Source organism: Paractinoplanes abujensis, from assembly GCF_014204895.1.
Lineage (GTDB): Bacteria > Actinomycetota > Actinomycetes > Mycobacteriales > Micromonosporaceae > Actinoplanes > Actinoplanes abujensis.
In genome coordinates this window covers 6818093-6933435 of sequence record NZ_JACHMF010000001.1, presented here as the reverse complement: position 1 = coordinate 6933435, position 115343 = coordinate 6818093, and the positions used below count along the sequence as shown (strand labels likewise).

General features: G+C 70.2%; 107 protein-coding genes (1 of these 107 cut by a window edge). 69 read left to right on the top strand and 38 right to left on the bottom strand.

Going from position 1 to position 115343, the window contains the following annotated elements; translation table 11 throughout:
- The 3 genes from BKA14_RS31740 to BKA14_RS31730 form a co-directional block, all read left to right on the top strand.
- Positions 1-624, top strand: partial view of a VOC family protein gene (locus tag BKA14_RS31740; RefSeq protein WP_184954440.1) — the 3' portion only. The gene continues 114 nt to the left of window position 1, outside the view; 624 of the gene's 738 nt are visible here — the last part of the coding sequence; its start codon lies off the left edge, out of view; it ends in the stop codon at positions 622-624.
- 84 nt (positions 625-708) lie between these two features.
- A complete protein-coding gene (locus BKA14_RS31735; protein ID WP_184954439.1) occupies positions 709-942 on the top strand; it encodes a hypothetical protein in 234 nt (77 codons plus the stop codon).
- Positions 939-1241: a hypothetical protein gene (locus BKA14_RS31730; protein WP_184954438.1), complete on the top strand. Its 303-nt coding sequence runs from the start codon at positions 939-941 to the stop codon at positions 1239-1241. The genes BKA14_RS31735 and BKA14_RS31730 overlap by 4 nt, the downstream gene beginning before the upstream one ends.
- On the opposite strand, the gene BKA14_RS45255 is transcribed toward BKA14_RS31730, so the two are convergent.
- Genes BKA14_RS45255 through BKA14_RS31710 form a run of 4 tightly spaced genes read right to left on the bottom strand, consistent with a single transcriptional unit; the run spans position 1226 to position 5418 of the window.
- A complete protein-coding gene (locus tag BKA14_RS45255; protein WP_184954437.1) occupies positions 1226-1816 on the bottom strand; it encodes a TetR/AcrR family transcriptional regulator in 591 nt (196 codons plus the stop codon). The two genes, BKA14_RS31730 and BKA14_RS45255, sit on opposite strands and share 16 nt — an antisense overlap.
- Positions 1809-2642 carry an alpha/beta fold hydrolase gene (locus tag BKA14_RS31720; RefSeq protein ID WP_184954436.1) on the bottom strand — a complete coding sequence of 278 codons (834 nt, stop codon included), beginning with the start codon at positions 2640-2642 and terminating at the stop codon, positions 1809-1811. The genes BKA14_RS45255 and BKA14_RS31720 overlap by 8 nt, the downstream gene beginning before the upstream one ends.
- Positions 2643-2702: 60 nt before the next feature.
- Positions 2703-4211 carry an arylsulfotransferase family protein gene (locus BKA14_RS31715; RefSeq protein ID WP_239093167.1) on the bottom strand — a complete coding sequence of 503 codons (1509 nt, stop codon included), beginning with the start codon at positions 4209-4211 and terminating at the stop codon, positions 2703-2705.
- 31 nt (positions 4212-4242) lie between these two features.
- The gene (locus BKA14_RS31710) at positions 4243-5418 is read right to left on the bottom strand and encodes a glycosyltransferase family 4 protein (RefSeq protein ID WP_184954435.1); all 1176 of its coding nucleotides are present in this window, start codon (positions 5416-5418) and stop codon (positions 4243-4245) included.
- A 25-nt stretch (positions 5419-5443) separates the two neighbouring features.
- Between BKA14_RS31710 and BKA14_RS31705 the strand changes: the two genes are divergently transcribed.
- Together BKA14_RS31705 and BKA14_RS31700 are read left to right on the top strand one after the other, a co-directional pair.
- Positions 5444-6304, top strand: coding sequence for an Fpg/Nei family DNA glycosylase (locus tag BKA14_RS31705; protein WP_184954434.1), 861 nt, complete (start codon positions 5444-5446; stop codon positions 6302-6304).
- Positions 6305-6453: 149 nt separating this feature from the next.
- Positions 6454-8043, top strand: coding sequence for a sugar transferase (locus BKA14_RS31700; protein WP_184954433.1), 1590 nt, complete (start codon positions 6454-6456; stop codon positions 8041-8043).
- Here the strand turns inward: BKA14_RS31700 and BKA14_RS31695 are convergent.
- Positions 8040-8894, bottom strand: coding sequence for a poly(ethylene terephthalate) hydrolase family protein (locus BKA14_RS31695; protein WP_184954432.1), 855 nt, complete (start codon positions 8892-8894; stop codon positions 8040-8042). The genes BKA14_RS31700 and BKA14_RS31695 overlap by 4 nt on opposite strands.
- A 126-nt stretch (positions 8895-9020) precedes the next feature.
- On the opposite strand from BKA14_RS31695, the gene BKA14_RS31690 reads away from it, so the two are divergent.
- From BKA14_RS31690 to BKA14_RS31650, 9 genes are all read left to right on the top strand, one after another.
- Positions 9021-10217, top strand: a complete 1197-nt coding sequence (locus tag BKA14_RS31690) for a sensor histidine kinase (protein WP_184954431.1) — start codon at positions 9021-9023, stop codon at positions 10215-10217.
- Positions 10214-10957, top strand: a complete 744-nt coding sequence (locus BKA14_RS31685) for a LytR/AlgR family response regulator transcription factor (protein ID WP_184954430.1) — start codon at positions 10214-10216, stop codon at positions 10955-10957. Before BKA14_RS31690 ends, BKA14_RS31685 begins: the two co-directional genes overlap by 4 nt.
- Positions 10958-11270: 313 nt before the next feature.
- Positions 11271-11957: a response regulator transcription factor gene (locus BKA14_RS31680; RefSeq protein ID WP_184954429.1), complete on the top strand. Its 687-nt coding sequence runs from the start codon at positions 11271-11273 to the stop codon at positions 11955-11957.
- A complete protein-coding gene (locus BKA14_RS31675; protein WP_438861919.1) occupies positions 11954-13030 on the top strand; it encodes a HAMP domain-containing sensor histidine kinase in 1077 nt (358 codons plus the stop codon). Before BKA14_RS31680 ends, BKA14_RS31675 begins: the two co-directional genes overlap by 4 nt.
- A 145-nt stretch (positions 13031-13175) precedes the next feature.
- Positions 13176-14591, top strand: a complete 1416-nt coding sequence (locus BKA14_RS31670; RefSeq protein ID WP_239093165.1) for a DUF4153 domain-containing protein — start codon at positions 13176-13178, stop codon at positions 14589-14591.
- Between the two features lie 30 nt (positions 14592-14621).
- Positions 14622-15020, top strand: a complete 399-nt coding sequence (locus BKA14_RS31665; protein WP_184954427.1) for a DUF485 domain-containing protein — start codon at positions 14622-14624, stop codon at positions 15018-15020.
- The gene (locus BKA14_RS31660) at positions 15020-16642 is read left to right on the top strand and encodes a sodium/solute symporter (RefSeq protein ID WP_221477364.1); all 1623 of its coding nucleotides are present in this window, start codon (positions 15020-15022) and stop codon (positions 16640-16642) included. Before BKA14_RS31665 ends, BKA14_RS31660 begins: the two co-directional genes overlap by 1 nt.
- Before the next feature lie 42 nt (positions 16643-16684).
- Positions 16685-17464, top strand: a complete 780-nt coding sequence (locus tag BKA14_RS31655) for an ABC transporter ATP-binding protein (protein WP_184954425.1) — start codon at positions 16685-16687, stop codon at positions 17462-17464.
- A gap of 35 nt (positions 17465-17499) precedes the next feature.
- On the top strand, positions 17500-19038 hold the full coding sequence (locus tag BKA14_RS31650) for an ABC transporter permease (RefSeq protein WP_221478286.1): 1539 nt from the start codon (positions 17500-17502) through the stop codon (positions 19036-19038).
- Here the strand turns inward: BKA14_RS31650 and BKA14_RS31645 are convergent.
- Positions 19025-19255: a hypothetical protein gene (locus tag BKA14_RS31645; RefSeq protein WP_239093162.1), complete on the bottom strand. Its 231-nt coding sequence runs from the start codon at positions 19253-19255 to the stop codon at positions 19025-19027. The two genes, BKA14_RS31650 and BKA14_RS31645, sit on opposite strands and share 14 nt — an antisense overlap.
- Positions 19256-19345: 90 nt before the next feature.
- Between BKA14_RS31645 and BKA14_RS31640 the strand changes: the two genes are divergently transcribed.
- From BKA14_RS31640 to BKA14_RS31600, 9 genes are all read left to right on the top strand, one after another.
- Positions 19346-19852: a flavin reductase family protein gene (locus BKA14_RS31640; RefSeq protein ID WP_239093159.1), complete on the top strand. Its 507-nt coding sequence runs from the start codon at positions 19346-19348 to the stop codon at positions 19850-19852.
- Positions 19853-19980: 128 nt separating this feature from the next.
- Complete coding sequence (locus BKA14_RS31635) at positions 19981-20358, top strand: DUF485 domain-containing protein (RefSeq protein WP_184954424.1); 378 nt, start codon at positions 19981-19983, stop codon at positions 20356-20358.
- Positions 20358-22031, top strand: coding sequence for a monocarboxylic acid transporter (locus tag BKA14_RS31630; RefSeq protein ID WP_184954423.1), 1674 nt, complete (start codon positions 20358-20360; stop codon positions 22029-22031). The genes BKA14_RS31635 and BKA14_RS31630 overlap by 1 nt, the downstream gene beginning before the upstream one ends.
- 131 nt (positions 22032-22162) lie before the next feature.
- Positions 22163-23386, top strand: coding sequence for an LCP family protein (locus BKA14_RS31625; RefSeq protein ID WP_184954422.1), 1224 nt, complete (start codon positions 22163-22165; stop codon positions 23384-23386).
- A 19-nt stretch (positions 23387-23405) separates the two neighbouring features.
- Positions 23406-23741 carry a rhodanese-like domain-containing protein gene (locus tag BKA14_RS31620; protein WP_184954421.1) on the top strand — a complete coding sequence of 112 codons (336 nt, stop codon included), beginning with the start codon at positions 23406-23408 and terminating at the stop codon, positions 23739-23741.
- Positions 23738-24529, top strand: coding sequence for a glycerophosphodiester phosphodiesterase (locus BKA14_RS31615; RefSeq protein ID WP_184954420.1), 792 nt, complete (start codon positions 23738-23740; stop codon positions 24527-24529). The genes BKA14_RS31620 and BKA14_RS31615 overlap by 4 nt, the downstream gene beginning before the upstream one ends.
- Before the next feature lie 46 nt (positions 24530-24575).
- Positions 24576-25769, top strand: a complete 1194-nt coding sequence (locus tag BKA14_RS31610) for a sensor histidine kinase (RefSeq protein WP_184954419.1) — start codon at positions 24576-24578, stop codon at positions 25767-25769.
- A 61-nt stretch (positions 25770-25830) separates the two neighbouring features.
- The gene (locus BKA14_RS31605; RefSeq protein ID WP_184954418.1) at positions 25831-26709 is read left to right on the top strand and encodes a DUF5926 family protein; all 879 of its coding nucleotides are present in this window, start codon (positions 25831-25833) and stop codon (positions 26707-26709) included.
- An 11-nt stretch (positions 26710-26720) separates the two neighbouring features.
- Positions 26721-27455 (top strand): glycoside hydrolase family 16 protein, encoded by a 735-nt coding sequence (locus BKA14_RS31600; protein ID WP_184954417.1) that lies wholly within the window; start codon positions 26721-26723, stop codon positions 27453-27455.
- Here the strand turns inward: BKA14_RS31600 and BKA14_RS31595 are convergent.
- Positions 27435-28643, bottom strand: coding sequence for an arginine deiminase (locus tag BKA14_RS31595; protein WP_184954416.1), 1209 nt, complete (start codon positions 28641-28643; stop codon positions 27435-27437). The genes BKA14_RS31600 and BKA14_RS31595 overlap by 21 nt on opposite strands.
- A 311-nt stretch (positions 28644-28954) precedes the next feature.
- Between BKA14_RS31595 and BKA14_RS31590 the strand changes: the two genes are divergently transcribed.
- The 5 genes from BKA14_RS31590 to pheA all read left to right on the top strand — a co-directional run bounded on the left by BKA14_RS31590 (position 28955) and on the right by pheA (position 32387).
- On the top strand, positions 28955-29692 hold the full coding sequence (locus BKA14_RS31590; protein ID WP_184954415.1) for a hypothetical protein: 738 nt from the start codon (positions 28955-28957) through the stop codon (positions 29690-29692).
- A 106-nt stretch (positions 29693-29798) separates the two neighbouring features.
- On the top strand, positions 29799-30260 hold the full coding sequence (locus tag BKA14_RS31585) for a PAS domain-containing protein (RefSeq protein WP_184954414.1): 462 nt from the start codon (positions 29799-29801) through the stop codon (positions 30258-30260).
- Between the two features lie 87 nt (positions 30261-30347).
- Positions 30348-30737 carry an ACT domain-containing protein gene (locus BKA14_RS31580; protein ID WP_184954413.1) on the top strand — a complete coding sequence of 130 codons (390 nt, stop codon included), beginning with the start codon at positions 30348-30350 and terminating at the stop codon, positions 30735-30737.
- Positions 30738-30777: 40 nt separating this feature from the next.
- Entirely contained in the window at positions 30778-31419 is a 642-nt protein-coding gene (locus BKA14_RS31575; RefSeq protein ID WP_184954412.1) for a hypothetical protein, read from the top strand.
- Between the two features lie 20 nt (positions 31420-31439).
- A complete protein-coding gene (gene pheA / locus BKA14_RS31570) occupies positions 31440-32387 on the top strand; it encodes a prephenate dehydratase (protein WP_184954411.1) in 948 nt (315 codons plus the stop codon).
- 311 nt (positions 32388-32698) lie between these two features.
- Here the strand turns inward: pheA and BKA14_RS31565 are convergent, their stop codons facing one another.
- From BKA14_RS31565 to BKA14_RS31555, 3 genes are all read right to left on the bottom strand, one after another.
- The gene (locus tag BKA14_RS31565) at positions 32699-33436 is read right to left on the bottom strand and encodes an AIM24 family protein (RefSeq protein ID WP_184954410.1); all 738 of its coding nucleotides are present in this window, start codon (positions 33434-33436) and stop codon (positions 32699-32701) included.
- Positions 33437-33489: 53 nt separating this feature from the next.
- A complete protein-coding gene (locus BKA14_RS31560; protein ID WP_184957077.1) occupies positions 33490-33828 on the bottom strand; it encodes a metallopeptidase family protein in 339 nt (112 codons plus the stop codon).
- A 70-nt stretch (positions 33829-33898) separates the two neighbouring features.
- Positions 33899-34327: an OsmC family protein gene (locus BKA14_RS31555; RefSeq protein WP_184954409.1), complete on the bottom strand. Its 429-nt coding sequence runs from the start codon at positions 34325-34327 to the stop codon at positions 33899-33901.
- Between the two features lie 65 nt (positions 34328-34392).
- On the opposite strand from BKA14_RS31555, the gene BKA14_RS31550 reads away from it, so the two are divergent.
- The 4 genes from BKA14_RS31550 to BKA14_RS31535 all read left to right on the top strand — a co-directional run bounded on the left by BKA14_RS31550 (position 34393) and on the right by BKA14_RS31535 (position 38245).
- Positions 34393-35196, top strand: a complete 804-nt coding sequence (locus BKA14_RS31550) for a hypothetical protein (protein WP_184954408.1) — start codon at positions 34393-34395, stop codon at positions 35194-35196.
- Between the two features lie 65 nt (positions 35197-35261).
- On the top strand, positions 35262-36524 hold the full coding sequence (gene serS, locus BKA14_RS31545) for a serine--tRNA ligase (RefSeq protein WP_184954407.1): 1263 nt from the start codon (positions 35262-35264) through the stop codon (positions 36522-36524).
- A 108-nt stretch (positions 36525-36632) separates the two neighbouring features.
- Entirely contained in the window at positions 36633-37445 is an 813-nt protein-coding gene (locus BKA14_RS31540) for an HAD family hydrolase (RefSeq protein WP_184954406.1), read from the top strand.
- Positions 37445-38245: an HAD family hydrolase gene (locus tag BKA14_RS31535; RefSeq protein ID WP_184954405.1), complete on the top strand. Its 801-nt coding sequence runs from the start codon at positions 37445-37447 to the stop codon at positions 38243-38245. The genes BKA14_RS31540 and BKA14_RS31535 overlap by 1 nt, the downstream gene beginning before the upstream one ends.
- Here the strand turns inward: BKA14_RS31535 and BKA14_RS31530 are convergent, their stop codons facing one another.
- Together BKA14_RS31530 and ddaH are read right to left on the bottom strand one after the other, a co-directional pair.
- Positions 38246-38812, bottom strand: coding sequence for a bacterial proteasome activator family protein (locus BKA14_RS31530; protein WP_184954404.1), 567 nt, complete (start codon positions 38810-38812; stop codon positions 38246-38248).
- 110 nt (positions 38813-38922) lie between these two features.
- Positions 38923-39750: a dimethylargininase gene (gene ddaH / locus BKA14_RS31525; protein WP_369076722.1), complete on the bottom strand. Its 828-nt coding sequence runs from the start codon at positions 39748-39750 to the stop codon at positions 38923-38925.
- Positions 39751-39817: 67 nt separating this feature from the next.
- Here ddaH and BKA14_RS31520 point away from each other — a divergent pair, with 67 nt between their 5' ends.
- Both BKA14_RS31520 and BKA14_RS31515 read left to right on the top strand, forming a co-directional pair.
- Positions 39818-40276: an Lrp/AsnC family transcriptional regulator gene (locus tag BKA14_RS31520; RefSeq protein ID WP_184954403.1), complete on the top strand. Its 459-nt coding sequence runs from the start codon at positions 39818-39820 to the stop codon at positions 40274-40276.
- Between the two features lie 40 nt (positions 40277-40316).
- Positions 40317-42116, top strand: coding sequence for a beta-propeller domain-containing protein (locus BKA14_RS31515; protein WP_184954402.1), 1800 nt, complete (start codon positions 40317-40319; stop codon positions 42114-42116).
- A gap of 120 nt (positions 42117-42236) precedes the next feature.
- Here BKA14_RS31515 and BKA14_RS31510 read toward each other — a convergent pair whose 3' ends face one another.
- From BKA14_RS31510 to mobA, 3 genes are all read right to left on the bottom strand, one after another.
- Complete coding sequence (locus BKA14_RS31510; RefSeq protein WP_184954401.1) at positions 42237-43325, bottom strand: T3SS (YopN, CesT) and YbjN peptide-binding chaperone 1; 1089 nt, start codon at positions 43323-43325, stop codon at positions 42237-42239.
- Between the two features lie 190 nt (positions 43326-43515).
- On the bottom strand, positions 43516-43803 hold the full coding sequence (locus BKA14_RS31505; RefSeq protein WP_438861918.1) for a DUF6457 domain-containing protein: 288 nt from the start codon (positions 43801-43803) through the stop codon (positions 43516-43518).
- Positions 43804-43872: 69 nt separating this feature from the next.
- Positions 43873-44472 (bottom strand): molybdenum cofactor guanylyltransferase, encoded by a 600-nt coding sequence (gene mobA, locus BKA14_RS31500; protein WP_275412392.1) that lies wholly within the window; start codon positions 44470-44472, stop codon positions 43873-43875.
- Positions 44473-44574: 102 nt separating this feature from the next.
- Between mobA and fdhD the strand changes: the two genes are divergently transcribed.
- On the top strand, positions 44575-45402 hold the full coding sequence (gene fdhD / locus BKA14_RS31495; RefSeq protein WP_184954400.1) for a formate dehydrogenase accessory sulfurtransferase FdhD: 828 nt from the start codon (positions 44575-44577) through the stop codon (positions 45400-45402).
- A gap of 5 nt (positions 45403-45407) precedes the next feature.
- Here the strand turns inward: fdhD and BKA14_RS31490 are convergent, their stop codons facing one another.
- Both BKA14_RS31490 and BKA14_RS31485 read right to left on the bottom strand, forming a co-directional pair.
- Entirely contained in the window at positions 45408-46382 is a 975-nt protein-coding gene (locus BKA14_RS31490; protein WP_184954399.1) for a DUF4192 domain-containing protein, read from the bottom strand.
- Positions 46383-46484: 102 nt separating this feature from the next.
- Positions 46485-46988, bottom strand: coding sequence for a GNAT family N-acetyltransferase (locus BKA14_RS31485; protein ID WP_184954398.1), 504 nt, complete (start codon positions 46986-46988; stop codon positions 46485-46487).
- A gap of 56 nt (positions 46989-47044) precedes the next feature.
- On the opposite strand from BKA14_RS31485, the gene BKA14_RS31480 reads away from it, so the two are divergent.
- The 6 genes from BKA14_RS31480 (at position 47045) to BKA14_RS31455 (ending at position 55533) form a co-directional block, all read left to right on the top strand.
- Entirely contained in the window at positions 47045-47935 is an 891-nt protein-coding gene (locus BKA14_RS31480) for a fructosamine kinase family protein (protein WP_184954397.1), read from the top strand.
- Positions 47936-48003: 68 nt separating this feature from the next.
- A complete protein-coding gene (gene moaA, locus BKA14_RS31475; RefSeq protein ID WP_184954396.1) occupies positions 48004-49032 on the top strand; it encodes a GTP 3',8-cyclase MoaA in 1029 nt (342 codons plus the stop codon).
- 39 nt (positions 49033-49071) lie between these two features.
- On the top strand, positions 49072-49320 hold the full coding sequence (locus tag BKA14_RS31470) for a MoaD/ThiS family protein (RefSeq protein WP_184954395.1): 249 nt from the start codon (positions 49072-49074) through the stop codon (positions 49318-49320).
- Between the two features lie 706 nt (positions 49321-50026).
- On the top strand, positions 50027-51007 hold the full coding sequence (locus BKA14_RS31465; protein ID WP_184954394.1) for an aminoglycoside phosphotransferase family protein: 981 nt from the start codon (positions 50027-50029) through the stop codon (positions 51005-51007).
- A gap of 111 nt (positions 51008-51118) precedes the next feature.
- Entirely contained in the window at positions 51119-52330 is a 1212-nt protein-coding gene (locus BKA14_RS31460) for a metallophosphoesterase (protein ID WP_184957073.1), read from the top strand.
- Between the two features lie 74 nt (positions 52331-52404).
- A complete protein-coding gene (locus BKA14_RS31455; protein WP_438861917.1) occupies positions 52405-55533 on the top strand; it encodes a UvrD-helicase domain-containing protein in 3129 nt (1042 codons plus the stop codon).
- On the opposite strand, the gene BKA14_RS31450 is transcribed toward BKA14_RS31455, so the two are convergent.
- Positions 55520-56125: a prepilin peptidase gene (locus tag BKA14_RS31450; RefSeq protein WP_239093157.1), complete on the bottom strand. Its 606-nt coding sequence runs from the start codon at positions 56123-56125 to the stop codon at positions 55520-55522. The genes BKA14_RS31455 and BKA14_RS31450 overlap by 14 nt on opposite strands.
- A gap of 133 nt (positions 56126-56258) precedes the next feature.
- On the opposite strand from BKA14_RS31450, the gene BKA14_RS31445 reads away from it, so the two are divergent.
- The 4 genes from BKA14_RS31445 (at position 56259) to BKA14_RS31430 (ending at position 60269) form a co-directional block, all read left to right on the top strand.
- On the top strand, positions 56259-56930 hold the full coding sequence (locus tag BKA14_RS31445; RefSeq protein WP_184954392.1) for an LppU/SCO3897 family protein: 672 nt from the start codon (positions 56259-56261) through the stop codon (positions 56928-56930).
- 120 nt (positions 56931-57050) lie between these two features.
- Positions 57051-58256 carry an ATP-binding protein gene (locus BKA14_RS31440; protein ID WP_184954391.1) on the top strand — a complete coding sequence of 402 codons (1206 nt, stop codon included), beginning with the start codon at positions 57051-57053 and terminating at the stop codon, positions 58254-58256.
- A gap of 28 nt (positions 58257-58284) precedes the next feature.
- Positions 58285-58827: a DoxX family membrane protein gene (locus tag BKA14_RS31435; protein WP_184954390.1), complete on the top strand. Its 543-nt coding sequence runs from the start codon at positions 58285-58287 to the stop codon at positions 58825-58827.
- A 152-nt stretch (positions 58828-58979) separates the two neighbouring features.
- On the top strand, positions 58980-60269 hold the full coding sequence (locus BKA14_RS31430) for a glycosyltransferase 87 family protein (RefSeq protein ID WP_239093156.1): 1290 nt from the start codon (positions 58980-58982) through the stop codon (positions 60267-60269).
- Here BKA14_RS31430 and BKA14_RS31425 read toward each other — a convergent pair.
- Genes BKA14_RS31425 through moaC form a run of 4 tightly spaced genes read right to left on the bottom strand, consistent with a single transcriptional unit; the run spans position 60256 to position 62875 of the window.
- Positions 60256-60672 (bottom strand): molybdenum cofactor biosynthesis protein MoaE, encoded by a 417-nt coding sequence (locus BKA14_RS31425; RefSeq protein WP_184954388.1) that lies wholly within the window; start codon positions 60670-60672, stop codon positions 60256-60258. The two genes, BKA14_RS31430 and BKA14_RS31425, sit on opposite strands and share 14 nt — an antisense overlap.
- Entirely contained in the window at positions 60669-61886 is a 1218-nt protein-coding gene (locus BKA14_RS31420) for a molybdopterin molybdotransferase MoeA (protein WP_184954387.1), read from the bottom strand. The genes BKA14_RS31425 and BKA14_RS31420 overlap by 4 nt, the downstream gene beginning before the upstream one ends.
- A gap of 9 nt (positions 61887-61895) precedes the next feature.
- Entirely contained in the window at positions 61896-62414 is a 519-nt protein-coding gene (locus BKA14_RS31415) for a MogA/MoaB family molybdenum cofactor biosynthesis protein (protein ID WP_184954386.1), read from the bottom strand.
- Positions 62387-62875, bottom strand: coding sequence for a cyclic pyranopterin monophosphate synthase MoaC (gene moaC, locus BKA14_RS31410; RefSeq protein WP_184954385.1), 489 nt, complete (start codon positions 62873-62875; stop codon positions 62387-62389). Before moaC ends, BKA14_RS31415 begins: the two co-directional genes overlap by 28 nt.
- Before the next feature lie 597 nt (positions 62876-63472).
- On the opposite strand from moaC, the gene BKA14_RS31405 reads away from it, so the two are divergent.
- The 3 genes from BKA14_RS31405 to BKA14_RS31395 all read left to right on the top strand — a co-directional run bounded on the left by BKA14_RS31405 (position 63473) and on the right by BKA14_RS31395 (position 68977).
- Positions 63473-65911 carry a putative bifunctional diguanylate cyclase/phosphodiesterase gene (locus BKA14_RS31405; protein ID WP_438861951.1) on the top strand — a complete coding sequence of 813 codons (2439 nt, stop codon included), beginning with the start codon at positions 63473-63475 and terminating at the stop codon, positions 65909-65911.
- Between the two features lie 1292 nt (positions 65912-67203).
- Positions 67204-68565 carry a glycosyltransferase 87 family protein gene (locus BKA14_RS31400; RefSeq protein ID WP_184957071.1) on the top strand — a complete coding sequence of 454 codons (1362 nt, stop codon included), beginning with the start codon at positions 67204-67206 and terminating at the stop codon, positions 68563-68565.
- Between the two features lies 1 nt (position 68566).
- On the top strand, positions 68567-68977 hold the full coding sequence (locus BKA14_RS31395; RefSeq protein WP_438861916.1) for a TFIIB-type zinc ribbon-containing protein: 411 nt from the start codon (positions 68567-68569) through the stop codon (positions 68975-68977).
- 70 nt (positions 68978-69047) lie between these two features.
- On the opposite strand, the gene BKA14_RS31390 is transcribed toward BKA14_RS31395, so the two are convergent.
- Positions 69048-70244 (bottom strand): SUKH-3 domain-containing protein, encoded by a 1197-nt coding sequence (locus tag BKA14_RS31390; protein ID WP_184954383.1) that lies wholly within the window; start codon positions 70242-70244, stop codon positions 69048-69050.
- A 106-nt stretch (positions 70245-70350) separates the two neighbouring features.
- Here BKA14_RS31390 and BKA14_RS31385 point away from each other — a divergent pair, with 106 nt between their 5' ends.
- The 4 genes from BKA14_RS31385 to BKA14_RS31370 are packed head-to-tail and all read left to right on the top strand — an operon-like array spanning position 70351 to position 75067.
- Positions 70351-70779, top strand: a complete 429-nt coding sequence (locus BKA14_RS31385; RefSeq protein ID WP_239093149.1) for a YbaB/EbfC family nucleoid-associated protein — start codon at positions 70351-70353, stop codon at positions 70777-70779.
- On the top strand, positions 70769-71086 hold the full coding sequence (locus tag BKA14_RS31380; RefSeq protein ID WP_184954382.1) for a hypothetical protein: 318 nt from the start codon (positions 70769-70771) through the stop codon (positions 71084-71086). The genes BKA14_RS31385 and BKA14_RS31380 overlap by 11 nt, the downstream gene beginning before the upstream one ends.
- Positions 71083-74745, top strand: a complete 3663-nt coding sequence (locus tag BKA14_RS31375) for a toxin glutamine deamidase domain-containing protein (protein WP_184954381.1) — start codon at positions 71083-71085, stop codon at positions 74743-74745. Before BKA14_RS31380 ends, BKA14_RS31375 begins: the two co-directional genes overlap by 4 nt.
- Positions 74738-75067 (top strand): hypothetical protein, encoded by a 330-nt coding sequence (locus BKA14_RS31370; protein ID WP_184954380.1) that lies wholly within the window; start codon positions 74738-74740, stop codon positions 75065-75067. The genes BKA14_RS31375 and BKA14_RS31370 overlap by 8 nt, the downstream gene beginning before the upstream one ends.
- Before the next feature lie 4 nt (positions 75068-75071).
- On the opposite strand, the gene dnaB is transcribed toward BKA14_RS31370, so the two are convergent.
- A complete protein-coding gene (gene dnaB, locus BKA14_RS31365) occupies positions 75072-76505 on the bottom strand; it encodes a replicative DNA helicase (protein WP_184954379.1) in 1434 nt (477 codons plus the stop codon).
- A gap of 399 nt (positions 76506-76904) precedes the next feature.
- Between dnaB and BKA14_RS31360 the strand changes: the two genes are divergently transcribed.
- The gene (locus BKA14_RS31360; protein WP_184954378.1) at positions 76905-80360 is read left to right on the top strand and encodes a hypothetical protein; all 3456 of its coding nucleotides are present in this window, start codon (positions 76905-76907) and stop codon (positions 80358-80360) included.
- A gap of 172 nt (positions 80361-80532) precedes the next feature.
- Here the strand turns inward: BKA14_RS31360 and rplI are convergent, their stop codons facing one another.
- The 5 genes from rplI to BKA14_RS31335 all read right to left on the bottom strand — a co-directional run bounded on the left by rplI (position 80533) and on the right by BKA14_RS31335 (position 83498).
- The gene (gene rplI, locus BKA14_RS31355) at positions 80533-80982 is read right to left on the bottom strand and encodes a 50S ribosomal protein L9 (RefSeq protein WP_184954377.1); all 450 of its coding nucleotides are present in this window, start codon (positions 80980-80982) and stop codon (positions 80533-80535) included.
- A gap of 14 nt (positions 80983-80996) precedes the next feature.
- Positions 80997-81236 (bottom strand): 30S ribosomal protein S18, encoded by a 240-nt coding sequence (gene rpsR / locus BKA14_RS31350; RefSeq protein ID WP_007073789.1) that lies wholly within the window; start codon positions 81234-81236, stop codon positions 80997-80999.
- Positions 81237-81285: 49 nt separating this feature from the next.
- Positions 81286-81849, bottom strand: a complete 564-nt coding sequence (locus tag BKA14_RS31345; RefSeq protein WP_184954376.1) for a single-stranded DNA-binding protein — start codon at positions 81847-81849, stop codon at positions 81286-81288.
- Between the two features lie 65 nt (positions 81850-81914).
- Positions 81915-82205: a 30S ribosomal protein S6 gene (gene rpsF / locus BKA14_RS31340; protein ID WP_133873827.1), complete on the bottom strand. Its 291-nt coding sequence runs from the start codon at positions 82203-82205 to the stop codon at positions 81915-81917.
- A gap of 294 nt (positions 82206-82499) precedes the next feature.
- On the bottom strand, positions 82500-83498 hold the full coding sequence (locus tag BKA14_RS31335) for a chromosomal replication initiator protein DnaA (protein ID WP_184954375.1): 999 nt from the start codon (positions 83496-83498) through the stop codon (positions 82500-82502).
- A gap of 130 nt (positions 83499-83628) precedes the next feature.
- Between BKA14_RS31335 and BKA14_RS31330 the strand changes: the two genes are divergently transcribed.
- Both BKA14_RS31330 and BKA14_RS31325 read left to right on the top strand, forming a co-directional pair.
- Positions 83629-84405 carry a deoxyribonuclease IV gene (locus BKA14_RS31330; RefSeq protein ID WP_184954374.1) on the top strand — a complete coding sequence of 259 codons (777 nt, stop codon included), beginning with the start codon at positions 83629-83631 and terminating at the stop codon, positions 84403-84405.
- A gap of 22 nt (positions 84406-84427) precedes the next feature.
- Entirely contained in the window at positions 84428-86377 is a 1950-nt protein-coding gene (locus BKA14_RS31325) for a hypothetical protein (protein WP_239093147.1), read from the top strand.
- A gap of 112 nt (positions 86378-86489) precedes the next feature.
- Here BKA14_RS31325 and BKA14_RS31320 read toward each other — a convergent pair whose 3' ends face one another.
- The 3 genes from BKA14_RS31320 to BKA14_RS31310 form a co-directional block, all read right to left on the bottom strand.
- Positions 86490-88013, bottom strand: coding sequence for a glycosyltransferase family 87 protein (locus BKA14_RS31320; protein WP_184954373.1), 1524 nt, complete (start codon positions 88011-88013; stop codon positions 86490-86492).
- Positions 88014-88095: 82 nt separating this feature from the next.
- Positions 88096-90549: a transglycosylase domain-containing protein gene (locus BKA14_RS31315; RefSeq protein ID WP_239093145.1), complete on the bottom strand. Its 2454-nt coding sequence runs from the start codon at positions 90547-90549 to the stop codon at positions 88096-88098.
- 472 nt (positions 90550-91021) lie between these two features.
- Positions 91022-91492 (bottom strand): DUF5318 domain-containing protein, encoded by a 471-nt coding sequence (locus tag BKA14_RS31310; protein ID WP_184954371.1) that lies wholly within the window; start codon positions 91490-91492, stop codon positions 91022-91024.
- Positions 91493-91653: 161 nt separating this feature from the next.
- Here BKA14_RS31310 and BKA14_RS31305 point away from each other — a divergent pair, with 161 nt between their 5' ends.
- Together BKA14_RS31305 and BKA14_RS31300 are read left to right on the top strand one after the other, a co-directional pair.
- Positions 91654-92304 carry a PadR family transcriptional regulator gene (locus tag BKA14_RS31305; RefSeq protein WP_184954370.1) on the top strand — a complete coding sequence of 217 codons (651 nt, stop codon included), beginning with the start codon at positions 91654-91656 and terminating at the stop codon, positions 92302-92304.
- Positions 92305-92324: 20 nt separating this feature from the next.
- Entirely contained in the window at positions 92325-93404 is a 1080-nt protein-coding gene (locus tag BKA14_RS31300; RefSeq protein ID WP_184957067.1) for an inositol-3-phosphate synthase, read from the top strand.
- A 75-nt stretch (positions 93405-93479) separates the two neighbouring features.
- On the opposite strand, the gene BKA14_RS31295 is transcribed toward BKA14_RS31300, so the two are convergent.
- Positions 93480-93935, bottom strand: coding sequence for a methylated-DNA--[protein]-cysteine S-methyltransferase (locus tag BKA14_RS31295; protein WP_184954369.1), 456 nt, complete (start codon positions 93933-93935; stop codon positions 93480-93482).
- A gap of 90 nt (positions 93936-94025) precedes the next feature.
- Here BKA14_RS31295 and BKA14_RS44445 point away from each other — a divergent pair, with 90 nt between their 5' ends.
- Positions 94026-94295 carry a sigma factor gene (locus BKA14_RS44445; protein WP_239093143.1) on the top strand — a complete coding sequence of 90 codons (270 nt, stop codon included), beginning with the start codon at positions 94026-94028 and terminating at the stop codon, positions 94293-94295.
- Here BKA14_RS44445 and BKA14_RS31285 read toward each other — a convergent pair.
- The gene (locus BKA14_RS31285; protein ID WP_184954368.1) at positions 94292-95725 is read right to left on the bottom strand and encodes a CCA tRNA nucleotidyltransferase; all 1434 of its coding nucleotides are present in this window, start codon (positions 95723-95725) and stop codon (positions 94292-94294) included. The genes BKA14_RS44445 and BKA14_RS31285 overlap by 4 nt on opposite strands.
- Before the next feature lie 100 nt (positions 95726-95825).
- Here BKA14_RS31285 and BKA14_RS31280 point away from each other — a divergent pair, with 100 nt between their 5' ends.
- The 8 genes from BKA14_RS31280 (at position 95826) to BKA14_RS31245 (ending at position 104533) form a co-directional block, all read left to right on the top strand.
- A complete protein-coding gene (locus BKA14_RS31280) occupies positions 95826-96707 on the top strand; it encodes a hypothetical protein (RefSeq protein ID WP_184954367.1) in 882 nt (293 codons plus the stop codon).
- 48 nt (positions 96708-96755) lie between these two features.
- On the top strand, positions 96756-98534 hold the full coding sequence (murJ, locus tag BKA14_RS31275) for a murein biosynthesis integral membrane protein MurJ (RefSeq protein ID WP_184954366.1): 1779 nt from the start codon (positions 96756-96758) through the stop codon (positions 98532-98534).
- Between the two features lie 191 nt (positions 98535-98725).
- The gene (locus BKA14_RS31270; RefSeq protein ID WP_239093140.1) at positions 98726-100252 is read left to right on the top strand and encodes a protein kinase family protein; all 1527 of its coding nucleotides are present in this window, start codon (positions 98726-98728) and stop codon (positions 100250-100252) included.
- Positions 100253-100297: 45 nt separating this feature from the next.
- A complete protein-coding gene (gene sigM / locus BKA14_RS31265; RefSeq protein ID WP_438861915.1) occupies positions 100298-100987 on the top strand; it encodes an RNA polymerase sigma factor SigM in 690 nt (229 codons plus the stop codon).
- Complete coding sequence (locus tag BKA14_RS31260) at positions 100984-101838, top strand: RsmA family anti-sigma factor (protein WP_184954365.1); 855 nt, start codon at positions 100984-100986, stop codon at positions 101836-101838. The genes sigM and BKA14_RS31260 overlap by 4 nt, the downstream gene beginning before the upstream one ends.
- A 135-nt stretch (positions 101839-101973) precedes the next feature.
- The gene (trxB, locus tag BKA14_RS31255) at positions 101974-102933 is read left to right on the top strand and encodes a thioredoxin-disulfide reductase (RefSeq protein ID WP_184954364.1); all 960 of its coding nucleotides are present in this window, start codon (positions 101974-101976) and stop codon (positions 102931-102933) included.
- Positions 102934-102957: 24 nt separating this feature from the next.
- Positions 102958-103284 carry a thioredoxin gene (gene trxA / locus BKA14_RS31250; RefSeq protein ID WP_184954363.1) on the top strand — a complete coding sequence of 109 codons (327 nt, stop codon included), beginning with the start codon at positions 102958-102960 and terminating at the stop codon, positions 103282-103284.
- A 100-nt stretch (positions 103285-103384) separates the two neighbouring features.
- Complete coding sequence (locus BKA14_RS31245; protein ID WP_184954362.1) at positions 103385-104533, top strand: N-acetylmuramoyl-L-alanine amidase; 1149 nt, start codon at positions 103385-103387, stop codon at positions 104531-104533.
- On the opposite strand, the gene BKA14_RS31240 is transcribed toward BKA14_RS31245, so the two are convergent.
- Positions 104530-105198, bottom strand: a complete 669-nt coding sequence (locus BKA14_RS31240; RefSeq protein WP_184954361.1) for a GNAT family N-acetyltransferase — start codon at positions 105196-105198, stop codon at positions 104530-104532. The two genes, BKA14_RS31245 and BKA14_RS31240, sit on opposite strands and share 4 nt — an antisense overlap.
- Before the next feature lie 183 nt (positions 105199-105381).
- Here BKA14_RS31240 and BKA14_RS31235 point away from each other — a divergent pair, with 183 nt between their 5' ends.
- Together BKA14_RS31235 and BKA14_RS31230 are read left to right on the top strand one after the other, a co-directional pair.
- On the top strand, positions 105382-106686 hold the full coding sequence (locus tag BKA14_RS31235) for an aminotransferase-like domain-containing protein (protein WP_184954360.1): 1305 nt from the start codon (positions 105382-105384) through the stop codon (positions 106684-106686).
- A gap of 8 nt (positions 106687-106694) precedes the next feature.
- On the top strand, positions 106695-107654 hold the full coding sequence (locus BKA14_RS31230) for a D-alanine--D-alanine ligase family protein (protein ID WP_239093137.1): 960 nt from the start codon (positions 106695-106697) through the stop codon (positions 107652-107654).
- Here BKA14_RS31230 and BKA14_RS31225 read toward each other — a convergent pair.
- Positions 107614-108654, bottom strand: a complete 1041-nt coding sequence (locus tag BKA14_RS31225; RefSeq protein ID WP_184954358.1) for a phosphotransferase — start codon at positions 108652-108654, stop codon at positions 107614-107616. The genes BKA14_RS31230 and BKA14_RS31225 overlap by 41 nt on opposite strands.
- A 131-nt stretch (positions 108655-108785) precedes the next feature.
- Here BKA14_RS31225 and BKA14_RS31220 point away from each other — a divergent pair, with 131 nt between their 5' ends.
- The gene (locus BKA14_RS31220) at positions 108786-109361 is read left to right on the top strand and encodes a HEAT repeat domain-containing protein (RefSeq protein WP_184954357.1); all 576 of its coding nucleotides are present in this window, start codon (positions 108786-108788) and stop codon (positions 109359-109361) included.
- A gap of 917 nt (positions 109362-110278) precedes the next feature.
- Here BKA14_RS31220 and BKA14_RS31215 read toward each other — a convergent pair.
- Positions 110279-111088 (bottom strand): hypothetical protein, encoded by an 810-nt coding sequence (locus BKA14_RS31215; RefSeq protein ID WP_184954356.1) that lies wholly within the window; start codon positions 111086-111088, stop codon positions 110279-110281.
- 2018 nt (positions 111089-113106) lie between these two features.
- Positions 113107-113586, bottom strand: coding sequence for a hypothetical protein (locus tag BKA14_RS31210; protein ID WP_184954355.1), 480 nt, complete (start codon positions 113584-113586; stop codon positions 113107-113109).
- Between the last annotated feature and the right edge of the window lie 1757 nt (positions 113587-115343).

Here is a 115343-nt window from a genome sequence, read left to right as displayed (position 1 = left end):
AACCTCGAACCGCCGGGCCTGCCCTACCCCGACCCGCACGCCCTGTTCATCGACATCGTCACCGCGCCGGAACCCAAGACGGTCAAGAACCGCGTGCACATCGACCTGGCCACGACCTCGCTCGAACACCAGGCCGCACTGGTTGCACGCCTGCAGGAACTAGGCGCGAAGCCGGCCGACGTGGGCCAGAAGAACGTGCCCTGGGTCGTCCTGGCCGACCCCGACGGCAACGAGTTCTGCGTGCTGGAGCCGCGGACCGTCTACCAGGACACCGGTCCGATCGCCGCGATCGTCGTCGACTGCGCCGACCCGCGGGCCATGGCCGGCTGGTGGGCCCAGGCCATCGACTGGCAAGTGCACACAGTGACCGACGAGGGGGCCTCCATGCGCTCGTCCCAGGGGGTCGGGCCTTACCTCGAGTTCGTCCGCACGCCGACGCCGAAGACCGTGTGGAACCGCGTGCACCTGGACCTGCGCCCGTACCAGGACGACAACTTCGAAGCCGAAATCTCCCGCCTGCAATCCCTCGGCGCGACCCCGATCGACCTGGGCGATCCCGAGATCCCGTGGCGCGTGCTGGCCGACCCTGAGGGCAACGAGTTCTGCCTGCTGACACCCCGCTGACGGTCGGATCGTTCGCACCTCGAGACGCGCTGAAGGGCTACTCACCTATATCGCGGCGGCATGTTGAGCGGTATGGTCGGCGGTATGCGAACGAAGACGTCGCTCACGCTCGACGAGGACAGTATCCCCTTGGCTCGTTCCCGCGCCGAGGCCGAGGGGCTCGACGTCGGCCGATGGCTGGATCGGGCAATTCGTCATGAGGCGGCACGCGGAGACGTCGATGTCATCGCCGAATGGCAGGCGTCGCTGCCGTCGGAGGATCAGGCAGTGCTAGCCGCGCTTGATGCCATTGACCTCCACGGCGTCGATGCCGAGTGATTCGTGGAGACGTCTACGAGTACACGATCGGCAACGCACGCGCCCGAATCGCGATTGTGTCCTCAGCGCCTTACAACCCACGCCGCGCCACATTCGTAGTTGTGTTGGGTGCCGACACGCCAACGCCGCCGTCGCCTTCCCTCGTCGCCATGGCACCGGCCGATCCTGTTCGCGGCACCATCGATGCCACCAGGCTTCGCCCGGTCGTTCCCGGTAATGTCGGCGCGCGTGTGGGTCGACTGTCCCGCACCACGCTGTCGCGCCTTGACGACGCGTTGCGCAACTACCTGGGGCTTTGAGGGGCTTCGTCGGCTTTGAGCGTCAGGCCCCGGTCGATGAAATCGATCAGCCAGTCGAAGCTTTCGTCGACGTCGGTGTCCATCTCGAAGCCGCCCTGGGCTTCGATCGTGGCGAAGCCGTGGAAGAGGCTGCGCAGCAACCGCAAAGCGTGCACCGTGTCGGCCGGGTTGATATTGTAGCCGGACAAGACCGCCGCGAGGGATTCGAGGACCCGGGCGCCGGCCACGGCGAGCGGGTCGTCCGGCCCGGTGGCCCCCAGTCGCACTGTCGCCGCGTAGCGGCCGGGGTGCTTGATGATGTAGTCGCGCATCGTGCGGGCCGCCGCGGCCAACGCGTCCCGTCCGGCTTTGCCCTGCAGGGCCGTCCGTAGGGCGTCGCCCAGTTCGTCGGTGACCAGCAGGGCGATCCGCCGGTTGAGGTCGGCCTGCGAGTCGATGTGTTTGTAGAGCGACGGCGCCCGCACTCCCAGGCGCGAGGCCAGCTCTCCCATGGTCACGTTGTGCAGACCCACCTCGTCGGCCAGGGCGGCGGCGGCCCGGGTCACCGCCGCGGGGTCGAGGCCGGCCCTAGGCACGGGCGTACGCCTTGAGGAAGGGCAGCAGCACCGCGACGGTCTCGTCCGGGTACTGCGTGTGCGGGTAGTGCCCGGCCCCTTCGATCACCTCGAGTTCGCCCAGCCCGGCCGGCAGCTCGGCCACGATCGCCTCGCCTTCGGCGCGGGGGGAGGCCCAGTCGGGGTCGAGCGAGCCTTCGACGACCAGCACGGGGCAGCGGACGTTGCCGAGCTGCGCACCGGCGTCGGTGGCCGGCGTCTGGCCCATCTTCTGCAGCGCCTTCATCCGGCCCGGCTCGGCCAGCATGGCCGCGTTGCGTTGCAGCTGGGCGGACCAGTCGGCCGGCTTGCGGTTGGGGAAGGCCATGTCGAGGTATTTGTGCCACCACTTCACGCTGCCCAGCATGGCCATCAGCAGCAGCCGCGTCATGCCGGTGCGGTACGACTTCACCCGCAGGTCGCCCAGTTTGATGGCTTGTTTGCGGGTGAACGGGGCGATCTGCACGATCCCTTCGACCAGGTCGGGGGCCTGGGCGGCGGCGACCGTGACGGCGCCGCCCGAGATGGACTGGCCGACCAGCACGGCCGGGCCGCCGAGGTGGCGCACCACCGCGAGGAGGTCGCCGGCGATGTCCGTACGGCTGTAGGAAGGCCAGACGGCGCTGGACTCGCCGGCGCCCCGCAGGTCGACGTTGGCGACTCGGTAGCCCGCGGCGACCAGCTGCGGCACGACGAACCGGTAGGACTCGCGGCTGTCGCCCATGCCGTGGGCCAGGACGACCAGGGGACCCGCGCCGGTCACTTCGTACGCGATGGTGCCGCCGTCGACGGCCAGGAACTCGGTCATGACAACTCCTTGGCTTGGCTAATTCCGTTAGCTAAAAGCTAATGTCGTTAGCCAGGGTTGTCAAACCCGCACCGGGATCGCCGATGAGACGCCCAGCACTTTCCCGTCGGCGTCCAGCGCCTCGGCCACCACGTATTCCGGCGTTCCCGGCACCGTCAGGGTCGTCTCGAAACCGGTCCGGGCCTGCTCGACCTCGCCTCCGGACAGGGCGCCGGGCTGCGTGCCCCACCGCGCCCGCCAGCGCGACACCCTGGTGGCGCCGTTCCAGCTGGCCGAGACGATCACGTTGCCGCCGTCGACGTGCAGCCCCAGGGCGGGCTGGTCGGGTGGCGTGCCGGTCCACTCGGCCTTGTACGCGCGATAGGACTGGTTGTCGAGCGGCAGGTGCCCGGCCAGCCGCACGGTCCCGTCCGCGTTGTGCTCGGTGAAGTGCGGCATCTGGCCCCAGCCGACGAACGAGCCGCCGTCGGCCAGCTCGCGGAAGCTGCCCTGCGTGGGCGCGGACAACCGGTCGGGGTGCAGGAACTCGGCCACGAACGTGGTCTTTCGCGAGGCTTCGTCCACCTTGAACACGACGCCGCGGGAGTACTCCTTCTCCTTGGTCACCCCGGCGCCGTTGTCGAAGAGCCCGTACGACCCGTCGCGGCGCTGCCGGAAGTCGTGCTGCCAGGAGAATTTCGTCCGCTCGTCGACCTCGAAGTCCGACTTCTTGCCGCCCAGCCGCCACACCACCTTGCCGCTGCGGCGATCGATCTTGTAGACGGTCCACGTGTGCCGGGCCGAGATGATGATGGCGCCGTCCGCGGCCAGGCCGACCGAGTTCGCGTGGAAGTAGTCGTACGGGAGATGCTCCGACTCCCCGACCGGGCGCGGAGCGTACGACTCGTCGAGCCCCACATGGTCGCTCGCCCGCCACTCGAAGATCTTCTTGCCGGTCGCGATGTCGATCTCCTGGATCACACCGTCGTGCAACACGCCGTCAGCGGGACCGCCGAGCGCGCTGAGGTCGTACGGGATGGGGTCGTAGACCCAGAAGAGCGCGGTGTTCTGCGGCGTGATCACCATGTCGTGCTGGTCGGCCTGTTCGGTGCCGGCCGCGCGAACCCGGGTGATCTCGCGGTAGGACCGGTCGGCGAGGACGAACTCCCCCTGGCCCACACCCTGCCCGCCGGTGCCCCCGATGGTGCCTTCCCACCAGGTCAGCACCGGTTGGTTGCGGTACCGCTGGACCTTGAGGTCGATCGCGACCGTGGCCGGGTCGGGCACCTTCTTGAACCAGACCGGCGAGCCCTTCTCGTCGACGACGAGCGGCCCCCACAGGCCCGTGCCCGAGGCGGGGGTCAGGAAGATCGAGCCCGCGACCGTGCCGTTGGCCGCCGTCGTGATCGTGACGTCGGGCAGGGTCCGCAGGTCGGGCCGGGAACGGTATTTCGGGTCGGCGGCGGGAGCGGCGACCGGCTCGTCCCGAGCGGTGTCGCGATCCGGTAAGCGTCCGAGCGCATAACCGCCGACACCGGCGACCGCCGCGCCACCCACGCCGAGCAGGACATTTCTCCGGGAGATGCTCACGTTGGCGAGCGTTCCCGGATGAACGCAAGATCTACCCGCGCAAGTGATCAGAGTTTGCTGTGAGACCGGTGTAGATGTCGATCAACCGGCCGGTCAGCACGTCCGGATGGAAGTCGCGCAAGTAGCGGGCCCGAGCCGCCGGTGCCACCGCCCGCGCCTGATCGCGGGCGATCGGAAGGGCGGCCGCCAGCGCATCGGCCCGTGGCGGCACCACCCACCCGGCCTCGTCTCCCACCAGGTACGGAATGCCCCCCACATCGGTGCCGAGCACCGGCCGGCCCGCCGCCAGCGCCTCCAGGATCACCGTGGGCAGGGTGTCGTTCCAGGTCGGGGTGGCCACTACGACGGCCGCCTGGTCGCGCGCCGCGCGGATGCCGTCACGGTCGAGCAGGCCCAGGTAGACCACGTCCGTGCGCTCGGCGGCGGCCTGCTCGGCCAGGGGGCGCAACTCGCCGTCACCGGCGATCCGCAGCGTGCCCAGCGAGCCGTCCGGGTGCTGCCGCCAGGCCTCCAGCAGCACACCCAGGCCCTTCTCGGGGGACAGCCGGGCCCCGTAGAGGAAGCCCTCGCCGAGCACCGTGGGCTCGCCCGGGTCGGGCAACGCGTTCGGCTTGACCACGATGTGCTCGTCCGGGATGCCGTAGTCGCGCAGGTGGGCGGCGATCCGGTCGGTCAGCGCGATGAACCGGTCGACCGAGCGCCAGGTCGGGCGGTGCACGGCCAGCGTGGTGGCCATCAGCGCGCTCTGCGCCGCCGAGCCGCGGTAACAGCGGTGCTTGACCGCGGGCCAGCCGACGAGTTTGCCCCGGCAGTCCTGACAGTTGTGCCCGTCGCGGAAGTAGAGGCCGGACGAGCAGACCTGGCGGTAGTTGTGCACCGTCTGGATCACCGGCACGCCCCGCGCGTGGGCCGTTCGCACGACCCAGGGCGAGAGCAGCGGGTACGGGTTGTGCAGGTGCAGCACGTCCGGGCGCTCGGCTTCGAGCAGCGCAGCCAGGTCGCGCTGGGCGGCCCGGCCGTAGATCGGGGACAGCGGCAGCAGCGCCTTCTCGGCCAGGGGCAGCTCGCCGATCGAGTCGGAGCTGCGCTGGAACGGCAGCACCTCGACGCCGGCCGCGCGGAGCTGGGCGATCTCGGTGTCGACGATGACGTTCTCGCCGGACGGCATCGCTTCCCGATACCGGTTGTGCGCAACGACGACCTTCACGCCCAGAGACGCTACCGTTGAGGTCGTGCCCGAACTTCCTGAGGTCGAGGCGCTCGCGGCCTACTTGCGCGAGCGCGCGGTCGGCCACACCGTGGAGCGCTTCGAGGTGTCCTCGTTCAGCGCGCTGAAGACGTACGACCCGCCGGCCAGTGCGATCGCCGGCCTGCCGATCACCGCGGCCGGTCGCCACGGCAAATTCCTCGACGTGGGCCTGGGTGACGAATTCCACCTGGTCGTCCATCTGGCCCGGGCCGGCTGGCTGCACTACCGCGACGCGTTCAAGTCACCCGCCCCGCTCAAGCCGGGCAGCGGCCCGATCGCGATCCGGGTGCGGCTCGACGACGGCTCCGGGTTCGACCTGACCGAGGCCGGCACGCAGAAGTCGCTGGCCGCCTATCTCGTACGGGATCCGGCCGAGGTGCCGGGCGTGTCCCGGCTCGGCCCGGACGCGCTGGCCGTCAGCCGCGACGAGTTCGCCGAGCGCCTCCAGGGCCGCAACGGGCAGGTCAAGGGCGTGCTGGTCGATCAGGAGGTGCTGGCCGGCATCGGCAATGCCTACTCCGACGAAATCCTGCATGTGGCCAAGCTGTCACCGTTCGCGCTCACCGGGAAACTGACCGACGAGCAGATCGACACCCTGTTCGCGGCCATGCGCGAGGTCGAGACCGACGCCGTGGCCCGCTCGGTGGGCATGAAGGCGGCCGAGCTCAAGGGCGAGAAGCGGGCCGGCCTGCGCGTCCACGCCCGTACGGGTCTGCCGTGCCCGGTCTGTGGGGACACCGTGCGGGAGGTCTCGTTCGCCGACAAAAGCCTGCAGTACTGCGCGACGTGTCAGACCGGTGGCAAGCCGCTGGCCGATCGACGCCTGTCCAAGTTGATCCGATAGCGGCGTATCGGTCACGCTACGTACACGGTTGATAAACCGGGCACAACGCCAGCTTCTTTCCGCCCGTTCCATCGGTATAGTGGCCCGGTCCCACGTTTCCGCGGCGCGGTTGTGCGTGCAAACTCGTCGCGGTGCGTAATCTTTTCCGGATGCGGGAGGACGTAGGCGAGGTGACCGCTAGCCTGCATCGCCCGGTTACCGACAGCAGCCGGAGCAAACCCGTGTCGTACGACAGCTTCGAGTGGCAGCAGCAGCCGCCACCGAGCAACGGCGTACCCCGCTCCGCGTGGAACCGGCAGCACAAGCGCCTCTCGCGCTGGCACCGGCCCTACACCTTGGTGCTGCTCTTCCTCGACCTCGTCGCAGTGGTCCTGGCCAGTCATCTGGCCGCGACCTACATCGAGAAGTCGCGCTCGGGTTTCTCCGGCAAGAGCCTGTTCTTCCTGCACAACGAACAGCTGTTCATCTTCTTCGCGTACGTGGTGCTGCCGCTGGGCTGGATGATCCTGCTCTGGGCCAACGGCACGTACGACCGGCGCTACCTGGGCCTGGGCAGCGAAGAGTTCAAGCGGATCGTGCGCACCTCGGTCACCATCGTGGCCTGCGTGTCGCTGCTCGCGTTCGCCACCAAGGCCCCGCTCTCGCGCGGCACGGTCGCCGCGGTCTCCCTGATGGCAGTGGCGTTCCTGCTCGTCGGCCGGGTCGCCGCCCGTCAGGTGCTGCACTTCGCGCGCCGCAAGACCGGCCACGGCGCCCACCGCATGATCCTGGTGGGCACGTTGCCCGAGGCTCTCGAGGTCTACACCGCGGTCACCCGCAGCCCCGCCGCGGGTCTGATCCCGGTGGCCATTCACATCACCGACGGCTACGCGGCCGCGCGGGGCATAGAGACCCCCGTCCCCGTGTACGCCGCGCGGGACGTGCTCTCGCTGGTGCGGGAGGTCGGCGCGGACACGATCGCGGTCTGCGGTTCGGCCAGCGCCGAGCCCGGTGAGCTGCGCCGGCTGGCCTGGCAGCTCGAGGGCACCGGCGTCGACCTGGTGGTCGCGCCGCAGCTGACCGACATCGCGGGCCCCCGGGTGCACATCCGCCCGATCGAGGGCCTGCCGCTGCTGCACGTCGAGGAGCCGACCCTGTCGGGCCCCGGCTGGCTGGTGAAAAACCTGCTCGACCGGGTCGCCGCGGGTCTCGGCCTGCTGGTGATCAGCCCGATCCTGGTCGCCATCGCGATCGGCATCAAGCTTTCCGACCCCGGCCCGGTCTTCTTCCGCCAGCCCCGCGTCGGCCACGAGGGCCGCACGTTCCGGGTGTGGAAGTTCCGGACGATGTATGTCGACGCCGAGGAACGCAAGCGCACGCTGGAGGAGCTCAACGAGTCCGACGGCATGCTCTTCAAGATGAAGAACGACCCGCGGATCTTCGCGTTCGGAGCGAAGCTGCGGGCCACCTCGCTCGACGAGCTGCCCCAGCTGATCAACGTGCTGAAGGGCGAGATGTCGCTGGTCGGCCCGCGCCCGCTGCCGGCCGACGACGGTGACTACCTGGGCGATGTGCGGCGGCGGTTGCTGGTGCGCCCCGGCATCACCGGCCTGTGGCAGGTGTCGGGCCGTTCCGACCTGTCGTGGGACGAGGCCGTACGCCTGGACCTGTATTACGTCGACAACTGGTCCCTGACGTACGACCTCGGCATCCTCTGGCGCACGATCTTCGTGGTGCTCAAGCGCAAGGGCGCCTACTAGCTATACGGGCACGTGCTGCGCCACTCCTGGATCGTCGAGCCGGACGGGTTGGGGCACAGGAACTGGTCGTAGCGGGTGTCGTCGTCGATGAAGCGCTTGAGCCACGAGATGCTGTACTTCGCGACCGTCACGTTCGTCGAGGTGGGCGCCGAGTGCGAGGCGTTGTTGAGTTCCAAGTACGCCTTGTCCGCCGCGGCCGGCAGGCTGGTGTAGAACGGCTCGGAGTGCGAGCTGACCGGGGCCACGGTGTCGTTCTCGGCCCCGATGATCAGGGTCGGCACCCGGTCGCTGGTCCAGCTCTTGGTGCCGTGCCACGGGGTGAGCGGGATGGCCGCCTGCAGCGAGGGGCGGCTGACCGAGGCCGAGAGGCTGCCCCCGCCACCCATCGAGTGCCCCATCACGCCGAGCCGCGTGGCGTCGATCCGGGTACGGACACTGCTCGTACGGGTCAGGTAGTCGAGCGCGGCCAGCAGCTGGGTGCCGCGGCTGGCGGGCTGGTCGAGCGTGCTGAGCGTGTCGATGGTGATCACGACGAAGCCCTGCGACGCGAGCCGCGGGCCGAGCCACGACACGCTGGACTGTGAGGCGGTGAAGCCGGGCGAGATGGCCACGGCTCCGAACGTGCCCGAAGCGGTACTGGTCGGGTAGTAGATCGTGCCGCCGCCGAAGCCGCTGACCGCGGACCGGGCGACGGTGGTCTGGGCGATCGCGAAGGAGCCCCGGGACGCCTCGATGCTGCTGGTGGTGGGGGCGGGACCACGCTCGTACGGGTTGGCCGCGAGCGCTGGCGTGGCCGGTGAGACCGCGACCAGAACGGCTGCGAGGGCGGCCGCGAAACGGGCTTTGACCATGGAACTCTCCCTGGGTGTGGGTAGAGCTGGGGATCGATGTACGTCACAGTGTTGATCGCTCTGTTACCGGCCGGTAATCCCAATTGACACCCTGCCAATACGATATGACCGCCTACTATCTGCTGCGTGGCCGGACAAGTGGGCAGTGTGCTGGCGGTAGTGGCCGTTCTGGCCGCGCTCGCCGCCGCGGTGGTGGCCGTCGTACGGCTGCGCGCCCGGCGCGGCATCGCCACCGCCATGCAGCGGGCCACCTACGACGTGCTGCACACGGCCGCACTCGCTGCCGACCCGCTGCGCGCCGGGCTCAGCCCCGGCACCGCCGCCAAGGCCGCCCGCCCGCTGCGCACCCTGGTCGGCGCGACCGGGCTGACGATCACCGACGGGCAGACCTGCCTCGCGTTCGACGGCCGCGGCAGCCACCACAGCGACCAGTTCACCGCGGCCGCCGTACGGGCCCTGGACTCGCAACGCTCGATCGTGCTGGCCGCCTCCGACCTGCCCTGCGACCGGGTCGACTGCGTCGTGCGCGGCGCCGTGGTGGCCCCGCTGGCCAGCCGCCCCGACGGCCGGGCGGCGGCCGCGCTGGTGGCCGTGGCCGACGACCACCCCGCACCCGGGCTCGTGCAGGCCACCCTGGAAGCCGCCCGCTGGGCCGGCTCCCAGCTCGCGCTGGCCGAACTCGACTCGTCACGCGAACGCCTGGCCAAAGCCGAGGTGCGGGCGCTGCGGGCCCAGATCAGCCCGCACTTCATCTACAACGCGCTCACCGCGATCGGCTCCTTCGTCCGTACGGACCCCGAGCGCGCCCGCGAACTGATCCTCGAATTCGCCGAGTTCACGCGCTACTCGTTCCGGGCCCACGGTGACTTCACGACGCTGGCCGAGGAGCTGCGCTCGATCGACCGCTACCTCACGATCGAGCGCGCCCGGTTCGGCGACCGGCTGCAGGTCCGGCTGCAGATCGCCCCCGAGGTGCTGCCGGTCGGCCTGCCCTTCCTCTGCCTGCAGCCGCTGGTCGAAAACGCCGTACGGCACGGCCTGTCCCGAAAACCGGGCGTCGGTATGGTGAGCATCGAAGCCCAGGATGCCGGCGCCGAATGCCACATCACGGTGGAGGACGACGGAGTCGGCATGGACCCGGCGGTGTTCGCCGCGGGCATGCCCGAGACTGACGACGGGCAGCACGTGGGCCTGGCAAATGTGGACGAACGACTGAGGTCGGTCTTCGGCGATCATTTCGGCCTGGTGGTCGAGACCGCGCTCGGAGCCGGTACGAAGGTGAGCATGCGAGTGCCGAAGTTCCATCCCGGGGTCCGCGCATGAGCCTTGTCGTGCTCGCCGTGGACGACGAGCCGCCCGCCCTCGACGAGCTGGCCTACCTGCTCAACGCCGACGGCCGGGTCGGCCACGTGCACCGCGCCGGCGACGCCACCGAAGCCCTGCGCGTGCTGCGCGACACCGAGGTCGACGCGGTTTTCCTCGACATCCGCATGCCCGGCCTGGACGGCATGGAGCTGGCCCGCATCCTGCGCCGTTTCGCCCGGCCCCCGGCCATCGTGTTCGTCACCGCGTACGACGACGGCGCCGTGGACGCCTTCGACCTGGGCGTCACCGACTACGTCCGCAAACCCGTACGAGCCGAACGCCTGGGCGAATCCCTGCGCCGGGTCGCCGGTGCGCGCCCCGTCCCCGCGCCGGCCCCGGCCCCGCCGGTCGACGAGCCCACGATCCCCGTCGAGCTGGCCGGCACGACCCGCATGCTGCCCCGCTCGTCGGTCCGCTGGGTCGAGGCCCAGGGCGACTACGCCCGCCTGCACACGTCGGACGCGTCCCACCTGGTCCGGGTCTCCCTGGCCACCCTGGCCGAACGTTGGGCCGACGCCGGTTTCGTGCGTATCCACCGGTCATACCTGGTGCAGATCCGCCTGATCGCCGAACTACGCCTGACCGGCTCCGGCTACGTGGTCTCCGTGGACGGCATCGAACTCCCGGTCAGCCGCCGTCACACCCGCGAGCTCAAAGACCGCCTGATCAGAGCGGCCAAACACGACTGGACGCGCTAATCCACACAGTTGTCCACAGCCCCACCGCCTTTTCCACAGACTTATCCACAGGCCCGCGCCGCGGAGAAGAGGTTATGCACAGTCGTCACGCGGCCCGGCCGACCCGAAACCGTGGTCCTATGGCGAGGCGTGTGGAGCTTCTGTGGTCCGGTGAAGGCGAGGATGACGTCCCGCGAGGCTGAACCGGTGATCTCCACAGGTTGTTCACAAAGTCAGCGCCCGGTCTGCACGGGCGATCAATAGGCTCAGCGCCGTACGGTCGGTGGGTCACGGGGGCCCACCGGCCACCTGACCTGGTCGAAGGGGTGCGGGCGTGGAGACGGAGCGGCGCGTTCTGGTCGTCGAGGACGAGCGGACCATCGCGGAGGCGGTTGCGGCGCGGCTGCGGGCCGAGGGCTTCGTGGTGGAGGTGGCCGGGGACGGGCCGAGCGCGGTCGACGCGGCCCGGCGGACGCCGCCCGACGTGGTGGTTCTCGACGTCATGCTGCCCGGTTTCGACGGGCTCGAAGTGTGCCGGCGGCTGCAGGCCGAGCGGCCGGTTCCGATCCTCATGCTGACCGCCCGCGACGACGAGACCGACCTGCTGGTGGGTCTGGCAGTGGGCGCCGACGACTACATGGTCAAGCCGTTCTCGATGCGGGAGCTGGCGGCCCGGGTGCACGCGCTGCTGCGGCGGGCCCAGAAAACCACCGCGGAGCCCAAGGGCCCGCCCACACTGCGGTTCGGCGACCTGGAGATCAACCAGTCCGAGCGGCGGGTGCTGCGTTCCGGGGTGGAGGCTCATCTGACCCCGACCGAGTTCGACCTGCTGGTGCATCTGGCCGCCCACCCCCGTACGGTGCTGCCGCGGGAACGCCTGCTGGCCGACGTGTGGGGCTGGGCCGACGCGTCCGGCACCCGTACGGTCGACAGCCACATCAAGGGGCTGCGCCGCAAGCTCGGGTCGGACCTGATCCGTACGGTGCACGGGGTCGGTTACGCCCTCGAGGTCGAGCGGTGAGTGACGACGGCGCCGTCCGGTACGCCCCGGCCGCGAGCCTGGTGTGGCGCAACCGGGTGACCCGGGCGCTCAGCTGGTTGCCGCGCCCGCTCGACCCGGTCCGGTCGATCAAGATGAAGATCATCATGGTGCTGCTGGCGGGCGGTCTCAGCGGTCTCATCTGGTTCTACCTGTGGCTGGGCTGGTTCCCGATCTGGACGGGTGTCACCGCCACCATCATCGGCGTGACGATCGTGCAGTTCCTGGCCCGCGGCATGACCTCGCCGCTGCGCGAGATGACGGCCGCGGCCCGGGCGATGGCGCAGGGTGACTACGACCGCCGGGTGCGCGCCACCGCGGCCGACGAGGTCGGTGAGCTGGCCGCCGCGTTCAATCACATGGCGGCCGACCTGGCCGCGGCCGACCGGCAGCGGCGCGAGCTGATCGCGAACGTCTCGCACGAGTTGCGTACGCCCATCACCGCTCTGCAGGGTCTGCTCGAGAACATCGTCGACGGGGTGGCCCGGGCCGAGCCCGAGATGATGCAGACCGCGCTGGCTCAGACCGAGCGGCTGGGCCGGTTGGTCACCGAGCTGCTCGACCTGTCCCGCATCGACGCGGGGGTGGCCCCGCTCAAACGGCACCCGATCGACGTGCCGTCCTTCCTGGACGGTGTGGTGCGCGAGGCCGAGGTCAACGCGGCCGGCTCGGGGCGGGACGTCCGTTTCGAGGTGGCCGCGGCCGAGATCGTCGTCACGGGCGACCGGGAGCGGCTGCATCAGGTGTTCGCCAATCTGCTCGACAACGCGGCCCGGCACAGCCCGCCCGGCGGCACCGTGCAGGTGCGGGCCGAACGCCACGACGAGCACGTGCTGATCGCGGTGACCGACGAGGGTGAGGGCATCCCGCCCGAGGAGCGCGACCGGGTGTTCGAGCGGTTCACCCGCGGCGAGCGGCCGGGCGGCGGCGGCACGGGGCTGGGGCTGGCGATCGCCCGCTGGGTGGTGCAGCTGCATCACGGCACGATCGCCGCGGTCGACCCCGAACGCCGGGGCTGCCAGATCAATGTGGAACTCCCACTTATCCGGAAATAACCCAGAACCGGAATCGAGGAATGTCATGACGATGCCCCCTGCCCAAAAAACGGCGACTCCGGTCCAGCCGGTTTCTCTTCACGGCCCGTGGCCGTCAAGCGCGCCCTGGGGCCGACATTGGTCCGGCCCCGGCCGCCCGGCCTCGATGCTCACCGTCGCGGCGGTCGCGGGGGCCGCCGCGGTGGCCGCGCTGAGCCTGCCGCTCGACAGCGCCGGCATCGGCTGGTTGATCACCGCGATCGCCGCGGTGGTGGCCGTGTCCCTGGCCGGCCCGGCGAAGGTCGTCGCAGGCCCGAAGCCGCTCGTCGACCGCCCGCTCCCCCGGTTCCGGGCCGAGCAGGCCGGGTGGGCCGCGGCCACTGTCGCTCTGCTCGCCGTGGGCACTTTCCGCTCCGCGGGCTGGCTGTTCGCGCTGTGCGTGGTCGTCGCTACCCTCACCACCGCGCTCACGCTGGTGGCGGGCCGCTCGATGCGCAGCATCTTCGTGGCGTACCTGCTTCCGTTCCTCGCCGCCTTCCGCGCGATGCCGTGGCTCGCCCATGGTCTGTCCCGCCCCAACCGAAGCGGTCGCATCGTCGCCACCGCCGCGGTCTCGGTGGTCCTGCTCCTCGCGTTCGGCGGGCTGCTGGCCTCGGCCGACAGCACGTTCGCGACCGCACTGGAACGGCTCGTCCCCGACCTGGGCGTAGACACGATCTTCCGGTGGATCTTCCTCGGCGGGTTCGCGGCGATGGGCGTGGGCGGCGCCGCGTTCCTGCGGGTCGCCCCGCCCGACGTGTCGCGGCTCGACCGCACCGAGGGCCGCAAGGTGCACCGCTGGGAGTGGGCCGTCCCGCTCGGCCTGCTGACCGTCCTCTTCGGGTTGTTCGTCGCGGTCCAGGCGGTCACGTTGTTCCGGGGCGACTTCGGCGTGCAGGAGTACGCCGATGAGGCGCGCAGCGGTTTCTGGCAGCTCAGCTGGGTGGTCGGCCTGACCCTGCTCGTCCTGGCCGGGGCGGCCCGCTGGGCGCCGCGGGCCGAACCGGCGGACCGGCTGCTGATCCGGGTCATCCTCGGCGCGCTGACCGCTCTCACGCTGGTGATCGCCGCGACCGCGATCCACCGGATCGTGCTCTACACCGCCGAGTACGGCCTGACCCGACTGCGCCTGCTGGTCTTCTGCTGCGAGCTGTGGTTCGTGTTCGTGCTGCTCCTGGTGCTGATCGCGGGCCGCCGGATCCGGGCCCCGTGGCTGCCCCGGTTGGCCGTGGCGGCCGGTGTGGCCGCCCTGATCGGGCTGGCCGTGGCGAACCCGGACGGCATGATCGCCGAGCGCAACCTGCGGCCGTCCGGCGACCGCCCGATCGATCTGAGCTACCTGGGCGACCTTTCCCCCGACGCCGTGCCCGCGCTGACCGGCAGCGACCGGCTGACCAACACGCAGCTCATCTGCGTGCTCGGGCGGATGAACACCGGCACCATGACCATGTCGGACGACTGGCGCAGCTGGAACGTCGGCCTGGCCCGCGCGCGCGTCCTGATCTCCACTCACGGCAACCCCACGTACGACTGCACCCCTTGACATCCTGCCCTCGGCGGCCAGACTCCCGGCATGGCCACCGACGACTCCAACGGACCGGAGAGACCCGTCCGTACGCGTGTGGTGCTCGGCGAGGCGGCGGCCCGCAGACGCCCCGCCGACCGGGCCGGCACCGACCTGGCGGAGCAGACCCCGATCGGTGAGGCCCTGGTCAAAGGGCTGATGCGGGCCCAGCTGGCGCTCGCGCTGCGGCTCGCGCTGGTGGTGGTGACCGGCCTGGGCGCCCTGCCGCTGCTGTTCGCGGTGGCCCCGGGCGTGGGCGGGGTCAAGGTCTTCGGCGTCTATCTGCCCTGGCTGCTGCTCGGCCTGTTGTCGTTCCCGTTCCTGATCGGCGTGGGCTGGGCCTATGTGCGCTGGGCGGAACGCAACGAGCAGGACTTCGTCGCGCTCATCCGCAGGCCCGAGCAGTGATGAACCCGTACCTGGTCCCGGGTCTGATCGTCGTGGTGCTGGTGACGGTCGGCATCGGCGTTTACGGCCTGCGCTTCGCCCGCACCACGTCGGATTTCCTGGTCGCGTCGCGGTCGGTGAGCCCGGCCTGGAACGCCGCGGCGATCAGCGGCGAATATCTCTCGGCGGCCTCGTTCCTGGGGGTGGCCGGGCTGATCCTGCGCTACGGCGTCGATGTGCTCTGGTATCCGGTGGGCTTCGCCGCCGGCTATCTGGCCCTCTTGCTGTTCGTGGCCGCGCCGCTGCGCCGGTCGGGCGCCTTCACGCTGCCCGATTTCTGCGAGGTGCGCCTCGGTTCGCCCCTGCTGCGCCGTCTGGCCAGCGTGTTCGTGGTGTTCATCGGTTGTCTCTACCTCGTGCCGCAGCTGCAGGGGGCGGGGCTCACCTTCACCACGGTCACCGGCGGCTCGTACGCCTGGGGCGCGCTGCTCGTCGGGGTCGTGGTGACCGCGAACGTGGCGCTCGGCGGCATGCGCGCGATCACCTTCGTCCAGGCCTTCCAGTACTGGCTCAAGCTGACCGCCCTGGCCGTCCCGGTGATCTTCTTGGCGCTGCAGTGGCAGTCCGACGGGCGCCCGGCGGTCACCCCCGGGCCCGGCGCGACCTTCCCCGTGGCCACCACCGTCGTGCTCGAGCAGGACGCGCTGGTCGACGGCGTCGCTCTGGAGAAGGGTCAGCAGCTCAGCTATGACGCCGGCGCCCCGGTGCCCGAGGTGAGCAGTGTGGACGCCAACTTCGGCCCGGACTGGCTGCGCCCCGGCGGCGACGCCAGCCTGTTCGCCACGTATTCGCTCATCCTGGCCACTTTCCTGGGCACCATGGGGTTACCGCACGTGCTCGTCCGGTTCTACACCAATCCCGACGGCGCCTCGGCCCGGCGCACGACCCTGGTGGTGCTCGGCCTGGTCGGCACCTTCTATCTCCTTCCCACCCTGTACGGGGTTCTGGGGCGCATCTATACCCCGCAGCTGCTGATGACCGGGCGCACCGACGCCGTGGTGCTGCTGCTGCCGGAGGCCGCGCTGGGCGGCGGTCATCTCGGCCAGCTGCTCGGCGCCCTGGTCACCGCGGGCGCCCTGGCCGCCTTCCTGTCCACCTCGTCGGGTCTGCTGACCAGCGTGGCCGGGGTGGTCTTCACCGACGTGCTGCGGGCCGGGCGGGGCGGTTCGATCCGTGACTTCCGGCTGGCCACGGTGCTCGCCGCCGCGGTGCCGGTGCTGCTCTCGCTGTACGTCTCCAACATGGACGTCTCGCGCGTGGTCGGCCTCGCGTTCGCGGTCGCCGCCTCCAGCTTCTGCCCGCTGCTGGTGCTCGGCATCTGGTGGCGGCGGCTGACCGACGTCGGCGCGGTGGCCGGGGTGCTGGCGGGCGGGGGCGCGTCGATGGCGGCCGTCCTGATCACCGTGCTGGGCCCGCCGCTGGACGGCTGGCCGGCCGACGCCGTGGGTCAGCCCGCCGCGTGGACCGTCCCGCTCGCGTTCGTCGTCATGATCGGCGGGTCGTTGCTGACCAGCCGCCGGGTTCCCCGCGACGTCGGCGCGACCATGCTGCGGCTGCATGCGCCGGAGTCGCTGCGGGTTTGATTGCGCTGGTCAAGGGCCGCGCGCAGCCGATAGGTTGCACCCATGACGGTGCCGGTTCCACGTACGGGGGATCAGCCCGCGGCGATGTCGCTCCGCGGGCTGGTCAAGCGGTTCGACACCAAGCTGGCGGTCTCCGACGTCACTCTCGAGGTGCCCGCGGGTTCCTTCTACGGGTTGCTCGGGCCCAACGGCGCGGGCAAGACCACCACGCTGTCGATGGCCGTGGGCCTGCTGCGGCCCGATGCCGGTCAGGCCGTGCTGCTCGGATCGGACGTGTGGGCCGACCCGGCCGCGGCCAAGGCCCGCCTCGGGGTGCTTCCCGACGGCCTGCGCCTTTTCGACCGGCTCACCGGCCCGGAGCTGCTGGCCTATCACGGCCTGCTGCGCGGCATGGACGCCGCGACCGTCGACCAGCGGGCCCGTGAGCTGCTCGACGTGCTCGAGCTCGGCACCGGCAACCGCACCCTGGTCGTCGACTACTCGGCCGGCATGCGCAAAAAGATCGGGTTGGCCTGCGCGCTGCTGCACGCGCCACGCCTGCTCGTGCTGGACGAGCCGTTCGAGGCCGTCGATCCGGTTTCGGCCGCCCGCATCCGCGAGATCCTCCAGCGGTACGTGGCCGGGGGCGGCACGGTGATCTTCTCCAGTCACGTGATGGAGGTCGTCGAGCGGCTCTGCTCGCACGTGGCGATCCTCTCCGACGGCGTGCTGCGCCTGCACGGCACGCTCGGCGCGGTCCGGGGCGACCGGTCGTTGGAGGAGGTCTTCGTGCAGGTCGTCGGGGGCCGGGTCAGCACCGGCTCGGAGCTCGCGTGGCTGTGAGCACCGGCACGTTCGTCCGGCTCAAGCTGCGGCTCATGCTCAACGGCATGCGCGGACGCCCGGCCCGGATCGCGCTGTTCGTCCTCGGTGTCGTCATGTCCGGATTCTTCGCGATCGCGGGTTATGCGATCTTCGCGATTCCCGGGGTGGCGGGTGACGAGCGCGCCGCCGGTCTGCTGCTCCAGCTGGGCGGCGCGGCCCTGGTCGTGGGCTGGCTGTTGCTCCCGCTCATCTTCTTCGGCGTCGACGAGTCGCTCGACCCGGCCCGGTTCGCGCTGTTCCCGCTGCGCCGCCGCACCCTGATCACGGGCCTGTTCGCGGCCGCGCTGACCGGCCTGCCCGCGCTGTCCACACTGGCCGCCACGGCCGGCATGGTGAACACCGCGGCCGGCCTGGGCGGGGCCGGGGCGGCGATCGTCCAGCTGGTCGGCATCCTCGGCGGCCTGGCCCTGTGCGTCGCCGTGAGCCGCGCAGTGACCAGCGCGTTCGCCACCGCCCTGCGCTCGCGCCGGTCGCGTGACCTGGCCGTGGTGCTGTTCGCCGTGCTGGCCGCGCTGCTCGGGCCGCTGCAGCTCGCGCTCCTGGCCGGGGCCGAACGGGCCGACTGGAACGCGTTCGCCGTGCTCGCCGACGTGCTGGGCTGGACCCCGCTGGGCGCACCGTACGCGGTGGGGATGGACGTGGTGGAGGGCCGCCTGTGGGCCGTGCCGCTGCGGTTCCTGATCATCGCCGCCACGATCGCCGGGCTGCTGCGGTGGTGGAGCATGACGCTGGAGAACGCGATGCTCGGCACCGAGAGCCGGGGCCGCGCCGGTCGCGACGAGGACATCGCCTCACCGACCGGGTTGCTGCTCGGCCGGCGCCTGCCGCGCACCCGCTTCGGTGCGCTGGTGGCCCGCGAGACCCGCTACTGGTGGCGCGAGACCCGGCGCCGGGCCGCGCTGATCACGTTCTGTGTGGCCGGGCTGTTCCTGCCGCTCTCGCTCTCGCTGAGCGGCGGGTCCGTCGGGCCGGTGTCGGCCTTCGTGGGGGCGATCGCGGCGATCGCGCTGGCCAACCAGTTCGGGTACGAGGGCAGCGCGTACGCGGCCAACATCACCGCGGGAGTGCCGGGGCGGGTCGAGATCCACTCCCGGGCGACGGCCCACGCCCTCTTCGTGCTGCCCCTGTTGCTGCTGGTCGCCCTGGTCGTGGGCGTGGTGTCGGGACGGCCGGAGCGGATCGCGGGCGACCTCGGGCTGCTGATCGCCACGTACGGCACCGGTCTCGGCCTGGTGCTGCCGATGTCGGTGCGAGCCGCCTACGCGCTGCCCGAGTCGACCAGCCCGTTCGCCGTCTCGTCGGGGGGCGGGATGGCCAAGGGCCTGCTCACGTTCGGCGTCATGATCGGCACGCTGGTCGTGACCGTGCCGCTGCAGATCCTGTCCTACGTCCTGGGCGACGTGTGGTTGTGGATCGGCCTGCCGGCGGGCGCGGCGTTCGGCGCCGCGGCGTACCTCATCGGGTCCGGAGTGGCCGGCGAGTGGCTCGACCGGCGGTCACCCGAGGTGCTGGCCGCCGTCATCTCTTCTTGACCAGGCCGTCCTTCTTGACGAAGATGCGACGTCGTTGCAGCGCGACGCCCGTCGGACCGAGCACGTAGCCCTCGAGCCACAACCACCCGTCGTACGTGCTGCGCTGGTCGACGCGGATCAGCCGGAAGGTCAGCGCACGCTCGCCGTCGAACTGCACGCTGGCCTCGCCGCCGATGTGCAGCACCACGCCGGGGTCCAGCTGCACTTGCTGATGCACGGGCGACCTCCTTCGCACAGAAGATAATTGTTGATCAATCAAGAGGGATAGCTATGTGCACCTTCTGTAACCAAAGTGAGAATGGTGCCCGTGACGATTCATTCCACCGATCCCTTCGCCACTCCCGACGAGGAGAAATCCGCGGTGCGGCGGTTGCGCGGGCGGCTGGCCGCCCCCGTCACCCTCTGGACCGCCGCCGGGCCGGCCGGGCTGACCGTGTCGTCGACGCTGGTCGCCGATGGTGACCCGGGCCGGGTGCTGGGCCTGATCGACGACGAGAGCGATTTCTGGGACGCGGCCGAGCAGAGCCGCCGGTTCGCCGTGGTCGCGCTGACCCCGGCCGACCGGCAGCTGGCCGACCGGTTCGCCGGGCTGATGCCCGCGCCGGGTGGCCTGTTCGCCGGGGCCGATTGGATCGACACCGACTTCGGTCCGGTGCCCGCGGGCACGCGGACCTGGGCGGGCTGCCGGCTCGAGTCCTCGCGGGCCGTGGGCTGGGCGTTGCTCGTGGAGGCGGTGATCGAGACGGTCGAGGCCGGGCCGTCGCCCGAGCCGCTGATCCACTATCGCGGTCGATATCGCACGCTGGGCGGTTGACCGCCGCCCCGCTCACCGCAGTCAGACCGCCACTCGGCGCAAGGGCCGACCGGTCGCTCTCGGGCGGCCGGAGTTCTTCATAGGTTGCCGGAAAGTTCCGCCCTCACCTTCGAAGGTGGTGAACCCCGGTGACTACCGAAGTGCCCTCGTCCTCCACCGAGAGGTACCGGGCCGTCCAAGATTCCGAGGAATTCGGCCGGCTGCGCAAGGCCGTGCGCAGCTTCGTCTTCCCGATGACGGTCGCGTTCTTCCTCTGGTACGCCCTCTATGTCCTGCTCTCCGCGTACGCGCGCGGTTTCATGGGCGCCAAGATCGTCGGCAACATCAACGTCGCGCTGATCTTCGGCCTGCTCCAGTTCGTGACGACGTTCCTGATCGCCTGGCACTACTCGCGCTACGCGGCCCGCAAGATCGACCCGCTGGCCGACAAGATCCACGCCGAGCTCACTACGGGCGACGGCACCGCGGCGCCCGCCGCTCCCGCTGACCAGAAGAGCGAGGACTGATGGAGCCTCATTTCCTGGCCGCCGAGGTCTCCACCTCCACCTCCCGCGGTCTCACCATCACGCTGTTCCTGGTCTTCGTGGCCATCACGCTGGCCATCACGATCTGGGCCAGCCGCCAGACCAAGACGGCCACCGACTTCTACGCCGGCGGCCGCCAGTTCTCCGGTTTCCAGAACGGCATGGCCATCGGCGGCGACTACATGTCGGCGGCATCCTTCCTCGGCATCGCCGGCCTGATCGCGCTGTACGGCTACGACGGCTTCCTCTACTCCATCGGGTTCCTCGTCGCCTGGCTCGTCGCGCTGCTGCTGGTCGCCGAATACCTGCGCAACTCGGGCCGCTACACGATGGCCGACGTGCTCGCCTTCCGGATGCGGCAACGCCCGGTCCGTACGGCGGCCAGCGCGTCCACCATCGTCGTGTCGATCTTCTACCTGATCGCGCAGATGGTCGGCGCGGGCGCCCTGGTGTCGCTGCTGCTGGGCATCAAGGCCGACACCACCTTCCTGGGCATGGACGCGGGCACGGCCAAGGTCGCCACGATCATCCTGGTCGGGGCCCTGATGATCGTCTACGTGATCGTGGGCGGCATGAAGGGCACCACGTACGTCCAGATCGTCAAGGCGTTCATGCTGATGACCGGCGCCCTGGTGATGACGCTGCTGGTGCTCGCGCACTACAAGTTCAACCTGTCGCAGCTGCTCGGTGACGCCGCCGCGCAGTCGGGCAAGGGGGACGCCTTCCTCGAGCCGGGTCTGCGCTACGGCGTGGAGTCGGCCAGCGCGTCGGCCACCTTCTACAGCAAGATGGACCTGCTCTCGCTGGGCATCGCGCTGGTGCTGGGCACGGCCGGTCTGCCGCACATCCTGACCCGGTTCTACACGGTGCCGACCAGCAAGATCGCCCGTAAGAGCGTGCTCTGGGCAATCGGCATCATCGGCACGTTCTACCTGTTCACCCTGGCCCTCGGCTTCGGCGCGGCGGCCCTGGTGGGCGGCGCGAACATCACCGCGCAGGACAAGGCGGGCAACACGGCCGCCCCGCAGCTGGCCCAGGTGCTGGGCGTCGACTACCTCGGCGGCGAGACGGGCGGCGCGGTGCTGCTGGCGATCATCGCGGCGGTCGCGTTCGCCACGATCCTCGCCGTGGTGGCCGGTCTGACCCTGGCCTCCTCGTCGAGCGTGGCGCACGACTTCTACGCCAACGTCATGCGTCGTGGTCAGGCGTCGGAGCGCGACGAGGTGCGGGTCGCCCGCATCTCGGCCCTGGTCATCGGCGCGGTCGCGATCGCGCTGTCGATCTTCGCGCAGAGCCTGAACGTGGCCTTCCTGGTCGCGCTCGCGTTCGCGGTGGCCGCCTCGGCCAACCTGCCGGCGATCCTCTACAGCCTGTTCTGGAAGCGGTTCAACACCTCGGGCGCGCTGTGGTCGATCTACGGCGGTCTGATCGCGGCCGTGGTCCTGGTGTTCTTCTCGCCTGTCGTGTCCGGCTCGGCGACCGCCATGTTCCCGGACAGCGACTGGCACTTCTTCCCGCTCTCCAACCCGGGCATCATCTCGATCCCGATCGGCTTCCTGTGCGGCTGGATCGGCACGGTGATCTCGAAGGAGGACGACAGCGCGAAGTACGCCGAGCTCGAGGTCCGGTCGCTGACCGGCCACGGCGCACACTAAGTCTGGATTAATTCGGTATGCGGGGCCGGCGACAGCCGGCCCCGCATTTCTGCTGCTGGGCCTTCTCCCGACTTCGTGCCGTGTCGGTTCGATGGCAGGGCGTTCGGGCACGGGGTACGTAATCTGGTTTCATGTCAGCGCCTACGTCCCCTTACGGGAGTTCCGGTTCCGGTCGAGCCTCTGTCCCGTCGTCGGGCCGGGCCTCCGCCCGCCCTGCGGGTGCATACCGTGGCAACGCGTCGCCGCAGCGCGACAACTGGCCGCCCCGTGGCGCTGGCGGCGGAGGCGGCACCCCTCCTCCGAGTGACCCCGGTCGTGGCACCTCGTACCGGGGCCGCCGGCCCAAGCCCAAGTGGGGGCGGATCGCCCTGTTGGCCGGCCTGGTCGTCCTGATCATCGCCGTCATCGCGGGCATCTCGCTCTACGGGTACGCCTCGGGCCTCGACAAGGACCTCAAGCGCACTGACGCCTTCACCGGCCTCACCACCGACCGCCCGGCCAAGGCCATCGAGGGCGCACAGAACATGCTGCTCGTGGGCAGCGACTCCCGCGACCCCGACTCGAAGGACGACGGCGCCGGCAAGTGGCGCGCGGACACGCTGATCCTCATGCACATCCCCGAGGACCACAAATCCGCGCAGCTCATCTCGATCCCGCGCGACCTGTGGGTGGTCATCCCCAAGAGCAACGACGCCGAGTGCGGCGACGGCAGCCGGGCCAAGATCAATGCGGCCTTCGCCTTCGGTGGCCTGCCCCGCGCCGTGCACACGGTCGAGTGCCTGACCGACGTGAAGATCGACCACGTCATGGCGATCGACTTCGGCGGCTTCAAGGAGGTCACCGACGCGCTGGGCGGGGTCGACCTCAAGGTCGAGCAGACCGTCACCTCGATCCACAAGCCGTACCGGGTGTTCAAGAAGGGCACCATGCACATGAACGGCGAGCAGGCCCTCGACTGGGTGCGTCAGCGCAAGCAGTTCGCCCGCGGCGACTTCGCCCGCATGCAGCACCAGCAGGACTTCCTCAAGGCGGTCATGGACAAGGCGGCGAGCAGCGGCACGATCAGCAACCCGGCCAAGCTCAACTCCTTCCTCAAGGCGGTCACCGCGGCGGTCACGGTCGACAACGACTTCTCGCTGACCGACATGGCGACCGAGATGCGCAGCATCCGCGGCAACAATTTGACGTTCATCACCAGCCCCAACAAGGGCAGCGACACGATCGACGGCCAGTCCGTGGTGGTCTCCGACAAGGAGAAGGCGCTGGCCCTCTTCAAGGCGGTCGCGGCCGACGAGATGGACACGTGGATGGCGGCCAACCTCAAGAAGGGGTCAGGCGCCGCGGGGAGCAACTGACCCCCGTACGCTTGGGGTCGTGTTCGGACCACAAGTACCAAGCGTGACCCCCGCCGAGGTCGGCGACGACGCCTACCTGCTCGACGTGCGAGAGCCCGACGAGTGGACGGCGGGGCACGCCCCCGGCGCCCACCACCTGCCGATGATGGAGATCCCGGCCCGCATGGCCGAGGTCCCGACCGATCGGGAGGTGGTGGTCGTCTGTCGTTCCGGCGGCCGCTCCGGCCAGGTCGTCTCCTATCTGATGGGCAACGGCTGGGACAACGTGCGCAACCTGGACGGCGGCATGCAGTCCTGGGCGTTCGCCGGCCGCGAGGTCGTCAGCGAGAACGGGCAGCAAGCACAAGTTCTGTGAGCGACTACCGCCCGCTCGTCTTCGCGCACCGCGGAGGCGCCGACGCCCTGCCGGAGCACACGCTCGCGGCCTACATGCGCGCCCTCGACGAGGGCGTGGACGGGCTGGAGTGCGACGTCCGGCTCACCCGCGACGGCCACCTCGTCTGCGTACACGACGGCCGGCTCGGCCGCACCAGCAACGGCCGGGGCCGGGTGAGTGCCAAGACGCTGGCCGAGCTCGACTCGCTGGACTTCGGCTCCTGGCATCCGGGCTATCCGGTCGACGAGGAGCCGCTGCCCGAGTTCTCCCGCCTGCTGACACTGGACCGGCTGCTGGCCGCGGTGCGTGACAGCGGCCGGCCGGTGCGGTTGCTCATCGAGACCAAACATCCGTCACGGTACGGAGCCGAGGTCGAACGCCGGCTGGTCAAGCTCCTGCGCCGCTACGGCCTGGACGAGCCGAAACCGGACGATCCCGTGCAGGTGACCGTGATGTCGTTCGCCGCCCTGGCCCTGCGGCGGGTGCGGGCCCAGGCGCCGGGTCTGCCGACGGTCTATCTGCTGGAGATCCTGCCGCCCGGGATCGGCCGGGGCCGCCTGCCCTTCGGCGCGCGGATCGCGGGGCCGGGGGCGGCGCTGGTCAGGTCCCGTCCGGGGCTGATCCCGGCCATCCGGGCCGCGGGGCACCAGACGTACGTCTGGACCGTCAACGATCAGGCCGATCTCGACATGGTGCTGGAGCACCGGGTGGACGGGGTCATCACCGATCGTCCCAAGTTCGTGCTCGACAGCCTCGCCACCTTGTGATGTGGGTCACTATCCCCGACGAGGGAAGCGAGGCAGACTCGCAGTCATGCCGGAGCGTCCCGACTACCTCGCGCTGACCCGCGGGCAGATCGCGGTCCTCGACCGGATCAACGCCGGTGAGACGGGCCTCCCCGTGCTGCAGCAGATCGTCCGGCTGGCCCAGGAGACGCTGGGCGGGCGCGGCGCCGGCTTCGCCGAGTACGCGTCCGACCACGGCCGCATCGTCGCCGCCACCGGCGCCTGCACGCCCGCGATCGGGCGCCGGGTCGACCGCGCCGACACCCGCCTCAGCGGCGGCCGCACGCTGCTCATCCCGCTCGACTCGCTCAACGACGAGTTCGCCAAGCAGGTCGAGGGCGGCGACGTGCAGCGCATGCTCGGCGCGCGCTGCGAGGTCGGCGACACCATCGTGGGCTCGCTGCACGTCTACTTCGGCGAGGGCGACGACGAACCCGGCCCCGAGCACCACGCCGTCCTAGAGCTGCTCGCGGGTTACGTCGGCCGCCTCTACGCGGCCCGCGACGGCCTGCCCGTGCACAGCGGCGACCAGGCCCGCCGGCAGGAGAATCGCGATCTGTGGGTGGCGGTCACCAGCCACGAGCTGCGCACCCCGGTCACGGTGATCAAGGGGTACGCCGACACGCTGTCGAACCACTGGGACACGCTCGGCGACGTCGGCCGGCACGAGGCGGTGCGGATCATCAACACCCGCGCCGGCGAGCTGGCCCGGCTGGTCGATCGGCTGCTCTCGGCAGCCAGCGCGGACGGTGACGTCGGTGCCGCCCCGGCCGGCCCGTTCGACCTGGCCGAGGCGCTGCGCACCGCGGTCGAGGAACTGCCGGCCGACCTGCGCCGCCGGATCGTGCTCGACAACCTGCCCGGCGAGCTGCCCAAGGCGTACGGGGAGAGGGATTCGATCGCGACGATCCTGACCGAGCTGGCCACCAACGCCGACAAGCACTCGCCGGCGGGGTCGATCGTCGAGCTGTGCGCGGGGGCCGACGCCGAGACGCTGCGGTTCCGCCTCTCCGACCGGGGCGCGGGCATCCGCCCCGAACACGTCGAGCGGGCCTTCGAGCGCTACTGGCAGGCCGAGGGCGGCGACCGGCGGCACAACCCCGGGGCCGGGCTGGGGCTTTACCTCGTACGGCGGCTGGTCGAACGGCAGCACGGCTGGGTGTCGCTGCGCCCCCGCGAGGGCGGCGGCACCACGGCCGAGGTTCGGCTTCCTCGAGCCTGAAGCGCGCTTGGTGCGGGGCGGTGTGTCCTTTTCGGGTGCACCTCGCCTAGGCTGTCTCGCCGTGAGCAAGCGTCGCAACCAACGCCAATCCGCACCCAAGCGCGAAAAGGTGCGGGACATCTTCGTGGCCCGGCCGTTCGAGGGCCTGGCCGACGAACCGGAGTGGATCGCGCTGCGCGAGCTGGTGCCCGCCGCCTCGGCGCCGCTCACCCTCCGGCCCGAGATCATCGAGGAGTACGGGGACCGCTCGGTCACCCTCTCCACGGTGCTGCCCATGGCCTGGCCCGCGATGACGCGGCAGGACGGCCGGGTCTTCATCGGCCTGCAGCGGCACGTGCAGTCCGGTGACGTCTCACGCGACCTCGCGGTGGCCGTGCTGAGCGCGCTGCAGACCAAGCCGGGCGACACCGTCTCCGTGCCGGCCCTGCCCGGCCAGGGTCCCCGCCTGCAGGACATCCTGGTCGACGGCCCGCTCGAGATCACCATGCACGACAGCTTCGAGTACTGGCTGGACGCCGAGCAGGCCGAGGACCCGAACGTCAAGGCGTCCCTCGAACGGGCGAACGCGTCGATCTACCCCACCCTGCGGCTGTCCGCGGGCCGGGCGGCGTACTGGTGCCGGGTCGCCCCCGACAAGGGCCACGTGCGCTGGGTGCTGCCCGACGCCGAGGACCGCGCGCTCGACACGCTGGCCCGCCTGTCCGCCTCGGGTGACCTGCGGCTGGGCGAGCAGACCAAGTTCGCCGGCATGTTCCGGGCGCACGGCCTGCTGGTGCCGGTGTGGGACATCCCGGGCGAGCCCGAGGGCGCCGACTGGGAGGCGCCGCTGGCCGACTTCGCCAAGCGGTACGCCGACACGCTGGCCGAGACCGGCCCGCTCGACGCGGACGCCCGCCGGGCCAAGCAGGGCCTGATCGGCCGTCAGCTGACTCTGCGGTAGGGATCCCGCGCATGCTGGACGAGCGGTTCGAGTCGACTGAGTTGGACCGCTCCGTCTGGGTTCCGTGGTATTTGCCGCATTGGAGCTCGCGGGCGGCCTCCGCCGCCACGTACGAGGTGGGCGGCGGGGAGCTGCGCCTGTGCATCCCCGTCGACCAGCCGCTGTGGGCCGAGGGGGTGCACGAGACGCCGCTGCGGGTGTCGGGCATCCAGAGCGCGAACTACTCCGGGCCGGTCGGCAGCACCCTCGGCGGCCAGCCCTTCCTGCCCGAGCAGCGGGTGCGCGAGGAGCAGGGCGAGTTCTGGGGTTACACGCCGCTCCACGGCGACATCGAGATCCGCATGCGGGGCACGATCACGCCGCGCTCGATGATTGCCTTCTGGCTCTCCGGCATCGAGACCGCGCCCGAGCTGTCCGGTGAGATCTGCGTCATGGAGGTCTTCGGCACCGCCCCGCGGGCCGTCGGCATGGGGTTGCACCGCTTTCGCGACCCGGGCCTGACCGAGGACTGGGGCACCGTCACGCTCCCGATCGACGTGTCCGAGTTCCACACGTACGGGGTCAGCTGGCGCCCCGGCTCGCTGGTCTTCACAGTCGACGGCGAACAGGTCAAGCGGGTCGGGCAGGCCCCGGACTACCCGGTGCAGCTGGAGATCGCCGTCTTCGACTTCCCCGACAGGGCGCACCTGGTCGACGGGCCCGTGCCGGTGCCCGAGCTGGTCGTCTCACACGTCCGCGGTTCTTAGCGAGACGCGCTCGATCGGGCAGCTCATGCAGCGCGGCCCGCCCCGGCCGCTGCCCAGCTCGGAGCCGCTGATCCGGACGACCTCGATGCCGGCCCGCTCGAGCTGGGCGTTGGTCTCGACGTTGCGCTCGTAGGCGACACACAGGCGCGGCGCGATGGCCAGCGTGTTGTTCCCGTCGTCCCACTGCTCGCGCTCGGCCGTGACCGGGTCGAGCCCGGTGTCGATGATCCGCAGCCGGTCGATGCCCATCGCCTCGGCCGCCGCCTCCAGGAACGGTCGTGGCCCGTGCGCGCGCGGCTCGCCGTCGGCGTCCGCGGTCACCGTGTACGCCCGCAGGGTGTCCGCGATGTTCGGATACATCACCACCGCGTCGACGTCGACCATCGTGCACACGGTGTCGAGGTGCATGGTGGCGCGCTCCTGGGCGATCGGCACGGCCAGGATGGTGCGGGCCAAGCCGGTCGCGAAGACCCGGCGGGCCAGCCGCTCGGCCCCGGCCGGGGTGGTGCGCTCGCCGACCCCGATCGCCAGCACCCCGGGCGCCAGCAGCAGCACGTCGCCGCCCTCGAGCAGCTCGAGCGACGGGTCGTAGAGCAGGCCGGTGCCGGCGAAGCGCGGGTGATAGCGGTAGATGGCCCGGGTCAGGGTCGTCTCACGGCTGCGGGCCGGCATGGCCAGGCTGGTCACCGCCACCCGGTCGCCCACCCAGACCGACGAGTCGCGGGTGAACAGCAGATTGGGCAGCGGGTCGATGACGAAGTCGAGGCGATCCATCATCTCGTAGACCAGGCCGCCCGGCCCCGGCTTGAGCTCCTCGTGGGCCAGCCCGGCCATGAGCACCCCGGCCAGCCGGCGCGGGTCCTGGTCGGCCAGGTAGCGGCCCACGCTGTCGCGCAGGGTGTCACCCAGGCGGCGGTCGGCCAGCACCCCCTCGGTCAGCTCGGCCCGGGCGTCCGCCACGGCCAGCGTCTCGGCCAGCAGGTCACCCAGATAGAGGACCTCGACGTCGCGTTCGCGCAGGGCGGCCGCGAAGGCGTCATGTTCCTCTTGGGCTCGGCTCACCCAGGGAATACCATCGAAGAGCAGACTGTCGTTGTTCCGCGGGGTCAGCCTGGCCAGTTCCGGTCCGGGGCGGTGCAGCAGCACCGTTCGCAGCCGGCCCACCTCACTGTCGACGTAGTGCGCCACGAGCCGACGTTAGCCCACCCGTCGATCTCTCCGCACCCGCCGGGCACTCCCCGCGACCGTCCGATGACGTTCTGCCTAGATCATGAGACATCTGTGCACGACCGCGAGCCGCCGACTAACTTGGTCTTGAAACTTCTTTCGATCAGGGGATCAGGCGCCGTGATGCACCATCCGCAAAAGTTGCGATGCGTGAATGTGGCATTCATCCCCTCATTCCACTTTCTTGACACGCCTACGTCTTGCTTCCGTATGGGGTCGAGCACTTACGGTAGTGAAAAGAGAGCCCGAAGGACCTTTTGCCGGAGGTCGCAGTGACTGTCTTCCCAGCACGCCCTGCTCTTCCTGTCCCACCGAACAGCCAGCGCGTCATCGACCGTCGTCTCAGCGAGACGCAGGCGCTCGAAGGCCCGGCCCGCCAGTCGCCCGCCGACTGGGCACGCCGACGCCGTGCCGAACGTGACGCCCGCCGCCTCGAGGCCGCCGGAGCCCGCGCGCTGACTCGTCTCGACCGACTCGGACCCAACTGGCACATCGTGGACTGGCCGCGCACCGACGCGCTGGGCTACTACGAGCCCGACCCCGCCGACGACCGCGCCGGGTTCCTGGCCATCGGCCCGGGTGGCGTTTACGCCGTGACCGTGGCCGACCACGGCCGCGCCCGGGTGCTCATCGCCGGGGACGTGGTGCAGATCAACGGAAAGCGCCCGCAGTACATCGCGGAGGCCCGTCGTGAGGCCCGCCGCGCGAGCAAGGCGCTCTCGGCCGCGGTCGGCTTGAGCGTGCCGGTGACCCCCGTGCTGACCTTCGTCGGATCCGGCGTGATCAGCGTGCACGGCCTCCCCAAGGAGGTGCTGGTGGCCACCGACAAGGAACTCGATCGGCTCTTGATCGCGGGTGGCGCGCGCATCTCGCCGGCCACCGCGGGCAAGCTGTCAGCCGTCGCCAACCACCCCGCGACGTGGGCGAACGCTCCGTACCGGCCGGCCGGCGACTATCGCTGGCACGCTGACGGACAAACGGCCGCTGACAAGCGGACAGCACGCCGGTAACGTTCCTTCCGGTTGTAGTCGACGGCTTGGCCGCCGCGGCGGGCGCTCGGGTCACCGGGCGCGGCCGCGGCGCCGCCCGTCGAGCGGCACGAGCGAGGAGGATCGGGTGGCGCACGTCGAACTCTCACTCTCGGGAGCGTTCGTGCCCCAGGCGCGCACTCCGTCCGAGTCCGAGTTCGTCTCGAGCCTGGAGAGGTGGACGGCGACCGTGTCCGCCGCCCCCGAGCCCTGCCTCATCATCGACCGGTCGACCGCGATCATCGCGGTCTCGGTCTCCGGCGGCGAGCTGCTCGGCGTGGGCAAGCCCCCCGAGGTGATCGGCAAACCGCTGGGCGCGGTGCTCCGCCTGATCGACTTCACGGCCACGGCCGGCGAGCTGGAGGATGCGGACGCCGACAAGATCCCCCCGCTGCTGGCCCTGCGCACCGAGCGCCTCGCCCGTGGCCTGCTGCGGGTCGTGCCGGGCCCGGGCGAGAGCCCGCTGACCGTCGACGCCATCGCGACCCCGCTGTTCGACAACGAACGGGTGGCCGGCTCGATGACGTTCCTCTCCGCCGTGCGCTACTGAATCATTGCGAGGACGTTTCGGGTTTGTGGTGTTTGACGCACCCCGTGGGCATTGGGCAACCCTGATCCCGAACCGTAGTCTGCCCTCATGCTCGATCTAGATCTGCTGCCCGCGGAGTACGCGGTGTGCCGGCTTCCGGCCGGTTCACCGATCCCGGCTTCGCTGAGCGAAGGTCCGGACGAGAAGAGTGTGATCTCGCTCAGCTGGGACGCCGACGAGTTCTCGATCATCTGTCCGGCCGATCGGGTGCCTCAGGGCGCCGAGGCCGACACCGCCTGGCGCTGCCTGCGCGTCGTCGGCCCGCTCGACCTGGCGTTGACCGGAGTGCTGGCCTCGCTGATCGGCCCGCTGGCCGACGCGCGCGTCAACATCGTCACGTTCTCCACGTTTTCCACCGATTATCTGCTCGTGCCGACCGTGCGGCTCACCGAGGCTGTCGACACCCTGCTGGCCGCCGGGCATCGGATAGCGTCCTGACCCTGGTCACATCGGGCGTTTCGCGACTTACCATGTGCGCGTGTCCCCCCGCACACCCCTGATCCTCGTCGCGCTGGCCGGCGCGGGCGTCCTGCTGGGCGCGTGCGGCGCGCCACCGCAGCAGCTGCCCAGCTCACCGCCGTATCCGACGCCCAGCGCGGGCGCGATCTCGATCGGGCCCCCGGACCGCGTCGGCCTGCCCACGGCCCTGCCGACCGGGCTGCCCACCGACCTGCCGCTCCCGACCGGGCTGACCCCCTATCCGACCGGCCCGGCCTACCCCACCGGCGGCCCGGCCTATCCGTACCCGACCGGTGGCAGCACGACCCGGCCGACGACAACGCCGCCGCCCGGGACGGTCTCGCCCACGGCCCGGCCGTCGCCCGCGCCCAGTTGCTCGGCCCAGCCCACCCGGCCCCAGATCCTGGCCCTGATCAAAGGGCAGGAAGGCGTCCCGGACCGGCCGATGCGGGTCTTCGAAGGTCCGTTCTGTTCGGGCCAGTGGTCGCTGGCCACCGTCGAGGTCACCGGGGCGGACGCCGACGACCTGGAACCGCTGATGGTGGTCGCGACCGGCACGGGAGCCACGCTTACGTTGGTCGCCGCGGGCTCGGACGTCTGCATCAGCCGGGTCGAGACCGCCGCCCCCAAAGGGATCCGAGTGCTGGCGTGCGGCTACTGAGGCGGGCCTAGACTTCCCTCATGCCGGGAACGCCGCCGACGCGCTTCGTCTACCTCGGGCCGGAAGGCACCTTCACCGAGGCCGCCCTCCGCACCATCCCCGCCGCCGAGCGGGGCCTGCGCACCCCGGCGCGCAGCGTGCCCGAGGCGCTCGAGGCAGTGCGGGCGGGCGACGCCGACGCCGCGCTCGTGCCGCTGGAGAACTCGGTCGGCGGCGCCATCCCGGTCACGCTGGACGAGCTGGTCACCGGCAGCCCACTGGTGATCACCCGCGAGGTCGTCATCCCGGTCGAGTTCGTGCTGGCCGCCCGCGCGCTGACCCCGCTGGCCGGGATCCGGTCGATCGCGGCCCACCCGCAGGCCTCGGCCCAGTGCCGCAACTGGCTGCTGGCCAACGTGCCCGACGCGGTGATCGTCGACGTGCTCTCCAACGCCGCCGCGGCCATCAGCGCGGCCGCGGGTGAGCACGACGCGGCCCTGTGCGCACCGATCGGGGTCCCCCGCAACGCGCTGACCGTGCTGGCCGAGAAGGTGGCCGACCATGCCGATGCGGTGACGCGGTTCGCGCTGCTGAGCCGGCCCGGCCCGATCGGCGAACCCACCGGGGACGACGTCACGTCGCTGGCCGTGTCGATCCGGCACGACCAGGTGGGGGCTCTGCTCGCAGTGCTCACCGAGCTGGCCGTACGGGGAATCAACCTGTCCCGCATCGAGTCCCGCCCGACCGGCGTGCAGCTGGGTACGTACGTGTTCTTCCTCGACTGCACCGGCCACGCGGCCGAGCCCGGCCTGGGCGAGGCGCTGCAGGGCCTGCGCCGGATCTGCGCCGACGTCCGCTTCCTGGGCAGCTATCCCCGCCACCGGCTCACGCCCGAGGCCCCCGTGGCGTCCCCACGAGGGCTCTCCAGCACCGACTTCACCGACTCCGCAGCCTGGCTCACCCGCCTACGCCAGGGCGACCTAGCCTGACGGCCGCAACCAAAGACCAACCCGCGGCCCAGCCCCCCACCTACGCCAAAAACCTCGCCTGACGGCTGCAACCAAAGACCAACCCGCAGCCCGGCCCACCCGCCTGCGCCAGGCAGTTTCGCCTGCCGACGACCGCAACCAAAATCCGCATTGCGCCCGTCGGTGTCGAGGCCGCCAAAAATGGCTAGGCGCAGCCGAGGCCATTTTTGGTGGCCTCGACACCGACCTTCCGGGGCGCAATGCCCGCCGAGCGGGCAGCGAAGGCCAGAGATACTGCCCGCCGAGCGGGCAGTGAAGGCCAGAAATTCAACCTAATTGCCGAAGATGTTGCCCAGAATGCCGCCCTCTTGCTGGTTGCCACCGCCGCCGGTGCCGGCCAGGCCGGCCGGGGGCTCCTCGGAGGGCTGGACGACCACGAAGCCCTGACCGGCGAAGCTCATCGTGAACCGTTCGCCGGTGGTGCGGCCCAGCAGCGTGCCCAGGCCGAGCTGCTCGGCGCGGTGATAGCCGGTCTGCAGGCCGGCTGACCAGCAGATCGCCGCCTGCGGGTCGACGTAGGTCGGCTGGTCGACGGTGAGCACGACGGGGGTGCCCTTGGTGGTGACGGCGATCCGCCCGTGGCCGCTGAAGACGCAGTTGAACAGGCCCGCGTTCGACATCATGCCGGCGCCCTGCACCATTTTGATGTCGTAGTTGAGCGACGAGTCGAAGGCGAGCACGTTGGCGCCGTTGATCGAGAGCGCGTCACCCGGCTCGAGGTCGATCAGGTGGATGTCGGCCGCGTTGTCGGCCAGGAAGACGTCACCGTTTCCCCGTACGCGCATCAGCGGCACACCTTCGCCGGTGAGCTTCTGCTTGAGGAATTTGCCGAGGCCGCCGGAGCCGAGGGCCTCGAACTGGACCTGACCCTGGTAGGCGACCATCGAGCCGACGCGCGCCATGAAGTCGCCGTTGAGCTCGGCCTTGAGCAGCTTGGAGTTCTGGAGCCGGAGTCCGGGCTGGGCCGATTCCTTCTCGAGGTTCTCGGCGGAGAAAAGCTCGCTACGCATGGGCTCAGGGTAGGAGAGCAGCACAAACGCGCCCTTCCTCGTTCAGGTACTTCTCAGCCCCAGCCCAGCTCGTGCAAGCGGTGGTCGTCGATCCCGAAGTGGTGGGCGATCTCGTGCACGACAGTGATGGCGACCTCGTCGATCACGTCGGTCTCGGTGTCGCAGACGCGCAGCGTGGGGTTGCGATAGATCGTGATGCGGTCGGGCAGCACCCCGGCGTAGTCCCAGCCGCGGTCGGTGAGCGCCGTGCCCTCGTAGAGGCCGAGCAGGTCCTCGCCGTCCGGCGGGTCGTCCTCCACGACGATGACGACGTTGTCCATGACCTTCAGGAGCTCGGCGGGCACCTCGTCGAGGGCCTCACCGACGAGATCCTCGAAGCGTTCCCGACTCATCTCGACCGGCACACGAGCAATTGTGCACCGGCCACCTGAGAGCGGCCGGTGCACGCGGGGACGTGGTGGATCAGGACAGCTTGGCGCTCAGGGTGATCTCGGCGCCCGGCGAGAGCAGGCGGGAGATCGGGCAGTTCGCCTTGGCGTCCTCGGCGATCTTCTGGAACGTGCCGTCGTCGACACCGGGGACGTCACCCACGGTCTCGAGGTCGATCTTGGTGACGCTGAATCCGGCGTCGGTCTTGTCCATGTGGACCTTGGCGACGGTCTCGACCGAGGTCGGCGTGAAGCCGGCGTCGGCCAGCGCCTTGGAGAAGGCCATCGAGAAGCAGCCGGCGTGCGCGGCGCCGATCAGCTCCTCGGGGTTGGTCCCCTCGCCCTCCTCGAAGCGGGACTTGAACGAGTAGCTCCCCTGGAGGCCACCCTTGCCGGTCTTGATCGTGCCGGAACCCTCGGTGAGGTTCCCCTGCCAGCGGGCCGAAGCAGAACGAATAGGCATAGCCAAACGCTAGTCCATCCGGCGGCTGCTGGCCGCTCGACCTGGCACAGGGCACCATGGGGGCCATGCCCTCGCAGCAGCCGCCCGTGTCGCAGCAGCCGCCCATCGAGATCGACCCGCCGACTTCGTCCGAGGCCGTGGTCGAATTCGGCCCGGCGCCGCAGGAGTCACGCCGCCGCCGCTGGGACTTCTCCGGCGCGGGCCGCGACCTGCTGGCCGACCGCCGCACGGTGCCGCTCGCGGCTGCCCTGGCCGCCCTGGCCGCGCTCGTCTCGGTGCTCTCCGAGTGGCAGGTCACCGTGGTCGACGCGGACACGATCGGCAACGCGTCGGGAATCCGTACGGTGGCCAGCAGTCTCGACGACCTGGGCGTCCTCGGCATCGGCTACGTGCTCGGCCTCTTCCTGCTCGTGCCGGTCCTGGTGCTGACCTTGTTCGGCCCGCCCGCGGCGCGCCGCACGTTCCGCCTGGCCGGCCTGAGCGTCGCCGGCACCCTGCTCGGGGTGCTGCTGGCGGTAGCGGCCCGGCTGACCTCCGAGAGCTACCTGATCGACCCGATCTACCGCATCGCTTTCGACGGCGCCGAAACCACCCTCTCGTACGGGCGCGGGGTCTGGTGTGCCTTCGCCGCGGTGCTGCTGGCCGTGACCGCGCTCTACCTGTCCGGCCGGCACCTCACGAGCGACCCGGCCGCCGTACCGGAAACGTTCGAGGTCAGCTCGGCCGACATCCCGCCGGCCGCGGTCTGGTCGTGGCGGCGCCCCGCACCGAGCCGGGAGGAGCAGCCGGAGGGCGACGCGCTCGACCTCACCGTCGCGCCGGCGCAGCCGTTCACCTCGTTCCCGGACGATCGGGACCGCCCGAACTGAGCCAGGGCGGACTCCGGGGATATCCGGGTGCTGACCGGACTCGGCCGCCGGTAGGCTCGACTCTCGTGATTGACCTGCGTCTGCTTCGTGACGACCCCGACCGGATCCGCGCCAGCCAGCGACTGCGTGGCGAGTCCACCGAGGTGGTGGATGTGCTGCTGCGCGCCGACGAGGCCCGCCGATCGTCCACTCAGCGGTTCGAGGCGCTCCGGGCCGAGCAGCGGTCGCTGAGCAAGCAGGTGCCGAAGGCGTCCGGCGACGAGCGGGTCGCCCTGCTCGCCCGCACCAAGGAGCTGGCAGCCGAGGTCAAGGCGGCCGAGGCCGAGACCACCGCGGCCGACGAGGCGCTGCGCACGGCCCACCTCGCGGTGTCGAACGTGGTGCAGGACGGGGTGCCGCCGGGCGGTGAGGACGACTTCGTCGTGCTGCGCGAGGTCGGCGACAAGCCGCAGATCGACAACCCGAAGGACCACCTCGAGATCGGCGAGGCGCTGCGGGCGATCGACACCGAGCGCGGCGCGAAGGTGTCGGGTTCGCGGTTCTACTTCCTCACCGGTGTCGGCGCCCTGCTCCAGCTGGGCCTGCTGCAGATGGCGATCGCCCAGGCGGTCGAGCACGGGTTCATCCCCTCGATCACACCGTCGCTGGTCAAGCCGGAGTCGATGGAGGGCACCGGTTTCCTCGGCGCCCACGCCAGTGAGGTCTACCGGCTCGAGGCGGACGACCTCTATCTGGTCGGCACGTCGGAGGTGCCGCTCGCGGCCTACCACTCCAACGAGATCATCGACCTCGCGAACGGTCCGGAGCGCTTCGCCGGCTGGTCGTCCTGCTATCGGCGCGAGGCCGGGTCGTACGGCAAGGACGTGCGCGGCATCCTGCGGGTGCACCAGTTCGACAAGGTCGAGATGTTTTCGTTCTGCCGGCCGGAGGACGCGGCCGACGAGCACCTGCGCCTGCTCGCGATGGAGGAGGAGATGCTGGGCAAGGTCGAGATCCCCTATCGGGTGATCGACGTGGCCGGCGGCGACCTCGGTTCGAGCGCCTCGCGCAAGTACGACTGCGAGGCGTGGGTGCCGTCGCAGGGCCGCTATCGCGAGGTCACTTCGACGTCGAACTGTACGACGTACCAGGCCCGGCGGCTCAACATCCGTTACCGCGACGCCGACGGCAAGCCGCAGACGGCGGCCACGCTCAACGGCACCCTGGCCACCACCCGCTGGCTGATTCCGATCCTCGAAAACCACCAGCAGCCCGATGGTTCTGTCCGGGTTCCGAAGGCGCTGCAACCGTACGTTGGCGGGCGCGACATCTTGGAGCCCGCACGCTAACTGTCAATACACCCGTCGGCTACCAGAAGTCATAGCCGCTGGTAGCCGCGCGGGTGTACCGTTCTCCTTCCGCCCTCCGCGGGGGTTTGCAAACCCTCGGAGGTTTCCATGGTGAAGCCCGGTCTGCCCAAGCTCATCGCGACCGATCTCGACGGCACTCTGGTGCGCAACGACGACACCGTGTCCGCCTATACCCACGAGGTGCTCGACCGGGTCCGGGCCGCCGGCATCCGGGTGGTCGGCGCCACCGGCCGCGGCCCGCGGCTGACCACCCTCACCCGCAACGACATCCGCGACGCCGACTTCCTGGTCATGGCCCAGGGTGGCTGGGTGCTCGACCAGGCCGAATCGACCTATCTCCTGCAGTCCCGGCTGCCCGGCACGACGCTGGAGCGGGTGCTGACCGACCTCGAGGCCGAGGTGGGCGAGCTGTCGGTGATGGTCGAGGCGCTGGAGCACGACGACGCGCCGCTCTGGGGCGACTACGACCCGACCTGGCGTTACCCGGTGACCGTGGAGCGACGCAACCGCGCCGAGTGCTGCACGACCGACGTGATCAAGGCGTTCGCGCGTTCGTTCGCGTACGACGTCGACGATCTGCTCGCGGTGGCCCGCCGGATCGTCCCGCCCGAGGTGGCCTCGGTCACCCAGGCCGGTCTCAACTACGTCGAGATCTGCCCGGCGAACGTGGACAAAGGCACCGGGCTGGCGGTGGTGGCGGAGGCGGTCGGCGTCGACCCGGCCGATGTCCTGGTCTTCGGTGACATGCCCAATGACCTGCCGATGTTCGCCTGGGCCGGGTGGGGCCGGGTGGCCGTGGGCAACGCGCACGCCGAGCTGCGGGCGGTCGCCGACGACGTGACGCTCACCAACGACGAGGACGGCGTGGCGGTCTATCTCGACCGGCTACTGTCGAGGTGATGGCCACCCCTTACAAGCTCGTCGCCAGCGACATCGACGGCACCCTGATCCGGACGAACGGCACACTGAGCAAGCGCACCATCGAGGTGCTGGACGCTCTTCCGGTGCCGTTCGTCGTCGTCACGGGGCGTCCGGTGCGGTGGCTGCACCAGCTCTTCGAGCAGATGACGGCGCCGGTCCCGGCGATCTGCGCGAACGGCGCCGTGATCTACGACGCCGAACGCGACGAGGTGCTGCGGGCCGACCCGATCTCGGTCGACCTGCTGCTCGACGTCAGCAAGCGGCTGCGCGAGGCCGTGCCCGACGTCGCGCTGGCCGTGGAGGTCGAGGACGGCCGCTCCTTCTGGTACGAGGAGGCGTGGCCGGTGCGTTGGGAGTCCGACGCCCAGGCCGTACGGGTGCTGTCCACCCCGGAGGAGCTGACCTCGGTGCCGGCCGTCAAGCTGCTGGCCCGTTCGGCCCGTCACCAGGCGGACGAGTTCTACGAGCTGGTCAGCACCACGCTGGGCGACATCGCCACGGCCACGCACTCGTCGTCGAGCGCGCTGGTCGAGATCAGCGCGGCCGGTGTCACCAAGGCGGCCGGGCTGGCCTGGCACTGCGAGCGCTACGGCGTCGACCAGTCCGAGGTGGTGGCGTTCGGCGACATGCCCAACGACATTCCGCTGCTGAGCTGGGCGGGGCACTCGGTGGCGATGGGCAACGCGCACCCCGCCCTCAAGAAGGTGGCCGACGAGATCGGGCCGACCAACGACGAGGACGGGGTAGCGCGCTACCTCGCGGACCTTTACGACCTCTGATCAGAGGTATTGCCCCGTGCGGCCGCCCTCGCCGCCGTCGCGCGGAGCGGGCATGCCGGGGATGGCGCCCATCGGCAATGCGGGCCGGCCGCCGTTGGGGCCACGCATCTGCTCGAGCTGCAGCCGGGCGGCCATCTGCTGAGCGACCAGGGCGGCCTGGATGCCGTGGAACAGGCCCTCGAGCCAGCCGACGAGCTGGGCCTGAGCGATGCGCAGCTCGGCCTCGCTGGGCGGGGTCTCGCCCTCGAAGGGCAGCGAGAGCCGCTCCAGCTCCTCCCGCAGCTCGGGAGCGAGACCGTCCTCGAGCTCGGTGATGGAACGCTGGTGGATCTCGCGGAGCCGGCCCCGGCTGGCCTCGTCGAGCGGAGCGGCGCGGACCTCCTCGAGCAACTGCTTGATCATGCTGCCGATCCGCATGACCTTGGCCGGCTGTTCGATCAGGTTGCCGGGCTCCTCCGGGTTGACCGTCCCGTCGGCGTCGATCGTGCCCATCGGCCGCCCGTCGGGGCCGACCACGATGACGGAGCCGTCTTCCTGCTTCTCCGCGGTGCGCTGTTCGTCGGTCATGCGGTCCATCTTCCCGCACGGGCACCAACCATTCGCCAGTGCCCATGCCGTTAAGCCACGTGTCTGCCGTCACGCCAGTTCGGCTCGGCCCGGCGCCGCTTGAGGTTTCCTCAGCCCCGCAGTTCGGCCACGGCGCACTTGACGCTGCCGCCGCCCCGCTTGAGCTCCGACAGGTCGACGTGGACGGGCAGGTAGCCGGCCGCGCGCACCTTGTCACCCATGGCCGTGGCCTCGGTGTTGAGGATGACGTGGCGGCCGTCGCTGACCAGGTTGAGCCCGAAGGCCTCGGCGTCGGCCCGGTCGGCCAGCACCGCGTCCGGGAAGAGCTGGGCCAGCACGCGCTGCGAGGCCGTCGAGAACGCCTCGGGGTAGTACGTGACGTTGCGGTCGTCGAGGGCGGCCAGCGCGGTGTCCAGGTGGTAGAAGGCCGGGTCGACCAGGCGCAGCGAGACCACCGGGCGCCCCAGCACCTCCTGGGCCTCGGCGTGGGCGGCCGGGTCGGTGCGGAAGCCGTAGCCGGCGAGGACCGTTCCCCCGTACGCCCCGGGCAGGTACGCGAAGTCCCCTTCGCCCTCGTTGATGTGCTGCGGCCCGGCGAAGCTCCAGCCTTGCGTCGTGTAGAACTCGCGATGGGCGTCGGCCTCGGCGCTGCGCTCGGGATAGCGGAACCGGGCGCCGTAGACCGTGCCGTCGACCGAGAACGCGCCGTTGGCGGCGTACACCATGTCGGGCAGGCCGGCCACGGCGTCCAGCACGTGCACCTGATGGCCCAGGTCACCGAGGGTGTCCCGGAGGATCTCCCACTGTTTGAGCGCCAGCACGGCGTCGACCGGCACTGTCGTGTCCATCCAGGGGTTGATGGCGTACTCGACCGTGAAATGCTTCGGAGGACACATGAGATATGTCCGGTTTCGCGGCAGGCGCTCGGTGTGGTTCACGAGTTAGAGCGTAGGTAGGCTGCGGTGCACGAAACAGCTGTAAATCTTGTCTGTTAGGGGCGATTCGTTGCAACTGGACGCCGTGGACCAGCGAATCGTTGCGCTGCTGACCGCCGACGCGCGATCCTCGTACGCCGAGATCGGAGCGAAGGTCTCGTTGTCCGCTCCCGCCGTCAAACGCCGCGTCGACCGCCTTCGATCCAGCGGAGTGATCAAGGGGTTCACGACAGTGGTCGACCCGGCCGCCGTGGGGTGGACCACCGAGGCGTTCGTCGAGCTGTTCTGCACCGGGCGCACCACCCCGGCCCAGATCACCGTGGCCACGCGGCGCCATCCCGAGGTGGTCGGGGCGTACACGGTCTCCGGGGAGGCCGACGCCCTCGTGCACCTGCGGGCGGCCGACATCGGTCACCTCGAACAGGCCCTGGAACGGCTGCGGGCCGAGCCGTTCGTCACCTCGACGCGCAGCATGATCGTCCTGTCCCGGCTGGTCGAGACGCCCACCCCCGTTCCCGCTCCGGAATGACCCGGGGAACCGGGGCGCGGGCAGGCGCGTCCAACCGGACATGTCGCGTCGATCCTGGCTCTGGTCCGCGCTCGCGGTTCTGCCGCTGGCTGGCTGCACGACGTCCGCGCCCACCGCGCCGCCGCCCGCCCCTCCGCTCAAACTGGTCGCCTTCGACTCGTGCGCCCAGCTCGAGAAGGAGTTGCGCGCCGCCACCGAACTGAGCAGCACAGCCGAGTCCGGCGGGGCCCGTCTCGCGGTGCCCGGCAGCGCCCGCGCCGCCGACTCCTCCGTGGCCGGCCCCGCCTACTCGGGCACCAATGTGCACGAGGCCGGGGTCGACGAACCCGACATCGTCAAGACCGACGGCAAGCGCATCGTCACCATCTCCGGCGGCGTGCTGCGAGTGGTCGACACGGCCACCCGTGCACAGACCGGGCGGCTCGAGCTGGGCGTCCCGGCGTACGGGGAAACGACCCTGCTGCTCGCCGGGAACCGCGCGCTGGTGCTGGCCGACGGCGGTGGCGGCCCGATGCTGCGCGAGGACACCCGGATGATGCGCCCGGGCCACGGCCGCTCCGAGGTGCTGCTGATCGACCTCGCGAACGCCACGCCCCGGCTGATCAGCCGCTACCGGGGCGACGGCCGCATCATCGACGCCCGCCAGCAGGGCAGCGTGGCCCGGGTCGTGTTCAGCAGCGGTCCGAAGTTCCAGCTCCCGTTCCGCGCCGACGCCGTGCCGGAGAACGTGATGCAGGACGACCGGAACGCCATCGCGGCCACCCCGGTCGACGCCTGGCTGCCCGACTGGGAGATCACCACCGGCGGCACGACCACCAAGGGGCAGCTCGACTGCGGGGCGGTCAGCCGGCCGGAGTCGTTCTCGGGCCTGACGATGCTGCGGGTGCTCACGTTCAAGCTGAATGCGGCCGAGCTCGGTGCCGGGGACCCGGTCGCGATGGTGGCCGACGGGGACACGGTCTACGGCACGAGCGACAGCCTCTACGTGGCCAACAACGAGACCTGGCGGTTCAACTCGGCCACCGCCCGCACGTCACGGATCGCGCCGCCCGACGGCACCGACATCTACCGCTTCAGCCTGCCGCCGACCGGCAAACCCGCGTACGTGGCCTCCGGCAAGGTTCCGGGCCGCCTGCTCAACCAGTACGCGATGTCCGCGTACGAGGGTCACCTGCGGGTGGCCACGACCAGCTGGACCGACGACGCGTCGGCGGTGCGGGTGCTGGCCGAGCGCGACGGCAAACTGGTCGAGGTGGGGGCGGCCGAAGGCCTGGGCCAAGGCGAACAGATCTACTCCGTACGGTTCATCGGGCCCCGCGGCTACGTGGTGACCTTCCGCCAGACCGATCCGCTCTACAGCCTCGACCTGTCCGACCCCGCGAAGCCCAGGGTCACCGGCGAGCTGAAGATCAACGGCTATTCGGCCCACCTGCAGCCGGTCGGCGAGAACCGGCTGATCGGCATCGGGCAGGAGGCGGACGACCAGGGCCGGCCCCTCGGCCTGCAGGTGTCGCTGTTCGACGTGACCGACCCGGCCGCGCCCAAGCGGCTCGACCAGCACGTGGTGACCGGCGCGCAGTCCGAGGCCGAGGCCGACCCGCACGCGATCCTCTGGTGGCCGGCGACGAACCTGCTGGTGCTGCCGGTGGCCGACGCGGCGCTCACGCTGCGGGTGACCGGCGACCAGCTGAGCGGCGCCACCAGTCTTGCCCCCGCCTCGGCCGGACCCGTGCGCCGGGCCCTGGTCGTCGGCGACGTGCTCTGGTCGATCACCGGCGAGGGTCTGCTCGCCACCAACACGTCCACCCTGGACCGCGTCGCCTGGGTGGATATGAAGTAGTCCGTGACGCCGTAACAGGGCCTGCCCGCTCCGGTCCGCCTCAGCCCCGCGTGGCCGGCGCGGCAGCCCTGCCGAACCGCCCGGCTCCGTCCGCCCCGACGGACCGGGCGGTTTCCGGCTCTACAGATACATCCCCGTGCGGTGCTCGTCGGCCGGGGACTTGGCCGGGGACGGCTTGTCACCCTCGCCGAAGAACCGCTTGCCGCCGAACTCGCCGTGCAACCGGTCGTCGAGCTCGTCGGCCAGCCCGGTCATGACCTGCACGGCCAGCATCAGGTGGGTGGCCTGGAAGTTGCGCCCGAAGACCGGGATGGACGCCCACACCGTGTCCTGAGCGCAGTAGAGCCGGCCGATCGGCATCCGGTTGGTCAGCTCGGAGAGCTTCACGTAGAGCTGCTCGGTCGGCTCGACCTCGGTCAGGATCGGCGAGAACACGTCGACCAGCGGCGGATTGTCCCGCACCCGGACGAACACCATCGCCGACCCGGCCCGGATGCCGATGTCGCCGTCCGCATCCACCTGGAGCTGGTCGGTGGCCGTCTTCGACATGGTCGCGACGACCGTGCGGACGCGCTCCTCGAGCGGGACGACCTCGTCGGCCGCATCGGCCAGAGCCGCCGACAGCGCGCCGTCGTCGTCGAGGTCGTCGAGGTCGAGGCCGCCGTCGAGGCTCGGCTCGTGCCGGGCGGTGGCCAGCGGCGCCGACTCGATCGGCTCGTCGTTCTCGTCGTGCACCAGATAGACCAGGAACGCCGGGTGCGGCGCGCCGTAGACGTCGCGCAACGTGCGCGTGACCACGGTGGCGAGCCGGTTGGCGCTGTCCTGAGTGGAGCTGACCCCGAACGAGTCGCCCGAGCCGGCCAGCACCCCGGGCGGGGACCAGCCCAGCGCCACCAGGTCGGCGATCGAGGCGCGATCCATCCGGTAGCCCTCGGGCAGCCCCGCGTTGCCGATCGCCAGCGCCTCGACCACGCCGCCGTCGAGCACCCGGATGCTGACGGAATAGACCGCCGTGCCGGTGCCGGACGCGGTCGGGTCAAGAGTCAGATCGACGTGGGCTCCCGGCGCGAGCGTCGGCAGCAGGTCTGCCAGGGCTCGCGCGAACTCACGCCACGCCTCGCCGACCTTGGCCCGAAGATCGGCCGTGGTCGGCTCGTCGAGGAGCACACCCTCGTTGGTCTCGCCGCCCTCGGCGCTCTCTGCCGTCATGATCGTCACCTCCGCTCCCGCCACCCTATCGAGCCGCGTCCGCGTGTTCTCCCCCTCTCTCAGGGGATGGGCGTTTCGTCCCGGACCGCACTCTCAGGGATCAGCGTTCCGGCTCCCCGTCGCTCTCGGGGATCAGCGTTCCGGCTCCGGCGCCGCTTCCCGGGCTTATTGTTTCGGCCCGGCGCCGCTCTCAGGAGAGCGGCGTTTCGTCCTCGACGTTGGCCTCGGAGGGCCAGTCGACGGCCAGGTCGGTCAGCTTGCTCGCGAGCTCGGCCGGATCGGCTCCCCGGCCGGCGGCCAGACCCAGCAGGTAAGCGGTGACGGGAGCACCCGGCCGCACCACCCCGTGGGCCACATCGCGCGACAGCTCCAGCACTGTCTTGACGGGGACGTCGGCGGGGTCGATGCCCGCCTCCCCTGCGGCGGCGATCAGCCAGGCGTCGAGCTCGTTCATCGTCGTCTTGTCCCGTCGGCTCATGCGAATTTCCCGCCATCTTTCCTGGTGCCGACTGAGTTGATCATCGTGTTTCTGGCCACTGACAAGCGGTCAACGTGCCCATTCTTCGGCCGTGCGCAAGTCGTCGTCGGTGTCGCAGTCGAACCACGGGGGCGGGCCGGGCCGTCGCCAGGAGACCTCAGCCACTCGCAAATGGTTCATCAGGTCACGAACCGAGGCACCGTCGAGGTTGCCCCGCTCCTCGGCCAGCCGGTCGACCGCCTCGCGCAGCGCCGCCGTCCGCCAGACGCCGCAGAGCATCTGCCGCCGGCCCTCGGCGTCGCGATAGACCGCGCCCTGCATCGGCGCCGACTCGGCGGTCAGCCGCAGCACGTCGATCGCCTCGCCGGTGAGCAGGGGCAGGTCGGCCGCGAGCAGGGCTGTGTAGGTCACGTTGTCGGGCACCAGCGCGAGACCCGCCGCGGTGGCCGCCACCGGGCCGCTGCCGGGCGGATCCTCCCTGGTGGAGTGCACCGGCACGGGCAGATCGGGCGGCACCTTGCCGACGACTATGCGCGGGTCGGCGTCGTGCACCGCGGCCAGCACGCGAGTCAGCATCGACTGGCCGGCCACGGGCAGGGTCGGCTTGTCCGCGCCACCCATTCGCCGCGCAGCTCCGCCGGCCAGCACCACCGCCGCAAATCCCCCCACGTACGTACCGTATCCCGACCGCGTGTCGAGCGTGAGCGCGCGCTCAGTAACCAGACGTGGATCACTTCTGTCGCGGCCGTCCCAGCGGCCTACTCTCGATGCATGGCGAGGACGATGACCCGGCGGCCGGTCGTGAAGATCAACCTGGATGCGTCCGGTGATCCGCGGCGCCGCCCCGACGATCTCGCCGCCGAGGAACCGCTGGAGATCCGGGTGCGCAAGGCGCCGCTCGCGGTCACCATGCGCACCCCCGGGCACGACATCGACCTGGCCGTGGGCTTCCTGCTCACCGAGGGCGTGATCGGCCGGGCCGACGACGTGGTCACCGCCCAGCTCTGCGCGGGCACGGACACCCCGAACACGTACAACGTGGTCGACGTCGTCCTCGGGGCCGACGTGCCGCCGCCGGTCACCGACCCGAGCCGCAACTTCTACACCACCAGCTCGTGCGGGGTGTGCGGCAAGGCCAGCATCGACGCCGTCCGCACCCGGTCGCGCTTCGACGTCTCGGGCGACCCGCTCCGCGTGCCGGCCACCACCCTGGCCGAGCTGCCCGACCGGCTGCGCGCGGCCCAGCGCACCTTCGCCCGCACGGGCGGCCTGCACGCGGCCGGCCTGTTCACGGCGGAGGGTGAGCTGCTGGTGCTGCGCGAGGACGTGGGGCGGCACAACGCGGTGGACAAGGTCATCGGGTGGGCGCTGCGCGACGGCCGGCTGCCGCTGACCGGGCACCTGCTGCTCGTCTCGGGACGGGCCAGCTTCGAGCTCACCCAGAAGGCCTGGATGGCGGGCATCCCGCTGCTCGCGGCCGTGTCGGCGCCCAGCACCCTGGCCGCGGAACTGGCCGACGAGGCCGGCATGACGCTGGTCGGCTTCCTGCGCGGCCCGAGCATGAACGTTTACACCGCGCCTGAGCGCGTGACGGTCTGATCCGCTCACAGCGACCCTTCCGGCCACTCCCGGACGGTCTCGTGCAGGTCATCGACGAGCTCGTGGCTGACCCCGGCGGCCATCAGGCGGTCGAGGGCCCAGGAGAAGCGATGCGTGGGGTCGTGCAGCAAGGCCCGGTCGAGCGCGACCCGGGCGAGCGAGCCCAGCCCGGCCCGCCACGCCGAATAGGCCAGCAGGGCGGCCGCCGGAGCCACCCAGACCGGCTCCACCCGCCGGGTCACCTCGGTCCACAGGGCGACCCGCCAGTCCTCGTCACGCGTGCGGTCGACGGCGTGGTCGAACACCACCGGGTCGGCCAGCAGCACACCCAGCAGGGCTGTTTCCTCCAGGGTGAGCGTGCGGCCCGAGCTGTAGCGCTCCTCCGCCATCTGCACGAGGTAACGCCCGGCCCGCTCGATCCCCTCGGGCGGGCCGGAGCCGCGCGCACACAACTCCGCGGTCAGCGCGCGCATCCGTTCGCGCTGCTCACCCTCGACCCCGGCGATCTGCTCGACCAGAGCCCGGCGGTCGGGCAGCGCGACGTGGCCCTGGAAGACGGCCGAGGCGGCGATCGGTGAATGCGGCGAGGGCACGGGGTTGCCGTCCGGCGGGCAGCAGAGCGGATCGGCGCAGTCGTACGACCACCAGCGGCCCGCGGTGACGCGCACCCGGTCCAGAACCCGTACGCCGTGGTGTTGAAGGTCGCGAAAGAACGCCCGGACGGTGCGATCGACCGGGCCGGGCGGGCCGAACCCGAGGAGCGTCACCGCCTCCACCTCCTGGGCGGCGACCAGTGGCGCTATCACGTCGGCGTCCTCGTCGTCCGGCGCCAGGAAGTCGTGCCGGGCGGCGAAACTCACCACCGGGCCCACCGTGCCGATCACCACGACACTGTCGGACGGATGAAAGCCCAGCAGGTAGGGCGTGACGGCGATGAGGTCAGCGGAGTTCCGGACGGTGATCCGGCAGTCGGGTTGCATGCCGGGCAGCGTGGCCCTTCGCGGCCGCCGCCGGGTGGGCCTGTGGACGACGCGCGGAGTTATCCACCGGCCCTGATCATCGACCCGCAGGTCAGCGCGTTCTCAGGATCGGAACTGCAGCTCGTGCAGTTCCAGGCCCTCGTGCTGGCGGTCCGTCTGCGAGTTCTTCAAGTCGAGAGTCAGCTCGATCGACGAGACCACGTCGTACCCCGCCGCGTGCAGGCTGCGGATCGCTTCGACGTTGCGCGACTCGGGCGAGATCGTCAGCGAGGACATGTTGCGGCGGCGGGCCTCGTTGGCGACATGCCGCAGCAGCTTGCGGCCCACACCCTTGTGCCGGTGCGAGATCGTCACGACGATCGGCTCGACCTCGCCCCCACGACCGCGGATCACCAGCCCGACCAGTCCGATCACCCCGTCGTCGGCGTGGTCGGCGACCCACAGGCCACCCAGGTCGAGCCGGGTCAGGTATTCCTCGAAGCCCTCGCCACCGTCCCGGTCGGCCACGCCGTACATCTGGTTGTGCTGGATCGTCAGCTCGGACCACAGGCGCCGGCCCGCGGAGTGGTCACTCGGACGGTACGAACGCACTGTGACAGGGCTCATGCCGACATTTTGACTCCGATTTCGGGCATCCGTAAGCCGAAGCGCAAGATAAGGCCGTGGACCAGGCGTACCTACGCGCGCACCCCGAGCACCTCCTGACATTTCTCACCCACCAGCGCATCCGCGAGACCCCGGTGGGCGGCGGCAGCGTGTCGACGGCCAGCCGGCTCACGCTCGACGACGGCACCTCGATCTTTGCCAAGACCTGGCCCTCGACCGCGGGTGATCCGCCCGCCGGATTCTTCGCGGCCGAGGCCTCCGGGCTGAACTGGTTGCGCGAGGCCGGGGCCCCGGCGCCGGAGGTGATCGTCGCGCTGCCCACGATGATCGCGACCGAGTGGGTCGAGCCGGGCGAGCCGTCCCGGGCCGCCGCCGAACAACTGGGTCGTGACCTGGCCGAGCTTCATCGCTCCGGCGCGCCGGCCTTCGGTGCCCCCTGGGCCGGTTACATCGGCCCGCTCGAACTCGACAACACGCCGGTTACCGGCCAGTGGGGTACCTGGTTCGCCGAGCGCCGGCTTCAGCCGTACCTTCGAATCTCCGCCGATCGCGGGGCCCTGACCAGCACCGAGATCGCGCTCGTGGAGCAGGTCATGCAAAACCTTCCCTCGTACGGCGGTGATGAGCAGGCCCCCAGTCGCACGCACGGTGACCTCTGGCCCGGCAACGTGCTGTGGGCCGCCGACGGACGGGCCCGGCTCGTCGACCCGGCCGCCCACGGCGGTCACCGCGAGACCGACCTGGCCGAACTGGCTCTCTTCGGTGGCCTGCCCTACCTGTCGACGGTGCTGGCCGCGTACGGGGAAGTGTTTCCGCTGGCCGAGGGGTGGCGGGAGCGGGTGCCGCTGCACCAGCTGCACCTGTTGCTCGTGCACACGGCGGCGTTCGGGGGGAGCTATCGCGCCGACGTCCATGCGGCCGCTTTGTCCACAGTTCGCGCGTGGTAGGCGAGGCGGTTGTCCACAGGGCGATCTCGGTTACGGTCGTCGGCGCGGGAAACGGCTAGATTCGATCTGTGAACACGCGTGGGAGAGTCCCGATCCCGCTCGCCGACCGGTTCGGGCGAGTGGCGACCGATCTGCGCGTGTCGCTGACCGACCGCTGCAATCTGCGCTGCACTTACTGCATGCCCGAGGAGGGCCTGGCCTGGATGCCGCGGGAGCAGCAGCTCACCGACGACGAGGTGAACCGGCTGATCCGGATCTCGGTCGAGACCTTGGGCATTCGGGACGTGCGCTTCACCGGTGGCGAGCCGCTGCTGCGACGCGGGCTGGTCGGCATCGTGAGGGCCGCGGCCGCGCTGACGCCCCGGCCCGAGCTGATGCTCACGACGAACGGCATCGGGCTTGAACGACTGGCGGCACCCCTGCGCGACGCCGGGCTCAACCGCGTCAATGTCTCACTCGACACGCTCGACGCCTCCCGCTTCCAGGCCCTGACCCGGCGCGACCGGCTGGCCGACGTGCTGCGTGGACTGGCCGCAGCGGCCTCGGCCGGGCTCACGCCCGTAAAGATCAATACGGTGCTCATGCGCGGCATCAACGACGACGAGGCGCCCGCGCTGCTGCGGTTCGCCCTCGATCACGGTTATCAGCTGCGCTTCATCGAGCAGATGCCGCTCGACGCCCAACATCAGTGGGACAGGCACACGATGGTCACGGCCGACGAGATCCTGACGTCGCTCTCCCCGTACGGGCTGCGGCCGGATTCGGTTTCACGTGGAACGGCGCCGGCTGAGACGTGGTTGGTCCCGGGTTACGTCGACGCCGCCGGAAATCCGGCTCGGGTCGGCGTGATCGGCAGTGTCACCAGGCCCTTCTGCGGCGATTGCGACCGCACCCGCCTGACCGCCGACGGCCAGGTCCGCGACTGCCTGTTCGCGCGCGACGAGAGCGACCTCCGCAAACTCCTCCGCGACGGCGCCACCGATGCCGAAGTGGCCGAGGCGTGGCGGGTCGCCATGAGCGGGAAGCGGGCGGGTCATGGCATCGACGACCCCACGTTCCTGCAGCCCACCCGGCCCATGTCGGCCATCGGCGGCTGACATGTTCCACCGCCCCTCTGCCCTTGATCGGAGGCGCCCGTGGCTGCCCTGACCGTTCGGTACTTCGCCGGCGCGCGGGCCGCAGCCGGCGGGACGCGCAGCGAAGACCTCGAGGCCGAGACGCTCGAAGAACTCAAACAGCTGCTGACCGACCGCCACGGCGAACGCCTCGGTGTGGTGCTCAAAGCGGCCAGCTTCCTGGTCGACGGGCTGACCTGCCACGACCAGAAGGCGCCCCTACCGGCCGACGCCACGATCGACGTCCTACCCCCGTTCGCCGGCGGCTGAGCACAAGGGCGGCGAACGGCTGGAGTCGCTAGCGGATGGGCCGACTCGCGCCGGTCATGAAATGGCGTGGCTGGCCGCGGGCTGAGACAGCCGCAAAGCAGCCAGGCCGTGCGGGGCTCGGCCACTTACGCGCATGGCACCGCGCCCCTCATGCGCATGGCACCGCAGGATCATTGGCTCTGATGGCAGCCATATTGGGTCCAGCTGCGGCCTCGCGCCAGAACGAGTGAGCAGGCGCCGGACGGCCGTGTCCGCGAGGCGGCCGCACAGCCTCATCGCCGATGCGGTTACCGCCCGGCCGCCGGACGATCCAGTGCGACGCGGTGCCGGCTGTCGGTGAACGACGTGCCAGTCACCCCGTAGCCACCCTCCACTGCGCCCGGTCCCCCAGGCCGTCAATGCTCAACCGGGGTGGTCAACGGAATGCGGCGGCGCGGCGCAGCGGTGGCCTGCGGGACGGCGCTATGGCACCGAGCGGCACGGCGACAGTGATCGGCACGGCGCGGTGGTGCGTGACACGGTGGCACTGTGCGCGACGACGGGGTGTGCGGGACGGCGCAGCGGTGATCGGTGGGGACGGCTGTCCGTGGCGGAACCGGATCAGCCGGTTGCTCGGGTAGTTGGGGGAGCATCAGGGCGGTCGGCGCCCGGCTGGCCGAGAACCGCGGCGACGTAATGGAGAACGGCCGGCGGAACGGGGTGAGCGATGGCAGGAGAAATGTGCGGACCGGAGGCGGAGGAGGTCGCCGCAGCGTTCGGGCTGGAGGCGGTTCGGGGCGGGCTGGTGCCGCTCAGCTTTCGGAGTTCGCGGACTTGGCGCCTGGACACGGCGGACGGCTCGGTGCTGGTCAAGCACGTGGCCGCCGAGGGTTGGCTGGAAGGCTTTGCGGCGGCCATGGAGTTCGAGGGGGCGGCCGGGCGGGCGGGTGTGGCCGTGCCGCGGCGGCTCGAACCGGTGGTGGCCGCGGTCGGGGTGGCGGCGTCGGTCGAGGGGCTGGGGCTCGTACGGGCTTATGAATGGGTGGACGGGCGTGAGCTCGACGACAACGACGACGTGTCGGAATGGCTGGGCGACACGCTGGCCAGGCTGCACAGCATCGCGCCGGTGGGTGGCGGTGGTGGGGTGCCGGAGTGGTATCGGCTCGGTGACCGGGAACTCTGGGCCGGATGGCTCGCGGCGGGTGAGCGCGCGGGGAAGGTCTGGGCCGGGGTGCTCCGGGAGCGGCTGGATGTGATCGTCGAGGCGGGGCGGTGGGTGGAGCGCGGGCTGGCCGATGCCGGGGATTTCGTGATGACGCATCGGGATGTCGAACCGTGGAATGTCATGGTCGCGGCGGGTGGGCCGGTGCTGATCGACTGGGACATGGCCGGGCCCGACAGTGCGGGTTTGGAGGCGGCGCAGGCGATGGTGGAGTTCGCCCGGCGGGGGACCGCGGTTCCCGACCCTGACCTCGTACGGCGGATCAAGCAGTCGTACGTCGCCGGGGGCGGCACGGTCTACGAGGGCCCGTACGTGCTGGCCCGGCGGGTCGGGCTGCGGCTGGGCAGGCTGGCCGAACGGCTTCGGATGTCGCTCGGTGACCAGGGTCTGGGCTCGCAGGCGCCGGTGGCTGTCGAGCAGCGGGCGACCGAGCAGATCGCCGAGATGCCCGCCTTCTTCCGGTACTTGCGGAACTACCGGCCTTGAGACGACGCACACTGCGGAGAGGCTCGTCAGTGTGCTCTCAGGAAGAGCCTGGACACTGTGCGGCAGGTAAAGCTGGGGGAGGACGTCTTGGTGGTATTCGTCGGGCTGATCATGGTGGTCATCGGCCTGATCCACTTCTACCTGTGGAAGCGGCTCGTGAAGGATCCGCTGCCGCCGGGACGGGCGCGGCGCATCGGGGCGGTGATCGCGGTCGCGTTGGCTGTGCTGGCGCCGGCGACGCTGATCGGGGTGCGGTCGGGGGCGTTGCCGTGGCTGGCCTGGCCCGGTTACCTGTGGATCGCGCTCATGTTCTATCTGCTGGTCACGCTGGCGGTGCTCGAGATCCCGCGACTCGCGCTGGTGCTTTTGTGGCGTTCCCGCAGCCGTACGGGGAAGGGAAGCGCAAGCGGGACCGCCCCCGGCGACCCGGTCGAGCCCGCCGCAGGCAACGCCGAGCCCGAGGCCGGCCAGGTCCTCACGGCGGAGAAGCCCGCGGACGACGGGATCGAGCGGCGCGTGCTGCTGGCGCGGGGGGCGGCGATCTTCGCCGGGCTGACCGCGGCCGGCATCACCGGTTACGGCGTGCGGACCGCGCTCGGCGGACCGCAGATCGCGCGGGTCCAGGTCCCCCTGGCCAAGCTCCCCCGCACCTTGGACGGCACCCGGCTGGCGGTCGTGTCGGACATCCATTTGGGTCCGCTGACCGGCATGAATCACGCCCGGCGCATCGTTGACGTGATCAATTCGGTGCAGGCGGACATCGTGTGTGTCGTCGGTGACCTTGTCGACGGCAGCGTTGCGGAGCTGGGGCGGTTCGCGGCGCCGCTGGCCGGGATCCAGTCGCGGCAGGGGGCGTACTTCGTGACCGGGAACCACGAGTACTACTCGGGCTTCCAGGAGTGGGTCGACGAGGTCGCGCGGCTCAACATCCGGCCGCTGCGCAACGAGCGTCTCGAGCTCGGCGGGCTCGACCTGGCCGGCGTCAACGACCTGGGTGGGGCCGACGCGGGCGACCCGCCGGACTTCGCGAAGGCGCTGGGCGATCGTGACACCGCCCGGCCTGTCGTGTTGATGGCGCACCAGCCGGTCGCCGTCCACGATGCGGCCCCGTACGGGGTCGATCTTCAGGTTTCCGGTCACACCCACGGCGGTCAGATGGCACCGTTCAACCTGCTGGTCGGCTTGGAACAGCCGGTTACGTCCGGTTTGGGCACGGTGGACGGCGTTCCGGTCTACGTCACCAACGGGGCCGGCTTCTGGGGACCGCCGGTCCGGGTGGGCGCGCCGCCACAGGTCAGCGTGGTCGAGCTGCGCTCAAAGTAGAACATCAAGATCCGTAATTTCGTCAAGGCGTGGCGATTCGTGCGAGCGACGGGGGGCGTGACAGGATGCAGCGCGTGCCCTCGGACATCGCAGGGTCCTCGGTCGCCGCGGACGCATACGTCGCGGATCTTCACATCCACTCGCGCTTCTCGCGTGCCTGCAGCCGTGACCTGACGCTGCCCAATCTGGCCTGGTGGGCCCGGCGCAAAGGCATCGCCCTGCTGGGCACCGGCGACTTCACGCACCCGGCCTGGTTCGACCACCTGCGCGAGAGCCTGGTCGAGAAGGGGCCCGGGCTTTTCGGTTACTCCGACGAGCCCGAGGTCACCAAGCGGCTGCCCGGTTCGCTGCAGGCCGCCCCGGCTGCGTCGTTCATGCTCAGCGTGGAGATCTCGACGATCTACAAGCGGGACGACCGGACGCGCAAGGTGCACCACCTGATCTACATGCCCGGTTTCGCGGCGGCCGCGAAGTTCAACACCGCGCTGGGCCGCATCGGCAACCTGACCGCCGACGGCCGGCCCATCCTCGGCCTCGACTCGCGCGACCTGCTCGAGATCACGCTGGAGGCCGGCGGCTACCTGGTGCCCGCGCACATCTGGACGCCGTGGTTCTCGGCGCTGGGCTCGAAGTCGGGCTTCGACGCGATCGCCGACTGCTACGCCGACTTGGCCGAACACGTCACCGCGGTCGAGACCGGGCTGTCGTCGGATCCCGAGATGAACTGGCGGGTGTCCAGCCTCGACCGCTACCGCCTGGTGTCGAACTCGGACGCCCACTCCCCCGCGGCGCTGGCCCGCGAGGCGACACTGTTCACCGGCGAGCCCGATTACGAGGCCGTACGGAACGGCACCGGCTTGGCCGGCACGCTCGAGTTCTTCCCCGAGGAGGGCAAGTATCACGCCGACGGCCACCGCGCCTGCGGCGTGAACTGGGAGCCCGAGCGCACCCGGGAGCACGGCGGCCGCTGCCCGGAATGCGGCAAGCCGCTCACGGTGGGGGTGTTGAGCCGGGTCGAGGACCTCGCGGACCGGCCGGTCGGGTTTGACAGGGGCGCACACGTCGAGCATCTGATCCAGCTGCACGAGATCCTGGGCGAGATCAACGGCGTCGGCCCGAAGTCCAAGACTGTCGAGAGCCAGCTCAATCATCTCGTGGCGACTCTCGGGTCCGAGCTCGACATCCTGCGCAAGGTGCCGCTCGACGCGATCAAGCAGGCCGGTGGGGACGAGCTGCGCGAGGGCATCGACCGGCTGCGCCGGGGGGATGTGCATCGGGTCGCGGGCTATGACGGCGAATACGGCGTGATCACGCTCTTCGAGCCGGGGGAGCTGCGCAATCGGGCCAGTGCGCCGCAGGTCGAGACCCTCTTCGACGTGCCGCAGCAGCGCAAGCCGGAACCGGTGACCCGGCCCAAGGCGGTCAAATCGCCGAAGGAGCCGAAGAAGGCGACACCACCGCCGCCGATCGCGGTGCCCGCCAGCCCGCACGAGCCGTTCGAGCCCATGCTGGCCGGCATGGAGGAGGTCGGCACGGGGCTGCTCGACCGCCTGGACGCGATGCAGCGGGTGGCGGCGTCGGCCCCGGGTGGTCCGCTGCTGATCGTGGCCGGCCCCGGCACCGGCAAGACCCGCACGCTGACCCACCGGATCGCCTATCTCTGCGCCGAGCTGGGTGTCTTCCCGCACCGCTGCCTGGCCATCACGTTCACCCGCCGCGCCGCCGGTGAGCTGCGCGAACGCCTGGACTCGCTGCTGGGCGACGTGGCCGAGGACATCACGGTCGGCACGTTCCACTCGGTCGGGCTGGCCATCCTGAAGGAGAACGCGAAGGCCGTGGGCCTGGGCGCGAACTGGCGGATCGCCGACGAGAACGAGCGGGCCGAGGCACGTGAGCAGGCCGGTGACGACGACCAGGCGTACGCGAAGCTGCTGCGCCAGCAGGACCTGGTCGACCTGGACGATCTGATCAGCCTGCCGGTCGCCCTGCTGCGCGACGACCCGGCGCTGGTGGAGAAGTACCGCAGGCACTGGCAGTGGATCTTCGTGGACGAGTATCAGGACGTCGACGAGACTCAGTACGAGCTGCTGCGCCTGCTCAGCCCGCGGGACGGCAACCTCTGCGCGATCGGCGACCCCGACCAGGCGATCTACTCGTTCCGCGGCGCCGACGTGAAGTACTTCCTGCGCTTCAACGAGGATTTCGTCGACGCCCGGCTGGTCCGGCTGACCCGCAACTACCGCTCGTCCGCGCCCATCGTGGCCGCGGCAGTGCAGGCGATCGCGCCCACCTCGCTGGTCAACGGCCGCCGGCTCGACCCGGCCCGGCTCGACCCGGAGGCGCCGCTGGTCGGCCGGTACCCGGCGGCCAGCGTGGCCGACGAGGCCGATTTCGTGGTGCGCACCATCGACGACATGGTCGGCGGGCTGTCCCACCGGTCGCTCGACTCGGGCCGGGTCGACTCGCGCTCGATCGCGGCCGGCAACCTGTCCTTCTCCGACATCGCCGTGCTCTACCGCACCGATGCGCAGTCCGGCCCGATCGTCGAGGCGCTGGCCCGGGCCGGCGTGCCGGTGCAGAAACGCTCGCACAACCGGCTCCGCGACCGTCCCGGCGTCCAGCTGATCGCCCGCGAGCTGCGGCACGCCGGTGGGGGCGCGCTGGCCACGCGCGTCAAGCAGACCGCCGAGGCGCTGGCCCAGCGGTTCGCCGCCCCCACTTTGGACGGTGAGCAGCTCGCCCCCGAGGACATCTGGACCGCGGCCGACCTGCTGCGCCCGCTCGCCCAGCGGATCGGCGACGACCTGCCGCGCTTCCTGCAGGAGATTGCGACCGGGGCCGAGGTCGACGCGCTCGACCCGCGAGCCGAAGCGGTCAACCTGCTCACCCTGCACGCCGCGAAGGGCCTCGAGTTTCCCGTGGTGTTCCTGGTCGGCTGCGAGGACGGGCTGTTGCCGCTGCGCTGGCCGGGCGCCACCCCCGAGGCGGAGGAGCTGGCCGAGGAGCGTCGGCTGTTCTTCGTCGGCCTGACCCGCGCGCAGGACAGGCTGTATGTGAGCCACGCGGCCCGCCGATTCCGGCACGGCAGCGAACGGGAGCAGAGCCCGACCCCGTTCCTCGACGTGATCGACTCCGGCCTGTTCGAGCGGCTGGGCGACACTGTGCCCGCGCGCCCGAAGGACCGGCAGCTCAGACTGCTGTAGCTGTGCTGACGGCGATCAGCGCGCCGATCAGCAACGCCGGGCCGAGCGGCAACGGCCGTCCCCGCCGGGTCAGCAGCAGCACCAGCGCGATCGGCCCGACGATCAGGTGCGGCACGGTCAGGCCGACCAGCACCGCGGGCCAGCCCGCGAAACCCAGCATCGTGGCGATCACCGCGGCCAGCTTCACGTCGCCGAGCCCCAAGCCGCGGCCGGGAAGAAGAGCGATTCCCAGGTACGTCGTGAGGACCACGCCCCCGGCGACGAGCGCGAACCCGATCCGTTCGGGCCGCATGACCGCCAGGGGCAGCACGGTGACGATCGCGAAGGCCGCGACCAGGGGGTCGGGCAGACGCAGGCAGCGCAGGTCGACCAGGGCCAGCATCAGCCCCGGGATCGTGGCCAGCAGGTAGAAGGGCAGCATCGCCGACGGGCCGAGCGCCGCCGCCAGCAGCGCACAGACCGCGGCGCCGGCGCTCACGGCGTACGGGGAAACCGGTTGGGGCTCGCGGGTGAAGCGGCGGACGAAGCGGGGCAGGAGGGCGGCCACAGAACCGCCGAAAACGGCTGCGAAGATCACGATTGGTACGGACACGGATCGGCACCGTAATGGCCGGGCGGGCGAAGTGCGGGTCGTGTTGTTGACAGCGGCGGCGATTCCGTCCGGGTTTGTGTCGGCCCCGCACGCTACGGTGGCAGCAGCGCAGCCCGCTTCCGGAGGAATTCTGATGTCCCAGAACGGCCCGTATTCCGGCCCACCGTGGTCGCACGGGAGCTCCGACGAGCCGTATGCGGAGCCCGCCGACCCTTGGGGTGATCCCGCGGCGCAGCCGGAGCAGAGCGGTTCCTGGGGCGGGCATCCGCCGTCGATCCCGCAGCAGCCGGTGAGCTTCCACTCGGCGCCGATGAATCCGGTGAGCAGCGGTGGCAGTTCCTCGTGGGACAGGGCGCCCGTGCCGCCGCCGAAGCGCAACACCCCGATCATCGCCCTGGTCGTCACCCTCGGCGTGCTCATCGTGATCGGCCTGGGCACGACGGCGTGGCTGCTCAGCAAGCGCGCCGACGACCAGCGGCAGCAGCAGGCCTCGCCCGACCCGGCGGCCAGCGAGCTGCTCACCGGGCCGGCCCCGCAGGGCAGCGACGACGCCCGGTTCTATGTGAAGAAGGGCGACTGCGTCATCAACGAGGGTGACGACAACGAGCCCAACATGCGCGCCGCCCCCTGCACAACGGGCACGTACGAGGTGCTCGCGCGCTTCGAGGGCAAAGCCACGGGTGAGAAGGACGCCGAGCGCAAGTGCGCCAAGGTCACCGGCTACACGAAGTGGTTCTTCTACGACAGCGCGCTCGACGATCTCGACTTCGTGCTCTGCCTCAAGGAGCACAAAGCCAACGGCTAGGCAGCTCTAGCCCTTTCTAGCGGAGAGGCTAGATAGCGGTAGACCATCCTCGACGACTTTCGTGAGGTTTTGCTAGCGCACTCTAGCTGTTTTGCTAGACGACCCGATACGGTGCTATCCGTGGATCCGGTGCGGAACCCGTATGCTCCCGGCGCCGGCCAGCGCCCACCCGAGCTGGCCGGTCGTGACCGTGAGCTCGACGCGTTCGACGTGGTGCTCGAGCGGATCGCCCGGGGCCGCCCCGAGCGCAGCCTCGTGCTCACCGGCCTGCGCGGCGTCGGCAAGACCGTGCTGCTCAACACGCTCCGCTCGGCCGCGATCGGCCGCCTGTGGGGCACCGGCAAGATCGAGGCCCGGCCCGATCAGTCGCTGCGCCGCCCGGTCTCGGCCGCGCTGCACATGGCGATCCGCGAGCTCGCCCCGCACCACCGCGATCCCGAGCGGGTCGACGACGTGCTGGCCGTGCTCAAGGCGTTCGCGCTGCGGGCCAACGACAGCTCGGCCAAACTGCGCGACCGCTGGGCCCCCGGCATCGACGTGCCACCCGCCCGCGGCCGGGCCGACTCCGGCGACATCGAGATCGACCTGGTCGAGCTGTTCACCGACGCCGCCTCGCTCGCCACCGACGTGGGCACGGGCATCGCCCTGTTCATCGACGAGATGCAGGATCTGGGGCCGGCCGACGTCTCCGCGCTCTGCGCCGCCTGCCACGAGCTGTCCCAGCTGGGTGCGCCGCTGATCGTGGTCGGGGCCGGGCTGCCGCACCTGCCGGCCGTGCTGTCGGCCGCCAAGTCGTACTCCGAGCGCCTGTTCCGCTACCAGCGCATCGACCGGCTCGACCGGGTCGCGGCCGACCTCGCGCTCTGCGCCCCGGCCGCCCGTGAGGAGGTCGAATACGAGGCGAAGGCGCTCGACCTGCTCTACGAGAAGTCGGGCGGATATCCGTACTTCGTGCAGGCGTACGGGAAAGCCACCTGGGATCATGCGCCGCAGTCCCCGGTGTCCGACGCCGACGTGCGCGTCGCCGCCCCCGAGGCCGAGGCCGAGCTGGCGGTCGGCTTCTTCGGCTCCCGGTTCGAGCGGGCCACCCCCGCCGAGCGCGAATACATGCGCGCGATGGCCGCCCTCTCCGGCGAGCCCGACAACGACATGGACGCGGCGGTGCCCACCGCCGAGATCGCCACCGCGCTGGGCCGCAAGCCGGCCAGCCTCTCCCCGGCGCGCGACGCGCTGATCAAGAAGGGGCTGATCTACTCGGGCGAACGGGGCACAGTCGCGTTCACTGTGCCGCATTTCGGCCGTTACCTGCGCACCCAGCCGGTGTGAACCGCGCCGGGCGGGTATAACCGAACTCATGAAGCCCGTACGCACGGCCGCCCGCGCGATGCTCGCGTCGATCTTCGTCATCCAAGGCGTTCAGTCGTTCCTGAAGCCGGAGGCCAAGGCCGAGACCGCCGCCGGTGTCACCGATCGGCTCAAGCCACTCCTGGAAAAGGCCGACCCGCGCATCCCGACCGACGCTGCCACGCTCGTACGGATCAAGGGCGCGAGCGATGTGATCGCCGGCTTGGCCCTGGCCACCGGCCACTTCACCCGGCCCGCGGCGGCCGTGCTGGCCGCCGGGCTGGTGCCGACGACGGTCGCCGGCCACCCCGTGTGGGACAGGTCGCGGCCCGACGCCAAGGTGCAGCAGATCCAGTTCCTCAAAAACCTGGGTCTGCTCGGTGGCCTGCTGCTCGCCGCGGTCGACACCGAGGGGCGCCCGGGTCTCGGCTATCGCACGAGCCATGCCGCCAACCGGTCTCAGCGCTCCCTGAGGCGAGCAGTGCGCACCGCCCGGCGCGAGGCCAAGATCGCCGCGATGAGCGCGGCGGCGGCGCGCAAACTGCCCGGCTAACAACCTCCTCGCGATCTTTGCGTTAAAGCGAACGAGGGGCCGCCTGAGTTCGCTTGCGCTCGGCTCCGCTACGAAGTCCGTACGACTTCGTGGCCGGCATGGCGCCGCCGTGCCCGGGAGACGAGAGCGACGGGGGTCGCGCCATGCCGGCGATGGAACGCGTGCGGACGAAGTCCGTGCTGATCGGGCTGGGGGGCCTGGTCGCTCTGTTGGCGATCGGGTTCATCCTGCAGTCGTACGGGGTTCCCGCCCTGGCCGTGGATCACGCGGCACTGCGGGGCTGGCTCACCGGCGGCGACCTGTACGGGTCGGGCACCGGCCGTCCCCCCGTGACCGCGATCCTGTTGGCCCCGGCCGCCTTCCTTCCGTTGCCCGCGGTGGCCTGGCTGCTGGCCCTGACCGGTGTGACCGCCCTGGTGCTGACCCTGGTCGCGCTGGCCGGCCCCGTGGCCCGCCGCTACGGCCGTTCCCGCTTCGCGGCCGTGCTCACGGCGGCCGCGCTCGCCCTGCTGACCGAGCCGGTACGGGCGGTGCTCGGCCTGGGGCACCTCGACCTGCTGCTGCTCTGCCTGATCACGGCGGACGTGGTCGCGCTGCGCCGTTCGGCCTGGGCCCAGCGCCGGGCGGCCTGGTGGCCCGGCCCGCCCGCCTCCCGGCCGGGCGGCGGACGTCTCGGCCCGCTGCGCCGCGTGTGGGCGACCGGGGCCTGGGCCGGTGTGGGCACCGGCGTCGCCACCGCCGTCGCCCTCGGCCCCGCACTGTTCATCGCCTATCTGGCCGTGACCCGGCAGTGGCGGGCGGCGGTCACCGCGACCGGCACGGCGGCCACGCTGATGCTGGGTGGCCTGCTGATCGCGCCCGGCGCCACCGGCGCGTGGTTCTCCACGGTGTTGTTTCAGGTCGACCGGTCCGGCCCGGTCGGTGACCCGGCCAATCAGTCGCTGGCCGGGCTGCTGGCCCGCCTCTACGACTCGTCGAGCACGCCGGTGCTGGTGTGGCTGTCGTTCGCCGTGCTGCTGCTCGCGGTGGGCCTGATCCGGGCCCGGGCCGCGCACACCGACGGCGACGAGATCGCGGCGTTCACGCTGGTCGGGCTCACCGCCGCGGCGGCCGCCCCGGTCAGCCCGAGCCACAAGCTGGTCTGGGTCCTGCCGGCGGTGCTGATCCTGATCGACGCGGCGGCCCGGTCACGGCTCGCCACGCGGCGGCCCGGACGGCCCCGGCGGTTCGCCGGGCTCGGCTACGCGACGGCCGCGGCCGGCACATATGCGCTGTTCACGTTGCCTCCGCAGTGGACGGAGAGCTGGAACGCGTACGCCTTCGCCGTGATCGTGCTGATGAACGCGTTGCCGTGGCGGCCCGGGGTGGCGCCGGCGACCCCGCCCGTACGCCGGCCGGTCGTGCGCCGGATCCCGGCCATTCCCGGGCCTAGGGGCAGTTGACCCACTCGTCGCTGCCGTCGGTGAACACTTGCCGCTTCCAGATCGGCAGCCGGGCCTTGGCCTCGTCGACCAGCCGGGCGCAGGCCGCGAAGGCCGCCGCCCGATGGGCTGTGCTCACCGCGGCGACCAGCGCGACGTCGCCGATCGCGAGCGTGCCCACGCGGTGCGAGACGGCCACCGCGTAGACGTCGGGGTCGGCCGCGATCTCGGCGGCGACCTCGCGCAGCACTGCGGCCGCGCTGGGGTGGCCCTCGTATTCGAGCAGGGTCACGCCGCGCCCGTCGTCGTGGTCGCGCACCACGCCCTGGAACGAGACGACGGCCCCGGCCCGCGCGTCGGCCACGGCCTTCTCGTGAGCGGCCAGGTCGAGCGGGCTGTCGAGCACCTCGGCAATGGCGATCATGGGCGTTCCCCGGTGACGAGCGGCAATGGGAGGAAGGGCACCAGGTCGCCCGCCGACGCTTCGGTGCCGGGGCGGACGACGGCGAAGCCGTGCGCGTTGGACAGGCCGCGCAGCATCGCCGAGCCGACGTGCCCGACCGGGGTGGCCGACCGTCCGTCGGGGCCGAGCCGGGCCAGGGCCAGGTGGGTGTCGCCGCCCCGGCCGCGCACCGCCTCGGTGACCTCGACCGTGGGCAGCACCGGGGCGGGACGGCCCTGCAGACCGGCCAGCAGCGGCGCGACCAGGGTGATGAGCGCGATGACGGCGGACTGCGGGTTGCCCGGCAGCCCGGCCAGGAAGCGCGGCCGGCCGTCGGCACCGGGCACCCGCGCCAGCAGCATCGGGAAGCCGGGGCGGACCGCCACGGTGTTGACGATGTATTCGGCGCCGAGTTCGGCCAGCGTCGGGTGCAGATGGTCGACCGGGCCGTGCATGGTGCCCCCGGTCGTGCAGACGAGATCGGCCGGCAAGAGCGCTTCCCGTACGGCGGTGAGGTGCGCCTCGAGCGTGTCCTGCACCGGGCCGGCGACCGCGGACGGGTCGACCGTCGCGCCGCACCGCCGCAGCCAGCCGGGCACCTGCGGGCCGAGCGAGTCACGCACGCGCCCGGCGCCCGGGGTGCCGCCGGTGAGCAGCTCGTCCCCGAAGACGAGCAGCCCGGCGCGGGGCCGTGAGAACACCGTCAGCGACTCGTAACCGCAGGTGGCGGCGATGCCGATCACTGCCGGGTCGATGGCCGTGCCGGCCGGCAGCAGCACCTCGTCCTTGTGGGCCTCCTCGCCGGGGGCACGCCACTCCGGGACGAAACCGTGCCGGGGTTCGCCGCTGACCCGGCCGTCACCGTCGCGAGTGGACGCCTCGATGCGCACCAGTGCCTCGGCGCCGGCCGGGACCATCGCGCCGGTGGCGATCTCGAAGCAGGTGCCGTCGTCGGTCAGCGGGGGCGCGACCTGACCGGCCAGCACCCGCCCGACGGGCCGCCAGGGCTGCGGACCCCGAACGGCCCAGCCGTCGACGCTCGACGTGGGGAACGCCGGCAGATCGGTCAGCGCGCGCAGCGGTTCGGCCAGCGTGCGGCCGTCGGCGTCGGACAGCGCGACCGGCTCGGTCCCCCCGGCCGCCGCCCGGCCCGCCGTGTAGGCCAGCCTGCGGGCCTCTTCCCAGTCGACGGTCACCCGCCGAGCCTATCCACTCGCCGCGCTCGACGGATGATCACCACCGCGGATCTGATCGACCGTGTGCCGCAGCAGCGGGCCGAGCACGGCCAGGCCGTCCTTGGCCCCGCCGGTGGAACCGGGCAGGTTGACGATCAAGGTGCGCCCGGCCACGCCGGCCAAACCCCGGGAGAGCGCTGCGGCGGGCACCCGGTCGCGGCTGTAGGCCCGGATCGCCTCGGCGATGCCCGGGATCTCGAAGTCGAGCAGGCCGCGGGTCGCCTCGGGGGTGCGGTCGGTCGGCGTGACGCCGGTGCCCCCGCTGGTCAGCACGACGTCGACGGCGTCGGCGATCGCGAGGCGCAGGGCTTCGGCCACCGGGTCGCCGTCCGGCACGACGACCGGATCGCCGACCGTGCAGCCGAGCTCACGCAGGCCGGCCACGAGACGCGGCCCGCTGGTGTCGGCGTAGACCCCGGCGGCCGCCCGGTTGCTGGCCACGATGACGCGCGCGGTGATGCTCACGGGCGGTCCTCCGGGCGTACCCACTCGCCGGTCTTGCCGCCCTCTTTGCGCAGCACCCGGACCGACTCGATGCTCGCGGCGGGATCGACCGCCTTGATCATGTCGATCATCGTGAGGCCGGCCGTGGCGACCGCGGTGAGCGCCTCCATCTCGACGCCGGTGCGGTCGGCCGTTTTGGTGGTGGCGGTGATCTCGATGGCGGTCGCGGTCAGCTCGAGATCGACCACGACGCCGTGCAAGCCGATCGGATGACACAGCGGGATGAGATCGGGAGTGCGTTTCGCGCCCATGATGCCCGCGAGCCGGGCCACGGCGATCGCGTCACCCTTGGGAACACCATCACCGCGTAACAAGGCGATTACCTCGAGTGTGGTCACCACGCGACCCGCGGCCACGGCGCGCCGTGTCGTCACCGTCTTGGCCGAGACGTCAACCATGCGCGCGGCACCGGTCTCGTCGACATGGGTCAGGGATTCGTCGGGCATACCGGGAGTTTATAGAAGGTTCACCGGGAAACTCGTTCGCGTAATAGTGGTTAGTCACTCACGATTTTCCGGACGTCCCGCATGGCGATCTATACGCAGGTCAGCGACCATATAGGGGCTTCGAACAACGGCAGGCATTGACATTTCGGAGCGTTAGTCGAACAGCACGTTCAGCGATGCGGACACTGCGGCCAAAACGACTATTCATGTAGCTCAGAGTTTGGTTGCCGAGACTGCCCGTAATCGAGTCAGTTTCGATTATCGCTTTCTGCGCAATACGACACAAATCCCCACCATTACTGCCGTACCTCGCATATGGTTCTTCTCGTCGCGACGCACCCTTCGACCCCACGAGGGACCGGAGCTTCCCGGGTTCCCCACACCGCGAGGAGACGAACCATGAACTCGAACGACTGGGACTGAGACCGGTGCGCCGAGACGCGCATTTGCCTACGCTGGGACCCGGACGTGTGTCCGATGTGTTCGGCGGACTGGACAACCTCATTGCGTAAAGCCCATAGCTCTCACGACAACGCGACCGGTCGGCAGCTTTCGCTGCTCATCGGTCTCGTCGTCGTTCTGGCCGCGGGCGTCGCGATGATCGATCTTGGGTATGCGATAACCCGTCCGCAGCCGTTCCCTCACCCCGGGCTCCTGGCCCTGGTGCTGGTCGGCGCGGCGATTGCCAACCGCGTCAAGGTGTACGTGCGGATGCGTTCCAGCCGCGACGGCACCGCCTGGGGCGAAGTCCCCGTGCTCATCGGGCTGGTCTTCCTGCCGCACGGGTGGGTGGTGCTCTGCGCCGCGGCCGGGGTCGCGGTGGTCAAGATCGTCGCAGGCACGGCCCCCCACCGAGCGGTTTTCTCGGTCGCCAAGGAAGTGCTGACCGCCAGCACCGCAAGCCTCGTGCTGACGCTGGCCGGCGTGAACGTGACCGCCGACCCGCCCGCGTCCACGATCCTGCCGGTCACGCTGGCCTATCTGGCTATGTGGTTCGTCGACGACCTGGTGTTCATGCCGGTCATCGCCATCGCCTCACGCACCACGATCGCCCAGGTCGCGCGCAAGGACCTCGGCGGCAAGCTGATCGCCCACGCGTTCCGCCTCGTAGTGATCATTTACGTCATCGAGGTGCTCGCCTCCGGCTCCAGCCCGCTGCTGCTCGGCTTCGTCCCGCTGCTCATCGCCTGTCTGCACTTGTGGCATTCCCGGCAGTTGCGCACAAAAGAGGAACGCCGTTCGTGGCGCGAACTGGCCAAGACCACCGAGGAACTCAGTTCCGTCGAGCTGACCCAGGTGCTGCACGTGGCCGCGACGCAGGGCGCCCGCGTCTTCTCGTCCGACGTCGTCGAGATCGACCTGACCGCGAGCGGCATCGACCGCGTCGTCCGCGCGCACGGCAGTGAGGTCGTCTACGACGGGCCGGGCCCGCGCGCATTCGCCGGCGTCAGCGAGATCACGGCCGAGCTCGAAACCACCGACCGCAGCTACCAGGCCGGCGAGCTGGTCCTGGGCTTCCACGGGAAGGTCAAGCTCAACGAGTTCGAGCAGTACAAGCTGAAGACGTTCGCGGCCGCGCTGTGCACGGCGATCCGCAACGCCACGGCGTACGCGGAACTGCAACGACTCAACGAGCAGAACGCGTACGACGCCGCGCACGACCCGCTGACCGGCCTGGCCAACCGCCGCGAACTGTACGAACACGCCGGCACGCACTTCCGGGGCAGCCCCTCCGACGGCGTGGTCGCGCTGCTGCTGATCGACCTCAACCACTTCAAAGAGGTCAACGACACCCTCGGGCACGCGGCCGGCGACGCGGTGCTGCGCGAGGTGGCCCGGCGGCTGGCCGACGCGGCCGCGCCCGGCGACCTGGTGGCCCGGCTCGGCGGCGACGAGTTCGCGGTGCTGCTGGTCAACCTGCCCACACCCGCCCTGGCCACGCACCGGGCCAAAACCATGCTGGCCGCGCTCGAGGAAAGCGTTGCCGTCGAAGGCATGCAGATCACCGTGGAGGCGGCCGGCGGCATCGCGCTGGCGGCGGGCAGCGGCGGCGTCAACGAGCTGATGCGACGAGCCGACGTCGCGATGTATCAGGCCAAACGCGCAGGTCAGCAGACGGCGACCTACGTGCACGCACAGGACACGGCCGACATCGGCCGGCTCGCCCTCGGCGGCGAACTGCACCGCGCGGTCGCCGAGCACGAATTCGAGGTCGACTTCCAGCCGATCGTCGACCTCGGCAGCGGCGAGGTGGTCGCGGCCGAGGCGCTGGCCCGCTGGCACCATCCCGAGCACGGATCGCTCACACCGATGGAGTTCCTGCAGACGGTGGAACGGTCCGGCCGGCTCCAGGCGTTCGCCGACGCGGTGCTCGACCAGGCCCTCGACGCCTCCGACCTGTGGCGCGACGCCGGCTTCGACCTGCCCGTGGCGGTCAACGTGTCACCCCGCAGCCTGCTCGACCCCCGTTTCCCCGAGGCGGTGCTGAGCCGCCTGAGCCGCCACGCCGTACCCGCCGACCGGCTGATCTTCGAGCTGGCCGAGACCCTCACGCTGAGCCAGCTCGACGTGGTGGGCAAGGCGCTGACCGAGCTGAGCGAGGCGGGCGTCCGGCTGGCCCTGGACGACTTCGGCACCGGCGTGACACCCCTGTCGGTGCTGTCGCACATCCCGGTCCACCAGCTCAAAGTCGACCGCGAATTCGTCGGCGCCGTGCAAACCTCGTCCGAGGCCGCCGCGGTGATCCGATCCACGGTCGACCTGGCCCGCAGCCTGCACCTCACCGTGATCGCCGCGGGCGTGGAAAGTGAGCCGCAACGACACGCGCTGTGGAGCCTGGGCTGCCTGGCCGGCCAGGGCCACCTGTTCGCCCGCCCGATGTCAGCGGCGCGCCTGCTGGCCACCCTGCAACGCGGCACCGCGGGCCGCCCCGGCGCCCTCGCCACATCCCTCCACGACGGCGCCGCAGTCGTCCGCATGTCGCGCCGCCGGTCCAGCGGTACCGGGCGATCGGCTCTGCCACACTTGCCCGCGTGACTGATTCCGGCCGGACGGCGAGCAAATCCGCAGTTGAGGGGCCTGCCGCCACTCCCGGCAAAAGGGAGAGCCGGGCAGATTCCGCCACCGAAAACCCTTCCCCCCGTACGCCGGAGGCCGGCACACCCCCATCGTCCCCCACCCCGGACGACGGCCTTTCGTCCGAGTCCCGCAGGACCGAGGATCCCTCCCCGGTGCCGGACCTCTCCCCCACACGTGGCGTCGCGGCCGCGTCCGAGCCGGCCCTCAGTGAAAGCCTTCCGTCGCCCGCCGCCACAGCCGCATCCTCCGAGCAGGAGGCCGCCATCGCCGCGTCGCCCGCCGAGCGAGAAGCTGCCACTGCCGCGTCGCCCTCCAAGGCGAAGGACGCTCCTGCGGGGCCTACCTCCAAGCCGAAGGATGCTCCTGCCGGGCCTACCTCCAAGCCGAAGGATGCTCCTGCCGGGCCTACCTCCAGGCGGAAGGCCGGCACTGCCACGTCGACCTCCAAGCGGAAGGCCGCCACTGCCGCGCCGACCTCCAAGCGGAGAGTCGCCACTGCCTCCAGACGGAAAGCCGCGACTGCTGGGGCTCCTTCTGAAGCGGACATTTCCGTAGCAGCAGATTCATCCGAATCCGACTCAGAACGCACAGCTCCTGCTAGCACCAACGCCGGCATTTCAGGCGCAGGCGACGGCGAGGCCACCAAGGAGACCCGTCCCGCACCGGCCGGCCGAGAGGGTCCCGCCGAGGTCGCTGCCCCCCTCGCAGCCGACCGAAACACCTCAGAAGACACCGCGCCGACGAGCGCCGCGCCCGCAGATGCCGCCGCTGCGGACGTTGCCGCTGCCGCTGGCGCTGCGGACGTTGCCGCTGCCGCTGCCGCTGCGGACGTTGCCGCTGCCGACGTTGCCGCGAAGGACGACACGCCTGAAACGGTGGCGCCGGTCGATGCAGCGCCACCCGGGCCCGCCGAATTCGATTCCGTGCCAGCCAGTCCCGAGCCAAAGACGGCGGCCGCTCCCGAGCCGGACACGCCCGCCACTCCCGAGCCGGAGGCAGCCGCCGCCACCGAGCCGGCGACACCCCCCGCCACCGAGCCGAAAAAACAGGCCGCTCCCGAGCCGGAGGCAGCCGCCACACCCGAGCCGGAGGCAGCCGCCACACCCGAGCCGGAGGCAGCCGCCACACCCGAGCCGGAGGCAGCCGCCACACCCGAGCCGGAGGCAGCCGCCACACCCGAGCCGGAGGCAGCCGCCACACCCGAGCCGGTCAGGGCGACCCCGGGCGCGGACAGAAGGTCCAACGGCCCGATCCCCAAGACCCGGGCCGGCCGCCTGGTGGCGCGCGTCGACCAGGCCGCCGGCGGTTACGCGGCCGACCTGGCCCTGTACGGCTTCTCCGCCGCCTTCGCGCTGGTCACCGCCCTGTCCTCGACGCTCCTCCCGCACCGGGCCTGGGGTTCCATCGCGGCTTGGGCCTACGCCGACGCGTTCCTGCTGGCCCTGTTGCAGCTGCTGGGTTTCCGCCTGGTCCGCGACCGCCTGGAGGCCACCTCCCGGGCTTGGCGCCTGGTCCGCCTGCTGGTCGGCAACGGCGCCCGCGCCACGCTGACCTGGGTCACCTGGGCCGGCGCGGCCCTGCTCCCGCTGGTCGTTCAGGCGGTGCAGCGGGCCGATGGCCGCACCGATCGCGCCCAGGAGGAGGTGCTGGTGGTGGAGCGCATGGGTGACCGCCTGCTCAACGACGGCACCCCGTATCTGTCCCGGGACGCGATCGCCGCACTGCCCGCTGATGAGCGGCTGATGGGTTACAGCCCGTACCAGCCCGGCATGTCGATTTTCGGTTTGCCCCGGGCCTGGGCGGGCGACGCTTGGTGGACTGACGCCCGCATCTGGTTCGCCCTGTTCACCGTCTTCATTTTGATCACCGCGACGATGCTCCTGCGTCCCCGTACAGGGAAACTCACGACGACCGCCCGGTGGCGCTCGTTCGCCACGGTCCGGGCGCTGCAGGCAGTGACTGTCGTTCCGGTTTGCGCCTTGACCTTGGCCACGGGCGGCGACGACATCCCCGTGCTCGCGCTCTGCCTGCTGGCCCTCGCCTTTGCCGCTACCGGACGTTATGGCTGGGCCGGTCTGGCCGTCGGCGCCGCCGCTGCCTGCAAGCTTTTCGCGCTACCGGTGGTGGCCGTCCTGGCCGTCCTGGCCATGGCTGTGGCCCGCAGCGGCCGGCTTGTCCCCGGCGCGCTGGGGCTGCCCGTCCTGGTGCTGGTCCCGCCGTTCCAGGTCGACCAGGACGCCTTCCTGGAGAACGTCATCCGCTTCCCCTTGGGGCACGGCTTGGTCACCAGCCCCGCCCAGTCCCCGTTCCCCGGCTACCTGATCGCACAGAGCGTGCCCGGCGGTCGTTTCGTCGCGCTCGGTTTACTGGTAGCGGTGGCGGCCGTCATCACGGTGCGCATGTTCTGGTCGCCCCCACGCGATGCGAGCACCGCGGCCTCGATCTGCGGCTGGGGTCTGCTGGCGGCGATCATGCTGATGCCTACCACTCGTTTCGGCTACCTTCTGTATCCGATCGCGTTCCTCGTCTGGGCGGCCGCGCTGCGCCCGGCACTCAGGAAGCACACAGCTACAAGTAGCCCGCTGGATGACACAGCCTTGTACCGTCTGTGAGATGCAGATGACCTGTCCGAAGTGTCACGGCCAGATGCGCGTTTACGAGCGCAGCGGCGTCACGATCGATCAGTGCACCGAGTGCCGGGGGATCTTCCTCGACCGTGGTGAGCTGGAAAAACTGTTCGATGCCGAGTCGTCGTTCAACTCTCGCCAGGGCCCGCCGCCTCCCGGCACCCCGCCCCGGCCGGCCGCCGCCCCTCAGCCGGGTTACGGTCAGCCGCAGCCCGGGGGCTACGCGCCGCCGCCCCCGCCGCCCGCTCCCGGCTACGGCCAGCCGACCCACGGCTACCCGCCGGCCCCGGTCCCGGGTCACGCCCCCGCGGCGTACGGGCATCACGGCCACTATCGGTACGGCCACCACGGCCACTACAACCGCCGTAAGAGCTTCCTGCACAACCTGTTCGACTAGAACAGGCGGCGATGTTGCTGCCCGCCGGCTCCTCGTACGGGAGCCGGCGGTCGACCATGCCCAGGACCGCTCACCAACTGCCGTCGTCGCGCACCCGCCGCGCCGGCCCGTCGCCGGTGAGCAGACCGGTCAGCGCTTCGTCGAGCGTGCTCCCGACGAACCATTCGCCCGCCTGATCGAGCACGAACACCCGGCCCAGTTCGTCGATCGCCACCACCGCGTCGCCGCCCTCGACCCCGATCGGGAAGAGCGGCACCCCGATGACCTCGGCAAACTCCGTGAGCGCGGCCACCGCGTAGGCCCCCGGCACCGGGTCGAGCCGCAGCAACCGGACAGCCCGTCGCAGCCCCGGCCCGCGCCGCGCGCAGCGCACTCCGGGGAAGTCCGCGATCGCCGTCCGCGCCGCCTCGAACGGCCGTAGCCGTCCACCGGAGGCTTCGACGGCCCGCGCGACGGCGTCGTCACCGTTGGACGGCCCGATCCAGCCGCCCCCGGCCAGTGTGCGCGCCACCTCGTACGGGAAACGCCCGGTCACGGGGATGCGATCCGAGCCGTGGCGCCACTCGGAGGCGAACGCCAGGTCCGACCACGGCAGCACGGCCAGGTCCACGAGGACGCCGATGCAGGTCTCGCACGGGCGGCACTCCTGGCCGGCCAGCGGGTCGGCCTGGTCGCGTACGAGATGAGCAGCGAAGGTCGCCCCGGTCAGCCAGGCCCGCGCGTCGTCGAGCCCGATCTCGCTCCCGCGCGCGCGGGAGACGTCGTGCAGTGCGTCGGAGAGGACGATCAGCTCGGCGTGCCGGTCGACGCCGCGCGCGTGGGCCTCCGCTCCGAGCATCTCGAGCCGGTCGATCACCAGTGGGTGGTGGTTGATGTGCTGGTCACCCTTCGCGCCCTGGGCCCGGAACAACCGGTCACCCACCGTGAGGTGCGCAGCCGTCGTCGGGGTGGGCCGCCGCCGGGTCAGACGCAGCAGTGAGATCGTCGGGTCGACCGTCCCGGGCGGCGTGGGACGTCGTTGGCGATAGATGGCGGCGATCTCCTCGGGCGGCACGCCGGGCCACGTCGACAGCACTCCCGTCTCGCGGTCGATCACCGTACGTGCACCGTCGCCCGGCACGGAGCGCACGGTGGACGGTTGCCGCGTCCAGATCACGTAGCCGAGGTCGAACTCGGCGAGCATCGGCTCGCACCCGTATCCGCGCTGCTCGGACTCGTTGCTCGCCCAGCGCGCGGCGACCGCCTCGGCCTCCTCCCGCGTGATCATTTGCCCGCTCCCTCCGGAGAACTGAACCCGATCGCCTGTCGCGACGTTCGCAGATTGAAGTTAACCGAACACGCAAAGTCTCGGTACGGACGAGGGGTGTGGCCCGGTGGCTGTAACGGCGAATCGCGACGCGAATCGGGAACTGCGCGATCGGCTCGCGGAGGTGCACGAACGGTATACCCGCATGCGGTCCGATCTGGACGACCTGCAAAGGCGCCTGGACGCGATCCGGGTCACCGTTGTTTCGGCGGACGGACTCGTCCGCGTGACGGTCGGTCCGCGGGGCCAGCTGATCGATTTGCGGCTGATCCGACGAGCCACTCGGAACATGGACAACGAATACGTTTCCCGGACGATCGTGGCGACCGTCCACAGTGCTGCCCAGCAGGCTGCAGAACGCGTTCAGACTTTGATGGGCGACTATCTCCCGGCTGATTCGGGCGCTCTTCGCTACCTGCGCGACAACAACTTCGGCACATTGCTGGGACGGTCCGACGAGATCGTTCAGGATCTGGCCGGCCGCAATGACAAGTAACCGGCTGCGGCTCGACGCCGACGAGGCTCTCGCGGGTTCGCGCGCCCTGAGCGCGGCCGGTGAGGACCTGGGCGCGCGCCGCAACCGGGCCGGGGCCGAGATAGCCGCGGCCAGCGCGACCACGCCGTGGGGACGCGACAAGTACGGGCAGTCCTTCGAGATGCATTACCGCCCGTTCGAGGAGCAGGTCCTGGAGGCGTGGCAGCGGCTCGCGGCGTACGTGTCCGGACTGGGCGACGCCGCGGCGCAGTCCGTGCACGACAACGTCGGCGCCGACGCGGACACGGCGAGGCGGTTCCGATCATGAGTGTGCTCCCCAGCCCGGTCCCTCATCCGCTCGAGTTCAGCCCGTTCGACGTGCCGGCTTGGGCGTACGAGGCTCTGGAATGGGTTGTCGGTTTCGACTGGCCGGCCGGCAACGAGGTCGCCACCTGGGACGTCGCCGACCGCTGGTTCTCGCTGGCCTCGACGCTGGCCGCGCCCAACGAGGCCGCGATGGCCGCCGCGAACCGGTTCCTGGCCGGCTACGGCGGCGAGGGTGTCACGGCCGAGGGCTTCGAGGACGCGTGGCAGATGGTGGCCGGCGACGAGAACGCCCCGCTGCATGATCTGCTGCGCGTCTCAGGCGAGCTGGGCCGGCTGGTCGAGGGCTGCGGCGCCGACATCGAAGCGGCCAAGCTCGAAGCCTGGATCGAGATCGGCATTTTCCTGGTCGAGCTCGTCGGCATGGCGATCACTGTCACGCTCACGTTGGGCGCCGCCTCGCCGGCCGCGGGCGGGTTGATCGTCGCCACCCGGCTCGCCATCCAGCAGATCTTCAAACGGCTGGTCGAGCAGCTCGGCAAGAAAGCGCTCAAGCAGACCGCCGGCCGTACGATCAAGCAGCTCTCCACCCGCGAAGGCCTGCGCAAACTCGGCCACGGCGCGCTCCGCGAAGGTTTCGACGAGGCACGCGAGGAGGTCGCCACCAACGGCGGCATCCAGCTGTACCAGCAGTCGACGGGCCGCTCGGACGGCTTCGACCTGGACGATCTCGGACGTTCCGCGCTGGCCGGTTTCGCCGGTGGCGCGGGCGCGTCCGCCGCACACGTCGGCTCACACGGCCACGGCGGCATCGTCCGCGGAGCCGGCGGCGAGGTCCTGGCCGAGTTCAGTGCGGCCGCCACGTTCGGCCAGCTGCCCGACGCCGAGGGATTGGCAAAATCCGCCACTTCGGGCGTCGCCGGCTCGGCCGTCCACGGCATGCACAGCCCGATCGATATCGGTCACCTCGACGTGGCCCAGCTGGACGCCCGGCCCGCGTCGTTCGCCGCCGACTTCAACCCCGGTTCCCGTACGCCTTCAAGCGCTGAGCTGACGAGCGGAGTGACGCTGGACGGCTCTGCCGGGCCCACACCCACTCCCCCGGCGTCATCGGTCACCGCCTCGCCCCCGCAGCCCGACGCCCAGCCCACGCTGCCCCTCCATACAGCGCCGCAATCCCCCGACGCGCTCTCGTCTTCGCTTCCGCCATCCGAAACCTCCCCCTCGACGCCGTCCCCCGCCCAGCCCTCTCCCCCTCCTCCTTTTACGCCGTCCCCCGCAGAGCCCTCTGCCCCTCCCTCTCCCGCACCTTCTCCACTTCCATCTCCATCTCCCTCGACACCGTCCCCCTCCCCGGCGTCCCCGTCGCTGCCGTCCCCCTCGCTGCCCGACAACTCCAACGTCCTGGCTTCCACCACGACCTTGGGCTTCGCCGACCCGTCGACCGCGCCGCCGACGGTCGCGCCGCCGGCCGCCACCCCCGCCGCGGCATCTCCGGCACCGGGCCCCTTCATCACTCCCACCGGTCCGCACTTCAACCGTGCCCCCGGTTCCCCGCGCGCCCCGTTCTCCGACCTGGACCGCATCGCCGACGCCCTCGGCCCCCGCGCAGCCATCCCCCGTCCCCGTACTCCCCGCCCCATCGACGCGTCCCTCCCGCGCACCCTCCCCACCACCGCCGCGTCCTCCCCGGCCCCGCAGCCCGAGATCCGCGACGAGCAGGCCTACTTCGGCTACGTGGAGCACGCCCGGCAAACCCACGAACGCAACCGCCGCGAGGAGTACGCCACCTACCTGGACTCCATCGCCGAGGACAACCGGATCAAGATCCTCGACTTGGGCCGCCGGGCCGACGAGGCCGACCGTTCCGGCGTCTCGCTGCGGGCCCGCGAACACCGCCGCCAAGCGTTCGAGTTGAGCGAAATCGTCGCCGAGCTCGACGACCAGATCAGCCGGGTCCGCTCCGGTGAACTGGCCCCCGACCGGGTCGAGGTCGACCCACCCGACTGGGCTCGCATCAACCGCGACGTCGGCAACCTGGCCCCCGGCGGCGTGCGCACCGGCGACGGCTCGGCATTGGACGGTTTCGCCGGCCGCCCACCCATCGACCGCACCCGCCACTACAACGTCACCGGCGGTCTGCGTCCCCCACTGGCCGTCCACCAGGTCGACCTGGAGAACGCCGTCCCCCGCGACGCCGACGGCCGCACATCCCGCCTGCCCGACCCCCGCTCCGGCACCTGGTTCCGCCTGGCCAACGACGGCGGACCCGCAGCCGACCCCACCCGCGGCCTGAACTGCGTGGACGGCGTCCTGTCACTCTTCGACACCTACATCCACGGCCGCCCCCGCGTGGCCGCCCCCCGCACCTTCGACGTCTACGCCAACGGCAACCCCGACCGCCCCCTGGGCGGCGAAACCAACGGCATCAACCGAATCCGCCAGGCCACCGGCGGCGACTTCCAAGGCCTCTGCCCGTACGTGGCCGACGCCGACCCCGCCCTGGCCAAACCCGCCATCGACCTGGCCGTCCAGAACCTGACCAACCATCTGCTGAACACCGGCCACGGCGCCTTCGCGTTCCTCATAACAGACCTCGAAGGCGGCGGCTCCCACTCCTGGGCAGCCCTCAACCAGAACGGCACAGTCCTTTACGTGGACCCCCAGATCGGCCGCATCTCCGAGCAGGTCCCGCTGTACCGCCACCACGGCGTCCCCACCCCGATCAACGTGGTTTCCCTGGAAGCCCTGGTAGTAGACGCCAACGCCGTCCCCACCCCCCTCCCCAACCACGCCCCCGGCAACTGGTCCACCACCCCACCCACCGGAACCACCGACGACGCCGACCGCCAGGCCATCCAGGCGCTGACAGTCGATCAACGGCAGGTGCTGGACATTTCGTTGGCCGAGGCCGAGGCCAAGGCGGTCGAGGCGTCCGCCGACCTCCGCCGAGCGATCCTCCAAGGTCAAGGGTTCAGCACGGATGACCGGCCGCGACTAGTTGACGAACATCATCGGGTGAAGCAACGCGCCTCACTTGCCCGAAAAGTCCTGGGACGGATCAGGTCCGAGGGCCGGACGATTCACGACGCGCTGAATCTGATCAACGACCGTGTGCGTTTCTCGGTACAGGTGTCGAGCAACCGATACGGCGAATCGGTCTCGTCGGTGCTGCGAGGGCTTCAAAGCAAGGGCTACGACGTAACCGACATGGAGAACTACTGGTCAGATCGAGGGCGACACAACGGTCTCAACGTCACGCTGACCGCACCCGACGGATTTGTCTTAGAAGTGCAGTTTCCCACGCAGTCGTCTTTGGACGTTGGTCACGACACCCACGTTCATTACGAGGATGTTCGCCGTGCCGAGCTGGCACCGGAGGTGCGCGTCGAAGCCTTTCTCCAGATCCTGAAGATCAACAAGGAGGAGGGGATCTATAGCGAACTGCCCCGCGGCCTTGACCTCCTCAACGAGTTCGGCAACGGCCCTCGGCAAGTGGACACCTCGCTGGCAGGCTGGCTCGGAAGGAAGCGTCTGGTGCTGGAGGCATATCGCCGGTACCTAGTGTCCAACGGCACATCGTTCGAAGACGTCCTGCGTCGGCACGGCCTCACCCCCGAGGACGTTCCCGGCGCCGCAGAATTGGGGTTGTTCGGTGACTGATCTCAAATTTGGCTACGACGTGCTGCTGACCGATGACGGCACGCCGACGAACATCATCGCCTCTCAGGAGACCCCCGGCTCTCCGTTCCGGGCCGTGCTGTGGAGCGTCCCCGACCGACGGTGGATCTACGCTCCGGCCATCGCCGCAGACATCCTGTACGACGACGATGATGCGCGCCGAACTGAGGCTATCGACCGCACGACAGCCGAACGAATCGCCGCCGAAAACCTGAGGAGCGAATTGCCGTCGGAGGAGACCTTGCTCGTCCTCTTTGCGGAGGGCGAGCGCATGGGCTGGCGTTTCGGCCCGCCGCAAAGGTGATCCGCTAGACGATGGCCATGTCGACGAAGCGGGACAAGTGGAGCTGGGCGGCCACAGTCACCGTGTCGGTGGGGCCGTTTCGGTGCTTGGCCACGATGAAGTCGGCCTCGCCCGCCCGCGGGGACTCCTTGTCGTAGTAGTCGTCGCGGTGCAGCAGGATGACCACGTCGGCGTCCTGCTCGATGGAGCCGGATTCACGCAGGTCGGACAGCTGCGGCCGCTTGTCGGTGCGCTGTTCGGGGCCACGGTTCAGCTGGGACACGCCGATCACGGGACACTCGATCTCCTTGGCCAGCAGCTTGAGGCCACGGGACAGTTCGGAGACCTCCTGCTGCCGGCTCTCGGTGCGTTTCGGCGACGACATCAGCTGGAGGTAGTCGATGACCAGCAGCTTGAGGTTGTTGCGCTGTTTGAGCCGGCGCGCCTTGGCCCGGATCTCCATCAGGTTCATGTTCGGGGTGTCGTCGACGAAGATCGGGGCTTCGCTGATTTCGCCCATGCGGCGGGCCAGTTTGCTCCAGTCGTCGTCGGTGAGCTGGCCGGAGCGCAGCACGTGCAGAGGGACCCGGGCCTCAGCCGAGAGCAGTCGCATGACCATCTCGATCTTGCTCATTTCCAGGGAGAAGATCGCGCTGGCGCAGTTGTGGCGAATGGCCGCGTTGCGGGCGAAGTCCATGCTGGCGGTCGACTTGCCGAGACCGGGACGCCCAGCCACGATGATCAGCTGGCCGGGGTGCAGGCCGTTGAGCAGCCGGTCGAGGTCGGAGAAGCCGGTCGGCACGCCGCTCATCACGCCGCCGGCCGCGCCCACTGCCTCGATCTCGTCGAGCGTGGGCTGCAGCATGTCGCCCAGGGCGGCGTAGTCCTCGCTCACCCGCTTCTCGGTGACGTCGTAGATCGCCTGCTGGGCCAGGTCGACGATGTCGTCCACGTCACGGCCGCCGTTGCCGTTCGCGCCGTAACCCAGCTGGACGATCTTGGTGCCGGCTTCGACGACGCGGCGCAGGATGGCGCGCTCGCCGACGATGCGCGCGTAGTAGGCGGCGTTGGCCGCGGTGGGCACGCTCTCGATCAGGGTGTGCAGATAGGGCACGCCGCCGATGCGTTGCAGATCACCTGAGTCGGCCAGGGAGGCGGCCACGGTCAGGGCGTCGGCCGGCTCGCCCCGCCCGTACAGGTCGAGAATGGTGTCGAAGATCGTGGCGTGGACCGGACGGTAGAAGTCGTTGGTCTTGAGGATCTCGACGACGTCGGCAATGGCGTCTTTGGAGAGCAGCATGCCGCCGAGGACGCCCTGCTCAGCCGCCACATCCTGCGGTGGCGACTTGTCGAAGGCACCGCCGCTGGAGGAGCCACCGCCGCCCGGCCCGTTGCCGCCCGGCCCGCCCCCGGACCCACCAGCCGGTTTGCCCGGTGGCCGCTGCTCGTCGATCGACACCACGGACCCCCTCAGTTCGCCGTCCGCGCACCCCGATCAAACAGCCCGGGTATGACACTTTCGGCTGACCCACCACCATGATCGGCAAAATTCTCCGATCAAGCCCCGCGCTCGCGGCCGACCCACTGTACGAACCGGGCCCCGACCTGCCCAACTGCACCGGTGGACGAGCCTCGGGACAACCTGTGGACATCCCGCCCGATCCTGTGGGTAGCCCTGTGCACAGCCTGTGTATAAGTCCTGGGGACGGCTAAGGTTCAGCCTTGCCGAGCAGGCATTTCGCAGTCCCCACCTGTGGAGGGGAAAAAACACCTGCACAAGTGCGAAAAGGTGCCCGGCGTGAGCAAGCCGTCGCGCGGAGGCGTTGCGGTTCCGACGCGCGGAAGGCACGCTTTTCAGGTGGACCAACGGGAGTGGGACTACGGCGCCCGCATGTCGCGTGAGCGACGAGCGGCCGAGTCGCGTTCCTCCCGCAGCTCGGATTCGTCCGATTTCGGCGATTCTGAGCAGAAATGGTCGGCGCTGACGGACACCGGCAGCATGCAGCCCAGCGCCGAGGCTCTCGATTGGCAGCGCCGGGCCGACGCGTGGGCGCAGCAGTCGGAGCCCGACCCGCATCAGGCTGTGGAGCCGGCTAACCGCTGGTCCGACGCGGCCGAGACGGGCCGTCCCACGTTCCCGGCCGACGGCGTGGGCTGGCGCACCGAGACCGCCGAGTGGCGCGCGACCGGCGCCCGCTGGCGGCAGACCACCGAGTGGCGCTCCACCACCGGCACCCACGTCTGGCGTTCGACGACCGAGGCGTGGCAGACGGGTGGCAACGACTCCTACCCGCCGGCTGCCGAGACGCCGATGGCTCAGCCCGCGCTTTCGAGCACGGCCTGGTCGGACGACTCCCGCGACGATTCCCGCCCGGCCTGGCAGCAGTTCACCGACTCGCCGGACGACTCGGCCCCCCGGAGCCGGTCGCGCGCGAGCGAGACGACCACGCCGTCCTGGCAGCAGCCCTCCCCCCGGACGCCTGCGGAAAGCTCACCGTCGTGGCAGCAGCTGGCCGAGCCCACGCCGCAGCCGTCGTGGAATTCCCGTCCCTCGTGGCAACGGGACGCGATCGAGGGCTCGGCGACCTGGACCGACCTGACCGATCAGCGCTCGGCCGCCGACACCGGCACGAGCTGGCTGCGTTCCGAGGATCAGCGCGACGACGGCCGTCACCTGGTGCGGGAGGACGATCGGGCCGCCTGGCGACGCGATGCGGGCGACCGGTCACCGCAGGTGGGGCGACGTCGCGCTCCGGAGCCGGGTTCCGCTCCTTCCGGGGGTACGGGCTGGTCGAGCGGTCGTTCCGACGCCGACAGCTGGGAGGACACCGGCAACTGGGCGCGCCACACCGACACCGGCAGCATTCAGCTGTACGGCGACACGCCCGCCCCGTCCTCCTCGTCGACGAGCTGGGGCACGGGCACGGGCTTCGGCTCTCGCAACGTGAATCGGCGCGACGAGGCTCGCCCTCAGCCCACCTCGTACGGGGAAAGTCCCGGCTACGAGATGCCACCGGCCCCGCCGTACGAGCCGCCGCCACGCCAGCCGCGCCGCGACGACACCTCGACCTCGCGCGCCCTCCCGCCCGCCTACGACGGCACCTACGACGACGCGCGCCCCCGGTACGCTCCCGAGCCCGATCCGGCCCCGGGTGGCCGCCGCCAGCGCCCGCACCGTTACGCCGACGACGAGCCCGGTTATCCTCGCTCGTCCTACCCGACCAGCGCCGCCGCGGCCTATCCGCCTCCGGTGGCCGAGCCCCGCGCCCCGGAGTCGCGGGCGCCGCGCCGGGCCCGGGCCGAGCCGGACGAGACCGCGACGTTCAGTGCCGTGCCGATGCCGGCGCCGCCGCCGGCTCAGCGCAGTGCCCCGCCGGCCCCGCGCAGCGCACCCCCGTCCGCTCAGCGCAGCGCTCCGCCGACAGCCCCCCGCAGTGCCCCCGCTTCGGCCCCGCGCAGCGCCCCGACCGGCGCTCCCACGGGCCGGGCGAAATACAAGGGCGGCAACGACGACTGGCGCGAGCAGACCGGCTCGTGGGAGGCCGAGCCCGACACCAGCAGCTGGGTCCGCGACCCCGACACCGGCCAGTGGAGCCGCTCCGAGGACGACCCGCGCATCCTGGCCTGGCGCCGCGAGGCCGACCGACGGGAGGCGATGGGTCAAGGCCCGCGCGCCCTGCCCGCCCCACCGTCGGCCGCTCCGGATCAGACTGAGCCGGCCACTGGTGGCTGGCGCAACACGCCGCCGCTGCCCCCGGCCCCCGCGCCGCGCAGCGCGACCCCGTATTCCGACGGTCCGTACGGTTCAGCGCCGACCAGCTCGGCCGCCCCCTATGCCGACGAATCGGCCCGTGGGTACGGTGTGACGCCGTCCAGCGCCGTCCCCCGGCGCGGGCGTGACGACGACCGCTACGACCCGCCTCCGGGCGGTGGCTACGGCGCGGCTCCGACCGGCCGGGGCTACGACGAGCCCACCGGTCGCGTCTATCAGGAGCCCCCGGCCCGCGGTTACCAGGAGCCGCCGACCGGGCGTGGCTATGAGGAGCCGCCGGGCCGCCGTTTCGACGAGCCACCGCCGAGTCGTGGCTATCAGGAGCCGCCCCGGCGGGGTTACGAGGAGCCGCCTCCGGGCCGGGGATATCGCGACGAGCCCGGCAACGCCCCGCGCAGCGGCACGGCGTACGGCAGCGCGTCCGCACCCCCGTACGGTGGCCGGCCCGCTCTTCCGAGTGCCCCGCGCAGCGCGCCCAGCTACGGCGACGACGCGACGACGGTTTATCCCGCCGCCCCGGCCAGTGGCGTGCCCGGTGGCCCGATCAACGGCTGGTCGTCGTCGGCTCCCCGCAGCGGTCCTGGCTATTCGGCCGCGGCCTCCGTGCCGGTCAGCTCCACTCCGAGCTATTCGCCTACGGCCCCGGCCAGCGGCATTCCTCAGGACGACCCGTACGGCGAGTCCTCGCGCTCGGGCCGCCGCCGCGCCGGTGGGGACGCGGTCGACTCGTCCGCGTACGCCGCGGCGCCGCTGAGCCCCGAGGTGTGGCAACCCGGCCCGAGCCGACCGGGACGCCCCGAGGAGGTCGCGCCGTGGACGCTGCGCGACCCGGCCGACACCGGCGCCGCGGCCCCCGACCCGGCGTCGTGGGCGCTCGAGGAACGCCGGGAACGTGCGCGCGGCAGCGCCGTCTACCGCGAGGGCGGCGGCGGGGACTGGCGGCGCGACCTGGCCGATCAGAGCAATCTGGCCGAGGGCGAGTCCCGACGATATGGCACCTCGGATTACGTGCCCTTTCGGGCCGGCGGCTCAGCCGCGGTCCAGGGACAATCAAACTTATCCACCACGTCGACGTCGCTGATCTCGCCGGTGCCGCGGGACGTCTCGGCGATGCCCGCACGCGGCGGGGCAAGCTGGAACGGTCCCTCCGGCGCTTACGAGCGTCGCCCGGTCACCGGGTCCTACCCGACGGTCCGGAAGAGCGATCTGCTCGATCCGGACGATGAGGAGGGCGAACAGGAGTCCGGTGGCCCGCTCGCCGCGGTCGGTTACACCGTCATCTGGTACGGCGTTCCGGTGGTCCTGTTCATCGCCTACATGCTGGTCGTGGGCACCGGCGCCTCCGGCCACGCGCTGTCCACGCTGGCCAAGGCGGCCCCGCAGTTCCTGGTCTCGCTTGTGCTCAGCGTGGTCGTGGCGATCGGCCTGCGCTTCGTCAGCCATTCGTGGAAGGCGATCAGCGTCGGCCTGGCCGCGGCCGTGGTCGGCGGCGGCTTGGCCACCGTGCTGACCTCAGCCATCACCGGCAACAGCCTCAGCTGACGGCGCCCGCCGAGGCCCTCGGACCAGCACGCCCACAGCACGACCGGCTCGCCCGATGCAGTGGGCTGCTGGACCACGAGCCGCCAGTCGCCGTGAGCTCGTCGTCGCCCGACGAACAAAAGGCGCGCCGAGATCTTTTCGATCCCGACGCGCCTCTCGGTGCGTTGCGGTCTTACTTGGCGGCGACGACGTTCACCGGGAACGTCGCGGTCACCTCGGGGTGCAGCTTGACCTGGACGTTGTACGCGCCCGTGGTCTTGATGTGGCCGGGCAGCTCGAGGCGGCGCCGGTCGAGGACCGGACCGCCGGCGGTCTTGACCGCGTCGACGATCTCGGCCGGGGTGATCGAGCCGAACAGCCGGCCGCCGTTGCCGGAGCGGGCGGTCAGCGTCACCTTGAGGCCGGACAGCTGAGCCTTGACCTCGTTGGCCTGGCCCAGGTCACGGATCTCACGGGCGTCACGCGCCCGCTTGATGACCGCGACCTGCTTCTCGGCGCCCTTGGTCCACTGGATCGCGAACCCCTGAGGCAGCAGGTAGTTACGGCCGTAGCCGTTCTTGACCTCGACGATGTCGCCGGGGGTGCCGAGACCCGACACCTCCTGAGTGAGGATGATCTTCATATCGGTGATCCTCCTCAGCGCGCCGTCGCCGTGTACGGCAGAAGCGCCATCTCGCGGGCGTTCTTGACCGCGCGGGCGATCTGCCGCTGCTGCTGGGACGTCACCCCGGTGACCCGGCGGGCACGGATCTTGCCCCGGTCGGAGATGAACTTCCGCAGCAGGGCGGTGTCCTTGTAGTCGATGTAGGTGATCCCGTCCTTGTCGAGCGGGTTCACCTTCTTCTTCGGCTTGCGAAGCGCCGCAGCCTTAGCCATTGCTCTTACTCCTGAACTCAGTAAGCCCTGGGGTCAGTGACCCTGCGGGCTAGAAGGGAGGCTCGTCGTCGAACGAGGAGTTGTTGCCGCCGCCGCCGGAGCGGCCGCCGCTGCTGGAGGCCGGAGCCGCCGTCGCCCACGGGTCGTCGAAGTTGTTTCCTCCGCCGCCACCGTTGCTGGACTGCTGACGGTTTCCACCGCCGCCACCACCGGAGGCGCCGAAGCCGCCGCCCCCGCCACCGCCGGAGCGGTTCATCCGCTGCACCTTGGCCGTGGCATACCGCAGCGACGGGCCGATCTCGTCGACCTCGAGCTCGTAGACGGTGCGCTTCTCGCCCTCGCGCGTCTCGTAGGACCGCTGGCGCAGCCGGCCCTGCACGATCACGCGGGAGCCGCGCTGAAGCGACTCGGCGACGTGCTCGGCGGCGTCACGCCAGATGTTGCACGCAAGGAAGAGTGGCTCGCCGTCTTTCCACTGACCCGACTCACGGTCCATGGTCCGCGGCGTCGAAGCGATGCGGAATTTCGCGACCGCCGCACCCGACGGGGTGAAGCGCAGCTCGGGGTCGTCGGTCAAGTTACCGACGACCGTGATGACGGTTTCTCCTGCCATGATCTTCTCCTCGCCGCTTTGCTCGTTCGGTGGAGGTTCTCAGAACCCCCTGACAAAAACGAGGCTCAGCGGGTCTCGGGCCGGATGACCTTGGTACGCAGGATGGACTCGTTGAGCCGGAGCTGACGGTCCAGCTCGGCCACTGCCTCGGGCGTCGCCTGCAGGTCGACGACCGCGTAGATGCCTTCGGCCTTCTTGTTGATCTCGAACGAGAGCCGGCGACGGCCCCAGACGTCGAGCTTTTCCACCGAGCCACCCGCGGTCCTGATGACATTCAGGTACTGATCGAGCGACGGGCCGACGAGGCGCTCCTCGAGCGAAGGGTCGAGGATCACCATGAGTTCGTAATGACGCAAGACGTTCTCACCTCCTGTGGGCTGAACGGCCACGGTCTCTCCGTGGCAGGAGGTCTTGTGTCGATCGCATGAGAATGCCGTGGGAGCTTGACCCACGGCGGCCGCACTGCGAACCGAGCAAGCATACCCGCGACGGTCGTGGCACCAAAAAGAAGGACCCCGCCGTGATGACGGGGTCCTTCCTGGTGGAGCCGCGGGGCGCCCGATCCGCATTCGCTGGGTGGGACCTGGGGAGGAACGACCACACCGATGAGGTTGGACGCGGACGCCCCGCGGAGCTTGACGTGGAAGAGACTACGCGATTCCCGCCCTATTTGCACGTTGCGACACGATTGACCGAATTGCGGCAACTGTTACTCCGGCCACACAGACGGTGGCGATGAGCGCGAGCAGCCCCAGCGGATTACCGCCCTCGGGAAGCGGCTCCAGCGCGGCCACCGGTTCCGCCGCCGCGACCGGGGTCGGCGCAGCGGGTGGCGCGGCCGGCACGACCGGGGCGACGTCGACCGTCACCGGTGCCGGATCCAGCTGCGGTACGCCCGGGAGCAGGGTCTTCTCGCTGCCCGGGGGCATCCCGGCGAACTCGGGGGCCACGCCGCTCGGCGTGGCGGGCGCGACCTTGGTCCTGGTCCTGGCCCGCGGAGCGGCACCACCGTGGGGCATGGCCTGCGCCGAAGTGGTGGCCGCCTGCGCCGCGGCATCAGTTCGTGGCACGACCGGCTCGCGGGTGTCCGGACGGGTGGTGGCGACCCGGTCCCGAGTCGGGCGCTCGGCCGGCGCGGCCTGGAAGCTCGACGGGGGATCGGAGGAATCGCCGGGACCGCTCGGCGGCAGCGACATCGGCCTCGCGTCGTCCGTGGGAAGAGCCGCGCCGGGGTCGGACGGCGTCGTCGCCGATGCGGATGGCGAGGCGGTGATCAGCACCGGATCCACCTCGTCACCGATCGCGCAGTTGGGCCTGAGCGTCACCGAGGTCGTGCCCCGCCGGAAGATCACCTCGGTCGAGGAGTCGTCCGGCAGCGTGCCCTTGGCGGCCCCGCCGAGCATGAGGTCCGCGGCGTGCCCGGTCGCGTTGACCACCCGGATGGTGCTCTGCGCGGGCACGGTCATCGACTCCACGCTCGGCCGGGACTCGCACGAGATGCCGAACATCCCACCGCCCGAGAACGTCACCTGGCGGGCGCCCGCCGACACCGGGTCCGCGCTGGCCGTCCCGTTCGCCAGCATCGGCGCACCGAAAATCAGACCACCCAGCACGATCGCCGTCACCCGTTGTCGGACCTGCCGCGACATGCACCATCTCCCACTTCGCACCGGCCCCGTGGCCGATATCGGTCAAACGTGATCAATGGAACTAACGAGACCCAGCAAGCGGCGGTGACGCGCGGCGGAAACTGTCGGACGGTCGTCGTAGTCTCGTCCCATGCGCATCGGAGCCCATGTCGATCCCGCCGCCCCGCTCGAGGAGGCCACTGCCCGCGGCGCCGAGGCGGTGCAGTTCTTCCTGACCGACCCCCAGGGTTACAAAACCCCCAAACCGCGTGAGGATGCCGAGGCGCTGCGCGCGTCCGAGGTGGACGTCTACATTCACGCGCCCTACATCGTGAATGTCGCCTCCCCCAACAACCGCATCCGCATCCCCAGCCGCAAGCTGCTGGTGGCGCACGCCAAGGCCGCGGCCGAGCTGGGGGCCAAGGGCCTGATCGTGCACGGGGGCCACGTCGGCAAGGGCGAAGATCTGGCGGCCGGCTTCGAGAACTGGCGCAAGGCCTTCGAATACGCGGAGAATGACGGCGGCCTGCCGCTGCCGATCCTGATCGAGAACACAGCCGGCGGCGACAACGCATGCGCCCGCCGCTTCGACGACCTGGCCCGGCTGTGGGAGGCGGTGGGCTCGTTCGGCGCCGGCTTCTGCCTGGACACCTGCCATGCCTACGCCGGTGGCGAAGATCTGGTCGGCATCGTCGACCGGGTCAAGGCGATCACGGGCCGCATCGACCTGATCCACGCCAATGACTCCAAGGGCGGATTCGACTCGGGCCAGGACAGGCACGACAACCTCGGCAATGGCAAGATCGATCCGGACCTCATCGTGGCCGCGATCCGGGCCGCCGGCGCACCGGCAGTCGTCGAGACACCGGGCGGCAGCGAGGGACAGACCGCCGACATCGCGCTCCTACGGGAGCGTACGGGTCGTTGACGCGCCGCACGGGGAGACGCTCATGACCGCCGAGCAGCCGAAACACCCCACCGCCACGACGCAGACAAAGGCCGGCCTGCCCAAAACGGACGCGCCCAAAACGGACGCGCCCAAGGCCGACCAACCCAAAGCCGTCGTCGGTCCACAGAAGACCGGAAAGGCGAAGGAGCCACTTCCTTCCGAGCGCCCACCCGGCACCCCGCCCGACCCGTGGAAGGCCTTCGCCAGCACCTCGGAACGCCCGCCGGGCCTGCTCCGCCGGGGCATGCGCCGGTTCTTCCGGTCGCTGATCCACGAATACGCCATCGTCATCTACGCCGGCGTCCTGCTGGCCGTCGCCCTGACCTGGCCGACCCTGCGCTACCCGCTGCACACGTTGCCGCAGGACGTCTGGGACCCGTCCCGGCAGGCCTGGCAGATTGCCTGGTCCGGGCACATCCTGCTGACCGACCCGGCCCGCCTGTGGCAGTCCAACGCCTTCTTCCCGCTGACCGACACCTTCGCGTTCGGCAACAGCCTGCTCGGCTACGCCCCGTTCGGCATGATCGGCGAGGGTCCGGCGGCCGCCATCCTGCGCTACAACATCCTCTTCGTGCTGGCCCACGCGCTGCTCACGATCGGCGGTTACGCCCTGGTGCGCCAGCTCGGCGCCGGCCGTACGGGCGCCGCCGTGGCCGCCGTGGCCATCGCGTACGCCCCCTGGCGTCTGGCCCAGGAGGGCCACCTCGACATCATCTCGGCCGGCGGCATCCCGCTCGCCCTGGCCATGCTGGCCCGCGGCCACGGCTGGTCGCTGCGCCGCGGCCTGCGCCCTCAGGCCCGTGACGCCAGGTGGGCCGCCGCCGGTTGGCTGGTTGCCACGTGGCAGGTCAGTCTCGGCTTCTCGCTCGGCGGCCCGTTCCTGATCGTGCTCGGGCTCATCCTGCTCGTGCTGCTCCTCGGGGTGCCGATCCGCCGCCTGCGCCGCCCCGCCGAACGCCCGGTGCTCGGCTGGCGCCTGATGCTCACCGACACTCTGGGCCCACTGTTCCTGGCCGGCGTGAGCGGCCTGATCGCCATTCCGTATTTCCGCGTCCCCGACTCGGGCCCGGCCGGCACCGAGATCGCCTTTTTCTCACCCCCGCTGCGCAGCCTGCTCATCGGTCCCGCGGAGTCCCGCATCTGGGGCGCACCGCACGACGTGCCCCGCTCGTCGCTGGGCTGGCCGGCCGAGATGGGGCTGCTGCCCGGCTTCGTCCTCTATGCACTTGCGCTCGCCGGCCTGGCGTTCTCGATCTGGACGCTGCGCCAGCGTCTTCTCCTGCTCGCCGCTCTGGCCGTCACCATCGTCCTGACCCTCGGCACCAACTTCTACGAGGGCCGCTGGACCTACCTTCCCGTCTTCGGCCACCTGCCCGGGTCTCTGGGCCTGCGCATCCCGGGCCGGCTCATGATCTGGGCCACCCTGCTCCTGGCCGTCCTGGCGGCCGGCGCCGTAGCCGAGTTCGTCCGGCGCGCCGAGCACCTCTCCGAGCAGCGCATTCCGCCCTGGCCCGGCCCGTGGTTGCGTCTGGCCACCTTCGTGCCGCTGATGCTGGTGCTGCTCGAGGGATGGAACGCGACGGCTCACCCGCTCGTCCCGGCCCAGCCGACGGCCATGCGCACGGTCAGCGGCCCGATGCTGGTGCTGCCCACGACAGCCCTGACCGATCAGACCGTCATGCTGTGGTCCACCACCCGCTTCCAGCCCATGGTCAACGGCACCAACGGCGGTTTCGCCGCCGCCCGCCAGGCCGAACTGCGCCGGAACGTCGAAGCGTTCCCCGACGCCGCCAGCATCGACTACCTTCGTTCCCTCAACATCGACCGCGTGCTGCTCCTCCGCTCGCAGTCGGCCGGCACCCCGTGGGAACGCGCCGGCGACATCCCGGTCGACGCCCTCAACATCCGCCGCGAAGACCTCGACGACGCCGTTCTCTTCCACCTCCGCTGACAGAAGTGGGCGGGCAGCCGAAACCGGCGAGGAGCCGCACAATACGACGCGGCGATGACCTCCGACCGGGCGACATCGTCACCGCCGAGCGCGAAGCTGACAGGCCCGGCGCCTAGACCTTGGCCGCGACCGGTGGGCTCGGCGGCTCGGCGGGTGCGACAGCGGGGGAGCGGTCCAAGCGGAACCTCCGCCGCAGTGTGCCGATCCACGGGGCGTCCGGCCGGTTCAGCGGCCCCCCGTCGGGGTCGTCGTCGTAGGACTGGCGCACCGCGTCGAGTTCGGGCCGCCAGATCTCCCGGATCACCAACCCGCACAGCACCGCCACGGTGATCAGGCGCAGGCTGGAGGCCAGCACGAACGTACCTTCGGGGATGACCGGTTTGCCCCCGGCGCCCATGAGCTCGGCGTAGAACGCGGTGAAGTAGCCGAACTCGGCCACGGTCCAGGCGATGATCGCCCCCCAGCGGGGACGGGCCAGCACGATCAGGGGGAGGAGCCACAGCACGTACTGCTGGGACCAGACCTTGCTCGTGATCAGGAACGCGGCCACCACGAGGAACGACAGCTGGGCGACCCGCGGCCGGCGCGGCGCGAGCCAGGCCAGCAGACCGATGCCGGCACAGGCCAGCCCGAAGAGGGCGTACGAGAGGAGGTTGAGCTGGGGGACGTGGTCGCTCAGCCACTGGAACGGTCCTTGATCACCCGCGGCGCCCGAGTTCCATTTGCCGTCGAGGTAGCGCCCGACGTACCAGAGCGTGCCCCAGTCGATCGGCCGTTCGCTGTTGAGGCGGAAGAACTTCAGCCAGCTCTCGTGGTAGAGGTAGAAGACCGGGAAGTTGACCGCAGCCCAGGCCACGGCCGCGGTGGCCAGCGCCGCCGTCCACGAGCGCAGCGCTTTCGATCTGAGGGCCAGCACGAGCAACGGCCCGAGGATGAACAGCGGCCACAGTTTGGCCGCGCCGCCCAGCCCGAGGAAGACTCCCGCCCAGGCCGGATGCTTCTTGGCCCACAGCCAGAGCCCGACCGCGGCCAGTCCGATGGCCAGGAAGTCCCAGTTGACCGTGGCCGTGAAGAAGATGATCGGCGACACCGCGAAGATCGCCGCGTCCCAGGGCCGGCGGCGTCGCAGGGCCAGGAGGATCGCCGCGGTCGCCACGGCCAGCGCCGACAGGATGATCGCGTTGGCGTTGTAGAACCACGTGCCCTGGTTGATCTCGGGGTGGTCCTGCCCGTAGGCGTGCACCGGCAGCCCCAGCGCACCCATGAAGTAGCCGGTTACCACCGGGTATTCGACGGGCCAGTCCTTGTACGGCACCGCGCCCTCGTTGAGGTGCTCGGCGTAGTAGAGCGCCAGCACATCGGTGTAGCAGAACCGCGTGTACTGCACGTTCTGCTGCCAGTCGCCGCTCTGGCACGGCGATTTCTGCACCCAGGAGAACGCGAGTGTCAGGCACGTCAGCGCGAGGATGATGCGCGTCGCCGTCCAGAACCGGCCGCGCCGGGCTTCGGGCTTGACGGCGTGTGAGCCGAGCGGCCCGCCGATGGCCTGGGAGATGCCGCGCACGAAGCCGTCCGACGTCGCCGGCGCGCTCGGCTTGTCAGGGCGGTCGATGTCCTCGGACGGTTGCGTGCTCATGACATGGCATCATGCCGTACTTCGTCCCATGCTTCCTTCAACGCCCTGCGGGGATGTCCGGAAGCATGGGACGAACCGAGCGCTAGTTCTGTGGCTGGATTGTCGGGTTGATGGTCGGCAGCTGCGTCTCGGGGGTGTTCTCGGGTGCACCGCCCCCGTCGTCACCACCTCCGTCGTCCCCGCCGCCGTCGTTTCCGCCGTTGTTGTCCCCGCCGTTGTTGTCTCCGCCGCCGTTGTTCTCGCCGCCGTTGTTGCCACCGTTGTTGTTCTGGTTGCAGTCGGGGCCGATCACGCCGAGCACGCAGTCCCCGCCCTCGTTGTCGTCGTTGTCGTCGCGGGCGGGCGGCGGCGGCGGTTCCTGGCCGTTGGCGAAGGGGCTGTCCGGGTTGCCGGTTTCGACGCGCTTCGGGAAGTCTTCGTTCTGCAGGTCCTTCGCCTTGATCACGGCGTCCAGGAACTTCTTCCAGATCTTGGACGGGGTGCCGGCGCCGAACATGTCGCGGCCGTTGGACTCCTTGAGCTCGACCTTGTCCTTGGCCCCGCCGACCCAGACGGTCGCGGCTAGCTGCGGCATGCCCCCGACGAACCAGGTGTCGCCGCTGCCTTCCTTGAACTCCCAGGTGCCGGACTTGGCGATGCTCTGCTGGCCGCCGCGCAGGTCACGGTCGTCGACCCGGACGATCTCCTTCAGCACCGACTGCAGGTTCGACATCTGGTCGGGATCGAAGACCTCTTTGCCCTCGGTCTTCTCGCTGCCGACGACCGTCTTCTTGCCGGTTTCGGGGTCGACCCTCGTCACCGACTTGATGAAGTGCGCGTCGTGGTGCACCCCGTTGCCGACGATCGTGGCGACGCCCTCGGCGTGCTCGAGCGGGACGACACGGTACTGACCGAAGGCGACCTCGTTGTCGAAGTAGCCCGTCTTCTCCCACGTCGACTTGTCGGTCTTCTTCAGGTCGACCATCTTGCCGTCGTCGGTGAACATGTGGCGGACACCGGCGTCCCGGGCGGCCGCGATGACCTTGTCCCGGCCGATGGCGTCGGCGATCCAGTAGAACGGGAAGTTGTACGACTTGATCGTCGCCGTCTCGAGGTCGCAGAACTTGATCTTGCCCTTACAGACCGCTCCCGGATCGGCACCCGCGTTGCTGATCTTCGTGCCGTTCGGGCGCAGCTTGGTGCCGTCCCAGGTCGTCTTGAAGGAGATGTCCTCCTTCAGCCCGGCCGCCAAGGTATAGATCTTGAACGTCGAGCCGGGGGACTGGCCACCAATGATCTTCTTGCCGTCGCCGGACAGGTAGCCGCCGTAGTCGAGCCCGTCCGGGTCGTCGCCGGCGTAGTAGCCGAGCACCCGCCCGGTCTTCGGGTCGATGCCGATCACCGCGGCCTGATAGGTCGCCGGCTTGCCGTTCATCGGCGACTCCTCGCTCTTGCGCGAGCCCGCCTCCTCGGCCGCCTTCTGCACCACGGGGTCGATCGTCGTGGTGACGGTCAGGCCACCCTTCTTGAACTGATCCTCGCTGATGCCCATCTCGGCCAGTTCGGCCTGGACGTGCCGCATGACCATGCCGACCGGCTTGTTGGCCGTGCTCTTGACCTTGGCCTTGCCGGCCTGCTTGGGCGTCGGGTACTTCCGCTTGTCGTAGACGTCCTTCGAGATCCAGCCCATCTCGAGCATGTTCGCCATCGTGTACTCCCAGCGCTCCTTGGCCGCGGTGGGGTTCACGGTGGGGTCGTAGCCCTGGTGGCTCTCGCTCGGCTCCGGTTGCTTGATGATGCCGGCCAGCACCGCCGCCTCGTACGGGGTGATCGCGTTCTTCTGCCCGGCCGGCGTCATCACCGACTTGCCGAAGTAGCCCTGCGCCGCCGCCTCGATGCCGTAGCGCCCCTGACCCAGGTAGATGTAGTTGAGGTACATCCCCATGATCTGGTCTTTGTTGTACTTCGACTCCAGCTTGCGGGCGATGACCGCCTCGCGCAGCTTGCGGTTGATGCTGATGTCCTTCAGCTCGGCCGCGTGCCGCGCGTACTGCTGGGTGATCGTCGAGGCGCCCTGGGTGGCGCCGCCGGTGAAGTTGTTCCAGGCGGCGCGGACGATGCCCTTCATGTCGATGCCGTGGTGCTTGTAGTAGTTCTTGTCCTCGGCGGCCGCGACGGCGTGCTCGACGATCTTGTTGATCTTCGCCTCGGGCACCACTGTGCGGTTCTGATCACCGAGTTTGGCCATGACGGCGCCAGTGGAGTCGAGGATCACATTCGACTGGTCCTCGCTCACCGGCGGCGGCAGGTCGACGTCGTCGAAGAAGTACGTGCCGCCGACCACACCCGCGCCGAGCAGGATGACCACGACGGCCGCCGCGGCGGTCAGGATGTTCGTGCGGCGACGGCGCTTGGCCGCCTTCGACTTGTCCTTGCCCTTGACCGACCGGCCGCCACCGAAGCTGCCCTCGTCGTCAGAACCAAAACCAGAAGTTCCCGGCCGTACGGCGGCACGCGCGACCGATGCGCGTCCGGGTGGGGGAGCGGCGGCGCCCACACGGGCTGAACCACCGACTCGAGCCGAACCTACTGACGCGCTGCCCACGGACGCGCTACCGACGGACGCGCTGCCGACCGACGCCCGCCCGGATGTGCCGTTGCCCACCGCGGCGCGTCCACCGGCCCCACGGCGATACGCGTCGGGCGCGGGCCGGGCGGAGCCCGAGGGCCGAGCCGAGCCCGAATAGGAGGAGCGAGGCTGGTCGTCTGGCGTTGAGCCGGCGGACCCGGGCACTCGAGCCCGGGCACGCGAAGACTGCGGTTCGCCGTACGGGTTCATGCGGTCTACACCTCGGTCGCGTGGACGCATGCGAGGAGAGCCCTGGAGAGGCCCTTCCCCGCAACGCCACCAGCGGACGATTCGGGCTGCGTACCGGCAGCCGCCCTGACTGATGTCGGAAATGACCGGCTGGTGCGCTGGATGCGCGAGCCGGTCGGGGTCACGTCAACGGTAGCGAGATCGAACCGCGTCATTGGCGGCTGTCCCAATTGTGTGACGATGACCCGATTTCGCGGTGGCGGCCCGCGGCGGACGAGGCGGCAACCGCCTCGACCCGATCAAGTTCATCGGCGGTGAGCGCGTCCCGGCCGAGCAGGAACTGCTGGGTCAGGTGATTCCACGCGCAGGACTGGCACACCTCAACGACGAAGACCTGGAACTCACGCAGCGTCATCGCCAGGACAGGCAGCTCCGCGAGCTTGCGGGCCTGTCCGGCGGTCTGCTTGAGCTCGTCGCCGTAGATGTAGTGCACAAGGGTGAGATTGTCGCGGCGGCAGATCGGGCAGCGCTCGTCGGTCGGCTCGCCATGGAATCGAGCAGCGCTTTTGAGGTATGGCGAGGCATCGCACACCTCGAGCGTCCCGATCTTGCCGTTGTGCACGTCACGCAGGACTGCCCGCTTCTGTAGCGAGTAGTCGACAAGCTGCCGCTGCGTGCGCATGGCGGAAAGCGTACGCGGTCCAACGGCGAGGGGCGACAGTCATCACGCAGCGTGGCGCGCGTGTAGCTCAATCATGAACGGCTTGCGGACTTGGGACGACGGATCTACGGTTGCGATGTATCGGGCCGATACATCGGGGCACACGAGGGGGAGGGCGGCCGGTGCTGGAACTGGCGATTCTCGGCCTCCTTCAGGAGACCCCGATGCACGGGTACGAGCTCCGCAAGGAACTCGCCACCAAGCTGGGCACCATCCGCGCCGCGATCAGCTACGGCACCCTCTATCCGACCCTCAAGCGCCTGCAGACGGCCGGCTGGATCACCGAGTCCGCGTCGGATCCGACGATGATCCCCCCGATGACCAGCAAACGGGGCCGGGTTGTCTACAAGATCACTGCCGAGGGCAAGGAGCGGTTCGCCGACCTCCTGGCCCAGGCCGGCCCGGAGACGTACGACGACGCCGGCTTCGGCGTCCACTTCGCGTTCTTCTCCCGGACCGACCGCGCCACCCGGCTGCGCATCCTGGAGGGCCGCCGCCGCCGCGTCGAGGAACGCCGGGAAGGTCTGCGCGACGTGCTCTCGCGTGCCGCCGGCCGGCTCGACGCCTACACGCTTGAACTGCAACGCCACGGACTCGACGCCGCCGAGCGCGAGGTCCGTTGGCTGGAGGAGCTCATCACCAACGAGCGCTCCGGCCGAGCCCCGGCAGGATCCGCCGGGGAACTCGACATCCCCTCCGCCGAGCCGCCACCGCAGCGGACGGCCGGGGATGCATCCCCCGAACCCCCGCGTCCGCACAAGGACCGGCCGTGATGAACAAGGAGGCAAACGCGATGGGCTCCGTCCGCGTCGCCATCGTCGGTGTGGGTAACTGCGCCTCGTCCCTCGTGCAGGGCGTGGAGTACTACAAGAACGCCGACCCCAACGACCGCGTCCCGGGTCTCATGCACGTGACCTTCGGCGACTACCACGTATCCGACGTGAAGTTCGTCGCGGCGTTCGATGTGGACGCCAAGAAGGTCGGCATGGACCTCGCGGAGGCGATCGTCGCCAGCGAGAACAACACGATCAAGCTGACCGACGTCCCCCCGACCGGTGTCACGGTCCAGCGTGGACCGACCTTCGACGGTCTGGGCACCTACTACCGCGAGATCATCGAGGAGTCCTCGGCCGAGGCCGTCGACGTCGTGCAGGCCCTGCGTGACGCCGAGGTCGACGTGGTCGTCTCCTACCTCCCGGTGGGCTCCGAGCAGGCCGACAAGTTCTACGCCCAGGCCGCGATCGACGCCGGCTGCGCGTTCGTCAACGCGCTGCCCGTCTTCATCGCCTCCGACCCGGCGTGGGCGCAGAAGTTCACCGACGCCGGCCTGCCGATCGTCGGCGACGACATCAAGAGCCAGGTCGGTGCCACGATCGTGCACCGCGCGCTGGCCAAGCTGTTCGAGGACCGCGGTGTCGAGCTGCTGCGCACGTACCAGCTCAACTTCGGCGGCAACATGGACTTCATGAACATGCTGGAGCGCAACCGCCTGGTCTCCAAGAAGATCTCGAAGACCCAGTCGGTGACCTCCCAGATCCCGCATGAGATGGTCAAGAGCGACGTGCACATCGGCCCGTCGGACCACGTGCCGTGGCTCGACGACCGCAAGTGGGCCTACATCCGGCTCGAGGGCCGCTCGTTCGGCGACACCCCGCTCAACGCCGAGCTCAAGCTCGAGGTGTGGGACTCCCCGAACTCGGCCGGCGTGATCATCGACGCCGTCCGCGCGGCGAAGATCGCCAAGGACCGCGGCGTGGGCGGCCCGATCCTGTCGGCCTCGTCCTACTTCATGAAGTCCCCGCCGGTGCAGTACAACGACCACGACGCCAAGGAAAGCGTCGAGGCCTTCATCCGCGGCGACATCGAGCGCTGAAGCAGCCCCACCACGCATTGAAGGCCGGCCCGAACACTCGGGCCGGCCTTTGCGCATCCTTCGGCCAGGCGGGGGTCAACCCCAAGCGCGGGCCAAAGAGATCCGCGCCTCCAGTTCGAGCAGCTGGCGTTTGCGGTCGAGGCCGCCGCCGAAGCCGACCATCTTGCCGCCCGCGCCGACCACCCGGTGGCAGGGCACGATCACCGGAATCGGATTGTGATTGCAGGCCGTCCCGACGGCACGCGCGGCCCCGGGGTCACCGAGAGCTGTGGCGATCGCGCCGTAGGTGATCATTTCCCCGTACGGAATCTTGGCGATCTCACCCCACACGGCGCGCTCGAAGTCGGAACCGCCGCGCATCTCGAACGGCACCGAGAAGTCGGTGAGCTCGCCGGCGAAGTAGGCCCGGAGTTGCTGAGCCGCCGGATGCACGGCGGAAGCCCCGGGCCGGGCGCCGAACTGCACCCCGACGACCGTGTCACCCGACACGGCCACACCGAGCGGCCCGATGGGCGAATCCACGACGAACATGGCCCCGATTCTGCTCTCCGGGTACGACAACTTCGAGGACCCGTGCAAGCCTTTCCGTCCGCCGGGCGTCTTACCGGGCGGAGGTGACGGGTGAAGCAGTCACTCGAAGCGGAGTTCACCCCGTTCGTGGCGGAGCGGGGGCCGATGCTGCTCCGGATCGCGCACGCCCTGACCGGTGATCCGCGGGCCGCGGAGGATCTGGTGCAGGGCGCGCTGGCCAAGGCGTACGGTGGACAGATCCTCGGGCTCGAGGACGCGGATGCGGTCGCCCGGCTCTATGACGCCGACGGCCGCCTGCTCGAGGAGATGACCCTGCCCAGCGATTTCGACGCTCGGCGGGTCAGCATCGGGACGCCCTAGGAAGAGAGGTGCCCGTTGTCGCGGGCCCACTTGTAGAGTTCCGCCTCGGCCTCGTCCCGCGTCAGCGGCCCGCGGTCGAGGCGCAGCTCCTTGAGGAACCGCCAGGCCTGGCCGACGATCGGGCCCGGCGGCACCCCGAGCAGCTCCATGATCGCGTTGCCGTCGAGGTCGGGGCGGACCCGCGCCAGGTCCTCCTCCTCGGCCAGCCGGGCGATCCGCTCCTCGAGCGCGTCGTAGTCGGCCGCCAGGTTGGCCGCCTTGCGCTTGTTGCGGGTCGTCACGTCCGAGCGGGTCAGCTTGTGCAGCCGGGGGAGCAGGGGACCGGCGTCGGTCACGTAGCGGCGCACCGCCGAGTCGGTCCATTCGCCCCGCCCGTACCCGTAGAACCTCAGGTGCAGGTGGACGAGCTCGACGACGTCGGAGGTCACGTCCTTGGGGTATTTCATGGCCTTCATGCGCTGCTTGGTCATCCGGGCGCCGACCACTTCGTGGTGGTGGAAGCTGACCCGGCCGTCGCGTCCGACCGCCTTGGTGGCCGGCTTGCCGATGTCGTGCATCAGCGCCGCCATGCGCAGCGTGAAGTCGGGGCCTTCGCCGCCTTCGAGCCGCATCGCGTTCTGCACGACGATCAGCGTGTGCTCGTAGACGTCCTTGTGCTGGGCGTGCTCGTCGATCTCGAGCTTGAGCCCGCTGATCTCGGGGATGAAGCGGTCGGCCAGCCCGGTGTCGACCAGCAGGCGGAGGCCGGCGATGGGGTCGGCCCCGCACATCAGCTTGGTGAACTCGTCGCGGATCCGTTCCGCGGTGATGCGATCGAGATCGGCGGCCATGTCCCGCATGGCCGAGATGACCTTTTGATCCACAGTGAAGCGGAGTTTGGCGGCGAACCGCGCGGCCCGCAGCATCCGAAGTGGATCATCGCCGAACGACTGCGACGGGGCGGCCGGCGTGCGGATCACCTGGGCCGCAAGATCGTCCAGACCCCCGTACGGGTCGGTGAACGTGTGGCCGGGAAGCGAGACGGCCATCGCGTTGATCGTGAAGTCGCGGCGCTCGAGGTCCTCCAGGAGCGAGTCGCCGTACTCGACCACGGGGTTGCGGGTGACCCCGTCGTACGCCTCGGCGCGGAACGTGGTGATCTCGATCCGCAGGCCGTTCTTCTGAATGCCGATCGTGCCGAACTCGCGACCGGTCTCCCAGATCGCGTCGGCCCAGCCCTGCACCACGGCGAGGGTCTGCTCGGGCCGCGCGTCGGTGCAGAAGTCGAGATCGTCGCCGAGCCGTCCCAGCAGTGCGTCGCGCACCGAGCCGCCGACCAGGTGCAACTCGTGACCGGCGGCACCGAAGCGGTGCCCCAGCTCGTCGGCGAGCGGGGAGACCCGCAGCAGCTCGGCTACGGCGTTCTCTTGGGCGGCATTCAACACAGACATGGGATGACTAGCGTATCGGCCTTTGGTCAGGTCAAGGGTGGCGGGTGGGGCGGCGGACGTGGGCGTGGCAGTCTCGGGGAGCACCGGGCAGGATGGGCGGGTGCCCGTTACCGACACGCTGCTCCGCCTGGCCGAAAACCCGGACTTCTGGGCCGGCGAAAGCTGCGTGACCAGCGACGACGAGCCGAGCGAGCTGCGCACCACCTTCCCGGTGACCGGCGGTTACGCGCTGGTGCTGGACATCGGCCTCAAGACCGGCGAGCGCACGCTCGGCCTGCGGATCCCCGCGTCGAGTGAACCCGTCCAGCTCGCCTGCTCGCTGCCCGGCGAGCCTGGTCCGGCCGCCCTGCGCTGGTGGGAGCTCGACCTGTGCGGCCGGGTGATCGCCTGGGGTGACCCCACGCTGCCGCATCCGGGCCTGGTCGTGGCGCTGTTGTCGCCGTTCGCGCCGGCCACCGCCGAGGACGACGAGCCCGAGATCGCGGCGATGCGTGAGGCGGCGTACCGGTCGTTGCGCCGTACGGTGCCGCCGCCCGCGCCGTCCGGTCCCGAGCAGGCGCCGCTGCCGTTGTTCACCACCGACGACTGGTGGCCCGCCCCACCGGCGCTGTCGCCCCAGGTGCTCGACGAGGCCTCGATCGCCGAGCTGACCCGTACGGAAAGAGCAGTCAGGGACGTCCGCAGTGGCTCCCGCTTCCCCCGGGAGGACCTGGCCGACCTCGTACGCCGGGCGGCCGCACTGCTGCGGGCGGTGCCCAGCCAGCAGTGGTACGCCGAGACCCGGCCCATCGCGCGGCACATCCTCGACTCCGGTGATCTCCGGCCCGTCAGCGAGCTGCTCGGCGCGCTGACCGAGGCCGGTTGCGATCATCCGACGGTGCTCGACGCGCTGAGTGAGCCTCTGGTGACGGCTGAGGCCTGCTGGATGGTCGAGACGCTGGCCGGGGCGGAGCCGGGCACGCTCCTGCGGCACAGACTGTGACCGGAGCCGTAAGGTGTCGGGTGTTCCGCTAGTGGCTCGGGAGGATCGGTGAACGGCGGTCTCTACCGCAGCGCGCATGCCACGCCCGACGGTCAGCCGCCGCGGCCGGAGGACGGCGTCACGGTGATCTCGGTTGATTCTCAGCTCGGCCACACGGCCGCGGTCGAGGATCAGGCGCTCCCGCCCGAGGAGGTCCCGCCCGGCGACGTGTCGTCCGACGACGGCGGCACCGCCGGCAACAGCGCCATCATGGCGATCGGCAGCCTGGTCAGCCGGATCATCGGCTTCGTCCGCAACGCGCTGATCGGCATGACCCTCGGCTACGGCATCGGCGACGCGTACACCAGCGCGCAGTTCCTGCCCGGCCAGATCTACGAGCTGTTGCTCGGCGGCATCCTGTCCAGCGTCCTGATCCCGCTGCTGGTGCGCCGGCGCAAGGCCGACCGGGACGGCGGTCTGGAATTCACCCGCAAGCTGCTCACGTTCGCGGTCGTGTCGCTCGGCGTGGCCACCGTCCTCGTGGTGGTGGCGGCCCCGCTCATCACGGCGATCCAGTCGGACGACAAGACCTCGCCGGCCTATCGCGACCTGGTCACCCACTTCGCGTACCTGATCCTGCCGATCATCTTCTTCACCGGGCTCTCGGCCCTGATCGGCGCGGTGCTCAACGTCCGCGGCCATTTCGCGGCCCCGATGTGGGCGCCGATCCTCAACAACGTCGTCGTCATCGCCGTCTGCGGCATCTTCATCGTCACCTTCGGCCCGACCGAGGGTCTGCGGCCCGAGGACATGAGCGACGGCCGGATCCTGCTGATCGGCCTGGGCACGCTGCTGGGCATGGTGGTGCAGGCGATCGGCCTGCTGCCCGCGCTGCGCAAGGTCGGCTTCAGCTGGAAGTGGCGATGGGATCCGCGCTCGCTGGGCCTGCGCGAGATCGGCGGCCTGGCCGGCTGGATGCTGCTCTACGTCGGGGCCAACCAGATCGCGATCTTCGCCGTCGTCCGCATCCTCAACGGGGTCGCCGGCAAGAACAGCGCCAGCGTGCTGGCCTTCAACAACGTCTTCCTGCTGACGATGATGGCGCACGGCATCATCGGCGTGTCGGTGATGACCGCGCTGCTGCCCAAGATGAGCGCGGCCGCCGCCGAGGGCCGGTTCTCCGAGGTCAGCGCCGATCTGAGCCGGGGCATCAAGCTCACCGTGGCCGCGCTGGCCCCGATCGCCGTCGTCTACGGCGTGCTGGGCAAGCCGATCGCCGTCACGCTGTTCGAGGGCGGGGCGTTCAGCCACGACGCCGCGCTCGACACCGGCGCGGTGCTGGTGGTGGCGGCCTTCGCCGTGCTGCCGCTGTCGGTCAGCTACCTCTGCACGTACGCCTTTTATTCTCTGCAGGGCAACCGGACGGCCGCACTGATCAATCTGCCGGTCGTCGCCGTCCGCATCGCGGGCTATTTCGTGCTGGCCGGTGTGCTCGGCGCGTCCCTGTCCGCGGCCGGCATGACGGCCGCCAACGCGTTCTCCTATCTGGTCTCGGCGCTGATCTCGCTCGCGGTGCTGCGCCGCAAGATCGGCCGGCTCAACCTGGGCAGCGTCGCCGTCTCGCTGATCAAGGTGCTCGTCGCGGCCGCGATCGCCGCCGCCCTCGGCCTGCTCGTCGTGCGCTTCATGCCCGGCGCGGGGGCACCCAGCGGCCGCGGTGAGGCAATTCTGCAACTGCTGGCCGGCGGTGCGGTCATTCTGATCGCCTACCTGGGCGCGGCCACCGTGCTGCGGGTTGCCGAGGTCAGTCAGGTGATCGGGATGGTGCGCCGCAAAATCGGTCGTTGACCAGCAGTTCCACCAGTAACAGGGGCCACTTGGGCCGCGTGTCCGAGCGTGCTCGGGGTTGCCGCGCCGGGGGGACGACCTGCCGCCGGATAGCCCCGGGCGGGTATGGTCGGTGTCGGCATGTGCTCTTTCGCGCATCGTCATTTGCACCGAGCACGGCAAACCCGTGCGTGGAGCACCGAGGAGGACTGGTGACCCAGGTCGGCGAAGGCCACGAGACCGCGGCCGATGCGGACGGACCGGTCATGACGTTCGGTGCCCCCACCGCGGGTGAGGTCCTGGCCGAGCGCTATCAGCTCGAGGAGCACGTCAACGACGACAGCGCGGGCCGCCAGGTCTGGCGCGGGGTCGACGTCATCCTCCGGCGCCCGGTCGCGGTCGTGCTGCGTTACCCGGGTGGCGACTCCGCCACCGAGATGCTGCAGGCCGCCGTCGACGCCAGCCGCGTGATCCATCCCAACCTCGTCGGGGTCTACGACGCGATCGACGAGGGCGCCCGAGCTTACGTGGTGCGCGAGTGGGTCGAGGGTGAGTCGCTGCGCGAGATGGTCAGCTCCGACGGCCCGCTCGACCCGGGCCGCGCCACCGCCATCGCCCACTCGATCGCCGACGCCCTGGCCGCGGTGCACGCCACCGGCATGGTCCACGGCAACGTGCACCCCGGCACCACGCTGATCGCCGACGACGGCCGGGTCGTGCTGGCCGACGCCCGGGCCGACTCGGCCGACAACGTCGAGTCCGACATCCGCGCGGTCGGCGGCATTCTCTACTTCGCCCTGACCGGCCACTGGCCGCACAACGAGGTCGGCTCCTCGGCCCTGCCCGACGCCAACCGGGACGGCACCGGCGCCCCGGCCGCGCCCCGGCAGATCCGCGCCGGCGTCCCGGCCTACCTCGACGACCTCACGATGGATCTGCTCGACACCCGGGTGGCCACGCCCGAGGCCGATTCGCTGACCGCCGAGCTGGCCCGCCTCGATGCCTCCGCCGAGGAGGAGTATGAGGACGCCGGCCCGCTGCGGTTCGCGCAGAGCACGACGACCGAGCCCACCCGGAGCACGTCGAAGATCATCATCGGTGTCGGCGCCCTGGTCGTCATCGCGGTCATCGGCCTGGTCTTCGGCATCAACGCGATCAACAGCTCGGGCGACCCCAAGCCGACCGTCACCAACCAGGCGGGCGCCGGCAGTGAGCCGGACGGCGCGACCGACACGCAGCCACCCGCCCCGCAGCCGAAGAAGATCCCGCTGACGGCCGACATGGTGCGCGTCGTCGACCCGCCCAAGGGCGACCGCGACGACACCGGCGAGTCGAAGTACACCGTCGACGGTGACGACGAGACCGCGTGGGAGCTGCAGCACTTCAACCAGGCCAACTTCGGTAACCGCAAGCCGGGCATGGGCGTGCTGATCGACCTGGGCTCGGCCCGCAAGCTGTCCGAGGTCGAGGTCCGGATGTCGCAGCCCGGCGTCACCATGGACGTTCGCGCCGGCACGGAGGACTACGGCGACTCCTCCGACGGCGACAAGAAGATCATGGAGAACTACAAGCGTCTGGGCGATTCGGAGACGGTGACCACCGGCAACCGGACGTTGTTCTCGGTCTTCAATCCCGACCAGACCTACCGTTACGTGCTGGTCTTCATGACCAAGCTGCCCTCCGACGGCGAGGGCCGGTTCTCGGTCGACGTCCAGGAGATCTCGATCTCCGGTTACTGAGAGTCGGGCCCACGCGCGCTCGCCTCGTCCGGTTAGATTGCTGGCGTGACTTCCGGGGACGCCGCGCAGGGTGTCGCACCCAGCGACGCCGAGCTGCTGCGTGCCCACGTCGATGGGGACAAGGACGCCTTCGGCGAGCTGGTCCGCCGCCATCGGGACCGCCTGTGGGCCGTCGCCCTGCGCACGATCGGCGACCGCGAGGAGGCCGCCGACGCCGTGCAGGACGCGCTGTTGTCGGCCCACCGCAACGCCGCCCGGTTCCGCGGTGACTCGGCCGTCACCACGTGGCTGCACCGCATCGTCGTCAATGCGTGCCTCGACCGGATCCGCAAGCGGCAGGCCCACCCGACGGTGCCGCTGCCCGACGGCAGCCGCTCCGACGACCGTCCCTCCGGTGTGGAGCCCGCCGCCCCGGCCGCCGATCACGACACCGCGCTGCTGGTGCGGCAGGCGCTGGCCGATCTGCCGGCCGATCAGCGGGCCGCGATCGTGCTGGTCGACGTGCAGGGTTATCCGGTCGCCGAGGCCGCCGAGATCCTCGACGTCGCGGTCGGCACGATCAAGAGCCGGTGCGCCCGCGGCCGGGCCCGCATGGCGCTGGCCTTGGGCGAGTTGCGGGGGCGAGACACCGATCACGCCCCGGCCGGGAACCACGGCACGTCGGAAACCGTCTCATCCGGACCGGCAGCGGTGAAGCCACCGCCCGGCGGGCACGATCGGAGGGACCAGAGGTGACCGGGGCCGACTTCGGCAGGGTCGACATCGACCTGCTGGCGGATTACATCGGAGGTGCCCTCGAGGGCACGCCCGACGAGTCCGCGGTGGCCACCCTGATCGCCGAGGACCCGGCCTGGCGGCAGGCGTACGACCAGCTGGGCGGCGCGGTGGCCGAGGTCCGGGCCGAGCTGGGCCGCCTCGAGCCGGAACCGATGCCGACCGACCTGGCCGCCAAGCTCGACGGCATGTTCGCGCCCGTCCCGCAGCTCACCGTCGTGCCCGGCGGCGCCGCTGACGGCGTACGGGAAAAGAAACGACACCGCCGCATGCGCTGGGCCACCCCGATCGCCATCGCCGCCGGCGTCGTGGCTTTCGTCGGTTTCGGCGCCGACTATTTGGCCGGCCGCAGCAGCAATGACGTGCAGACCGACTCCGCGGCCGGCAACGCGGAGGGTTCCACGGCCATGAGCGACATAGGCGGTGACGAGGTCATCACCGCCACCGGCCAGGATTACTCCCGGGCCACCCTCGCCGCGCCGCCGCCACCCACGCCGATGAGCGCGCCCAGGAGCGAGGCGTTCGCCAGCGAGGGTCAGGGCAGCCAGCGGGCGACGACACTGTCGGCCGACCCCGCCCTGGCCCGCTTGACCGCGCGGGACGCCCTCGACGAATGCCTGGCCGCGATCGAGCGGGAAAACGCGGGCGGCCCGCTCGCCGTGCAGACCGTCGACTACGCCCGGTTCGACGGGGTTCCGGCGGTGATCGTCCGGTTCACCGCCGAGAACGGCGCCTGGGGCTGGGCGGCCGGCGCCGACTGCGGCACGCCTGCGGGTGACGCCGACACGATCGAGAAACTCCCGGTACGCTGAGCGACACCCTGGAATGTCCCGCGTGAGGTCCGCCACGGACGCGCGTGCGGGAATGGTGGGGACCTGACATGGCGTTCTAGCGTGCAGTGTCGCCGTGGTGATTTCCCGGCGAAGAGCAGACTTGAGGAGTCGGCAGTGGACGAGGTCCGCAATCTGATCATCATCGGTTCGGGACCGTCCGGATACACGTCGGCGTTGTACGCCGCCCGGGCCAACCTGAAGCCGCTCGTGATCGAGGGCGTCCAGTCCGGTGGCGCCCTGATGACCACCACCGAGGTGGAGAACTTCCCCGGGTTCCGCGAGGGCATCATGGGCCCCGAGCTGATGGACAACATGCGCGCGCAGGCCGAGCGGTTCGGCGCCGAGTTCATCACCGACGACGTGACCCGGGTCGAGCTGGGCGACAAGCCGACCGAGGCCGGCACCGAGGGCCTGAAGACCGTCTGGGTGGGCGACAAGCAGTATTTCGCCCGCGCGGTCATCCTCTCCACCGGCTCCGCCTGGCGGCCGCTCGGCGTGCCCGGCGAGCAGGAGCTGCTCGGGCACGGCGTCTCGTCCTGTGCCACCTGTGACGGCTTCTTCTTCCGCAACCACCACATCGTGGTCGTCGGCGGCGGCGACTCCGCGATGGAGGAGGCGACCTTCCTCACCCGCTTCGCCGAGACGGTCACCATCGTGCACCGGCGCGACTCGTTCCGGGCCAGCAAAGTCATGCAGCTGCGGGCGCTGAACAACGAGAAGATCAAGGTCGAGTGGAACTCCACGGTCGAGGAGATCCTGGGCCACGACGGCAAGGTCTCGGGCGTTCGCCTCAAGAACACGCAGACCGGCGAGGAGAAGACCCTCGACGTGACGGGCGTGTTCGTGGCGATCGGGCACGACCCGCGCAGCGAGCTCTTCAAGGGCCAGGTCGAGCTGGACGACGAGGGCTACGTGAAGGTCGACGCGCCGAGCACTCGCACCAACGTCCCCGGCGTGTTCGCCGCCGGCGACCTGGTCGACCACACCTACCGCCAGGCGATCACCGCCTCCGGCACGGGATGTGCCGCGGCCCTGGACGCCGAGCGCTTCATCGCATCGTTCGTCGAGCTGTAAGTCAGATTGACCTGGAGGGTCGTAGTGGGAGTTGCAGGTAAGGCGGTCACCGACGCCACATTCGTGAGCCACGTGCTGCAGTCGGACAGGCCGGTGCTGGTGGACTTCTGGGCCGAGTGGTGCGCGCCCTGCAAGAAGGTCGACCCGCTGCTCGCCGAGATCGCCAAGGAGATGGGCGACAAGGTCGAGATCGTGCAGGTCAACATCGACGAGAACCCGGAGACCACGCGCGCCTACCGGGTGATGTCGGTGCCGACCCTGACCATCTTCAAGGGTGGCGAGCCGGTCAGCTCGGTCACCGGTGCCAAGCCCAAGAGCGCCCTCGTCAACTTCATCGAGTCGGCTCTGTAGGCAGTTTCCGAGAACGCCCCGCGCCCTCCCGGGTGCGGGGCGTCTTTGGTTGCCCCGGAGTACGCTGCCCGGAGTCGTTCTTCGTTCTAGGGAGTCGCGCGTGCGTTCCATCCGACGTGGAGACAGCGGCCCGGCCGTTGCCGAGATTCGATCGATCCTGGTCGGTCTGGAGCTGCTGGATGCCGCCGGAGACGTCTTCGACGACGCCGTGGACACCGCCGTACGGGCCTTCCAGCAGAGCCGCGGCCTGGGCATCGACGGCCTGGTCGGCGACGAGACGTGGGGCGCGCTCGACGCGTCCCGCTGGCGGCTCGGCGCGCGCACCCTGTTCCACTCCGTGCCCGACGCGCTCGTCGGCGAGGACGTTCGCACCCTGCAGGAGCGGATGCTCGAGATGGGTTACGACTCCGGTCGCGCCGACTCGATCTACGGCCCCCGTACGGCTCGGGCGGTCGCCCAGTTCCAGCGTGAGGTCGGTCTCACCCCCGACGGCTCCTGCGGCCCGCAGACCATGAAGGCGCTGCGCCGGCTCGGCCGCAAGGTGGTCGGCGGCCGCCCGCAGTGGCTGCGCGAGGCCGAGGCGTTCCGGCAGGCCGGCACCAACCTGGTGGGCAAGACGATCGTGATCGACCCCGGCCACGGCGGCGGCGACGACCAGGGTGTCGTGGTGCCCGACGGTCCGCTCCGCTGGAGCGAGGCCGACCTGGTCTACGACCTGGCCAACCGGCTCGAGGGCAGGCTGGCCGCAGCCGGCATGCGCGTGCACCTGACCCGCGGGCCCAAACCGGCCGAGTCGATGAGCGGCGCCGACCGGGCCGCGCTGGCCAACAGTCTCGGCGCCGACCTGCTGATCTCGTTGCACCTCGACGGGCACGACAACGAGAACGCCGACGGTGTGGCGACCTACCACTACGGCACGGGCAGCGGCCTGAGCTCGACAGTGGGGGAGCGGCTGGCCAACCTGGTGCAGCGCGAGATCGCCGTCCGTACGGGCCTGCGGGACTGCCGTGTGCACGCCAAGACCTGGGAGCTGCTGCGCCTGACGCGCATGCCCGCCGTACGGGTGGATCTGGGTTATCTCACCTCGCCCGTCGACCGTGACCGCCTGGTCAACCCGCTGTTCCGCGAGCAGATCGTCGAGGCGATCCTGGCCGCCGTGCAGCGCATGTATTACCCAGTCGAGGCCGACGTGCCCACCGGCTCGATCGACGTGCGCCAGCTGCGGATGGCCCTGTCGAACCGCGCCTAACTCTCGACGTTACGGGTGGCTGTGGCCGGACGCACCGGCCGCAGCAACGTCTCGGGGCTCATCGAACCGAGCAGCTTCTCCAGCGCGTATTCGACGTCGGACTTCCACGACAGGGCGGTGCGCAGCTCCAGCCGCATGCGCGGGAAACGCGGATGCGGGCGCACCGTCTTGAAGCCGACGGACAGGAAGAAGTCGACCGGCGCGACGCAGCCCGACTGCTTCTCGTCGTCGGCCTCGCCGAACTTCGCGTCGCCGAACGCCTCGATCGCCTTGACGCCGCGCTTGGTCAGATCGCGGGCCACGCCCTGCACGAGCATGCGGCCCAGCCCGCCGCCGGCGAACGACGCCACCACGTGAGCTGTCGTCAGCAGGGCGGCGTCGGCGCTCACGGGGGAAGTGGGGAAGGCCATCGAACGGGGGACGTAGGCGGGCGGGGCATACATCACATAGCCCGCCGGCATGCCGTCGACGTAGATCAGCTTGCCGCAGGAACCCCACTCGAGCAGCGTCTGCGAGACCCAGGCCTCTTTCTCCAGACCGGGGTCGCCCGAGGCGCACGCCCGCTCGGCCGCGACCGGATCAAGCTCCCAGTACACACACTGGCTGCACGGCCTCGGCAGATCGCCGAGCGTGTCCAGCGTGAGGCTGACCAGGCGTCGCGACACTGCACATCCCCCTCGCCACGGTGCTACCGGCTGCTCAGTTTCCTGCCCGCTCCCGGTCGGATCCTACGCCGCAATGCTCCTGAACGGGACCAGGTCGGGCACAGTGGCCGGTTAACCGAAGGCTTCTGTCGGTGCTTGCGACTACCATCGGGGTCTCTTCCTTTCTTGTGAGGTGAAGCCCGGATGACCGGCACAACTCAGGACGACTACACCGATCGGTACGCGCGACGGGTGCGGGGCATGACCACCTCCGAGATCCGCGCACTGTTCGCAGTGGCAAGTCGTCCCGAGGTCGTGTCGCTCGCCGGCGGCTCTCCTTACATCGCCGCGCTCCCGCTCGACGCGGTGGGCGAGATGCTCAACCAGCTCGCCGCCGAACAGGGCGCCCAGAGCCTGCAGTACGGCATCGGCCAGGGCACTGTCGAGCTGCGCGAGCGCATCTGCGAGGTGATGGCGCTCTCCGGCATCAGCGGCGCCTCGCCCGACGACGTGGTGGTGACCGTCGGCGGCCAGCAGGCGCTCGACCTGCTCGCCCGGCTCTTCCTCGACCCGGGCGACGTGGTGCTGGCCGAGGGCCCGAGCTACGTCGGCGCGCTCGGTGTCTTCCAAGCCGCGCAGGCCCAGGTCAAGCACGTGCCGATGGACGATGAGGGGCTCATCCCGGCCGCCCTCGAGGAAGCCATCGCCGCCGTCGAGCGGTCCGGTCGCAAGGCCAAGTTCCTCTACACGATCCCCACCTTTCAGAACCCGGCCGGTGTCACGCTGACCGACGAGCGGCGCGAGCAGGTGCTCGACATCTGCGAGCGCGCCGGCCTGCTGGTGGTCGAGGACGACCCGTACGGGATGTTGTCGTTCGAGGAGGAGGCGCCGCGCCCGCTGCGGGCCCGCCGGCGTGAGGGCGTCTTCTACGTGAGCACGTTCTCCAAGACGTTCGCGCCCGGGCTGCGTGTCGGGTGGATCCTCGCGCCCCACGCCGTACGGGAAAAGCTTGTGATGATGAGCGAGGCCAACGTGCTCTGCCCGAGTGCGTTCGCTCAGGGCGCGGTGACACAGTATTTGTCGACGATGCCGTGGCAGGAGCAGATCAAGGTGTATCGCGAGATCTATCGCGAGCGCCGCGACGCCATGCTGGGCGCGCTGCGTGACCTGATGCCGCCCGGCACGACGTGGACCCACCCGACCGGCGGCCTGTTCGTGTGGGCGACGCTGCCCGAGGGTCTCGACTCCAAAGCGATGATGCCGCGCGCGATCGCCGCGCGGGTGGCCTACGTACCGGGAACCGGCTTTTACGCCGACGGCACCGGCCGGTCCAACATGCGGCTCAACTTCTCGTTCAGCTCGCCCGAGCGCATCCGCGAGGGCATCCGGCGACTGTCCGGCGTGATGGAACAAGAGCTGGCGATGCGGGCCGTCTTCGGTTCCAGTTTCGCGTCCTCCCGGCGCCGGGGCACGGCCGCCGCGGATGCGCCCGGTCCCGACTTGGCATGATCTCCTCCATGGTTGCGGGTGACGATGTGCGCGTGATGGTTCTGGCCGGTGGCCTCTCGTACGAGCGGGACGTCTCGCTGCGCTCAGGGCGCCGGGTGCTCGACGCCCTGCGGGCGGCCGGGCTGAGCGCCGAGATGCGGGACGCCGACGTGTCGCTGCTGCCGTCGCTGCAGGAGGATCCGCCCGACGCCGTGGTGATCGCCCTGCACGGCGCGACGGGGGAGGACGGTTCGCTCCGTGGCGTCCTCGACCTGTGCGGCGTGCCCTACGTCGGCTGTGACGCGCGGGCGGCCCGCCTGGCCTGGGACAAGCCGTCCGCGAAGTCGATGCTGCGCGAGGCCGGCATCCCCACCCCCGACTGGGTGGCGCTGCCGCACGACCGGTTCTCCGAGCTGGGGGCGGTGGCGGTGCTCGACCGCATCGTCGACCGTCTCGGGCTGCCGCTGATGGTCAAGCCGGCCCAGGGCGGTTCGGGTTTGGGTGCCGCGGTCGTGCGTGAGGAGAGCGCGTTGCCCCCGGCCATGGTCGGTTGTTTCGCGTACGACTCGACGGCTCTGGTCGAGAAGTTCGTGCCCGGCATGGACGTGGCCGTCTCGATCGTCGACCTGGGCGCCGGCCCGCAGGCGCTGCCCGCCGTCGAGATCGTCCCGCGCGACGGGGTGTACGACTACGCCGCGCGTTACACGGCGGGCCTCACCACCTGGCACACGCCGGCCCGCCTGTCGCCGTCGGTGGCCGCGCAGGTCGCCGAGACGGCCCTGGCCGCACACAAGGCGCTGGGGCTGCGTGACCTGTCCCGGGTCGACCTGATCGTGGCCGAGGACGGGTCGCCGCAAGTGCTCGGCATCAACGTGTCGCCCGGCATGACCGAGACGTCGCTGCTGCCGCTCGCCGTGCAGGCCGCCGGTGACGATCTGGGGCACATCCTCAAGACGCTGGTCGAGCGGGCGGTCGCCCGAGTTCGGTGATCAGGTCGTCGAGGCTCTCGGCCAGCTCCAGCAGTGCGGCCCGGGTGCCGTCGTCGGCGGTGTGATCGAGCCATCCACCCTGCGCGGCCACCCAGCCGCCAAAGATCCAAGGTTCGGCCGGGACTGTGCGGCCGGTGCGCTGCTCGTAAGTGGCTAAGGCGGTCCAGTCGCGCCAGTCCAGGGCCAGGGCCACCGCCTCGTGGATCGCGCTGATCGGCCCGGCGGCATCCCAGTCGACGGCCAGAAGTCGCCCGTCGGCGTCCCGCAGTGTGTTCTTCGGGTCGAGGTCGCGGTGGCTGTAGACGACCAGCGTTTCCCTGGGGCCGCCGGCGACGCGCTGGGCCAGGTTGATCAGTTTGCCGCCCCAGCGCCGGCCGTCCCAGCTCAGCCCCGGCAGCGTGCGGCGGCGTGGTCGCCCCGCGGCGTGGATGTCGGCCAGCAGTTCGGCCGCGCTGTCCGCGGTGGCCCGTGCCCGCCTCGCCTGGACTCCCTTTTCCTCGGCTTGTGGTCGCTCTTCGGCTGCCGTTCCCTCAGCTTGTGGCCGCCCCTGGGCTGCCGTTCCCTCAGCTTGTGGCCGCCCCTGGGCTGCCGTTCCCTCAACTTGTGGCTGCCCCTGGGCTCCCTTTCCCTCAGCTTGTGGCTGCCCCTGGGCTCCCTTTCCCTCGGCTTTTGGTTGCCCCTGGGCTCCCGGCTTTCCCTCCACCCAGCGGTGGACGCGGTACAGCTCGCCGTCGACGCGCACCAGGGCCCGGCCGTCCACCGGGACCGGCTCGGGCATGGGCACCCCCGCGGCCCAGGCACGCTGCTCCACCGCGTACGCGGCCTCGACGTTGCCGACGAACTCCGGGAGCCGCGCGTTGACCACCATCCGCTTCACGGCGAAATCACCCCGCCCGGTCCGCACCCGCCACAACTCGTTGGACAGTCCACCCGGCACCCGAACAGGTTCGCCCTCCAACCGCCCCAACCCGAAACGCTCCACGACAAGCTCCATGCCCATGTGCCGATGGTGGCCGCTCCGGCGCCGTGGCGCGACCGCGCAACAATGCACTCGTGAATTTCCGCCCCGTTCGCCCAGACCCGACACGGATGTCGACGGCAGAGCTTTTCACCGCCGCCAGAGCCGAAGTTGTGGCCGACGATCCCGAGGCCCCCGTCCCGTACCTGGTCGCGTTGACCTCACGCGCGGGCCGGTCGGTGTTCGACCAGGCCGCCGCCCTGCTGCAGGACAGCAACCCGGTCGACCGCGAGCTGGCCGCCCGGGTGCTGCGGGAGCTGGGACCGCAGGACGACACCGGCCACCGCCCCCACACCACCGAGGCGGTCCCGCTGCTCCGCGCCCGGCTGAAAACTGAACCCGACCCGCGGGTGATCGGCTGGCTGATATCGGCTCTGGCCTACAACACGGCTACCGAGTCCCTCGAAGACGTTCTGTCGTTCGCCGCCCACGCCGACTCGTCGGTCCGCTTCCAGGTGGCCGCCGCCCTAACCTCCCTGACCGATCCGGCCTCGCCCGAGCCGCGGGCCGTCGACGCCTTACTGTCCCTCAGCGGCGACGACGATCCCGACACCCGGTTCTATGCGCTCTACGCCCTGGTCGAAGAGTTCACCGACGTTCCCTCGGATCGGCTGGCCGGCGTCTTGGAGGCCCTGTCCATCGACCCGGACCCGCAGATCCGCGACATGGCTCGCTCCCACCGGCGGTAGCCTGCGCTTACGGCCACCTGTGCGCCGTACGGCCTCCATTGCCCGCGGAGCCCTTCGTGGGTGCCCGCTCACCGCGAACCCAGCCGTCCTTGCCACCGACCGCGACGATGTACCGTCCTAGCCTTTCGCGAGCGTCGTCGCCGCTCACGACTGATGTTGCAGTCGGGTCTTCACGGGCGCCCACCACTCACCAGGACCGCCGCGCCTTGTCTCGTGTCACCTACTACGACTCACACGTGCAGCGTCCGCGCTACTGCGAGCGGTTACTGACCACGAACACCACCGCGCCTGGTTCCCTGCTACCGACCACGACTTACAACGCCGTTATGAGCGCCGAATCATTGCGAGCAGCCGGGCATCCATCCCCGTGACCGGCTGTGGCCGTGCATATTCCACGCCCCTTGTAACGGCTCACCATTTCCACGTCTGTCGGGCTTCGTCTCGTCGGCGCGGCTCCGGCGCCCTTCACCCTCGGCCGTTGTCACCCAGATTGCGTTCGCAACCCAACTGCACACTTCGGCCAGGCCTCGCTGATCGCTACCACTGTCGTGGCCCACGCTTCTCGAAAGCCCACCCTTGACTCTTGGGCTCGCCGCGCTCTTCCTAGCCAGCTCCCCGGTGGCGGTGATTTCTGTCCGGCCCGGAGGCGGTTTCGGCTCAACGCATGCCTCGCTGGCATCTGTCCGGCGGCGGGCGTGGGCTCGGAGCTCCGGCCGACTGACGGCCGGTTCTGTCAGAGCCATTCTCTCGGGATTTCGGGGATCGCGTGATCGAGGGCTGGAGAGAAATCGCGACGTCCAGAAGGGCTGTTTTGTGTCGTCGGCATCGAGAGGCGGGCCGGTTGGCTGACTCATTGCGACCGCGCCTCGACTGGCTCGCCGTCGAATCGGGCGATTGGCGGCGTACGGGGGAAGGTTTTATGGGTGACTCGGCGCCTCGGTGTGGGGGTGGGACGCGGGCGCGTCGGGGTCTCGGGGTGCCGGGCGTTGCGTGGGGATCGACTCGCTGATCGGGCCGACGGCTCCCGATGACGGGTGGGCGTCTACGTCGTTGAATGTGTCCGGCCGCGGAGGGTCGGCCGGCGGGGGAGTGGGAGTCGTTGACTGCTGGGTCGACTGCGTGTCGGTGTAGGTGATGGTGGAAGGGGACTCCCACTGGATGTGGGGCGGCTCGGCGATCGCCTTGCCGCCGAACTCGGCCAGCCACGCCGCGACGTGCGCCAGGTTCTCGCGCCACTGCTGTTCGGGGATCACGGGGAGGATGTCGTCCCAAAGCGTGAGGAACGTGCCGCGCAGCTGAAGCCGGCCGTAGGGGCGGGCGAGGAACCACATGTGCAGGTGGGTGAAGCCGTCACCCCACCGATTCACGTGAACCCGGGCCACACCGTCGAGCGAGCGGATGGCCCGCTCGAGACGCACAGTCATGACGCCGAGCTCGGCCGCGAGCAGGTTGGGCAGGTCGCCGATGTCGAGGTGCGAGCGGCATTCGAGGATGAGAACCATCGGCAGGCCCGTGGGCCGGTCCATCGCGCGGACGCGCCAGCGCTCGCTCACCCAGATGTACGACTCGTCGGGGGTGTTGCAGGCGACGCAATCGGCGGCGTCCTCGCCACTGCGCGGCGGCTCGACTTCGACCGGAGCGGCGAGCGGTTTGACCCGCATGTCTCCCTCGAAGGGGAACGACGGCCAGCGGGTGAAGTCCGGCAGCGGGGGGATGTTCTCGGGCACGACGTGACCTTAGCCGAGGCCAGACCCGCTGTCCTGGGTCAATTTTGCGGTACGTGAGTCGACCCCAGACACCGAGTCCGACAAGCCGACATTCACCCGCACGACGTCGACCATCGTCACCGTCTGTGGGCACCACGGCACGGCCGAAGTTATCCACAGAAGTTATCCACAGGGCGCCGCGTTTCACGTGAAACACGACGTCGCAGGCTTGCGCAGCCTGTGGATACCGCCGTGGACACCCCTCACCACATCAACGCCGTTTCACGTGAAACGGGCCGCAGTGGTTTCTCAACAGCCGTTACCCACACCCTGTGGATAACTCCGATGCAGCCAGCACGATCAACCTCAACGGCGGCTGTCACGGCACCTTCTACAAGCGCGAGCAGGTCTCACATTGTCGGGCCGGCCCTCGTTGAGTCCCACACCGCGGCCCGGCTTTCAGGCGGTACCACCCCACTCGCTTTGCTGCGAATCGCACGTGGGCCGATTGCTCGTGCGCTGCACGCGCGTCTATGTCGCATTCAACTTGTTGCCAGCAGGCTTGGAAGGCCCGGCCAGCCCATCTCCATGGAGGCGCTCTGCATGACCGCGCCGGTGCTGGCTTTGGAACAGCATGCTGGGGCGCGTCCGACACCACCGCCTCCAATGCTCGCCTGTGCCGCGGTCTACGGGTCGTCGCCGCCCTTGCCTCAGCCGCCTTTCGTGGACTTCGCCGCCCCCCCGGTCGCTTCAGCCTTGCGTACTGCTGGGTGGGGATGAGGCTCTGAACTAGAGGCTCGTCATTGCTGCGACTCAGTCATGGCATGGATGTCCCACCAGCATCGGATGACTGGTGGTGAGAGGCGGTCAGCTGAACCGCACCATCTCGTCTGAGTTGATCGACCGCCTCTTGAGCGTCACAGGGCTTTCAGAGCCGCTCCCCCAACGCCGACAACATCGGGACGCAGAACGAGCGCTCGAAAACAGCGGGCAGAGCAGCAAACGCCGCAACTCCCCGGCCGACCAGCTCGGCATCGCCGCACCAACGCAGCGGCTGATGAGTCCGTCCGTCAGGCGTGTCCGCCTTGAGTCGGAGACGCGCTTGGTGCTGACTCCCCAAAGCGCGATCACCCTTGGAACGGAGCACTCAGCGGGTCCGGCTGACATCGACCTCAGGCCCGCACTAATCAAGAGTGGACTTGCCCTATGAACCCCGACCACGATCTTGCCCAGCGGTATCTCGATCTCCGTTCCTGCAGCGACCCCAGTAACTGTCTTCCGCCCCGCTGCTCCCGTCGTTGAGCGGGGCCCAAGTAGTCAGTTCGGAAGCCTCACCCATCGGTCTCGTCAAGAGGTGGGCGAGGCGGGTTTGTCGGGGCGGCGGCTGTCGAAAGTCGCGACGACTACCGCCTAGAGGAGGCTCAGAGAACGACCACTGGCTAATAAAAGCGCCCGCGCTCCAGGCTCGGTGCCAGCTCGTGACACACCAGCTTCGACAAGGCCGGCACCCGCGGTACCGGCTGTCGGTCGCTTTTTACACCCGCACCACCCACCACGGGGTCGGAATGACCATCAGCATCAAGACCGCAATCGTCGGCCGGCCGGATACCCGGCCATCGCCCTATAGGCGGCGCCCGACCTTCTGGCATAACGCAACACCGCGACGCACCTCATCGCTGGCCGTACCGTCTGAGACGGGCCACCCCACCCCTAGCGGTCATTCCCAGCCGCTCGCGATCGCTGTTCGCCGCCGTCCGAACCTGCGCGCTCGGCTTGCGGGCATCCGTAACCACCCCGGACGCTACGGTGCTGGGCGTCATCCGACGCAAAGGCGACGCGCACGATGCAGGGACACCACTTGGCGACAGCATGACCATCGGACGATCAACGAGCTCGCTCACCTACATGCGGTCTCGGTCCGACGCGCTTCATCTGGCCATGCCCGTCAGCTGTTGAGTCACGGAGGTGACGTAGCCCCGACAACGCAGCGTCTCTCTGGTGATCGTCTTGACCCACCCGCCGGTGGAGACCCCTTCCCTTCACTTGGGCGAGCGCCAGCTGGCCTGGCGACCAGCCAGCTCAATCAACGCATCGTCAGTGGCTCGCCTCAGTTCTAAGTCCGGATGGTCGGCGTACGCGGCGATCGCTGTACGAGCCTTGGGGTCGTGTGTTGAGGCGAGGATCTGCACGACGTAGCCGATGAGCCCGCAGGGCAGCCGAGGCGCCAAGGATGTGAGGGGTTCGACGATTGGCAACGGCAGTTCGAAAACGCTCGCCGCATCGCTGCACGCGTTAAGCGCCGACTCCAATGCCCGCCCGTCTTGCTCGACGAGGGAGGCCTCGACCAGCCTTGCGACCGCTGTCTCGACGACCTTCTGGTCGAGCCCTCTTCTACGAAGCTGATCGCCGGCCTCGTCCGCCGCGAGTTCCCGCACTCGAGGATCCGGATCGGCAAGTCGCCCGAGTTGCATCCGCGACAACTGTTCATCAGCATCAGTCGTCTGCTCCGCATCCGCCATGCTCAGATGATCCAACAGGCGGGTTTGAACCCCAAGCGGGTTTGCCGGTGCACCGCAGAAGCTCCGGGACAAGCGTCCCCGCTCACGCTCCACCCGTAAGCCTCGGGGCCGGACGGAGTAACTTGCTTCAGTGCTGCCGTCCAGGTACGACGGAGTGGTCCTTAGGCCCTCCTGGGAGAGGCTTATCCCATCACCGTCGCACGCCCATTGCGACGCCCATTTCGGCTCACTGACTCGGCGATGCAGCAGGCACTCCGTGACCGCCTGGGCCCCGGCCGAGTCGAGCCTGCCGTTCGTTTACGGAACTGAGGTCGATCGTGAGGACACGCGCACCGGGTGCTGTGGACGACCGACGACGAACTAGCAAGCCAGCGGGAGCCATCTCTGCCTCCGCGGAGGTTGAAGGCCGACGGGCAGCACTCGCTCAGCCAGGGCACCCGTCAGTTCCACTCCAAGGCTGTAATCCATTCTCGTGGGTCCAGATTGTCAACAGGCGTGAGGCCAAGCCAAGTCCGCTGTCCATCCCTTCGGACGACGTGATCGGTCCACGACGTTCCCTCGCCCACGAACCGATCACCGAGGCGCTACCGATATAGCGGCGGATACTCCGCTCTGACCATGCCGCTCCTGTTGTAGTCGGGTCACACCTTCGGTGCGCTTGTGCAGACGGCTGCTGAATCCCACATGCTCGCGACACAGCACGTGGAAGTTGCCGGCGCCGGTCATCGGTGACCCTCTGGCGCCTCAGACGGCTAAGCCTTCGGGGATGGTCGCCGGCGCGATCCCGCAGTCGATTGCAGCCTCCGCGATCCGCCGGGCTTCTCAAAAAGGGGTGCCACGGAGAACGGATGCGGAAGTTCGATCGGTGGGCCCCTTCGTACCGGCTCGTTCGGGACGCTGTCCCCTCAGCCGGACGCAGCCGTGTTCCCATGTGCGCAGAGACGTCCATGTAGCGCGTCCAGCTATGTCCGCCCGTCGCCATGCCGAGCGGCCGAACTGAAAGAAAGGCTGCTCCGATCGACTCCGAGAAAAAGTTCACCGAGGCGACGAGTTGGCGCTCCAAATCTCGATGACCATGGCGCTCGTTCTACGCCAAAGGCTCTCCGGGTACAGGTTGGTTTCACGTGGAACGGGGCTCCGGGCTCCGGGCTCCGGGCTCCGGGCTCCGGGCTCCGGGCTCCGGGCTCCGGGCTCCGGGCTCCGGGCTCCGGGCTCCGGGCTCCGGGCTCCGGGCTCCGGGCTCCGGGCTCCGGGCTCCGGGCTCCGGGCTCCGGGCTCCGGGCTCCAGGCTCCAGGCTCCAGGCTCCAGGCTCCAGGCTCCAGGCTCCAGGCTCCAGGCTCCAGGCTCCAGGCTCCAGGCTCCAGGCTCCAGGCTCCAGGCTCCAGGCTCCAGGCTCCAGGCTCCAGGCTCCAGGCTCCAGGCTCCAGGCTCCGGGCTCCGGGAAAGTCTGATTCACAGACCGTTTCACGTGAAACCGCAGACTTCGTGCGATGTGCCACTTCTGAAAATCTGCCCTGAAGCTGCCGTCGCGACATGGGCCTTGGAGACTTCAATGGCGTGAGTTCCGTGCTCACTCGATAAATGACCACCTCAGTGACAGGCGAAGTCTCTTCACTCGAGGCCTGCACGGCTTGGATACAGAGACGTGCGCACCGGATCACAGGGCGCCGCGAGTTAGGTCGAGTCCAGCGCGGTCCAGACCACGGGCCACTGAACCGTCGAACCGGACCAGAGGCTCAGCCCGTGAGGCATCGCT

Bases quoted from the DNA above. Each gene is read 5' to 3' on its own strand.
- BKA14_RS31565 (WP_184954410.1), bottom strand. From the start codon at position 33,436: ATGCGTAGCGAGCTTTTCTCCGCCGAGAACCTCGAGAAGGAATCGGCC.
- rpsR (WP_007073789.1), bottom strand. From the start codon at position 81,236: ATGGCTAAGGCTGCGGCGCTTCGCAAGCCGAAGAAGAAGGTGAACCCG.
- BKA14_RS31560 (WP_184957077.1), bottom strand. From the start codon at position 33,828: ATGAGTCGGGAACGCTTCGAGGATCTCGTCGGTGAGGCCCTCGACGAG.
- fdhD (WP_184954400.1), top strand. From the start codon at position 44,575: ATGGCGAGGACGATGACCCGGCGGCCGGTCGTGAAGATCAACCTGGAT.
- BKA14_RS31685 (WP_184954430.1), top strand. From the start codon at position 10,214: ATGAGCCTTGTCGTGCTCGCCGTGGACGACGAGCCGCCCGCCCTCGAC.
- BKA14_RS31460 (WP_184957073.1), top strand. From the start codon at position 51,119: ATGGTGGTCATCGGCCTGATCCACTTCTACCTGTGGAAGCGGCTCGTG.
- BKA14_RS31505 (WP_438861918.1), bottom strand. From the start codon at position 43,803: ATGAGCCGACGGGACAAGACGACGATGAACGAGCTCGACGCCTGGCTG.
- BKA14_RS31390 (WP_184954383.1), bottom strand. From the start codon at position 70,244: ATGATCACGCGGGAGGAGGCCGAGGCGGTCGCCGCGCGCTGGGCGAGC.
- BKA14_RS31310 (WP_184954371.1), bottom strand. From the start codon at position 91,492: ATGCGCACGCAGCGGCAGCTTGTCGACTACTCGCTACAGAAGCGGGCA.
- BKA14_RS31735 (WP_184954439.1), top strand. From the start codon at position 709: ATGCGAACGAAGACGTCGCTCACGCTCGACGAGGACAGTATCCCCTTG.
- BKA14_RS31380 (WP_184954382.1), top strand. From the start codon at position 70,769: ATGACAAGTAACCGGCTGCGGCTCGACGCCGACGAGGCTCTCGCGGGT.
- BKA14_RS31285 (WP_184954368.1), bottom strand. From the start codon at position 95,725: ATGTCTGTGTTGAATGCCGCCCAAGAGAACGCCGTAGCCGAGCTGCTG.
- BKA14_RS31210 (WP_184954355.1), bottom strand. From the start codon at position 113,586: ATGGCGGATGCGGAGCAGACGACTGATGCTGATGAACAGTTGTCGCGG.
- BKA14_RS31335 (WP_184954375.1), bottom strand. From the start codon at position 83,498: ATGTCGCGGCAGGTCCGACAACGGGTGACGGCGATCGTGCTGGGTGGT.
- BKA14_RS31695 (WP_184954432.1), bottom strand. From the start codon at position 8,894: ATGGTCAAAGCCCGTTTCGCGGCCGCCCTCGCAGCCGTTCTGGTCGCG.
- BKA14_RS31405 (WP_438861951.1), top strand. From the start codon at position 63,473: ATGATCGATCTTGGGTATGCGATAACCCGTCCGCAGCCGTTCCCTCAC.
- BKA14_RS31395 (WP_438861916.1), top strand. From the start codon at position 68,567: ATGCAGATGACCTGTCCGAAGTGTCACGGCCAGATGCGCGTTTACGAG.
- BKA14_RS31295 (WP_184954369.1), bottom strand. From the start codon at position 93,935: ATGTTCGTCGTGGATTCGCCCATCGGGCCGCTCGGTGTGGCCGTGTCG.
- BKA14_RS31430 (WP_239093156.1), top strand. From the start codon at position 58,980: ATGGAACGCGTGCGGACGAAGTCCGTGCTGATCGGGCTGGGGGGCCTG.
- BKA14_RS31535 (WP_184954405.1), top strand. From the start codon at position 37,445: ATGGCCACCCCTTACAAGCTCGTCGCCAGCGACATCGACGGCACCCTG.
- BKA14_RS31345 (WP_184954376.1), bottom strand. From the start codon at position 81,849: ATGGCAGGAGAAACCGTCATCACGGTCGTCGGTAACTTGACCGACGAC.
- BKA14_RS31630 (WP_184954423.1), top strand. From the start codon at position 20,358: ATGGAGCCTCATTTCCTGGCCGCCGAGGTCTCCACCTCCACCTCCCGC.
- BKA14_RS31425 (WP_184954388.1), bottom strand. From the start codon at position 60,672: ATGATCGCCATTGCCGAGGTGCTCGACAGCCCGCTCGACCTGGCCGCT.
- BKA14_RS31665 (WP_184954427.1), top strand. From the start codon at position 14,622: ATGGCCACCGACGACTCCAACGGACCGGAGAGACCCGTCCGTACGCGT.
- BKA14_RS31235 (WP_184954360.1), top strand. From the start codon at position 105,382: ATGACCGGCACAACTCAGGACGACTACACCGATCGGTACGCGCGACGG.
- BKA14_RS31225 (WP_184954358.1), bottom strand. From the start codon at position 108,654: ATGGGCATGGAGCTTGTCGTGGAGCGTTTCGGGTTGGGGCGGTTGGAG.
- BKA14_RS31580 (WP_184954413.1), top strand. From the start codon at position 30,348: ATGCTCGATCTAGATCTGCTGCCCGCGGAGTACGCGGTGTGCCGGCTT.
- pheA (WP_184954411.1), top strand. From the start codon at position 31,440: ATGCCGGGAACGCCGCCGACGCGCTTCGTCTACCTCGGGCCGGAAGGC.
- BKA14_RS31540 (WP_184954406.1), top strand. From the start codon at position 36,633: ATGGTGAAGCCCGGTCTGCCCAAGCTCATCGCGACCGATCTCGACGGC.
- BKA14_RS31230 (WP_239093137.1), top strand. From the start codon at position 106,695: ATGGTTGCGGGTGACGATGTGCGCGTGATGGTTCTGGCCGGTGGCCTC.
- BKA14_RS31625 (WP_184954422.1), top strand. From the start codon at position 22,163: ATGTCAGCGCCTACGTCCCCTTACGGGAGTTCCGGTTCCGGTCGAGCC.
- BKA14_RS31515 (WP_184954402.1), top strand. From the start codon at position 40,317: ATGTCGCGTCGATCCTGGCTCTGGTCCGCGCTCGCGGTTCTGCCGCTG.
- moaC (WP_184954385.1), bottom strand. From the start codon at position 62,875: ATGCCCGACGAATCCCTGACCCATGTCGACGAGACCGGTGCCGCGCGC.
- BKA14_RS31510 (WP_184954401.1), bottom strand. From the start codon at position 43,325: ATGACGGCAGAGAGCGCCGAGGGCGGCGAGACCAACGAGGGTGTGCTC.
- BKA14_RS31700 (WP_184954433.1), top strand. From the start codon at position 6,454: ATGCGGGAGGACGTAGGCGAGGTGACCGCTAGCCTGCATCGCCCGGTT.
- BKA14_RS31320 (WP_184954373.1), bottom strand. From the start codon at position 88,013: ATGAGCACGCAACCGTCCGAGGACATCGACCGCCCTGACAAGCCGAGC.
- BKA14_RS31325 (WP_239093147.1), top strand. From the start codon at position 84,428: ATGACCGCCGAGCAGCCGAAACACCCCACCGCCACGACGCAGACAAAG.
- BKA14_RS31445 (WP_184954392.1), top strand. From the start codon at position 56,259: ATGTCCCAGAACGGCCCGTATTCCGGCCCACCGTGGTCGCACGGGAGC.
- BKA14_RS31300 (WP_184957067.1), top strand. From the start codon at position 92,325: ATGGGCTCCGTCCGCGTCGCCATCGTCGGTGTGGGTAACTGCGCCTCG.
- BKA14_RS31600 (WP_184954417.1), top strand. From the start codon at position 26,721: ATGCTGGACGAGCGGTTCGAGTCGACTGAGTTGGACCGCTCCGTCTGG.
- BKA14_RS31720 (WP_184954436.1), bottom strand. From the start codon at position 2,642: ATGACCGAGTTCCTGGCCGTCGACGGCGGCACCATCGCGTACGAAGTG.
- BKA14_RS31530 (WP_184954404.1), bottom strand. From the start codon at position 38,812: ATGACCGACGAACAGCGCACCGCGGAGAAGCAGGAAGACGGCTCCGTC.
- BKA14_RS31650 (WP_221478286.1), top strand. From the start codon at position 17,500: ATGCTCAACGGCATGCGCGGACGCCCGGCCCGGATCGCGCTGTTCGTC.
- BKA14_RS31655 (WP_184954425.1), top strand. From the start codon at position 16,685: ATGACGGTGCCGGTTCCACGTACGGGGGATCAGCCCGCGGCGATGTCG.
- BKA14_RS31660 (WP_221477364.1), top strand. From the start codon at position 15,020: ATGAACCCGTACCTGGTCCCGGGTCTGATCGTCGTGGTGCTGGTGACG.
- BKA14_RS31610 (WP_184954419.1), top strand. From the start codon at position 24,576: ATGCCGGAGCGTCCCGACTACCTCGCGCTGACCCGCGGGCAGATCGCG.
- BKA14_RS31435 (WP_184954390.1), top strand. From the start codon at position 58,285: ATGAAGCCCGTACGCACGGCCGCCCGCGCGATGCTCGCGTCGATCTTC.
- BKA14_RS31670 (WP_239093165.1), top strand. From the start codon at position 13,176: ATGCTCACCGTCGCGGCGGTCGCGGGGGCCGCCGCGGTGGCCGCGCTG.
- BKA14_RS31465 (WP_184954394.1), top strand. From the start codon at position 50,027: ATGGCAGGAGAAATGTGCGGACCGGAGGCGGAGGAGGTCGCCGCAGCG.
- BKA14_RS31330 (WP_184954374.1), top strand. From the start codon at position 83,629: ATGCGCATCGGAGCCCATGTCGATCCCGCCGCCCCGCTCGAGGAGGCC.
- BKA14_RS31555 (WP_184954409.1), bottom strand. From the start codon at position 34,327: ATGCCTATTCGTTCTGCTTCGGCCCGCTGGCAGGGGAACCTCACCGAG.
- BKA14_RS31550 (WP_184954408.1), top strand. From the start codon at position 34,393: ATGCCCTCGCAGCAGCCGCCCGTGTCGCAGCAGCCGCCCATCGAGATC.
- rplI (WP_184954377.1), bottom strand. From the start codon at position 80,982: ATGAAGATCATCCTCACTCAGGAGGTGTCGGGTCTCGGCACCCCCGGC.
- BKA14_RS31490 (WP_184954399.1), bottom strand. From the start codon at position 46,382: ATGCAACCCGACTGCCGGATCACCGTCCGGAACTCCGCTGACCTCATC.
- BKA14_RS31375 (WP_184954381.1), top strand. From the start codon at position 71,083: ATGAGTGTGCTCCCCAGCCCGGTCCCTCATCCGCTCGAGTTCAGCCCG.
- BKA14_RS31485 (WP_184954398.1), bottom strand. From the start codon at position 46,988: ATGAGCCCTGTCACAGTGCGTTCGTACCGTCCGAGTGACCACTCCGCG.